This is a genomic window from Flavobacterium sp. 11, from assembly GCF_002754315.1.
GTDB lineage: Bacteria > Bacteroidota > Bacteroidia > Flavobacteriales > Flavobacteriaceae > Flavobacterium > Flavobacterium algoritolerans.
The window spans coordinates 1-115,343 of the sequence record NZ_PEFE01000001.1 but is presented as its reverse complement, the minus strand read 5'-3'; the positions used below and the strand labels follow the sequence as shown (position 1 = coordinate 115,343).

The 115,343-nt window shown below is 34.9% G+C and carries 98 protein-coding genes and 2 tRNA genes (1 of these 100 running past the window's edge); 40 read left to right on the top strand and 60 right to left on the bottom strand.

Features of this window, described 5'->3' with window-relative positions; all coding sequences use genetic code 11:
* From CLV00_RS00500 to CLV00_RS00490, 3 genes are all read left to right on the top strand, one after another.
* Positions 1-916 carry the 3' portion of a glycosyltransferase family 4 protein gene (locus tag CLV00_RS00500; RefSeq protein WP_099713348.1) on the top strand. The gene continues 164 nt to the left of window position 1, outside the view, so only the last 916 of its 1,080 coding nucleotides appear in the window; its start codon lies beyond the left edge, outside the window; its stop codon occupies positions 914-916.
* Positions 913-2,256: an O-antigen ligase gene (locus tag CLV00_RS00495; RefSeq protein ID WP_099713347.1), complete on the top strand. Its 1,344-nt coding sequence runs from the start codon at positions 913-915 to the stop codon at positions 2,254-2,256. The genes CLV00_RS00500 and CLV00_RS00495 overlap by 4 nt, the downstream gene beginning before the upstream one ends.
* A gap of 205 nt (positions 2,257-2,461) precedes the next feature.
* A complete protein-coding gene (locus CLV00_RS00490; RefSeq protein ID WP_099713346.1) occupies positions 2,462-3,856 on the top strand; it encodes an exopolysaccharide biosynthesis polyprenyl glycosylphosphotransferase in 1,395 nt (464 codons plus the stop codon).
* A 48-nt stretch (positions 3,857-3,904) separates the two neighbouring features.
* Here the strand turns inward: CLV00_RS00490 and CLV00_RS00485 are convergent, their stop codons facing one another.
* Entirely contained in the window at positions 3,905-5,044 is a 1,140-nt protein-coding gene (locus CLV00_RS00485; protein ID WP_099713345.1) for a DUF4105 domain-containing protein, read from the bottom strand.
* A 25-nt stretch (positions 5,045-5,069) separates the two neighbouring features.
* Entirely contained in the window at positions 5,070-6,056 is a 987-nt protein-coding gene (locus CLV00_RS00480) for a PorV/PorQ family protein (RefSeq protein WP_099716165.1), read from the bottom strand.
* A 277-nt stretch (positions 6,057-6,333) separates the two neighbouring features.
* On the opposite strand from CLV00_RS00480, the gene CLV00_RS00475 reads away from it, so the two are divergent.
* Positions 6,334-7,050, top strand: coding sequence for a phosphatidylcholine/phosphatidylserine synthase (locus CLV00_RS00475; protein ID WP_099713344.1), 717 nt, complete (start codon positions 6,334-6,336; stop codon positions 7,048-7,050).
* Positions 7,051-7,059: 9 nt separating this feature from the next.
* Positions 7,060-7,923 (top strand): glycoside hydrolase family 25 protein, encoded by an 864-nt coding sequence (locus tag CLV00_RS00470; protein ID WP_099713343.1) that lies wholly within the window; start codon positions 7,060-7,062, stop codon positions 7,921-7,923.
* 96 nt (positions 7,924-8,019) lie between these two features.
* Here the strand turns inward: CLV00_RS00470 and lptB are convergent, their stop codons facing one another.
* From lptB to CLV00_RS00450, 4 genes are all read right to left on the bottom strand, one after another.
* Positions 8,020-8,760, bottom strand: a complete 741-nt coding sequence (gene lptB, locus CLV00_RS00465) for an LPS export ABC transporter ATP-binding protein (RefSeq protein ID WP_099713342.1) — start codon at positions 8,758-8,760, stop codon at positions 8,020-8,022.
* An 85-nt stretch (positions 8,761-8,845) separates the two neighbouring features.
* A complete protein-coding gene (locus tag CLV00_RS00460; protein WP_099713341.1) occupies positions 8,846-9,199 on the bottom strand; it encodes a carboxymuconolactone decarboxylase family protein in 354 nt (117 codons plus the stop codon).
* Positions 9,192-10,007, bottom strand: coding sequence for a twin-arginine translocase subunit TatC (gene tatC, locus CLV00_RS00455; protein ID WP_099713340.1), 816 nt, complete (start codon positions 10,005-10,007; stop codon positions 9,192-9,194). Before tatC ends, CLV00_RS00460 begins: the two co-directional genes overlap by 8 nt.
* Complete coding sequence (locus CLV00_RS00450) at positions 10,007-10,972, bottom strand: SIS domain-containing protein (protein WP_199074736.1); 966 nt, start codon at positions 10,970-10,972, stop codon at positions 10,007-10,009. Before CLV00_RS00450 ends, tatC begins: the two co-directional genes overlap by 1 nt.
* Positions 10,973-11,057: 85 nt before the next feature.
* On the opposite strand from CLV00_RS00450, the gene recQ reads away from it, so the two are divergent.
* The gene (recQ, locus tag CLV00_RS00445; protein ID WP_099713339.1) at positions 11,058-13,253 is read left to right on the top strand and encodes a DNA helicase RecQ; all 2,196 of its coding nucleotides are present in this window, start codon (positions 11,058-11,060) and stop codon (positions 13,251-13,253) included.
* A 52-nt stretch (positions 13,254-13,305) separates the two neighbouring features.
* Here recQ and CLV00_RS00440 read toward each other — a convergent pair whose 3' ends face one another.
* On the bottom strand, positions 13,306-13,539 hold the full coding sequence (locus tag CLV00_RS00440) for a hypothetical protein (protein WP_099713338.1): 234 nt from the start codon (positions 13,537-13,539) through the stop codon (positions 13,306-13,308).
* Positions 13,540-13,826: 287 nt separating this feature from the next.
* On the opposite strand from CLV00_RS00440, the gene CLV00_RS00435 reads away from it, so the two are divergent.
* Positions 13,827-15,389, top strand: coding sequence for an NAD(P)/FAD-dependent oxidoreductase (locus CLV00_RS00435; protein ID WP_099713337.1), 1,563 nt, complete (start codon positions 13,827-13,829; stop codon positions 15,387-15,389).
* Positions 15,390-15,466: 77 nt separating this feature from the next.
* On the opposite strand, the gene CLV00_RS00430 is transcribed toward CLV00_RS00435, so the two are convergent.
* From CLV00_RS00430 to CLV00_RS00390, 9 genes are all read right to left on the bottom strand, one after another.
* Positions 15,467-15,850, bottom strand: coding sequence for a cupin domain-containing protein (locus CLV00_RS00430; RefSeq protein ID WP_099713336.1), 384 nt, complete (start codon positions 15,848-15,850; stop codon positions 15,467-15,469).
* Between the two features lie 517 nt (positions 15,851-16,367).
* Positions 16,368-16,853: a nuclear transport factor 2 family protein gene (locus CLV00_RS00425; RefSeq protein WP_099713335.1), complete on the bottom strand. Its 486-nt coding sequence runs from the start codon at positions 16,851-16,853 to the stop codon at positions 16,368-16,370.
* Between the two features lie 32 nt (positions 16,854-16,885).
* Complete coding sequence (locus CLV00_RS00420) at positions 16,886-17,971, bottom strand: glycoside hydrolase family 130 protein (RefSeq protein ID WP_099713334.1); 1,086 nt, start codon at positions 17,969-17,971, stop codon at positions 16,886-16,888.
* 82 nt (positions 17,972-18,053) lie between these two features.
* Positions 18,054-18,839, bottom strand: coding sequence for a CHAD domain-containing protein (locus CLV00_RS00415; protein WP_099713333.1), 786 nt, complete (start codon positions 18,837-18,839; stop codon positions 18,054-18,056).
* 90 nt (positions 18,840-18,929) lie between these two features.
* On the bottom strand, positions 18,930-19,142 hold the full coding sequence (locus tag CLV00_RS00410; protein WP_099713332.1) for an SHOCT domain-containing protein: 213 nt from the start codon (positions 19,140-19,142) through the stop codon (positions 18,930-18,932).
* Between the two features lie 171 nt (positions 19,143-19,313).
* Positions 19,314-20,627: an amidohydrolase gene (locus tag CLV00_RS00405; protein ID WP_099716163.1), complete on the bottom strand. Its 1,314-nt coding sequence runs from the start codon at positions 20,625-20,627 to the stop codon at positions 19,314-19,316.
* 209 nt (positions 20,628-20,836) lie between these two features.
* Positions 20,837-21,463, bottom strand: a complete 627-nt coding sequence (gene msrA, locus CLV00_RS00400; protein ID WP_099713331.1) for a peptide-methionine (S)-S-oxide reductase MsrA — start codon at positions 21,461-21,463, stop codon at positions 20,837-20,839.
* 19 nt (positions 21,464-21,482) lie between these two features.
* Entirely contained in the window at positions 21,483-22,043 is a 561-nt protein-coding gene (msrB, locus tag CLV00_RS00395) for a peptide-methionine (R)-S-oxide reductase MsrB (protein WP_099713330.1), read from the bottom strand.
* A 138-nt stretch (positions 22,044-22,181) separates the two neighbouring features.
* The gene (locus CLV00_RS00390; RefSeq protein WP_099713329.1) at positions 22,182-22,643 is read right to left on the bottom strand and encodes a GNAT family N-acetyltransferase; all 462 of its coding nucleotides are present in this window, start codon (positions 22,641-22,643) and stop codon (positions 22,182-22,184) included.
* A gap of 167 nt (positions 22,644-22,810) precedes the next feature.
* Between CLV00_RS00390 and idi the strand changes: the two genes are divergently transcribed.
* From idi to CLV00_RS00355, 7 genes are all read left to right on the top strand, one after another.
* A complete protein-coding gene (idi, locus tag CLV00_RS00385; RefSeq protein ID WP_099713328.1) occupies positions 22,811-23,338 on the top strand; it encodes an isopentenyl-diphosphate Delta-isomerase in 528 nt (175 codons plus the stop codon).
* 102 nt (positions 23,339-23,440) lie between these two features.
* Positions 23,441-23,851 (top strand): 6-carboxytetrahydropterin synthase, encoded by a 411-nt coding sequence (locus CLV00_RS00380; protein WP_099713327.1) that lies wholly within the window; start codon positions 23,441-23,443, stop codon positions 23,849-23,851.
* Positions 23,852-24,310 carry a peroxiredoxin gene (locus CLV00_RS00375; RefSeq protein ID WP_099713326.1) on the top strand — a complete coding sequence of 153 codons (459 nt, stop codon included), beginning with the start codon at positions 23,852-23,854 and terminating at the stop codon, positions 24,308-24,310.
* A 145-nt stretch (positions 24,311-24,455) separates the two neighbouring features.
* Positions 24,456-25,418: a type I phosphomannose isomerase catalytic subunit gene (locus tag CLV00_RS00370; protein WP_099713325.1), complete on the top strand. Its 963-nt coding sequence runs from the start codon at positions 24,456-24,458 to the stop codon at positions 25,416-25,418.
* Positions 25,419-25,486: 68 nt separating this feature from the next.
* Positions 25,487-25,753 (top strand): hypothetical protein, encoded by a 267-nt coding sequence (locus CLV00_RS00365; RefSeq protein ID WP_099713324.1) that lies wholly within the window; start codon positions 25,487-25,489, stop codon positions 25,751-25,753.
* 78 nt (positions 25,754-25,831) lie between these two features.
* A tRNA-Thr gene (locus CLV00_RS00360) sits at positions 25,832-25,905 on the top strand.
* A gap of 128 nt (positions 25,906-26,033) precedes the next feature.
* Positions 26,034-26,498 carry a hypothetical protein gene (locus CLV00_RS00355; RefSeq protein WP_099713323.1) on the top strand — a complete coding sequence of 155 codons (465 nt, stop codon included), beginning with the start codon at positions 26,034-26,036 and terminating at the stop codon, positions 26,496-26,498.
* Between the two features lie 144 nt (positions 26,499-26,642).
* Here the strand turns inward: CLV00_RS00355 and CLV00_RS00350 are convergent, their stop codons facing one another.
* The 10 genes from CLV00_RS00350 to htpG all read right to left on the bottom strand — a co-directional run bounded on the left by CLV00_RS00350 (position 26,643) and on the right by htpG (position 35,764).
* Positions 26,643-27,353 (bottom strand): DUF4369 domain-containing protein, encoded by a 711-nt coding sequence (locus tag CLV00_RS00350; protein ID WP_099713322.1) that lies wholly within the window; start codon positions 27,351-27,353, stop codon positions 26,643-26,645.
* Between the two features lie 223 nt (positions 27,354-27,576).
* Positions 27,577-29,445, bottom strand: coding sequence for a peptidase M61 (locus CLV00_RS00345; RefSeq protein WP_099713321.1), 1,869 nt, complete (start codon positions 29,443-29,445; stop codon positions 27,577-27,579).
* A 122-nt stretch (positions 29,446-29,567) separates the two neighbouring features.
* Positions 29,568-29,912 (bottom strand): hypothetical protein, encoded by a 345-nt coding sequence (locus CLV00_RS00340; protein ID WP_099713320.1) that lies wholly within the window; start codon positions 29,910-29,912, stop codon positions 29,568-29,570.
* 64 nt (positions 29,913-29,976) lie between these two features.
* A complete protein-coding gene (locus tag CLV00_RS00335) occupies positions 29,977-30,255 on the bottom strand; it encodes a DUF2805 domain-containing protein (RefSeq protein WP_035670363.1) in 279 nt (92 codons plus the stop codon).
* A 118-nt stretch (positions 30,256-30,373) separates the two neighbouring features.
* Entirely contained in the window at positions 30,374-31,201 is an 828-nt protein-coding gene (locus tag CLV00_RS00330; RefSeq protein WP_099713319.1) for a sterol desaturase family protein, read from the bottom strand.
* Between the two features lie 45 nt (positions 31,202-31,246).
* On the bottom strand, positions 31,247-31,855 hold the full coding sequence (locus CLV00_RS00325) for an alpha-ketoglutarate-dependent dioxygenase AlkB (protein WP_099713318.1): 609 nt from the start codon (positions 31,853-31,855) through the stop codon (positions 31,247-31,249).
* Between the two features lie 4 nt (positions 31,856-31,859).
* The gene (locus CLV00_RS00320) at positions 31,860-32,213 is read right to left on the bottom strand and encodes a DoxX family protein (protein ID WP_099713317.1); all 354 of its coding nucleotides are present in this window, start codon (positions 32,211-32,213) and stop codon (positions 31,860-31,862) included.
* A gap of 68 nt (positions 32,214-32,281) precedes the next feature.
* Entirely contained in the window at positions 32,282-33,178 is an 897-nt protein-coding gene (locus CLV00_RS00315) for a DMT family transporter (protein WP_099713316.1), read from the bottom strand.
* A gap of 158 nt (positions 33,179-33,336) precedes the next feature.
* The gene (locus CLV00_RS00310) at positions 33,337-33,738 is read right to left on the bottom strand and encodes a DUF2721 domain-containing protein (RefSeq protein WP_099713315.1); all 402 of its coding nucleotides are present in this window, start codon (positions 33,736-33,738) and stop codon (positions 33,337-33,339) included.
* 124 nt (positions 33,739-33,862) lie between these two features.
* Entirely contained in the window at positions 33,863-35,764 is a 1,902-nt protein-coding gene (gene htpG / locus CLV00_RS00305) for a molecular chaperone HtpG (protein ID WP_099713314.1), read from the bottom strand.
* A 181-nt stretch (positions 35,765-35,945) separates the two neighbouring features.
* Here htpG and CLV00_RS00300 point away from each other — a divergent pair, with 181 nt between their 5' ends.
* The 3 genes from CLV00_RS00300 (at position 35,946) to CLV00_RS00290 (ending at position 38,184) form a co-directional block, all read left to right on the top strand.
* Entirely contained in the window at positions 35,946-36,422 is a 477-nt protein-coding gene (locus tag CLV00_RS00300; RefSeq protein ID WP_099713313.1) for a lipocalin family protein, read from the top strand.
* A gap of 14 nt (positions 36,423-36,436) precedes the next feature.
* Positions 36,437-37,132: an OmpA family protein gene (locus CLV00_RS00295; protein ID WP_099713312.1), complete on the top strand. Its 696-nt coding sequence runs from the start codon at positions 36,437-36,439 to the stop codon at positions 37,130-37,132.
* A gap of 104 nt (positions 37,133-37,236) precedes the next feature.
* Positions 37,237-38,184 carry an ABC transporter ATP-binding protein gene (locus tag CLV00_RS00290; RefSeq protein ID WP_099716162.1) on the top strand — a complete coding sequence of 316 codons (948 nt, stop codon included), beginning with the start codon at positions 37,237-37,239 and terminating at the stop codon, positions 38,182-38,184.
* Positions 38,185-38,361: 177 nt separating this feature from the next.
* Here the strand turns inward: CLV00_RS00290 and CLV00_RS00285 are convergent, their stop codons facing one another.
* Complete coding sequence (locus CLV00_RS00285) at positions 38,362-40,773, bottom strand: S9 family peptidase (protein WP_099713311.1); 2,412 nt, start codon at positions 40,771-40,773, stop codon at positions 38,362-38,364.
* Positions 40,774-41,082: 309 nt separating this feature from the next.
* Here CLV00_RS00285 and CLV00_RS00280 point away from each other — a divergent pair, with 309 nt between their 5' ends.
* The 3 genes from CLV00_RS00280 (at position 41,083) to CLV00_RS00270 (ending at position 43,911) form a co-directional block, all read left to right on the top strand.
* On the top strand, positions 41,083-42,090 hold the full coding sequence (locus CLV00_RS00280; protein WP_099713310.1) for a 3-oxoacyl-ACP synthase III family protein: 1,008 nt from the start codon (positions 41,083-41,085) through the stop codon (positions 42,088-42,090).
* A 153-nt stretch (positions 42,091-42,243) separates the two neighbouring features.
* Positions 42,244-43,239 (top strand): isoaspartyl peptidase/L-asparaginase family protein, encoded by a 996-nt coding sequence (locus CLV00_RS00275; protein WP_099713309.1) that lies wholly within the window; start codon positions 42,244-42,246, stop codon positions 43,237-43,239.
* Positions 43,240-43,911, top strand: a complete 672-nt coding sequence (locus CLV00_RS00270; RefSeq protein ID WP_099713308.1) for a copper homeostasis protein CutC — start codon at positions 43,240-43,242, stop codon at positions 43,909-43,911. It begins immediately after the preceding gene.
* A 113-nt stretch (positions 43,912-44,024) separates the two neighbouring features.
* Here CLV00_RS00270 and CLV00_RS00265 read toward each other — a convergent pair whose 3' ends face one another.
* Positions 44,025-46,433, bottom strand: coding sequence for a TonB-dependent receptor domain-containing protein (locus tag CLV00_RS00265; RefSeq protein ID WP_099713307.1), 2,409 nt, complete (start codon positions 46,431-46,433; stop codon positions 44,025-44,027).
* A 293-nt stretch (positions 46,434-46,726) separates the two neighbouring features.
* Here CLV00_RS00265 and argS point away from each other — a divergent pair, with 293 nt between their 5' ends.
* From argS to CLV00_RS00225, 9 genes are all read left to right on the top strand, one after another.
* Complete coding sequence (gene argS / locus CLV00_RS00260; protein WP_099716161.1) at positions 46,727-48,517, top strand: arginine--tRNA ligase; 1,791 nt, start codon at positions 46,727-46,729, stop codon at positions 48,515-48,517.
* Positions 48,518-48,589: 72 nt separating this feature from the next.
* A complete protein-coding gene (locus CLV00_RS00255) occupies positions 48,590-49,060 on the top strand; it encodes a hypothetical protein (protein ID WP_099713306.1) in 471 nt (156 codons plus the stop codon).
* 128 nt (positions 49,061-49,188) lie between these two features.
* Positions 49,189-50,538: a signal recognition particle protein gene (gene ffh, locus CLV00_RS00250; protein WP_099713305.1), complete on the top strand. Its 1,350-nt coding sequence runs from the start codon at positions 49,189-49,191 to the stop codon at positions 50,536-50,538.
* A gap of 78 nt (positions 50,539-50,616) precedes the next feature.
* Entirely contained in the window at positions 50,617-51,498 is an 882-nt protein-coding gene (locus tag CLV00_RS00245) for a bifunctional 5,10-methylenetetrahydrofolate dehydrogenase/5,10-methenyltetrahydrofolate cyclohydrolase (protein ID WP_099713304.1), read from the top strand.
* A 224-nt stretch (positions 51,499-51,722) separates the two neighbouring features.
* On the top strand, positions 51,723-52,649 hold the full coding sequence (locus CLV00_RS00240) for a magnesium transporter CorA family protein (RefSeq protein ID WP_099713303.1): 927 nt from the start codon (positions 51,723-51,725) through the stop codon (positions 52,647-52,649).
* An 83-nt stretch (positions 52,650-52,732) separates the two neighbouring features.
* Entirely contained in the window at positions 52,733-52,864 is a 132-nt protein-coding gene (locus CLV00_RS16620) for a hypothetical protein (protein ID WP_255409043.1), read from the top strand.
* A 146-nt stretch (positions 52,865-53,010) separates the two neighbouring features.
* Positions 53,011-53,625 carry a hypothetical protein gene (locus CLV00_RS00235; protein ID WP_099713302.1) on the top strand — a complete coding sequence of 205 codons (615 nt, stop codon included), beginning with the start codon at positions 53,011-53,013 and terminating at the stop codon, positions 53,623-53,625.
* Positions 53,626-53,627: 2 nt separating this feature from the next.
* Positions 53,628-53,921 carry a transcriptional regulator gene (locus CLV00_RS00230; RefSeq protein ID WP_099713301.1) on the top strand — a complete coding sequence of 98 codons (294 nt, stop codon included), beginning with the start codon at positions 53,628-53,630 and terminating at the stop codon, positions 53,919-53,921.
* 54 nt (positions 53,922-53,975) lie between these two features.
* The gene (locus tag CLV00_RS00225) at positions 53,976-55,364 is read left to right on the top strand and encodes a DUF4153 domain-containing protein (RefSeq protein WP_099716160.1); all 1,389 of its coding nucleotides are present in this window, start codon (positions 53,976-53,978) and stop codon (positions 55,362-55,364) included.
* 41 nt (positions 55,365-55,405) lie between these two features.
* On the opposite strand, the gene rluF is transcribed toward CLV00_RS00225, so the two are convergent.
* The 4 genes from rluF to CLV00_RS00205 all read right to left on the bottom strand — a co-directional run bounded on the left by rluF (position 55,406) and on the right by CLV00_RS00205 (position 59,085).
* Positions 55,406-56,218: a 23S rRNA pseudouridine(2604) synthase RluF gene (gene rluF, locus CLV00_RS00220; RefSeq protein WP_099713300.1), complete on the bottom strand. Its 813-nt coding sequence runs from the start codon at positions 56,216-56,218 to the stop codon at positions 55,406-55,408.
* Positions 56,219-56,314: 96 nt separating this feature from the next.
* Positions 56,315-57,166: an alpha/beta fold hydrolase gene (locus tag CLV00_RS00215; RefSeq protein WP_099713299.1), complete on the bottom strand. Its 852-nt coding sequence runs from the start codon at positions 57,164-57,166 to the stop codon at positions 56,315-56,317.
* Positions 57,167-57,204: 38 nt separating this feature from the next.
* Positions 57,205-57,984, bottom strand: a complete 780-nt coding sequence (locus CLV00_RS00210) for a zinc ribbon domain-containing protein (protein ID WP_099713298.1) — start codon at positions 57,982-57,984, stop codon at positions 57,205-57,207.
* A 3-nt stretch (positions 57,985-57,987) separates the two neighbouring features.
* Positions 57,988-59,085, bottom strand: coding sequence for a Nif3-like dinuclear metal center hexameric protein (locus CLV00_RS00205; RefSeq protein ID WP_099713297.1), 1,098 nt, complete (start codon positions 59,083-59,085; stop codon positions 57,988-57,990).
* A gap of 165 nt (positions 59,086-59,250) precedes the next feature.
* On the opposite strand from CLV00_RS00205, the gene lpxK reads away from it, so the two are divergent.
* Together lpxK and CLV00_RS00195 are read left to right on the top strand one after the other, a co-directional pair.
* Positions 59,251-60,285, top strand: a complete 1,035-nt coding sequence (gene lpxK, locus CLV00_RS00200) for a tetraacyldisaccharide 4'-kinase (RefSeq protein ID WP_099713296.1) — start codon at positions 59,251-59,253, stop codon at positions 60,283-60,285.
* Complete coding sequence (locus CLV00_RS00195) at positions 60,248-61,060, top strand: purine-nucleoside phosphorylase (RefSeq protein WP_099713295.1); 813 nt, start codon at positions 60,248-60,250, stop codon at positions 61,058-61,060. Before lpxK ends, CLV00_RS00195 begins: the two co-directional genes overlap by 38 nt.
* Positions 61,061-61,064: 4 nt before the next feature.
* Here CLV00_RS00195 and CLV00_RS00190 read toward each other — a convergent pair whose 3' ends face one another.
* From CLV00_RS00190 to CLV00_RS00130, 13 genes are all read right to left on the bottom strand, one after another.
* Positions 61,065-63,236, bottom strand: a complete 2,172-nt coding sequence (locus CLV00_RS00190; RefSeq protein WP_099713294.1) for an ATP-binding protein — start codon at positions 63,234-63,236, stop codon at positions 61,065-61,067.
* A gap of 29 nt (positions 63,237-63,265) precedes the next feature.
* Positions 63,266-64,261, bottom strand: a complete 996-nt coding sequence (gene gap / locus CLV00_RS00185; protein WP_099713293.1) for a type I glyceraldehyde-3-phosphate dehydrogenase — start codon at positions 64,259-64,261, stop codon at positions 63,266-63,268.
* A gap of 67 nt (positions 64,262-64,328) precedes the next feature.
* Positions 64,329-65,198 carry a lipoyl synthase gene (gene lipA, locus CLV00_RS00180; RefSeq protein ID WP_099713292.1) on the bottom strand — a complete coding sequence of 290 codons (870 nt, stop codon included), beginning with the start codon at positions 65,196-65,198 and terminating at the stop codon, positions 64,329-64,331.
* 349 nt (positions 65,199-65,547) lie between these two features.
* Positions 65,548-66,369 carry an energy transducer TonB gene (locus tag CLV00_RS00175; RefSeq protein ID WP_099713291.1) on the bottom strand — a complete coding sequence of 274 codons (822 nt, stop codon included), beginning with the start codon at positions 66,367-66,369 and terminating at the stop codon, positions 65,548-65,550.
* Positions 66,370-66,742: 373 nt separating this feature from the next.
* The gene (locus CLV00_RS00170; RefSeq protein ID WP_099713290.1) at positions 66,743-67,294 is read right to left on the bottom strand and encodes an RNA polymerase sigma factor; all 552 of its coding nucleotides are present in this window, start codon (positions 67,292-67,294) and stop codon (positions 66,743-66,745) included.
* Positions 67,285-68,391 (bottom strand): glycosyltransferase, encoded by a 1,107-nt coding sequence (locus tag CLV00_RS00165; protein ID WP_099713289.1) that lies wholly within the window; start codon positions 68,389-68,391, stop codon positions 67,285-67,287. The genes CLV00_RS00170 and CLV00_RS00165 overlap by 10 nt, the downstream gene beginning before the upstream one ends.
* A gap of 86 nt (positions 68,392-68,477) precedes the next feature.
* Complete coding sequence (locus CLV00_RS00160) at positions 68,478-69,092, bottom strand: FMN-binding negative transcriptional regulator (RefSeq protein WP_099713288.1); 615 nt, start codon at positions 69,090-69,092, stop codon at positions 68,478-68,480.
* 125 nt (positions 69,093-69,217) lie between these two features.
* Positions 69,218-70,231 (bottom strand): UDP-N-acetylmuramate dehydrogenase, encoded by a 1,014-nt coding sequence (gene murB / locus CLV00_RS00155; protein ID WP_099713287.1) that lies wholly within the window; start codon positions 70,229-70,231, stop codon positions 69,218-69,220.
* A 48-nt stretch (positions 70,232-70,279) separates the two neighbouring features.
* Entirely contained in the window at positions 70,280-72,127 is a 1,848-nt protein-coding gene (asnB, locus tag CLV00_RS00150) for an asparagine synthase (glutamine-hydrolyzing) (protein ID WP_099713286.1), read from the bottom strand.
* Positions 72,128-72,129: 2 nt separating this feature from the next.
* Positions 72,130-73,197: a glycosyltransferase gene (locus tag CLV00_RS00145; RefSeq protein ID WP_099713285.1), complete on the bottom strand. Its 1,068-nt coding sequence runs from the start codon at positions 73,195-73,197 to the stop codon at positions 72,130-72,132.
* 15 nt (positions 73,198-73,212) lie between these two features.
* A complete protein-coding gene (locus CLV00_RS00140) occupies positions 73,213-73,884 on the bottom strand; it encodes a DUF2461 domain-containing protein (protein WP_099713284.1) in 672 nt (223 codons plus the stop codon).
* 7 nt (positions 73,885-73,891) lie between these two features.
* On the bottom strand, positions 73,892-74,590 hold the full coding sequence (locus CLV00_RS00135; protein WP_099713283.1) for a thioredoxin domain-containing protein: 699 nt from the start codon (positions 74,588-74,590) through the stop codon (positions 73,892-73,894).
* Between the two features lie 78 nt (positions 74,591-74,668).
* Positions 74,669-75,748, bottom strand: a complete 1,080-nt coding sequence (locus CLV00_RS00130; protein ID WP_099713282.1) for a DNA replication/repair protein RecF — start codon at positions 75,746-75,748, stop codon at positions 74,669-74,671.
* Between the two features lie 144 nt (positions 75,749-75,892).
* Between CLV00_RS00130 and CLV00_RS00125 the strand changes: the two genes are divergently transcribed.
* The 6 genes from CLV00_RS00125 (at position 75,893) to CLV00_RS00100 (ending at position 82,135) form a co-directional block, all read left to right on the top strand.
* A complete protein-coding gene (locus CLV00_RS00125; protein ID WP_099713281.1) occupies positions 75,893-76,666 on the top strand; it encodes a tetratricopeptide repeat protein in 774 nt (257 codons plus the stop codon).
* 106 nt (positions 76,667-76,772) lie between these two features.
* Entirely contained in the window at positions 76,773-77,348 is a 576-nt protein-coding gene (gene ribH / locus CLV00_RS00120; RefSeq protein WP_099713280.1) for a 6,7-dimethyl-8-ribityllumazine synthase, read from the top strand.
* Positions 77,349-77,513: 165 nt separating this feature from the next.
* A complete protein-coding gene (gene mutL, locus CLV00_RS00115; RefSeq protein WP_099713279.1) occupies positions 77,514-79,355 on the top strand; it encodes a DNA mismatch repair endonuclease MutL in 1,842 nt (613 codons plus the stop codon).
* The gene (locus CLV00_RS00110; RefSeq protein ID WP_099713278.1) at positions 79,352-80,113 is read left to right on the top strand and encodes a rhomboid family intramembrane serine protease; all 762 of its coding nucleotides are present in this window, start codon (positions 79,352-79,354) and stop codon (positions 80,111-80,113) included. Before mutL ends, CLV00_RS00110 begins: the two co-directional genes overlap by 4 nt.
* Positions 80,114-80,173: 60 nt before the next feature.
* Positions 80,174-81,043, top strand: coding sequence for a rhomboid family intramembrane serine protease (locus tag CLV00_RS00105; RefSeq protein ID WP_099713277.1), 870 nt, complete (start codon positions 80,174-80,176; stop codon positions 81,041-81,043).
* A gap of 45 nt (positions 81,044-81,088) precedes the next feature.
* A complete protein-coding gene (locus CLV00_RS00100; RefSeq protein WP_099713276.1) occupies positions 81,089-82,135 on the top strand; it encodes an endonuclease/exonuclease/phosphatase family protein in 1,047 nt (348 codons plus the stop codon).
* A gap of 16 nt (positions 82,136-82,151) precedes the next feature.
* On the opposite strand, the gene CLV00_RS00095 is transcribed toward CLV00_RS00100, so the two are convergent.
* The 6 genes from CLV00_RS00095 to CLV00_RS00070 all read right to left on the bottom strand — a co-directional run bounded on the left by CLV00_RS00095 (position 82,152) and on the right by CLV00_RS00070 (position 87,510).
* On the bottom strand, positions 82,152-82,778 hold the full coding sequence (locus tag CLV00_RS00095; protein ID WP_099716159.1) for a WbqC family protein: 627 nt from the start codon (positions 82,776-82,778) through the stop codon (positions 82,152-82,154).
* A gap of 89 nt (positions 82,779-82,867) precedes the next feature.
* Entirely contained in the window at positions 82,868-84,454 is a 1,587-nt protein-coding gene (gene lepB / locus CLV00_RS00090) for a signal peptidase I (protein ID WP_099713275.1), read from the bottom strand.
* A 63-nt stretch (positions 84,455-84,517) separates the two neighbouring features.
* Positions 84,518-85,219 carry a 4-hydroxy-tetrahydrodipicolinate reductase gene (dapB, locus tag CLV00_RS00085; RefSeq protein WP_099713274.1) on the bottom strand — a complete coding sequence of 234 codons (702 nt, stop codon included), beginning with the start codon at positions 85,217-85,219 and terminating at the stop codon, positions 84,518-84,520.
* 59 nt (positions 85,220-85,278) lie between these two features.
* Positions 85,279-85,839 carry a DUF5683 domain-containing protein gene (locus CLV00_RS00080; RefSeq protein WP_099713273.1) on the bottom strand — a complete coding sequence of 187 codons (561 nt, stop codon included), beginning with the start codon at positions 85,837-85,839 and terminating at the stop codon, positions 85,279-85,281.
* On the bottom strand, positions 85,839-86,738 hold the full coding sequence (locus CLV00_RS00075) for a ParB/RepB/Spo0J family partition protein (RefSeq protein WP_099713272.1): 900 nt from the start codon (positions 86,736-86,738) through the stop codon (positions 85,839-85,841). The genes CLV00_RS00080 and CLV00_RS00075 overlap by 1 nt, the downstream gene beginning before the upstream one ends.
* Before the next feature lie 4 nt (positions 86,739-86,742).
* Positions 86,743-87,510: a ParA family protein gene (locus tag CLV00_RS00070; protein WP_035667779.1), complete on the bottom strand. Its 768-nt coding sequence runs from the start codon at positions 87,508-87,510 to the stop codon at positions 86,743-86,745.
* A gap of 433 nt (positions 87,511-87,943) precedes the next feature.
* Between CLV00_RS00070 and CLV00_RS00065 the strand changes: the two genes are divergently transcribed.
* Together CLV00_RS00065 and trxB are read left to right on the top strand one after the other, a co-directional pair.
* Positions 87,944-88,018, top strand: a tRNA-Pro gene (locus CLV00_RS00065).
* Between the two features lie 131 nt (positions 88,019-88,149).
* Positions 88,150-89,097, top strand: a complete 948-nt coding sequence (trxB, locus tag CLV00_RS00060) for a thioredoxin-disulfide reductase (protein ID WP_099713271.1) — start codon at positions 88,150-88,152, stop codon at positions 89,095-89,097.
* 77 nt (positions 89,098-89,174) lie between these two features.
* Here trxB and CLV00_RS00055 read toward each other — a convergent pair whose 3' ends face one another.
* The 5 genes from CLV00_RS00055 to CLV00_RS00035 form a co-directional block, all read right to left on the bottom strand.
* Entirely contained in the window at positions 89,175-90,008 is an 834-nt protein-coding gene (locus CLV00_RS00055; RefSeq protein ID WP_099713270.1) for a GIN domain-containing protein, read from the bottom strand.
* 83 nt (positions 90,009-90,091) lie between these two features.
* Positions 90,092-90,835: a head GIN domain-containing protein gene (locus tag CLV00_RS00050; RefSeq protein ID WP_099713269.1), complete on the bottom strand. Its 744-nt coding sequence runs from the start codon at positions 90,833-90,835 to the stop codon at positions 90,092-90,094.
* Between the two features lie 4 nt (positions 90,836-90,839).
* Positions 90,840-92,600 (bottom strand): PspC domain-containing protein, encoded by a 1,761-nt coding sequence (locus CLV00_RS00045; protein WP_099713268.1) that lies wholly within the window; start codon positions 92,598-92,600, stop codon positions 90,840-90,842.
* A 2-nt stretch (positions 92,601-92,602) separates the two neighbouring features.
* Entirely contained in the window at positions 92,603-92,935 is a 333-nt protein-coding gene (locus CLV00_RS00040) for a PadR family transcriptional regulator (RefSeq protein ID WP_099713267.1), read from the bottom strand.
* A gap of 149 nt (positions 92,936-93,084) precedes the next feature.
* On the bottom strand, positions 93,085-93,540 hold the full coding sequence (locus CLV00_RS00035; RefSeq protein ID WP_099713266.1) for a DUF4870 domain-containing protein: 456 nt from the start codon (positions 93,538-93,540) through the stop codon (positions 93,085-93,087).
* Positions 93,541-93,693: 153 nt separating this feature from the next.
* On the opposite strand from CLV00_RS00035, the gene CLV00_RS00030 reads away from it, so the two are divergent.
* Entirely contained in the window at positions 93,694-94,146 is a 453-nt protein-coding gene (locus tag CLV00_RS00030) for a DUF4442 domain-containing protein (protein ID WP_099713265.1), read from the top strand.
* A gap of 88 nt (positions 94,147-94,234) precedes the next feature.
* Here the strand turns inward: CLV00_RS00030 and CLV00_RS00025 are convergent, their stop codons facing one another.
* The 4 genes from CLV00_RS00025 to CLV00_RS00005 all read right to left on the bottom strand — a co-directional run.
* The gene (locus CLV00_RS00025; protein ID WP_099713264.1) at positions 94,235-94,465 is read right to left on the bottom strand and encodes a hypothetical protein; all 231 of its coding nucleotides are present in this window, start codon (positions 94,463-94,465) and stop codon (positions 94,235-94,237) included.
* A 148-nt stretch (positions 94,466-94,613) separates the two neighbouring features.
* Positions 94,614-107,705, bottom strand: coding sequence for a LamG-like jellyroll fold domain-containing protein (locus CLV00_RS00020; protein ID WP_099713263.1), 13,092 nt, complete (start codon positions 107,703-107,705; stop codon positions 94,614-94,616).
* Between the two features lie 442 nt (positions 107,706-108,147).
* Positions 108,148-113,847, bottom strand: coding sequence for a LamG-like jellyroll fold domain-containing protein (locus tag CLV00_RS00015; RefSeq protein WP_143394865.1), 5,700 nt, complete (start codon positions 113,845-113,847; stop codon positions 108,148-108,150).
* Positions 113,848-114,249: 402 nt separating this feature from the next.
* Positions 114,250-115,343: T9SS type A sorting domain-containing protein (locus tag CLV00_RS00005; protein WP_143394864.1), on the bottom strand; the 1,094-nt coding region annotated here is incomplete at its 5' end.

The window sequence follows — 115,343 nt, the reverse complement described above, 5'->3', positions numbered from 1 at the left end:
GTTTTTAAACAAGAAGCGCTCGTTGGATTTTAAGGCTGTGTTTCGATTGCGAAGTTATGTAGTACAGCATAAAGTGACCGTTGTTCATGCGCACAGCACTTCTTTTTTTCTGGTTTTCCTTTTGAAATTACTATGCCCCTCCCTTCGCTTACTTTGGCATGATCATTATGGTGACAGTGAATTTTTGTCCAAAAGACCTATTCGTACTTTACAAATGACACTTCCTTTTTTTAGTGGTATAATTGTCGTCAATCAAAAACTAAAATTATGGGCAGAACAACAATTGGGATTTAAAAAAGTGCTTTATCTTCCTAATTTTCCCTCTGATGACACTATGGTTTTAGAGCAAACCGTTTTGCATGGAATCGATGGAAAACGTATTGTGTGTTTGGCTAATTTGAGAGCACAGAAAGATCATTTTTTATTATTAGAAATAGCTATAAAGCTACAAAAATCGCATTCTGATTGGACTTTTCATTTGGTTGGGAAAGATTTTCAGGATGGATATTCCCAACAAATTAAGGATTTGATTGTCACGTATCATTTAGAAAAAAATGTGTTTCTTTACGGCAGCAAAGAAGATGTAATAAATATATTACGCCAATCGACGATTGCCGTTTTAACTTCACAATCTGAAGGGTTGCCGGTGGCATTGTTAGAGTATGGCTGGAATAAAAAGCCTGTTGTAGTGACCCATGTAGGTGAAATAGCATCTTTGGTTCAAAACGGTAAAAATGGTTTTCTAGTGCCCTCTAAACAAAAACAAATGTTTTATGAAGCACTAGTTAAATTGATAGAAAATGATGCGCTACAGACGGAGTTTGGCATTGCTCTTTATAACAAAATACAGGATGCTCATTCGGAAGAAGTCGTTATCCAACAGTATTTAAATTGGTTGAAAAATAGTCACAAATGAAAAAAGAGGATCAATTTTATCTTTATTTAATTCTTCTCCATTTAGTAATTGGTGCATTGGGATTTGTTTTGCCATTCACTACTAAAATTTATGGGTATTCTATTTTTATTTTTGGGTTGTATTACATCATTAAAAGTCAAAACCGCAATAATGAAGCACTTGTAGTAGCTGCTTATGTGGTGGGGAGTGAAGTTTTTTTGCGAATGACCGGCGGAAATCCTTTGTATGAGATTTCGAAGTACGGTGTTATGGTCTTTATTTTGCTAGGAATGTATTACAGTGGCTTTTCTAAAGGAGCAGCCCCCTATTGGATTTTTTTACTCTTATTGGTGCCCAGTATCGTTATTTCGACTTTTGTGTTGGATTTTGATACCAATATCAGAACAACCATAGCTTTTAATATTTCAGGCCCTGTTTGTCTTGGACTGGCCTCTTTGTACACTTTTAGGCGTAAGATTTCATTAGCAGACATGAATCAAATCTTGCTCAGTATGGGGTTACCAATCCTAAGCTGTATGGTATATCTAACCCTGTATACCCCCAATGTACGTGATGTTGTTACCAGTACACAATCTAATTTTGAAACTTCAGGTGGTTATGGCCCTAATCAGGTGGCAACCGTTTTAGGATTGGGTATGTTTATTTTTTTCTCGAGAGTTATATTGGATTCTAAAACAAAATTTCAAATTGCCATTAATCTTATTATTGCTTTGAATATAACCTATCGCGGGATGCTTACTTTTTCCCGTGGTGGAATAATCACTGGGTTTTTGATGATCGTTTTATTACTACTATTCTTGTATTTTAAATCGAATTTTGGCGGGAGGGTAAAATTGAATTATATTATTGTATTGCTGGGATTGGTCATTTTTGCCACTTGGACGTATACTTCATTTCAGACGGGAGGTCTTATCAATAAAAGATATGCGAATCAGGATGCCTCAGGAAGAGTCAAAGAAAGTCAATTTACAGGGAGAGAAGACGTGGCTCAAGATGAGATAAATACCTTTCTGAAGAACCCCATTTTTGGTGCAGGTGTCGGTAAAGGGGCAGAAATCAGAAAAAATGAAACGGGAGTAACTGTTTTGTCCCATGATGAGATTACCAGAACACTAGCCGAACATGGGTCTTTAGGAATTTTGGCTTTATTGATTCTGTTTTTTACCCCTTTGGTTTTGTATTTAGAAAACAAGTTTAATATGTTTTTGTTGTGTTTTGTTGCTTTTTGGTTTTTAACGATTAATCATGCTGCCATGCGTACTGCGGCACCTGCCTTTGTGTATTCATTGTCTTTATTGAATGTGCAGTTGGGATTACCCACAAGAAAGAAAGAGGACTAATTATTATTATTATTATTAATTGAAGTATAGCCCTAATCCATTTTAGTACTTGAAAAACACTTCTGTCGCTTTATTTATGAGCCTTATTTGAAATAGTCTTGTATTAACTTACTCTTTATTAAAATTTTGTTAAAAAAATTAACATTTCTTAAATTTACTTCGAAGCAAAAGCATTAAATTGCAGTCCTAAACGTAAATACCACTCATGCTTTCAGTCGATAAAATACATTTTGAAATATCAGAGCGAAAGATGATTCTTCGTATTTTTGATGTGTTTTTTGTTTTTGGTTCTTTATTTTTTATTGGAAATATATTTGATTTTGATTATTTTATTGTGTCAACGAATAATTTGTATTGGATGCTAATTCTGGGTGTTTATATCAATCTTTTTGGAACTATTTTCGAAATGTATAATCTTCAGGTTGCCAGTAATCAATTTCAGGTACTAAAGAGTTCTATTCTAACCGTTTCAACGACCGTTTTAGTGTACTTGTTAACGCCGATTTATTCTCCGGAGCTTCCTTCGAAAAGAATTCAGATTGTATTGTTTTATGTGGTTGTGTTTTTGGCTTTGTTTTTATGGCGAATGTTTTATGTTTCGTTTTTAGCCTCTAATCGATTTTTACAAAATGCAGTTTTAATCTGTGATAAAGAGCAGGTAGAAGAGTTGATATCCGGATTAGAGCATATCGATCCCCATTATAAAATAATTGCATTTGTGAATGCCGATGCTGCCGAAGATGAACTAGTTGAATACCCCTACGTTAAAAATATAAAGCGAGATTCGTTATTTTCTTTTGTAAAACAAAACTCTATATCCGAGATTGTAATTGCTTCCCAAAAAACAGATGGAATTACGGCCGAGTTGTATCAGCAATTACTTCATTTGCTGGAGTCCGGAGCTATAATTCGAGAATATACGCAGGTATATGAAAGTAAAACACAGCGTATTCCAGTGCATTATATGTCCAGAGATTTTTATCGCTTTTTTCCTTTTAGCAGAAGCAATCACAATAAATTATATTTGATTGGAGCCCGAATTTTTGAAATTAGTGCTTCGGTACTTGGATTATCCATAGGTCTTGTGCTATTTCCATTTATATTGATAGGAAATGCAATAGGAAACAGAGGAAAGTTGTTTTATACCCAAGAACGTGTTGGTAAAGATGGCGTGGTATTTGAAATTTTAAAATTCAGGACCATGGTCAGTAATGCCGAATCTAACGGGGCTGTTTTTACCACTACAAATGATTCTCGAGTTACCGTTTTTGGTAAATTTCTACGAAAAACCAGGATTGATGAATTTCCGCAATTTATAAATATTCTAAAAGGGGACATGGCCGTTATTGGTCCTCGTCCGGAACGTCCTTTTTTTGTAAAGGAAATCGCTGAAGTTATGCCTTTCTATGAAACAAGACATATTATAAAGCCGGGTCTTACTGGATGGGCGCAAGTAAACTATGCTTATGGTGCAACAATTGATGACAGTTTGATAAAGCTTCAATACGACTTGTATTATATCAAACACAGAAGTATTTTTCTGGATTTAAACATTGCTTTTAAAACAATTACCACCGTTTTATTTTATAGGGGGCAATAGTATTATTATTATTATTATTATTATTATTATTATTATTATTTAAAAAAATTAAATGATAATTGGAATCCGTTTTTTATTCTGCATTGCCATTCTGACCAAAATAATTCCGTTGGTAATTATTAATGGTAATACCAGTAAAAAATGAGCTTTGTTGATTACTACAAAGAAATAGATTCCTAACGACAGGATATTAAATAATGCCAGATTGTAAATTCCTTTTTTGTTTTTTGTCCAATAAAAATAAAGCAACCCTACTAAAGTTGGATTGAAAAGTAAAATATTATAGTTGTATCCTAATTCCAGATGCGACGAATAAAATCCGACAAACGTAAAAAACATACCCATTACCGCTATCAGGATGAGGTAAAATAAATCGATACTTTTCTTATTTATCAGTACCATAAACCCAAGAAAAAGAATATAGGTATAGATGTTATTCCACCAAGAGTCAGGAACTTCATTCTCGAATTCTAGTAGTGTCTTGTTTTCTTGCGCCAGCGGATGATTCTGAAAAGTAACTTTCTTCAGGCTTTTTTGCAGTTCAAAAGGCAAAAATAGTTGCGTTCCCAAACCATCTACTTTTTTACCAAAGATGATGCTTGTCCCTAATTTTTCGTAAAAGTGATTATCAAAATACGGATAAAGGATCGTTCTGTAAGTGATGTCGGTATCTGCGTTTTTTACAATTGCGGTGGTGTCTAATGTTTTATTGATGATGTCAACAACCATCGATGTGCAGTTTTTATCAATAAACTTGTATGTGTAATGACTTTCGCCTGAGGCCAATGAAGTGTTCAGATTGTCAAATAGTTTTTGTTTCAAGGATGAAGGAATGTTTAATTCCTGCTCATAAACAGACCTTTTTTCATATTGATATTGATTGATGAAATCAGGATAAGAGTCCGCTACGGCGAAATATTGTAAGTCCCCTTTTATGAATTTCATGACGAAATTTGGTGTATTAAAATCAAATGCCCCATAATTGTATACCACATCAATTCCGTTGACCGTATCGTGTACTCGAATTGCAGTGTGTCCAAAAAGAGAATAGGATTCATTCCCCGTTCCGCAAGTAAGTACGCTGACTTGTGTGTTTTTTGATAATTGGATGCTTTGTCCGAAACTATAGTTTGCAGTTGAAAACAAGAGTATGAAAAGAACTATTTTTTTTAAAGAAGCTATATCCATTTGTTGTGGTATTGTTGTTTTTAAATTAATTTCTAAACATTCCCAAATCTACTTTAACTGAAAAAATATTGGAATACAAAGCTGTACTTTGATCGCCTAAATCAGTGAGTGCATAATCAATCTGGATGCCTTTGTATTTGAACCCCAAACCGATATTAGGCTGAAAACCCACTTTTTCGGAGTTGTCCAGTTGTTGTACATTCTGAAAATTACCCACACCTGCACGTACAAATACTAAATCAGTATAGCCAAATTCAAGACCTAAAGCCGGATCGATACTGACAAAATCGGTCGAGATAAGATCATTCGTTTTTGCAAATCGCATATTCATATTGGCAGCAGCCAAAATGCTATAATCGTATCGAATGATGAACTTTTTAGCGATTCCTAATTGTGCTTTTGGAGCTGTAATCTCAGTACTCTCCGGTAATTCCTGGTTTTCTCCGGGAATGGAATTGGCAATTTTCTGATATTCATCTTCATCAATATTCCATACGTTATACGTGGTGGTTATATCCCGAAGCATTAATCCAAATTGCCAGTTGTTCTTTTCGAATTGTAATCCGACATCAAAACCAAAGCCCCAAGAATTGGCAAATTTGCCGATGATTCGTCGGATAACTTTTGCGTTTACGCCATATTGAAATCCGGGAACAGGGAGTTTTCGAGCATAAGAAAAAGTGAAACCATAATCGGCCGTTGAGAAAAGACTGATTCTGTTGTAGTCAATATTTCCTTGGCTGTCAATGAGTTCAGTAGTGTTTAAAATATCATCAACACCAAAACGAATTAATGAAATTCCCCAAGCACTCCGGTCATCTATAGGGCTTGCGTAGGCCAAGTAATCGTATTGGGCTATATTGGCAAAATAATTAGCATGCATTAAGGATACCTGATGATCTTCCAGATGAATCAGTCCTGCAGGATTCCAATACCCCGAATTTACATCACTCGTAGTAGCCACAACAGTATTAGACATGCCTAATGCAGCCGCATCCACGCCGATATTCATAAACTCATTCGAGTATTTTCTGACGGCTTGACTGTAATTTAGCGTACTAACCAAAACCGCTGCTAATAGGAAGCTTTTTTTCAATGGGGTCATTTTTACAAACTAAAAGTCTGTTTAATTTTTATCAAAAATATAATTTTTTACCGAGCTTATTTCTTCCTTTCGGTAAATATATCCAAACAAGAAATCACTGTTGAAAAAACTCTATTAAAAAACGTACTTCTCCTTGACTTATTATGCTAAATTTGCCAACTGTGGTTCACTAAATTTTATAACTATGACTATTAAAAAGCATATCCCCAATATTATTACTTTACTAAATCTTTTTTGCGGTTGTATCGCTTTGGTTTTTGCTTTCAACCAAGATTTTGAAATGGCATTTTATTTTGTTTGCTTGGGTATATTCCTGGACTTTTTTGATGGTTTTTTTGCTCGATTATTCAAAGTATCGAGCCCGCTTGGATTGCAGTTGGATTCTTTGGCAGATATGGTTACCAGTGGAGTTGTGCCGGGTTTAGTGATGTCTCAAATGATGATCGACAATTCGTCAACTGCGGCGGTTGATCATTTGCAAATTTTCCCTTATTTAGGGTTTTTGATTGCCTTAGGATCTTGTTACCGATTGGCAAATTTTAATATTGATACCCGTCAAACTGATTCTTTTATTGGTTTGCCAACTCCTGCCAATGCGCTGTTTATTTTAAGTCTGCCTTTGGTTTTAAAATACACCGACTCTTTATTTGTTATCGAAATATTGACAAATCAATGGGTTTTACTAGCAATAACGGTATTGAGTGCTTATATCTTGAACGCTGAAATTCCTTTGTTCTCCTTAAAAATCAAGAAGTTCAATTTCAAGGATAATGCGCTTCAAATTGTGTTTTTGATTTGCTCCCTTTTATTGTTAATTTTTCTCCAATATTTAGGGATTCCTTTGGTCATTCTTTTCTATGTTTTGTTGTCAGTAATAAATAATAAAATGCTGAAAAAGTAGTTTTTTTGGATGAAAAGAAAAACGGTCAGAAGAAAAACTACGGTAGTTCGTAAACCCAAAAAGAAAGCAACTGTTTTCTCCGGGAAGGTTTTGCGTTATTCTATTGTTGCTTTTTTTGTTTTGCTGATTGTTGCTGTTGGCTATCATTATAGAGATGGTTTAGCCTACTATTTTAGTTTTAAATCAGATAAAATTCTAAGAGAAGAAACAGAAGCCAAGCGCATTTCTGATGTTCGCAATTATCAGGTTTTAGAAAAACATGAAGGAAAAAGTATTGGTTTGGATGTTTCAGAATATCAAGGAAAAATCCGATGGACTTATGTAGATACTTTAGAAAATAAATATCCGCTGCATTTTGTGTTTATCCGTGCTACGGTTGGAAAAGACAGGAAAGACCGCCAGTTTAATAAGAATTGGCTTGGCGCCAAAGAAAATAAAATGATTCGCGGAGCCTATCATTATTATCGTCCCAACGAAAATTCAATGGAGCAAGCCGAACTTTTTATAAAAACAGTAACCCTTCAAAAAGGAGATTTACCACCTGTTTTAGACATTGAAAAACTCCCCAAAAACCAGTCTATTGAAAATCTTAAGTTAGGTTTGAAAAGATGGTTAAATGCTGTAGAATCACATTACGGAGTAAAACCTATCATTTATACCGGCGAACGCTACTATGATGATTTTTTAAAAGAAGAATTCAGTGATTATCTTTTTTGGATTGCTAATTATAACTTTTACAGAGAAGAAATAGCCGAAGATTGGTTGTTTTGGCAATTCACCGAAAAGGCATCAGTTCCTGGCATTAAAGGTAATGTAGACATAAATATATACAATGGAGATTTACAGCAGTTGCGGTATATCACAGTGGAATAGTTTTTAGTAATCAGTTATCAGTGTTCAGTATTTAGTGATCGGTCATCTTAATTTATATAAAAAATCCATTCGTTTTGCGAATGGATTTCATTTTTTCTAAAACTCCAATTTTTTCTTTCTCAATTCGAAATTTTGTCCAAGATATACGCGACGTACCATTTCATCTTCTACTAATTCTTCTGGCATTCCCGCTTTTAGGATTCCACCTTCAAACATAAGATAGGTTTTGTCCGTAATAGCTAAGGTTTCCTGTACGTTGTGGTCTGTAATAAGAATACCAATATTTTTATTTTTTAACTGAGCTACAATTCTCTGAATGTCTTCAACGGCAACTGGATCGACACCCGCAAATGGCTCATCTAATAAAATGAATTTTGGATCTGTGGCAAGACAACGTGCAATTTCGGTACGACGGCGTTCCCCACCGGAAAGCAAATCGCCACGATTCGTACGAATGTGTTCTAAGCTAAATTCTTCGATTAAACTTTCCATCTTAGCCTCTTGTTCCGCCTTGGACAGTTTTGTCAATTGCAGTACGCTTAATATATTATCTTCAATGCTCAATTTTCTAAAAACAGAAGCTTCCTGAGCTAAATAACCAATTCCCTGTTGTGCTCTTTTGTACATTGGATAATCAGTAATATTCAAATCATCAAGGAATATATTGCCCGAATTTGGCTTAACCAATCCTACAATCATATAAAAAGACGTAGTTTTTCCGGCACCATTAGGTCCCAAAAGCCCTACGATTTCGCCTTGATTTACTTCTACCGAAATGCCTTTTACAACACTTCGTCCTTTATAGGTTTTGATTAGATTTTCGGCTCTTAATTTCATTTTTTTAGTTTAATCGTTGGATTGTTTAACTGTTTAATCGTTCAAATAAACGAATAAACAATTAAACGATTTTGCTTCTTAACAATTATTTCACAGCAGTTTCTTCCAGTGCTTCCCAGAATTCGTATGCTCTCCTTAAGTGAGGTACCACGATAGTGCCGCCAACAAGCGTTGCAATTCCCATCGCTTCCATCATTTCCTCTTTGGTTACACCTTCTTTATGGCTGGTTTCCAAATGGTATTTTACACAATCATCACAACGTAAAACTGCCGAAGCTACCAATCCCAGAAGCTCTTTAGTTTTTACGTCTAATGCTCCCGCCGCATACGCATTGGTGTCTAGATTGAAAATTCGTTTTACAATTTTATTATTGTCTGCCAATAATTTTTCGTTCATTTTAGAACGGTACTCGTTGAATTCTTCGATTATATCAGCCATTTAATTTTTTTTGATTTTTTACTACTATTTTTGAAATTAAGATACTCGCTTCATAGATTAACAACATCGGAATGGTCACAATTATTTGACTCACCACATCTGGAGGGGTTACAATTGCTGCGACAATAAGGATGATGATTACGGCATATTTCCAATATTTTCTCAAGAAAACTGGTGTAACCAAACCTAATTTGGTCAGGAAATAAATGATTATAGGCAATTCAAAAAACAATCCACAAGCAATAACACTTGTTTTTACCAAGCCAATATACGAATCAATGCTAAACTGGTTTTTTACTACTTCACTGATGGTGAAAGTGGCAAAAAAGTTTACTGACATAGGTACAATTACAAAGTAGCCAAACAATACACCCAGAAAGAAAAGTAATGAGGATGACACGATAAAAAGTCTCGCATGTTTTTTCTCAGTATCATATAATGCTGGACTGATGAATTTCCAAACTTCCCATAAGATGAATGGAAAACCAAGAATAAATCCGGCAGTTATACAGGTCCAAATCAAAACGTTGATTTGTCCTTCCATGTTTGTGTTTTGGATGATGAAAGGCATTTCGGTTACGCAAATACTTTCGGCAAAGCCCAGTTGATTTGAGAGGTCGCAAAAAAAGCGATAGGTTATAAAATTAGCATTTGTGGGGCCAAAAATGATGACATCAAAAATATAATCACTGATGAAAAAAGTGATGGTAGCCAAAATTAATATTGCAATTGTGCTTCGAACCAATAACCATCTTAATTCTTCAAGATGATCTAAAAACGACATTTCGTTTAAGTTTTTTTTCGCCATTATATTATTCCTTCTTTTAAAATATCGTGTAAATGTAATACTCCTTTGTATTCTCCATTGTCAACCACAACTAATTGTGTGATGGAGAAGTCTTCCAAGATGTTCAATGCATCTACAACCATAGCGGTAGATGGTATTAATTTTGGGTTTTTTGTCATAATGTCTCTGGCAGTCAAATCAACGAAAGAATCTCTGTCGTTTAACATTCTTCGAATATCACCATCGGTAATAATACCGATAACTTTATCTTCATCGACAACCGCAGTTACACCAAGACGTTTTTCAGAAATCTCGAAAATTACCTTTTTTATAGATGCATCAGGCGATACCATAGGTTTTAAGGTGTGTTCTAGCATGTCTTTTACACGTAATAGCAATTTCTTGCCCAATGCGCCTCCGGGATGATAAACAGCAAAATCTTCCGGTTTGAAATCACGCATTTCCATAAGACAAATGGCAAGCGCATCTCCCATAACTAATTGAGCGGTAGTACTGTTAGTTGGAGCAAGGTTATTAGGACAAGCTTCGGCATCTACAGTGGTGTTCAAAACAAAATCAGAACCTTTAGCAAGAAAAGAAGCAGTATTTCCAGTTATTGCAATCAATGTATTTCCAAAACGTTTTAAGAGTGGCACTAAAACCTTTATCTCAGGACTGTTGCCACTTTTAGAAATGCAAATGATACTATCGTCATTTTGTATCATTCCTAAATCACCGTGAATAGCCTCTGAGGCATGCAGAAATAGCGATGGCGTTCCGGTAGAATTAAAAGTGGCTACCATTTTTTGGGCAATAATAGCACTTTTTCCTATCCCTGTAACCACTAGTCTTCCTTTGGAATTATAGATATTTTGTGTCGCTTCAATGAAGTTTTCATCAAGAAAATCAGTTAGTTTAGCAATAGATTGGCTTTCCGATAAAATAGTTTTTTTGGCGCTAGCCAATATATTTTCTTTAGATATCAAAACAGAATAATTAAAATTTGTATGTGTAAAAGAAATTTGTACCTTTAGGTGTTGCAAATTTATACAAAATACCACATAATAAAGAATGAATTCAAACGAAATTGACATACACAAAGAATTAAAGAAATATTTTGGCTTCAGCCAATTTAAGGGGTTGCAGGAACAAGTCATAAAAAGTATCCTAAACCAACAGAATACATTTGTGATAATGCCCACAGGAGGAGGAAAATCACTTTGTTATCAATTACCTGCTTTGATTCAAGAGGGAACTGCTATCGTAGTCTCGCCCCTTATTGCTTTAATGAAAAATCAAGTGGATGCCATCAGAAGTTTGTCTTCTGAAAATGGCGTTGCCCATGTTTTAAATTCCTCTCTTACTAAAACCGAAATTACTCAGGTAAAAAAAGATATTACTTCAGGATTGACGAAGTTATTATATGTTGCCCCAGAATCTTTAACAAAGGAAGAATATGTGAGCTTTCTGAAAAATGTTACCATATCTTTTGTAGCTATCGATGAAGCGCATTGTATTTCGGAGTGGGGACATGATTTTAGACCGGAATATAGGAATTTAAAGCACATCATCAAGCAATTGGGCGATGTTCCTATTATTGGGCTTACAGCAACAGCTACGCCAAAAGTACAGGAAGATATTCTGAAAAACTTAGACATGTCTGATGCTACCACTTTTAAAGCATCATTTAACAGACCTAATCTGTATTACGAAGTACGTACTAAAACTAAAAATATAGAATCCGATATTATTCGTTTTATAAAACAACATAAAGGCAAATCAGGAATTATTTACTGTTTAAGCCGTAAAAAAGTAGAGGCTATTGCCGAAGTTTTGCAAGTAAACGGAATCAGTGCCGTGCCTTATCATGCGGGATTGGATGCTAAAACCCGTGCCAAACACCAAGATATGTTCCTTATGGAAGATGTAGATGTGGTGGTGGCAACCATCGCTTTTGGGATGGGAATTGACAAACCGGATGTGCGTTTTGTGATTCATCACGATATTCCAAAATCACTGGAAAGTTACTATCAGGAAACCGGTCGCGCAGGTCGTGACGGTGGAGAAGGCCATTGTCTGGCCTATTACTCCTATAAAGATGTAGAGAAGTTAGAAAAATTCATGTCTGGTAAACCAGTGGCAGAACAAGAAATTGGATTTGCTTTGTTGCAGGAAGTTGTGGCTTACGCCGAAACGTCTATGTCCAGAAGAAGATTTCTGCTTCATTATTTCGGTGAAGAATTTGATGATGTTAATGGGGAAGGCGCTGATATGGATGACAATGTTCGAAATCCAAAAACAAAAGTCGAAGCCATAGATCAAGTTGTGAAACTGTTGGAAGTGGTTCGAGATACGAAGCATTTATACAAATCAAAAGAAGTTGTTTTTACCTTGATTGGCCGTGTGAATGCCGTAATCAAAGCGCATAGAACAGATACACAGTCCTTTTTTGGATGTGGTTCAGATCATGATGAAAAATATTGGATGGCCTTGTTGCGACAAGTTCTTGTTGCAGGATTTTTATCGAAAGATATTGAAACCTATGGCATTGTAAAAATCACCAAAAAAGGATTAGATTTTATTAAAAACCGGGAATCCTTTATGATGTCTGAAGATCATGAATACAACGAATCTGAAGATGAAGCCATTGTAACTGCTTCTAAATCTACTGGTACTGCCGATGAATTATTGATGGGTATGTTGCGTGATTTGCGTAAAAAAGTGGCTAAGAAATTAGGCGTTCCTCCATTTGTGGTTTTTCAAGATCCATCATTGGAAGATATGGCTTTGAAATATCCTGTTTCTCAAGAGGAATTGATTAATATTCATGGTGTTGGAGAAGGAAAAGCTAAAAAATACGGAAAGGAATTCTTAGAATTAATCAGTCGATATGTACAAGATAACGACATCATCCGTCCGGAAGATTTAGTGGTGAAATCTACAGGAGTAAACTCCGTAAATAAACTTTATATTATCCAAAATATCGACAGGAAATTATCTCTTGATGATATTGCTTCCGCCAAAGGCATCAATATGGATGCATTGATTAAAGAAATGGAGCAAATTGTGTATTCAGGAACTAAACTGAATATAAAATATTGGATTGATGATATGCTTGACGATGATCAGCAGGAAGAAATTCATGAATATTTTATGGAATCTGAATCCGATAATATAGAAAACGCACTCAAAGAATTTGATGGCGATTACGATATTGATGAATTGCGCTTGATGCGAATTAAATTCATCAGCGAGGTTGCTAATTAAGAAAAGTGGTCAGTGGTCAGTGTTCTGCAATCTTAATACTGATTACTGCAAACTAAAAAAGCTCCCCACGATGCGGTTTCAAAGCATCTCGAACCTGAATCATGTTTTCATCCGTTACTACCATAAAAGCAATTGCTTGCATTTCACCTTGAATTTCAAAACCCGTTATATTCAATGGTAATTTTTCAATTGTGATGTATTCTTTTAAATGAATTTCGTGATGTTCCGCTGTTTTTGCAGCTGCCGGACCACGAAAATCCCATATTAGTTTTATTTGTCTAGACATTTTTTATGAGGTACAAAAGTTCAGTAATCAGTGTTCAGTAATCAGTGTTCCTCGAAAATCAAATATTAATTTTATTCTTAATTGTTTAATCGGTTGAGGAGTTATCGTTTTACTATTTTTGAATTGCAAAGTTACAAAGTCTAATTCGAAAATTAGGCAATTTGAAAATTTGAAAAATGCATTTTCCTTTCAATAACAAGAAGTCAATACAAAATACTACTTTTGTACCAGGATTATTTTAGACATTTTTAAAAGTCAAATAATCTAAAAATCGATAATCTAAAAAAATGCCTCAAGAACTCTTATTACAAGTATCTCCAGAAATTGCAGCAAATGATTTGTTGTTGAAAAATCATTTATCGAAACAAATTAAGATTTCCGTAAATGAAATTCAGCACGTTTCTATCCTAAAAAGATCTATTGATGCCCGTCAAAAAGCTATAAAAATCAATCTTAAGGTTTTAATCTATTTAAAAGGAGAGCCTTTTCAAGAGCAAAAAATACAACTTCCGGATTATGGTAATGTGGCTACAGCTCAAGAAGTAATCGTTGTTGGCGCAGGACCTGCGGGACTTTTTGCTGCCTTGCAATTGATAGAATTGGGTTTGAAGCCTATAGTTATTGAGCGTGGAAAAGACGTAAGAGGCAGAAGAAGAGATTTGAAAGCCATCAATGTGGATCATTTTGTAAATGAAGATTCTAATTATTGTTTTGGCGAAGGTGGTGCAGGAACCTATTCAGACGGGAAATTATACACGCGTTCTAAAAAAAGAGGTGATGTAACACGCGTTTTGGAATTGTTTGTCGCTTTTGGAGCTTCAGCCGATATTCTTATTGAGGCGCATCCACATATTGGCACCAATAAATTACCTCAAATCATTCAGGACATTCGAGAAAAAATCATCGAATGTGGCGGACAAGTTTTGTTTGAAACCCGACTTACTGATATTTTAATAAAAAACAATGAAGTGCAGGGTATCGTTACTCAAAAAGGGGACACGATTCTTGCTAATAAACTTATTTTGGCCACAGGACATTCGGCTCGTGATATTTTTGAATTATTGGATAGAAAAAAGATTTTTATCGAGGCCAAACCTTTTGCCTTGGGCGTAAGGGCAGAGCATCCTCAATCTTTGATTGACAGTATTCAATACAGTTGTGATTATCGTGGAGAATTTTTACCTCCGGCTCCATATTCTATTGTGAAACAAGTGGGAGGAAGGGGAATGTATTCTTTTTGTATGTGTCCCGGTGGCGTGATTGCACCTTGTGCTACAAGTCCTGGCGAAGTGGTTACTAATGGTTGGTCGCCATCCAAAAGGGATCAGGCTACCGCCAATTCCGGAATTGTAATCGAATTGCAACTGGAAGATTTTAAGCCTTTTGCTAAATTTGGTGCTTTGGCCGGAATGGAATTCCAAAAAAGCATTGAGCAACGTGCTTGGCACTTGGCAGGAGAAAGCCAAAAAGTTCCTGCACAGCGTATGATTGATTTTACACAAAACAGAGTTTCATCGGATATTCCTAAAACGTCTTATGTTCCCGGAACAACTTCAGTTGAAATGGGACAGGTTTTTCCTGGATTTTTAACGCAAATATTGCGAGAAGGATTCACTGAATTTGGAAAATCGATGCGTGGATATTTAACAAATGAAGCCGTACTTCATGCACCAGAATCAAGAACGTCTTCGCCAGTGCGTATTCCCAGAGATCCTTTGACTTATGAGCATGTTCAAATAAAAGGGTTGTATCCTTGTGGAGAAGGCGCAGGTTATGCCGGCGGAATTATATCTGCTGCTATTGATGGTGAGAAATGTGCATTGATGATAAAAGAGTCTTTAGGAAATTAATTTTTTAAGTGATATAATTTTATTTAAAAAAAAGCAGCCTTATTAGGGCTGCTTTTTAATGTTTTTATAGGATTAGATTATTTTTTCTTGGCAGGTTTTATTTCTGTCACCACAATCTTGAATGTTGTAGTTCCTGTGTTTTTTGCCATGTGGGTTACGGGAGGGAAATATAATACGTCTCCTGCTTTGATATCTGCATTAGTTGCAGGTTTACCTTTTTCTGTTATTTTAATTTTACCACCGGTCAAAGCATACACGGTGTGATGCGGATGGCTATGCCACGGCATTGTTGCGCCTGGGGCAAATTCTGCAGACATAACCCTCACTTTATCATTCTCAAGGAGGATTTTTTTATACACTTTTGGACCTGCTTTCATTGGGTCTTGTGCATACACATTTGAACTCATTATTAGGAATAATCCAATGAGCAAAGACATCGAAATCATTTTAATTGCTTTCATTTTATTTCATTTTTTATTGATTAGACTAAGTTGGACACTATTTTGTTGTCCATTAAAAAAAATATTTCAGCCTCATTCTAGATGCATATAGACTTCTGCTAACACACCATTTTTAATTAGAAATAAGGAATTTGGCGACACTTTAACTAATATTTTTTTAATTTATTTTCTATGCAGTTCGATTAAAAAAGTAATGTCAATTTTTCGGGATGGTGAAAACTCTTGCTTAGCAATTCATTTGAACTATCGAAGCGCGATAAATGGCTTTTGGGGAACCACTAATTTACAAAATAAACAGATAAAATATTGAATTGGGGGTCTTTATTTTAGTTTAAATAAATGAAAATTAAATGATTATGTATTAAAAAAAAACAAAAAAAATCCGTTTTTAAATTTTTAAAAACGGATTTTCTACAGGTATTAAAGCGAAGTGTTATTTTTTTATTTTGTTCCTGATGCAACAGGAATCGCGTCGGTTTTTATTACAAAGAAAGAAAACAAAATTCATGATTTGGACTTAATGGTCGTAACTTATTACTCTGGATATTTTCCATTGATTGTCTTTTTTCTTCCAAATCATAAGAAATTTAAACGTTCCAATTTCTTCTTTTCCGTTTTCCATATGTCTGAATTCGTGTACGCCAATTTCAATTGCTCCATAGTCTTTGATAGGATGGACTTCCAGCGTTCCTTTGACTAGTTTTCGGGTCAGTTTATTTTCATTTTTAAACATATTCGAAAAATTTTTAAAAACGGTTTCATGCGAAAGCAATCCGCCATTGTCTTGAAACCATTCTAAATCTTCAGTAAATAAAGATTTGAATTTTTCGAAATCTTTTTTGTTGAACGCTTCGAACATAATCTCGTCCATTTGTTCGATTTCCTTATATAGTTCTGCGGATGTTGGTGCTACTTTTTTTTCTTGAGCAGTTGCAGTATTGAAAAAAACTAAAGCAAGAATTAGATTTAGAAAGAAATGAAATTTGAATCTGTTTTGTTTCATATTGGTTTTGGAATATCAAATGCTTGTTTTTTTTATTTTTTAACCGCTACAGCAATTTTTGAATCGGCAGTTCCATAATACAGAAACCATTGTTTTTTAAAATAAACCAATCCTTCTACAAAGCAAACTTCATTTACCTCTCCGGTTTTTTCATAAGGTTTGTCCGGATGAATAAAATAATCTTCCATTCGGTCTATTAATTTATAGGGCTTTTCCTTATCAAATAGGGCTTGACTTGCTGCGTACGTAAATTTAGGTAAGCTCGAATCATTATAATTAGCTGCATTACTTCCGTTGTAAATCAGTAGAATACCTTCTTTTTGGAGTAAAGCAAAAGGACCGGGTTCTACTAAACGACTATCAAAATATCCCATTCGAGGATGTAAAACGGTAATCATTTTTTTGCTTTCTTCATTTTCGGCTACTTTCCAATGGATAAGATCTTCAGAAGTTGCCAGATACAAATCAGTGTCCCCAAAATACATCCAGTATTTGCCTTTGATTTTTGTAGCTATGATTTTATCGCCGGCTAATTTACAAACGATAGCTCCAGATTTTGACCACAAATCTTTGTGTTTTTCTTCCTTTAAAACTAAACCGTGTTTTGTCCACGTTTTTAAATCTTTTGAGCTGGCTAAACAAAGTCTTGCTGTTTTACCATCATAGGAGGTATAAGTCATTATATAAGTTCCTTTCTCGCTTTCTATGATTCTTGGATCCTCAACGCCACCTTTCCATTCATACTGTTTCATAGTATCATTGTCTGGATAGAATATAGGTGCAGGTTGTTTTTTAAAGTGTAATCCGTCTTCGCTGATAGCCAGCCCTAATCTTGACGTCATGTCTTTGTCTTGTGCTCTGTAGATAAGATATACTTTTCCGTCTTTGACAATCGCTGATGGATTAAGGACATTTCGTTCTTCCCAGTGTACTTCTTTGTTGCTTATTGGAGATTGAAAAACTTGATTTAATTGCGGTTCTAAAATGGGGTTAAGGCTGTCTACTTTTACAAAGTTGAGCATCGCCCAATCCTTGCTTTTTGTTTCGGATTTATATGTGGAATTACTGCCGCAACCTACTAGAATAAATAAGAATAATAACGTAATGGTTTGTTTCATAATGTTCAAAATAGTTTAGGAGGAACGCACGATTCCTATAGTTATTAAGTATGGTTTTTAGTTTTTTATTGATCTCAATTATTTATAAAAGAGTCTGATAGGGTAAAGTTGCATTTATTTTATCGAATAACAATTCTCTTTTTGAAGTTAATAGTACTTTAGTTACTTGAAGTTGTTTCGTTTCGCTTGAAATTGTCTCATTTGACTTAATGCCTTTTTTTAAATGATTGATGACCACTTCGTAATCATGCCATTCTCCAAGTAAATCCGATAAAATATTTTTGTTTTGCAACGATTGGTTTTGTGATTCGCAGCTTAGTATTTTTTCATTGTATTGGTATGTTTTTAATCGTTTGCGAAAAGTGTGCATTTGCGTTTTTTTAAACTTGGTTTTACACATTAATTTTTTAATTTCCCTTCTCTTTTTATCCATATAGCGGTTAACCTTTTTTTTACTTGCTTGAGTAAGTAAGGGAATTATTTTGCGGTACTTTTTTCTAAATTTAACTACGAAGCTCTTATTCGCAATTGCGAAGAAACGTTTCAGTTCTTTAGTTTCGAGTTTTTTTAAATGATTGTAGTATGCTTGCAGCAAATGAGAATTAGGCTGTTCGGCAAGTAGGGATTGTTCTATTTGAAGTTCTCTGATTTTTCCCGCCTGTTTAAAAATAAGTTTAAAAGAGGAGTAGTTTTTTTTGCGTTTAAATTTTTTAGAGCAATAGTTTAATAAATCAAATAAAGCATTCATTTTCTTGATTTCTACTCGAAGGCTATGAAAGGTCTCCGGAATATAGGATTTTGGAGATTTTTCTAAAATAAGGTTTATGGCACTTTTTCGTTTATTAAAATATGTTTTAAGTGCTTTCATTTTTTACAAAATATTATTTTAGAATAAAAAGGGATGATACTTGCATCAATCGATGTGTTTAAAAAGGCATAAAGAAGTTTGTTTTTTGTTTTAATTATCTTCAAGAAATTTCTTTTTTTCTTCAAACTCTTCTTTTGTAATTTCTCCTTTGGCAAATCTTTTTTTCAGAATATCCAATGAAGTTTCCTTTTTTGTTCGCTGACCAAGAAAGTTATAAGGAGATACAAATACCCAAATGAGGATGATGATCCAAAAAATCCACCAGAAAAAATGCATTCCACCGAAATGATGTCCGTTATACATGGTGTTGTTTTTAAGTTGTTGAAAATCAATATAAATATATGAATTTCAGCACGGTAATTCAAGTAATTCCATTAAAAAAACGCCTCATTATAGTGAGGCGTTTTTTGTATTTTTCTTATTTTGTTATTGATTATCAATTGGAATACCTCGTTAGTGCATTTGCTTATATAATTACTTATTTTTTTTAGTATTCATTTCCATATAATCTATAGTCAAGTCAGACATTGCTTTCATTCCTAACACAAAACCGCTTTCATCAATATAAAAATCAGGAGTATGATGTGGAGCAGTTTCTGATGTTGGCTTACCTTTAGGAGCACCTCCCAAAAAGAAATAAAGACCCGGTATTTTTTCCTGATAAAATGAAAAATCTTCGGCACCTGTAACCGCAGGAGTCAGTAGAACATTCTCTTTGCCAGCAACAGCTTCTAATGTTGGGACCATTTTTTCGGTCAATGATGGGTCGTTGTAGGTAATAGCAGTTTTGTTGGTTATACTCACATCGGCAGTGGCTCCGGCACTTTCGGCTATTGCCGTTGCAATTTGTTTTATTCTGGAATGAACCATTTGCTGTACTTTGCTGTCCAGAGAACGAATGGTGCCATTCATTGTAAGTTCCTCCGGAATGACATTGCTTCGTACCCCTGCATTTATTTGTCCAACGCTTACAACTGCAGCTGATTCTGTTATGTTTACATTTCGGCTAACAATGGTTTGTAATCCCATTATAATCTGAGAAGCGGTAACAATTGGGTCAATACCAAGCCACGGATAAGCACCATGCGTTTGTTTACCCATTATTTTTATTTTAAACCAATCGGATGCTGCCATTGTACCTTTTGGACGGTACTTTATTGTGCCAACTTCTGTCTGGGCATTAATATGTAATCCGAAAATAACATCTACTTTGGGATTAGTAAGAACGCCTTCTTTTATCATCAATTCTGCTCCTCCTTCTTCGCCTTCAGGAGGTCCTTCTTCGGCAGGTTGAAAAATGAATTTAACGGTTCCTTTTAAGTCGCTTTTTATAGATGCTAAAATTTCGGCTGTTCCCATTAAAATTGCAATATGTGTATCGTGCCCACAAGCGTGCATGATAGGAACTACTTTGCCATTGTATTCCCCTTCTGCTTTGGAAGCAAAAGGAATGTCTACTCGTTCTTTTACAGGTAGTGCATCAATATCAGCTCTTAGGGCAACAACCGGACCTGGTTTTCCTCCTTTTAGAATACCAACAACTCCAGTTTTTCCCACTCCGGTTTGTACCTCAATTCCAATAGAACGCAGGTGTACCGCTATTTTTTCGGCAGTTTTAAATTCTCTGTTTCCTAATTCTGGATTTTGGTGAAAGTCTCTTCGCCAAGTAATAACTTTGGATTCTAAAGAAGCTGCCTTTTGAGCAATCTTAGCTTTTAGTGCTGCATTTTGCGCAGAAGCAAAAATGGAAAAAGTGAGTAATCCTGTAAAAAGAATGATTTTTTTCATTAGTTGTGTTGTAAGGTTTGGTTTCATAACAGCAATCATTTCAAATGAAATTCAAGCTATTTTAGAGGTAAATACGGTCAGTCAAAACAAATATAGCAAAAATATTTTGCCTTGCAGTAATTTTAAAATAGTGTGCAAAGTATCTTGCTTTAAGTAAGATGTAAAAAAAAATCGCCTTGTTTGCAGTAACAAGGCGATAGTTTGATAATTTATTTTTTCTTCTTTAATCGGCTTTTAAAAAGCTTTTCAAATTTTTCCATTTTGGGTTGAATTACCATTTGACAATACGGTTGGCTTTTATTGTTGGCATAATAATTCTGATGGTAGTCTTCGGCTTTGTGAAATTTAGTCAACGGTTCCAATGTTGTAACTATCGGACTGTCATAAATTCCAGCTTTTTTCATTGCAGCGATGATTGTTTGCGCTGCTTTTTTCTGTGCTTCATTTTTATAAAAAATCGCCGAACGATACTGTGTTCCTACATCGGCACCTTGTCGGTTTAATGTGGTTGGGTCATGAACTGTAAAGAAAACTTTGAAAATCTCATCCAGATTTGTTGCTTTTTTATCGTAGGTAATCTGAACTACTTCGGCATAACCGGATCTTCCGGTAGAAACATCCTCATAAGTAGGATTTGCGATTTTCCCACCTGCGTATCCTGATACCGCCGATTTTACTCCAATTAGATTCTCATAAACGGCTTCAACACACCAGTAACAACCGCCGGCTAATGTAATGGTTTCAAAATTGGATTGTTTTTTAGTTTTATCAATTGTGCTGTTTTGTCCAAACATGCCAAATGAAGTCAATAGCACTATTAAAAATATATTTTTCATATGTAGATTAGATTTATTTTTATTTAGTATCAGGAATAAAGTCAAGTGCGATAGAATTCATACAGTATCTTTTTCCGGTTGGAGCAGGTCCATCGTCAAAAAGATGTCCTAAATGACCGTTGCATCTTCCGCAAAGGGCTTCAATTCTTTCCATTCCAAGAGAATTGTCGGTTTTGTAAATAACACTGCTCTTGTTGTCTTGTTCAAAAAAGCTTGGCCAGCCACAGTTGCTTGAAAATTTGGCGCCAGAACGAAATAATTTATTGCCACAGGCGGCACAATAATAAGTTCCTTTTTCATCTGTGTCCCAATACTTCCCTGTAAAAGGTCTCTCCGTGTCAGCATTACGGGTTACTTCATAGACGTCTTCCGGTAAAACCTTTTTCCATTCGGCATCACTAACATTAAGTTTTGTCGTGTCTGTATTGGAATAATACGGATTTCCGGGTTTGTTGATAAAATTGCCCATTGCTATAGATTTTTTTGTGCTGTCTTTTTTGTTTGTCGTTTGTCCACAGGCAGTGAACATAAATAAAGGGAGCAAAAATAATATGCTTAAAAAACGGCTTGTTGTTCTCATAATTTTCTTTTTATAGTACAAATGTAAAGCGCTTTTGAATCAAAAAATGTCGTCTACATTGCAAATTAATAGTTATTTAACTATCGTTATTTACGGGTAAAAGACAGTTCTGGATTTAGAATTAACAAAACCTTATTATTATGAAATCATTCGCATGTTGATAAGGTGTTTTTTGAAGCCTGCTTTCTCATACGCCTTAATTGCCGAAGCATTGTCATTGTATACATCCAGCCTGATTTCGAATACGTCCTGAAGATTACACCAGTTTTTGAGCGCTTCAATAATTTTAGCGTTTACTCCTTTTCCTCTGTGATTAGCATCAGTGTACATGAAACCTAAATAGGCGTAGTTCAGGTGATTCAAATAAGGCTTCGCAGTCTCTATTCGCGCATATCCGGAACCTATAAGCTTCGAATCAATTTCAGCAACTAATACTTCTATATGTGGTGCTGAAATCATTTTTTCAATATCATAATAATGTGTTTTTTCTGCTTTTAAAGTAGGGTCAAATGGACGTTCAGCAGTAATAATTCCCTGTTCGAATTCAAGGAGTTTTTCTAAATCGTTTGGATGAGCTTTTCGGATGGTTATAGTTTGCATTTTGTTATTTATAATTTGTCATAAAAATACAAAAGAATCTTTAAAAGGAGGGCGTCAATTTTATTTGGACAGCCTTAAAATAATTCCGCTTCAACAAATCGAAACAGAACGTTAAAGCCCCCGTCCCTAATTATCTTTTTTGTATTTTTGACCAGTAATAGATTTATATGTTAGAAGAAAATGTAATATTAGTTAACCAAAATGATGAGCAAATAGGATTGATGCCTAAGCTTGAAGCACATGAAAAAGCGGTTTTGCACCGTGCTTTTTCAGTTTTTGTTTTAAACAGTAAAAATGAAATCATGTTGCAGCAGCGGGCACATCAAAAATACCATTCTCCTTTGCTTTGGACCAATACCTGTTGTAGTCATCAGCGCGAGGGCGAAACAAATATTCAAGCAGGAAGTCGCAGGTTATTTGAAGAAATGGGTTTCAAAACAGAGCTCAAAGAACTTTTTCATTTTATATACAAGGCTCCTTTTGATAATGGTTTGACTGAGCACGAGCTGGATCATGTCATGATTGGTTATTATAATGATGCGCCGAAAATCAACTTGGAAGAAGTAGAAGACTGGAAGTGGATGAAAATTGACGCTGTTAAAGAAGATATGGAAGTGCATCCAGAGTTATATACCGTTTGGTTCAAGATTATTTTCGACGAGTTTTATCATTTTCTTGAAGAACACAAAATATAGAATTGTAAAAAACAGTTCAAAAATATAGTAACATTAAAAGACTTTAGATTTCGTCACTTTGAGAAATCTGATCCCGAAGCTTCGGGACTAAAATCTGAAATTATGAAAGTTACCATTTCACGAAAAGCCCATTTTAATGCGGCACACAGATTATACAGGAAAGATTGGACTTTCGAGCAAAACGATGCTATTTTCGGCAAGTGCAATAATCCTAATTTTCACGGCCATAACTATGAATTGATAGTGAGTGTAACCGGCGAAATTGATCCGGAAACGGGTTATGTAATGGATGTGAAATTCTTGAGTGATATTATTAAAGAGGATGTTGAGGATCAATTTGATCATAAAAACCTAAATATTGACGTGCCTGAATTTCAGGATTTGAATCCAACAGCCGAAAATATTGTTGTAGTAATTTGGAATAAAATCAGAAAAAGAATCAAGCCAGAATTTGAATTGGAAGTTGTTCTTTATGAAACACCACGAAATTTTGTAACCTATAAAGGTCAATAAATGGGACTAAAAGTAGGTGATATTATCCCTAATTTCAAAGCAAAAGATGCAAACGGCAATGATTTTGACAGTGAAAACATTGTTGGGAAAAAACCTCTCGTTATTTATTTTTATCCAAAAGATAATACTCCGGGATGCACTGCTGAGGCATGCAGTTTTAGAGATCAATATGAAGATTTCAAAGATTTAGGCGCTGAGGTAATAGGAATCAGTAGTGATAGCGTCAGTTCACATCAACAGTTCAGTGAACTGTATAAACTGCCTTTTATTCTTTTGTCAGACAATGATAAAAAAATCAAAACTCTTTTTGGAGTTCCTTCTGGATTGTTTGGATTACTTCCGGGACGAGTTACGTATGTAACGGATAAAAATGGAGTCATTCAAATGATATTTGATAGTGTGTTAGCTACCAAACACATTCCGAAAGCCCTTCAAGCCATCAAGAAATTAGTATCATAGATTTTGTATTATACATTTGTTTTATCTTAATTTGCATTCAGTTGCTATTTCACGGTCATAAATCTTCTCAAAGGATTAAACAGTAGCGTAGTTTGGCAAAAAAATATTGATTTTATACATCTGTAATTCAAAAACACACACTTAAATGAAATTTTATCCATTACAATTTGAACCCATTTTAAAAGAAAGAATTTGGGGAGGTGAAAAACTTAAAACATTACTTAACAAACCAATTACGTCAACAATTACAGGGGAAAGTTGGGAGTTGTCTACAGTTGAAGGTGATATAAGTGTTGTTGCTAACGGAGAATGGAAAGGGAAATCATTGACTGATATTATCAATGATTCTCCAGATGAAATATTAGGAACGGAAGTTCATGCCAGATTTGGAAAACAATTTCCGTTGCTTTTCAAGTATTTAGATGCTCGTGAAGACTTGTCCATACAAGTACATCCTAATGATGAGTTGGCTAAAAAACGCCATAATTCTTTTGGTAAAACCGAAATGTGGTACATCATGCAAGCAGATGATGATGCCAGAATTATTGTGGGTTTCAAGGAAAAATCGAATGCCAGTGAGTATTTAGAAAATCTAGAAAACAAAACCTTACTTTCTATTCTGGATGATGTAAAAGTAAAATCAGGTGATGTTTTCTTTTTAGAAACAGGAACGGTTCATGCTATTGGTGCGGGATTAGTGGTTGCTGAGATTCAACAAACTTCGGATATTACGTATCGTCTCTATGATTTTGACAGGGTAGATGCTAATGGTAACACAAGAGAATTGCATGTTGATTTAGCTTTGGACGCCATTAATTATAATAAAGTAGAAACTAAAAAAGAGTACACAAAGAACATAAACGATTCAAATGAAATTGTTGACTGTCCTTATTTTACGACGAATTTTATTCCGTTAGACGGAGAAATTTCGGTTTCTAAATCAGGAAAAACATTTACTGTATTTATGTGTACAGAGGGAACATTTGAACTGGAATACAATAATTCAAAATTGCAATATAAAAAAGGAGATACTGTTTTAATTCCTGCCGCTTTGAATGCATTCATTCTCAACGGAAAAGCTTCAATTTTAGAAATTTACATTTCATAGTCGGTAATAGAAAGATTATGTGTACTTTTGCAGACGCAAATTAAAATTCAAATTTTAAAAAAATAAAAATGGCAAACGTTAAGAATTTAAAAAAAGACATCAACTACGTTTTAGGAGATATTATTGAAGCAGTTTACTTGTTCGAAATTTCTACAACAGGAAAACCAACAACTGAAACTAATGATTTAATTGATGAAGCTATCGCTGCTTTTGACGCTTTAATCACTAAAGTGAATGCAAAAAAAGTAGAAAATAAAAAAGCACACTTCAAACAAATTAATGTTGAATTGGAACAAACTGCAAATCAATTGATTGCTAAAATCAACGAATTGTAGTCAAAAAAAAAGCGAAAAAAGTTTGAATTTGTTTTGGAAAATAGAAATTCAGACTTATATTTGCACCCGTAATGAGTCGCCAGCGTAGCTCAGTTGGCTAGAGCAGCTGATTTGTAATCAGCAGGTCGTGGGTTCGAGTCCCTCCGCCGGCTCTTTAATAAAACCACTTAACTTTTGTTAAGTGGTTTTTTGTTTTTGGTAAAAATGTGAATTGAATTCCGTTTTAATGGTACGTAATAATTTTTTTGTTAAATTTGGTATCTAACCTAAACATTAAATTATGGAAGAGCATTCAGTTATTGAAAATTTTGAAATGAAATTAAATGAGTCTGCAAAAGACTTTTTGAAAGAAGCGGCAAAATGGGCTTATTTTTTATCAATTCTTGGTTACATAGGAATTGGTTTTATAGTTTTTGCAGCTTTATTTGCTGGTACATTATTTTCTACTATGGGGAAAATGAATCCAGCTATGGGAATGATGGGTTCATCTTTTGGAATAGTGATGGCAGTCGTTTATTTGCTTATTGCGGCACTTTATTTCTTTCCGGTGTATTACTTGAATAAATTTGCGTCTAATGCCAAAGCAGCGTTCAATAACAACGATTCTGAAACTTTGACTACTTCTTTAAGATATCTGAAATCACATTACAAATTTATTGTGATTATGACTCTGGTTATTTTCTCTCTGTATCTTTTAATGTTTGTAGGAATGATTGTTGGTGGAATGGCTTTTAATAATGCTTAAATAGCTTTTATATCTGATAACGATGAGGTTTCGTTCAGTTAGGCTTCAGAGCTAGACACTTTATAAAAAAAAATCATCTTGCTGTACAACAAGATGATTTTTTTTTATTCTAATTATGGAAAAGCATGTAGCTTTTAGAACTGTTTATTTTTGGTTCTTGATGCTGGTAATGTATTCCGTTAATTTTTTGCCGTAAAGCGATTGTGCGACTTTAGGAGACATTGATTTTTGAATTGTATCTAAATATTTGATATTGATGTCATAGATTTCAGATAATGCTATATAAGGCGCAACCTCAAATTTTCTGTTGTTTAATGCAAAATTAGTAGCAAATAAGTACTTTCTTTTGATGTTAGAATCCTGTCTTGCACTTAAACTATCTATTTTTTGTGTGTTTTGACTTTTGATAGCATTAAATTTTTGCTCAATCAAAGAAAGATTTTCATCTGTGAAACGGGTGTTGATTTTTTTATATTCTTCAAATATTTCCTGATTTTTTGATCCTTTAATTTTGGCATCAGACAAATAACGGTCTAAACTAGTTTCAATAGTTATGTTTCCCGGCTCAGCAAAGAATGGTAAATTATTGTCTAAAGAATTGCTCACGCCTCTGTCTAAGAATAAATAAAGCATTTCAGGAGACTTTAGGTCCAAATTACTTTCAAATGAAGAACTTCCATCGATGTTGATAGTGTCAATAGCTACTAGTGTAGTGTCAACAACTCTTTGGATATACAAAGTTCCTTTTTTTAATCCTTTGATATTTCCGGTAATGTGTAAATTAGTTTTTGACTCATTCTTGTTACAAGATGCCAATAGGATAAGCGTAACGAATGCAATAATTGATTTTTTCATGTGAAGTTAAAATTTGTTTTTTTGGAACATGGTATCGTCATTTTTATGATTTCTCCCGTCTCGAAACTTCGGGATGAGGATTGAATCATGGCGATTTCATCGATGTTTATATTTTGGCGCAAAATAAAGAAAATTGTTGGAATGATTTTGTTAACGCATTCAAATTTCACAAAAAAAATCCCAATCTATTTCTAAATTGGGATTTTTGGAATTATTTTTGAAATTATGATTTCAACCAAGCTTCTTTCAAAGCAGTTTTGGTTGCATCCGTAGCCTTAAGACCTTCTTTGTCTTCATAAGGGAATTTCACCTTTCCTTTGATTATTTGTTCCTTACCGTCACGTTTTATTTTTACGGTAATAGCATCGTTTTCTTTCCAGTTGTCACTTTCGGTAATCATGTCATAAATGTTATCCAATGAATATGGTTTTTCATTGATAGACACCAAAATATCTCCTCCTTTAAGTCCTAAATTTGTATAAAAAACATTCAATTCCATGTTTGGAATCACAATGATTTCTTTAGTTTGCTGATTCACGGTGATGTATGGTGATTGCCCTTTAATGAACACATTTCCGGGTACTTTCTCTATGGATTTAGTAACGCCAACTTTAGCCAAATAAGTTTCGTAAGGAATTGGAGTTGGACCAGATACGTACGTGCTTAAAAAAGTTCCCACTTCAGGATAGGTAAATGAAGTTATTTTGGCAAAAAGTTCATTATCATTAAATGGTTTTGAAGCGCCATATTCATTGGATAATTTTTGCATCAAATCAAGAATTCCTCTTTCGCCATTACTTTTTTCTCTTATTATAATATCCAAACACATTCCAATAAGTGCTCCTTTTTCATATACGTTCAAGTATTGTGCTTTGTATGGTTCTGTCAATACATTAGCACTCATGGTAGTGAAAGGCATTGTGTCATTCATAGTATTTGCATGCTCAATTTTTTCTGACATACGCGTATAAAACTCTTCTTCTGAAATTAACCCTTGATTGATCTGAAAAAGATTGGCGAAATATTCCGTCACCCCTTCATACATCCATAAATGTTCTGACATTTTAGGCGTGTTATAATCAAAATAGTGAATCTCTTTAGAATGAATCGTAAGCGGTGTTACAATATGAAAGAATTCATGCGAAACCACATCTTTCATTGATTTCACTAATTCTTCTTTTGGCATCATTTCTGGTAAAACAACAGTTGTTGCGGTAGGATGTTCTAATGCTCCAAATCCTTTAGCATCAGTAGGTGTCATGCTTGATAAATACAATAAAACGCTGTATTTTTTTGTAGCATTGATTTTTCCTAAAAATGTTTTTTGAGCGGTCATCATCGTTTTCATCTCCGGAGTGATGCTTTCTGCAGTCACTTTTCCTGTAGGGGAATATACGCCAATCAGTATTTCCATTCCGTCAACCGTAAAAGTAGTATAGTCCGGTTTAGCATACATGATAGGATTTTCAACTAATTCAGCATAACGAGGAGTTGTAAATACATCATTAGTTGTGCTTGCATCTTGATCAGTCATTGAGGTTGCTCCCCAAAGCATTTCCGGATGCGAAATGCTTACAGTGTACGGAAGGTCTTTTTTATCTTGAAAATAACCTGCAAAACCGTGCATGTTCAGCATAAAGTTTTTCCCTGCATCAATGTTTGTTCCTGCTGGAGAAAAAATATCATTTTGACCAAAACCACCGCCTTTTTCGGTGTCAAATGTGTCGTTTACCAAATAAGTTATTTTTACTAACGTTTTTGCATTTTTAATATTCCAAGTGTTGTCATCTGTTTTAGTAACAGGCAATACACTTCCTTTACTGTCAAATGCTTTAAAATCCTCAATATATTTTCCATAATCATCTACAGAATAGGTTCCGGGAACAATTTTAGGAATGCTGTAGGTTACTTCATCTGTACTGATTTTTGGGGAAGTAATCGTGACAAGTACTTTGTCCTCTTTTACATCATTCAAATTAATTGCAACTTTTACTATATCAGTAACGGATTTTGAGTCATTTGTAGCAGTACTGGCAGTTTTACAGCTCAAAAGAACCGATGCAAATGCTAGTGTAAAAAATATTCTTTTCATTATTGTGTTATTTTATTTTAAGTGTTAGTCTTTCAAATTGTAGAATTGTTACAATTTATAAGGACTAGAAACTACTTTTAAATTTTTTATTTTTTAAAACTGATTTGAGAATAAAAGAAATTTTATTTTGCGTTTAATTCTTTCATTACCACTTCCGGATTTTCAACTTCGATAATTAGTTTATTGTAATAGGAATCTTTGAGTTCGACAATAATTGCATTTTTTTTATTGCAAACATCCCAAAAATTGCGTTTCCCTTTTTTTATATAAGTTCCAGCAGTGATAACCCATGGCAATTGGGTGCCTGGCATTTTCCAACCAATCCAAAAGGTAAATTCATCGTTGCTTTGATACGCTCGGATTATTTTATCTTTCGGTACTTTAATTTTATTTTCAAAAGCCCAAAATTTATGACTTCTGAGAATGTCAAAAATAAATTCGTTTTCGTTTGATGTTACTGAAACCATTGCTGAGTTTGTGAAAGTTAATTGACATAAAAACAAAAACTCCCGAATATCAGGAGTTTTGTTTTTAGTCTAATTTATTTTTTATATAATATTTTCCATCCAAATCTTCATCAAAATCATCAATCTTAACGGGTTTTGGTTTTGGTTTATTTGCAGTCGCTTTCTTTTTCCACATTTCAAATTTTTCTGCGGGCATTTTCTTTTTCATGATTTCAAGAACCTCTTTTTCGGCTAAACCAAATTCTTTTTTGATGATTTCAAAAGGATTTTTTTCTTCTAAAGCCAATGTAACAAGTTTTTCTGTTTGCTCCCAGTTCAATTCTTTACGGTTACTCTTTTTCATCACGTGAAAATTAATTCAAATAAGTTGTTAATGATTAATAAATTGCATTTTTAATTACATCCAATATTAAGAAAAAAAATAATTACTTTTTCTCAAAAGGCCATTTTTTTTATACTTTTTAACTATTTTCCTTCAAAGGTTGTTTTTGAAAGGGTATTTTTAATAAATTTTTTAATTCATTGTGCTCTTCAGGCTTCGGATGCGTGTCGATTCCATAAATGATTTCTTCTTTTGGAAGCGTCATGAAGGTTCCGAAAAGCCTGTCCCAAATTGAAAATATATTTCCATAATTACTATCCGTATACGGCAAAACATAGTGATGGTGTACTTTATGCATATCCGGAGAAACGATAAAATAACTCAATATAGTGTCTACTCTTTTTGGAAGCGAAATATTAGCATGATTGAATTGCGTTGCCACAACGGATAACGTTTGGTACAGGAAAACCATCCACATGGGACTTCCAATAATTAAAACACCCATTGCTGTAAATGTAAAACGGATTACACTTTCTCCCGGATGATGTCTGTTTGCAGTTGTGGTGTCAATCCAAGTATCGGTGTGATGTATCAAATGAAAACGCCATAAAAATTTAGTTTTATGTTCCACTAAATGTACCAGATAAGCACCAATTAAATCCAATAAAAGCAATCCAACTAATGCGTAAAGCCATAAAGGCATTTCTGGTAGCCATTGTAAAATTCCAAAATTATTGGCAATTGTCCAATCGGCTGATTTTAATAAAATAAACGCCAAACAAAAGTTGACTACTATCGTGGTAAACGTCATAAAGATATTAATACCCGCATGATGCCATTTTTTATACGTGAAGTTAAAAAGTGGAAAAGCATTTTCTATTAACCAAAAAAAAGTGATTCCACCCACAAGAATTAAGCTTCGGTGAGAGGATGGAATGGTAGAAAAATAGGCAATAATATCATTCATAATTGGAGTATTTATTTCAAATTTAATAATTTTTATTGAAAATAATTATTTGATTACCCGAAAGGTACCATTTATTCTGGGACCAATGGGTTTTGCCGTTTTTGGAATTTGATGTTTCCAATAGTGCTGTGTTGTTCCTTTCATTATTAATAAACTTCCGTGTTGCAGAACGATACTTTTTTTTAGGTCTTTGTCTAAATTATGTTTCAGTTGAAACGTTCGCTCCGCACCAAAACTCAACGAAGCAATTACAGGATTTATTCCTAATTCTTTTTCGTTATCGGCGTGCCAGCCGTTGCTGTCTTTTCCGTCGCGATACTGATTGAGTAAAACGGTTGTGAAATTTACATCAGCAATATTTTCGATTTCCGTTTTTAGCTTTTGCAAAAGCAAATTCCAAGGATGTGGTTGCATGGTTATATTCGAATACGAATAGGGTTTTCCTTCGTTTCCAAATAAAGCGGTCAGGCGAGGTTGCGGATGAGTTTTTCCGTACACCCGAATATCATCTTGTTGCCAAGGAATTTCTTTTACCAATTCGGCAAAAATAATATCGGCTTGCTCTTTGTCAAAAAACTGAGGATAATAGATTATTTCAGCGTCCGGCAAGTCAAGGAATATAGGTTCGGATGTGGATTCAAAAAGTGATTTCAATTGATTAGGTGTATTGATAGGCCCAGAAAATGAGAACTAATTGTAATGGCATTCGCAAAAGCAAAACCCATTTTGGCAAACCCATTCTTGCTTTTTCATCGAAATACATATAGAGATGCGTTGGGAAAATAGCCATCAATAAAGCAATAACTCCCCAAGCAGCATAGTTTGAAAGTAGCGGAATACAGAGCGCAATTCCCAGAAATATTTCTGCTAAACCGCTGATGTGGTTTAATAATTTTGGATTCGGAAAATAAGGAGGAATGATTTTTAGGTACAATCTCGGGTTTCTGAAATGGTTTAATCCTGCGATAAAGTAAACAAAAGCCATCACATATAAATGCCAAGGTAAATTCATAATAAAGTTATTTATCACGAATTTATAAAAATTTTAATGAAATGAGTACAAATGTCTTTAAATAGAAATTAAGTCCTTTTCTTGAAGTTGACATTCATAATCACAATTGCCAGAATGATTAAAATAATTCCAATCCATTGGATTAGATTCACGTTTTCATTCAAAAGAAAGTACGCCATCAGTACGGATACGGGAAGTTCCAGCGCAGATACAATACTTCCTAACCCGATTCCTGTAAGTGGAAACCCAGCATTGAACAATAAAGGTGGAATTATAGTTCCAAAAAGAGCCAGTATGATTCCCCATTTCATGAAAATCTCAAAATTGAAAGGAGTTGTTTGTGTCGCAATTGCAAATCCAAATACGATTATTGCGCCACCAAGTAACATAAACAGACTTCGTTGCGCCGAAGAAACATGTGTTGCCACACGATTAGCGGTAAACATAGTTGTGGTAAAGGAAGCAGCAGATAAAAGCCCTAAAACGATACCGCGCCAGTCTAATTCTACTTTGCTTTGAATAAGATTTGTGGCAAGTGCCGTACCAATTAGTACAATAACTACCGAAACTATTTTTTGATTAGAAGGTCTTTTCTTTTCTAAAATCATTTCGAATAAAACGCCCATCCAAACGGTTTGCATCAATAAAACGATAGCAATAGAAACAGGAATATATTTTACTGCCAAGTAATAAAAAATACTCGTCATTCCCAGAGAAGTTCCGGCAAGCATTAATTGAGTGATGTTTTTCTTAGATGCTTTTACAACGTCATTTCCTTTTTTAGCTTTTTGAAACAGATTAATCAGCAGCATTCCCGTGATTCCATATACAAATTGAGCAATGGTAACTTCAGGTGTGGTGAACCCTTCGCCATAGGCTATTTTTACAAAAGTAGCCAACATTCCATAACTTGTTGCGCCAAGACCTACCAGAAAAACTCCTTTTAATACACTATTCTTTATCATTTTTTCAATTTTAAAAAGCGGGCAAAGATAGGGTTTAGTTCCTAGTTATGAGGTATAAATTAGGACTTAATATTTGAGACAGTTAATCTCTTTTGATTTTGCTTCGCAATGAGGGAATTATAGATAAATCTAAAGAATGGTTCTGTTCAAAGTTAATTTTATTTCACTTCTTTGTCGACTAAATCGCTTAAATGCAATCGCAACGCATTTACTGAAATACTGATTTCCCAAAATGACAATCCCAATGAAATCAATAATCCTAATAAACTCAGCCCAAAAAGATAAATTCCTGCGGTTTGCTGTTCTAAGAATAATAAAAGCATGGCGAAAACGGATAAAAACAGACTCATTACGCCAGCCATTTGCATATTGCGAATCAGTGTCAAACGCAAGTTTAGGTTTTTGATTTCCAATAAAATCATATCGTTTTGCTTTTCCTTGTAGGTTTTTTTTAATCCTCTTACTATAGTGGCAATAGTCAAAAATCGATTCGTATATGCCAATAAAATCAACGAAGTTGCGCCAAAAAGTAATGCCGGAGTTTCTATTTGTAAAATCATAAAAGTAGGATTCAATTGAGTTTCAAAGGTCGTTATCTTTTTGCAACATTCATTATTTACAACAAAAAAACCTGCAAGTTTGTGCTTGCAGGTTTAGTTTAATAATCTAAAAGTCTAAAAAATCTTATTTAATCATCTCAAAACTTCTTTTCACGAAAGCCGTTAAGGCTTCTCCTTTTAATAGGTTTTGTGATAATTTAGCTAAGTCAAGCGCTTGTTTTACCAAACTTTCCTGAGCGTCTTTGTCTTTGTTGTTTAGGATGCTTGTTGCTAATTCAGAGTTAGTATTTACCACTAAATTGTACATTTCCGGCATATTTCCCATCCCGAACATTCCACCACCGCCAGATTGACTCATTTCTTTCATTCTACGCATAAATTCCGGTTGCGTGATGATAAATGGCGAAGCATTACTATCTAAAGCTTCCAGTTGTACTGAATAGGTTTGTTTAGGAACAATGGCTTCCAGAACGGTTTTTAAGTTCGTTTGTTCTTCTTCTGATAATTTAGAAATGGTAGTTTCCTCTTTCTTGATTAAATTATCAATATGATCTGAATCGACACGTACAAAAGTCATGTTGCTGTTATCGCCTTCAATTTTTTGAATTAAATGCGAGATAATTGGAGAATCAAGCAATAATACTTCATATCCTTTATCTTTTGCAATTTCGATATAAGAGTGTTGTGCTTCTTTATTTCCAGCATATAAAACCACTAATTTTCCGTCTTTATCGGTTTGGTTCGCAGCAAGATTTTCTTTTAATTCTTCCAGTGTGAAAAATTTACCGTCAACTGTTGGATACAAAACAAACGCGCCTGCTTTTTCGTAGAATTTATCTTCAGAAAGCATTCCGTACTCCAAAACGATTTTGATGTCGTTCCATTTTTGTTCAAAATCTTCACGGTTTTCAGTGAACAACGATTTTAATTTATCGGCTACTTTACGCGTGATATAATTGGAGATTTTCTTCACCGCAGCATCCGCTTGTAATCCAGAACGAGAAACGTTCAACGGAATGTCCGGAGAATCAACAACACCTTTTAGCATCATTAAAAATTCAGGAACAATTCCTTCCACATTATCCGTTACGTACACTTGATTTTGGTACAATTGGATTTTATCTTTCTGAATCTGTAAATCAGAACCTAATTTTGGGAAATACAAAATACCGGTTAAGTTGAACGGATAATCTACATTTAAATGAATGTGGAATAACGGTTCTTCAAACTGCATTGGATACAATTCATGGTAGAAATTCTTGTAATCCTCCGCTGATAATTCAGTTGGTTGTTTCGTCCAAGCTGGATTTGGGTTGTTGATGATGTTGTCTACTTCAACTTCCGTGAAAGTTTTGTCTTTATCTTCTTCAGCAACTTCTTCACCCTTTTTTTGCTCTATTTTTTCTGTTTTGGTTCCAAATTTAATTGGAATCGGCATGAACTTATTGTACTTGTTCAACAGTTCCTTGATTTTGTATTCTTCCAAGAATTCCAAAGAATCTTCGGCGATATGCAAAATGATTTCTGTTCCACGAGAAGTTTTGTCAGCTGGTTCTAGTGTGAATTCCGGGCTTCCGTCGCAAGTCCAGTGTGCAGCTGGTTCATCTTTGAAAGATTTAGTGATGATTTCCACTTTTTCGGCAACCATAAAAGCAGAATAAAAACCAAGACCAAAATGGCCAATAATTCCAGAATCTTTAGCTGAATCTTTGTATTTGTCCAAAAACTCCTCAGCTCCTGAAAATGCCACTTGGTTGATGTATTTCTCCACTTCATCCGCAGTCATTCCAAGACCTTGGTCAATGATGTGTAATTTTTTACCTTCCTTATCAATTTTTACTTCGATAATTGGGTTTCCGTATTCTACTTTGGCTTCGCCAATGCTTGTTAAATGTTTTAATTTAAGTGTTGCATCCGTTCCATTAGAAATTAATTCACGCAAGAAAATTTCGTGATCACTGTATAAGAATTTCTTGATTAAGGGAAAGATGTTCTCTACCGAAACATTAATTTTACCTGTTGTCATATTTTGAATTTTTAAGTTTATTTTAATGGATATAATTCTTTCAAATAGAATACCAATTACAATTGAAGTGACAAATTGTCGTAAGCGTTAATTATGATACAAAATACTTTAATTTTGAAACAATTTTCTTTTTCTTGCATCGTATCTTTGTGTAAGTATTAATTCATTAAATTTTAAAAAAATGAGAAAAATAATTTTAGTATGCACGTTAGCTGTTTTGATGTTCGCATGTAAGTCAACATCAGTGACAAGTACGAATACAGATAGAAAGGCTCAAGTTGCTATGAAAGGAAATTGGACAATCAGCTCTGTAACATATCCAGGTTCACAATATATTAAAGTGAATAGTTTTCAACTTGCAGATTCGGAATGTTTTGTAGGAAGTACATGGAAATTTGTTTCTAATAACAATAAAGGAAATATGGCTTTGACAAAAGCAAATTGTGTATCATTTAGCTCACCAATTACTTGGTTTGTTAATAAGGATGGTCAGTTTATCTTAAAAATTCTTGATGCAGGTGAAAAAGCAAGAAAAGTGAGAGATGGTTATGTTTTATATGTAGCTAATCAAACAGAATCTTCTTTTCAATTGATTGATAAAATCGATGTTGGAGGGAAAATGACGAATGTAGTGTACCAATTTCAAAAAGTTAATTAATAAAAAATTTAGATATGAAAAAGATTTCAATAGTTGCAATGGCAACAATAATGATTATAGGTTCAATGTTTACCAGCTGTGAAGCAGTAAAAAATACGAATAAAACACAAAGAGGAGCAGGAATAGGTGCTGTTGCAGGAGCTGTTCTTGGAGGTGTTCTTGGGAATAATCTTGGTAAAGGTGGTAACGGCGCACTAGGAGCTGTATTAGGTGGAGTTGTAGGTGGAGTTGCCGGTGGAGTTATTGGTAACAAAATGGACAAACAAGCAAGAGAAATCGATGCTGCACTTCCAGGAGCCGAAGTAGTTCGTGTAGGAGAAGGTATTAAATTAGTTTTGAATGAAAATGCTGTGCGTTTTGATACTAATAAATCATCTTTGACTGCTACTGCAAAAGCAAATTTAGATAAATTAGTTCCTGTTTTTGGAGAATATCCAGATACTAATATCACAATTTACGGATATACAGACAGTACTGGTCCAGCTGATTATAACTTAAAACTTTCAGGAGAAAGAGCAGCGTCAGTTAGAAATTATTTAGCTAGTAAAGGGGTGTCTTCTAGTAGATTTCAAGTTACTGGTTTAGGAATTGCTGATCCAATTGCTTCAAATGAAACTGTTGAGGGTAGAAGCCAAAACCGTCGTGTTGAATTTGCTATTACAGCAAATGAGAAAATGATTAAAGATGCCGAAGCTGAAGTAAAAAACTAAGCAGAAAATACTATATAAACAAAGGCTGTTTCGTCAAGAAGCAGCCTTTTTTTGTGCCTAAATTTGAATTAAACATTGTAAATTTGCACTCTTAAATACAGATGATGCTCGAGATAAAAGATATTTCCTTCACTTACATTGACAAACCCGTTATTGAAAATGTAAGTTTTACTATTGCCAAAGGTCAAAACACCGCTATTATTGGCGAAAGCGGTTGCGGTAAAAGTACGTTGTTAAAACTCATATACGGATTATATGATTTGGATAGCGGAGCAATTACCTATAATGAAAGCCCTATTTTAGGTCCTAAATACAATCTTGTCCCAGGGGAAGATTACATTAAATATTTAGCACAGGATTTCGATTTGATGCCCTACATAACTGTCGAAGAAAATGTGGGTAAGTTCCTGTCGAATATGTATCCTGAGGAGAAGAAAGCCCGCGTTCAAGAGTTATTGGATATGGTCGAAATGACCGCTTTCGCAAAAGTAAAAGCGAAATTCCTAAGTGGCGGACAGCAACAACGAGTGGCTTTGGCAAGGGTTTTGGCTTTGGAACCTGAAATTATTTTGCTGGACGAACCGTTCAGTCAAATTGATTCTTTCAGAAAGAATTCTTTGCGTCGCAATTTATTCCGTTACTTAAAAGACAAAGGCGTTACCTGTATTATTGCCACGCATGACAGTACCGATGCTTTGTCTTTCTCTGATGAAACAATTGTGGTTCAAAACGGAAAAGTAGTGGCAAAAGGCAACTCAAAAGCCTTATATGAAAATCCAGCTAATAAATACATTGCTTCTCTTTTTGGAGAAGTGAATGAGTTGAAATTATCTCAATTAATAGACCTTGAGAATGACGAAGACGCAGCACTTTTATTGTATCCGCATCAATTAAAAGTGGTGGACAACGCAATCATGAAAGCAGTTGTGAAACAATGCTATTTCAAAGGAAGCCATTATTTAGTCAAAGCAGCTTTTGAGAGAAGAGCTATTTTCTTTGAACACGATTTGGAATTAGAATTCAATCAGGAAGTGTACTTGATGTTATCTTAAGGAGCAAGAGGAAGTGTTCAGTAATCAGTGATTTTCAGTTCTGAAAACTATCTTAATTCGAAGCCGTTTTCAACTTTTATAACAGTATTGTCGTAAAAAACAAAACCCCGAAATCAATATGATTTCGGGGTTTTGTGCTAAGTTCTGCTTTCGGATCACTTATCACTACTTTCGGAGCTAATTTTTCAAATACTTTTCTAAGAACTGATCTTGTTCCCAAAGCAAATGCAAAATATTTTCTTTGGCTACATAACTGTGTGCTTCTTTTGGAAGAATAACCATTCTTGCCGGAGCACCTAAACCTTTCAGAGCTTGAAAATAACGTTCGGTTTGCAAAGTAAATGTTCCTGGATTATTATCGGCTTCACCGTGTACCAAAAGCATTGGTGTTTTCATTTTATCAGCATTCATGAATGGCGACATTGTGTTGTATACTTCAGGAGTTTCCCAGTAGTTGCGTTGTTCCGTTTGGAAACCAAAAGGAGTCAACGTTCTGTTATACGCACCACTTCGGGCAATTCCGCAAGCAAAAAGATTAGAATGTGTCAATAAATTAGCCGTCATAAAAGCACCATACGAGTGACCGCCAACGGCTACTTTTTTTCTGTTGATGTATCCTAAAGCATCTACAGCATTAATTGCGGCTTCTGCATTGTCAACTAATTGCGTCATGAAATTATCATTAGGTTCTGTTGTTCCTTCACCAATAATAGGAAAAGCAGCGTCATCAAGAACTACATATCCTTTGGTTACCCAGTATACGAAAGATCCATAACTAGGAAATGTGAATTCATTCGGGTTTTGTGTACTTTGTCCCGCTGAATTTTTGTCTTTGTATTCTGCTGGATACGCCCAAATCAACAATGGCATTTTTTCTTTTTTAGCCTTGTCGTAACCAACCGGTAAATACAACGTTCCAGATAATTCAACACCATCTTTACGTTTGTATTTAATCACTTCTTTACTCACGTTTTTGATACTTTCAAATGGATTTTTGAATGCGGTAATTGGCGTAAGTTTGTTTTTTTGTTTTATATTTCTAAGGTAATAATTAGGGTACTCGTTTTTAGACTGGATTTGTACTAAAACAGTTCCTTTTTTGAAGTCTTCAATCTCTAATAAATCTTCTTTTTTATCGGTGTAAGTCGATGTGTACAGACGATTTGACTGTAAAGTTTTCAAATTAAATTCACTGATAAAAGGAAATTGTCCGTTTTTAGTAAATCCATCCCCAATAAGATACGCATTGTCATTTTCTATAGCCAAAACATATCTGTTGTATTGGTTTTTTCTGGTTTCAAAATTCCCTAGATCGGAATACACATCCTGAGAGTTTCTGTCGGAAATTACTTTTGGCGCTTGACTTGGATTCGATGGATTGATTAAATACGTTTTAGTATTACGTGTATCATACCATTCATCTGAAACAATCGCAACGTTGTCGTTCCCCCAAATCATTCGGCTGTAGCGTTGCGGAGTTTTCACCAATGAAGTTGCTGCTGCATCAAATGGAGCGTTCCAAAGAAAAACTTCATCTCTGAATTCCACTTTATTTGCTGGGTCTCCAGCGTCTAAAGCTTCAGCAAAAACTAATGTTGCCGGCTTGTCTGCTCTCCAGCTCATGTTTCTTTTTCCTTTGCGAACCGCCATGAAACCTTTAGGAATAATTTCAGTCAGTGGCACTTCATTCACAACTTTTACTTCGTTTCCAGTTTTGTCATAGACTACTGATTTTGAAGGAAAACGGTTCAATGGAACGATGTATGAAAATGGCTTTTGAATGGTAGTCAGCATGATATAATTTCCATCAGGAGAGAAGCTTTCTCCAGCATACATATCTGCATTTTTGAATAAAGTTGCCGTTCCGTTCAGGTTTATTTTATACAATTCAGACGTGATGATATTCTCAAAATTGATTTCGTCATTCTTGTTTTTCAACATATCAGGATACGTTCTGTTTTGAGATTTAGCACCATCAGCATTCGAAATTATCGGACCGGTTGGCAAATCTTTTTTGGCATCCAAAAGTGCTGCTCTGTTTTTTGGTAACATTTTTACCAAAATAGTTTCGTTGTCATTCATCCAACTGAATGGATTGCCAAGATTAGCGTTTACATTAGCGGCTGTTAATTTGGTAGCTTTCGCTGAAACTACGTCGATAAACCAAAGCTCAACTCCAGTAGCTGTAGTGTGTGAGAACAAGATTTTTTTATCATTTGGCGACCAAGAGATATTACTGATACGAGGATTTGTTGGCAATCCTACAACCTGTACTTCTTCTTTTTCTTTTATTTTACGTAATTTAAGGTTGTTGATATACGTAACGGTACTCGAAATATTAGTGACTGGATTAATTCTCAATCCTCCTAAACGCAATTCATCTTGGTTTAAATCGTCAAGTGATTTATACGTGTTTCTATACGTAAGCAGCATGTATTCCTTTTTGGTGTCCATTGATACCGAAGGCGCTCTTTCGTAATCAGCTAAATCAGCGATTGATTTGGAAGGTTTTTGATAGTTTAAATTTTCTTGGGCAAAGGCATTGAAACCGATACATAGAAACACAAATAGTGTGACTTTTAATTTCATGGATAGAAATATTTTGGGTTAGTTTGAATATGTTTAATTGTTGGTCTAAATTAATTGAATGTTGTTACAATTGAAAACAAAAAATACTTTTTAACGTTTCTGGCCGGCCAAAATTTTTACGAAAACTCTTTTCTGCTTCCTTATAATGTTGAAAAAGGTACTTTATGATTAGTTTTATTTCTAATGAATAGCTTGAAACAGCTGTTAACATTGTAAAACTTGTAAATTGACAAAAAAGTAGTAATTTGTGGGCTCATATTTTTTAGTATGTTTAAATTTGCAACTTTATTTTAATAAAACAATAATAGTATGTATCATTCAAAAATAGCAGGATTAGGTTATTATGTTCCCGAAAACGTGGTGACTAATGATGATTTATCGAAAATCATTGACACCAATGACGAATGGATTCAGGAGCGAACAGGAATTCAAGAACGTAGACACATTACAAAAGGAGAAGATACAACAACTTCTATGGGCGTGAAAGCGGCTAAAATTGCGATTGAGCGTTCAGGTGTTGCTGCTGCGGATATTGATTTTGTAGTTTTTGCAACATTAAGTCCTGATTTTTATTTCCCTGGGCCAGGAGTTTTAGTACAACGTGATTTAGGTTTAAGAACAGTTGGCGCATTAGACGTAAGAAATCAATGTTCTGGATTTATTTATGCTTTATCTGTTGCTGACCAATATATCAAGACCGGAATGTATAAAAACATATTGGTTATTGGGTCTGAGGTTCATTCTACAGGATTGGATATGACAACTCGTGGACGTGGTGTTTCGGTAATTTTTGGAGACGGGGCAGGAGCAGCTGTTTTGAGCAGAGAAGAAGATTTGACAAAGGGAATTTTATCTACGCATTTACATTCTGAAGGGCAACATGCCGAAGAATTAATTGTAAAAGCTCCAGGAATGGGAGGGCGTTGGGTGACTGATATTTTGGCAGACAATAATCCGGATGACGAAAGTTATTTTCCATATATGAATGGACAATTTGTATTTAAAAATGCAGTAGTTCGTTTCAGTGAAGTTATTAACGAGGGATTGCAAGCGAATAATTTACAGGTTTCGGATATTGATATGTTAATTCCGCATCAGGCAAATTTGAGAATTTCACAGTTTATCCAAAAGAAATTTAACTTGACAGACGACCAAGTGTATAATAATATTCAAAAATACGGAAATACCACTGCAGCTTCTATTCCAATTGCTTTAACTGAAGCTTGGGAAAAAGGAAAAATAAAATCAGGTGATACTGTTGTTTTGGCAGCATTTGGAAGTGGTTTTACTTGGGGAAGCGCTATTATTAAATGGTAAATAACGGTGACAAAATAGTATTTCAATAGTACTGTTCTGATAAAAATATTCAAAGTCTGCACAATCCATTGTGCAGACTTTTTTATTTGAATACGATGTTTTAGATTTGAGGAACCAAATTAAAGTAGAAAGAACTAATATAAAATCTAAAATATGACAAACCGTAGAAATTTTATAAGAACAGCGGCGATTGCTTCTGCAGCTGTGGCATTAAATTCATTTAAAGGGAAACCAGAAGAAGAAAATGATTTTTCATCAAAAAAGGGGAGTAAACCCATTGTACTTTCTACATGGAATTTTGGAATACAAGCCAATGCAGCCGCTTGGGAAGTTTTAAAAAATAATGGAAGAGCTTTAGATGCTGTAGAAGCAGGAGTTAAAGTTCCCGAAGGTGATCCAAAAGAACGAAGTGTAGGATATGGCGGAAGGCCGGATAGAGATGGTCGTGTTACACTTGATGCTTGTATTATGGATGAAAATGCAAATATTGGATCAGTAGGGTGTTTAGAATTTATAAAACATCCTATCGCTGTGGCTCGAGCGGTGATGGAAAAAACGCCGCACGTAATGTTAGTGGGTGATGGAGCGCTACAGTTTGCACTTTCTCAAGGTTTTGTAAAAGAAAATTTATTAGTTGAAGATTCTGAAAAAGAATGGAAAGAATGGTTGAAAACCAGTCAATATAAACCGATTGCTAATATTGAAAATCACGATACCATCGGGATGATTGCTTTGGATGCTGACGGGAATCTTTCCGGTGCGTGTACTACAAGTGGAATGGCTTTTAAGATGCATGGACGTTTAGGAGATTCACCAATCATAGGAGCTGGTTTGTATGTTGATAATGAAATTGGCGCTGCCACTGCCACTGGTCATGGTGAAGAGGTAATTCGTATTTCAGGTTGTCACTTGGTTGTCGAATTGATGCGTCAGGGGAAATCGCCACAAAAAGCCTGTGAAGAAGCGGTTGCCAGAATTGTAAAATTAACAAAGAATAGAAATAAAGAACTAAAAGACATTCAAGTTGGTTTCATCGCCTTGAATAAAAAAGGGGAATATGGTTCCTATTGCATTCAAGGAGGTTTTAACTACGCCGTTAATGATGCAACGGGAAACCGATTAATTGATGCCGATTATTTTTTGAAATAAATGAAAAAAAGGAGACTGGAGATAGCGTGTTTTAATCTTGAATCGGCTAGGATAGCTCAAGAAAATGGTGCCGATAGAGTAGAATTGTGTGCCAATATGAAAGAAGGCGGAACAACGCCAGATTTTGAAATAACTAAAGCTGTCCGTAATATTCTGTCTATCGATTTGAATGTGATGATTCGGCCTCGTGGTGGAAATTTTGTTTATTCTGATTTTGAATTTGAACAAATGAAAACAGAAATTGAGCAGTTCAAAAAACTAAAAGTTGATGGTTTTGTTTTTGGAATTTTAAAAGAAGACGGTAGTCTTAATAAAGAACAAAATGCGGAATTAGTAGCGTTGGCAAATCCACTTCCGTGTACGTTTCATCGTGCTTTTGATGGAATTAAAAATAAATTTCAAGCTCTAGAATCTCTAATTGAATGTGGTTTTAAAACCATTTTGACTTCCGGAGTAGAAACAAATGTGACTGAAGGAATTGATGTATTGGCAACATTAAAAGAAAAGGCAAATGATAGGATTACCATCATGCCGGGTGGTGGTTTGCGTTCAACGAATATTGGAGTATTAAAAGAAAAAACGAGAGCTGTTTTCTATCATTCCTCTGCTATAACGGACTCAAGTGAAATAGCAAATGGTAATGAAGTAAAAGCGTTGAAAGCTAATTTGTAATAATTGTAAAAGAGTAATTCTTTAAATCGAAAAACCCGGAGTTGGCATACTCCGGGTTTTTCTTGCTACAACAAAATATTAAAACTAATTTTTATAAGCATTATGTTTCTCGTTTAAAACAATCCTCCACCGTCTTGTTTGGTGTTGTTGTCTCTTTGTTTGCGTTGTAAACTTTTGTTTTTTCCTGCACCAAAGATGTAGTTGAAACCAACATAAACCGATTGGCTTTCCCAAGTAAATTGACCTACTTGCGGATAAGGGTTTTGTCCATCAAAACCAGCTTTCATAGTGTCGAAAACATCATTGAAACGAAAACTTAACGTGGCTTTGTCTTTTAGGAATGAATAACGTCCGCCAGCATCAATTTTATACATTTCTTTACCGTTAAATTGTACACCGTCAACCCCAGATCTGTAGAATCCGAATAAAAGAAAACGAAGGCTTTTAGTTGCTTTGAAATTACTGTTGAAACGGGCATTGAAAGCTGATGCAGTAACTTCTTTGGAAACCAAATCAAATGAATTGCTGGTTGAATTAAATACTGAAACTAATCCTTTTTGGTTGATACTAGAAAAATCTATTGCCGGTTGGATGTCCCACCAACTATTGATTTTGTAGTTTAAAGAAACTTCAAAACCATAGGCTGTGTTGTTGTCGAAGTTATCAAAACTCATAATTTGTTGGTCTTGATTTTGTGGATCTGGATAGAGAATTCTGTTGATTTCGTTATTGATGCTTCGTACAAAAAGACCTGTGGTGAATGATCCTTTAGTAATTGTTTTAGTATAATTTAATTCAATAGAATTGGTAAATTGTGGATCTAATTCAGGATTTCCTATTGAGGTTACTCTTGGTGTGCTGAATTCTCTGATGGGTTTGGTTTGGTCTAAGCTAGGTCTGTCTACACGGCGGCTGAAACTGATTTGAAACTGATTTTTGTCGGTTGGAGAATAAGTCATCGAAGCCGAAGGATATACAGTGAAGTAATCATCCTTGTAAGCAGTAGCGCCGTTTAACATTGCACTTACCTTGTAACTTTCAAAACGAGCACCCAATTGGTATCCTATTTTTTTGAATTTCTGTCCAAAGGTAGCATAAGCCGAATAAATATCTAAATCATAGGTGTAATCAGAATTGGATAAAGAACTGTTGTTGGTGATGTAATTGTTTTCGGTTCTTACAATTCTGCTTTCGGCACCCAATTCTAGCTTAGTCTTGTCATTTAGCGGATTTACATAATCTAAATTGATTGTAGAATTTCTTCTTTTTTCGTCAAGATTATCGGTATAAGAGCTAGTAGGAATACTTGGATTATTAAAAGTAGTTCTGAAGTCAGCATTTTGATTTTCAGAATAGATACTGTGGTTTATTTCTAAATCCAGCGTTTCTCCCTCTTTTTTGGTTAAATGTTTGTAAACTAAATTATAAGTACCGTCCGTATTATCTGAAAAGTATTTAGAATTCAGTAGCAAATTTTGTGAGGCATCAGGATTTACAATGTTCACATCCACAATACCATCTCCAACAAATATGTTTTGATTAGTATAGGCAGAAATAGTGTTTTTGTCATTGATGTAATAATCCATTCCAATTTTGAATAAATGAGATTTGTTATCATTCACAATATCAAACATTTGATTAGATTTGTCGTCAAGTCTTGAGATTTGTCCTTCATTGAATCGTTTACCAAAATTATTCCCATAAGTGGAGAAAAAGTTCACTTTACCGGTTCTATAATTCATGTTAATCGAGTTGCTAATCTTTGGTGTTTGTGCAAATGTTAGACCCGTATTAACGCTGGCATTAAATCCGTCATTTGCATTTTTATGTAAAACGATATTGATAATTCCAGACATTCCTTCAGGATTGTATTTGGCACTTGGATTAGTGATTAATTCAATTTTTTTAATAGAAGTGGATGGAATTTGTTTCAATAATTGTGAAGCTTCAATATTGCTAGGACGTCCATCTACTAAAACACGTACGTTTTCGTTGCCGCGTAAGGATAATTTTCCGTCCTGATCTACATTTACAGAAGGGATGTTATTCATGATTTCAGATGCAGTTGCACCAGCGGTAGTCAAGTCTTTTCCAACATTGATTACTTTTCTGTCAATTTTTTGTTCAATAGTAGAACGTTCAGCTACAATTTCTACACCTTTTAGTTGAACGGCATCTTCTTCTAGTGCAATTGTATTAAAATTGATGCTATTGTCTTCCGATAATTTTGCCGGTTTTGAGATTGTTTTGTAACCTATAAATTGGATTTCAACGGTGTAATCTTTTAAAGCTAAATTTTTTATTTGAAAAGTTCCTTTGTCAGATGTGATGCCACCAGTAATGACTTTATCATTTTCCTTAACCACAATATTTACATACGCTAATGGTTCGTTAGTCTTTTTGTCAGTGATTTTTCCAGAGATAATTCCAGAGTTTTCCAGAATTGATGGTTTGACCGAAGTTTGGGCCTGCATCGAAAACAACGTTCCGAAAAAGCAGATTAAAAGTAATTTAAGTTTCATGATTGAGTTTGATTTAATTGATTGATGATGCAAATATATTCTTTTATATAATACTATGTTAAACATAATACCTTTTTTAATAATATTTAACATTTTTTAACAAATACGAAATATTAAAATTTACTTAATAGACTTCTGAACATGGATTTTGTTACATCGATTTTTGAAAAAAATATGGATTTCTACCTTGAACAAGGTTAAACACTTCATTTTTAGGTGTAAATTATCTTGTTTTCCAATTTTCAAATTACTGCAATATGACTATCTTTGCAGCCTTAAAACCAATACACGAAATGACATTACCACAAATTCTTACGCCCTCTATTGAAAAAGCTGTAAAAGTCTTGTTCGACGTTACGATTGATAAAGTTGAATTTCAAACTACACGCAAGGAATTTGAAGGGGATATTACAATGGTTATTTTTCCATTGTTGAAAGTTGTTAAAAGCAATCCAGTAGAATTGGGAAATAAAATAGGAAACTATTTAGTTGAAAATGTAGCTGAGGTAAGTCGTTTTAATGTGGTTTCCGGATTTTTGAATATTGTTATTTCAGATGACTACTATTTGGATTTCTTCGGAGAAATAAAAGATGATTTTAAATTTGGTTTCGTTACTCCATCCCGAAGCTTCGGGACAGAAGACAAAGCGGTAATGGTGGAATATTCTTCGCCAAACACTAATAAACCCTTGCATTTAGGTCACGTACGTAATAATCTTTTGGGATATTCAGTAGCGGAAATTATCAAAGCTTCGGGTAAAAAAGTGTATAAAACTCAAATCATTAATGATAGAGGAATCCATATTTGTAAATCGATGTTGGCTTGGCAAAAATTCGGAAACGGACAAACGCCGGAAAGTACAGGTTTAAAAGGAGATAAATTAGTTGGAAATTATTACGTAGCTTTTGATAAAGCATACAAAGAAGAAATAGCGCAATTAATGAGCGCAGGCAAAACGGAAGAAGAAGCCAAGAAACAAGCGCCAATCATTCTGGAAGCACAGGAAATGTTGTTGAAATGGGAAGCTGGGGATGAAGCCGTTATTTCACTGTGGAAAACCATGAATCAATGGGTTTATGATGGTTTTGCTAAAACCTATAAAAATCTTGGTGTTGATTTCGATTGTTTTTATTACGAAAGTAACACCTATTTATTAGGGAAAGATGTCGTTCAGATTGGTTTGGACAGAGGCGTTTTCGAAAAAGATCCTGACGGTTCGGTTTGGATAGATTTGACGGAAGAAGGTTTAGATCGTAAAATTGTATTGCGTTCAGATGGTACTGCGGTTTACATGACGCAGGATATTGGAACGGCGATTCAGCGTGTGAAAGATTATCCAGATGTTGGCGGAATGGTGTATACGGTAGGAAATGAGCAGGATTATCACTTTAAAGTGTTGTTTCTTATCTTGAAAAAATTAGGTTTTGACTGGTCTAAAAATTTATTCCATTTGTCTTACGGAATGGTAGATTTGCCTTCGGGGAAAATGAAAAGTCGTGAAGGAACTGTTGTTGATGCCGATGATTTGATGCAGGAAATGGCAGATACAGCACAAAAAATTGCAGAAGATTTAGGGAAATTAGACTCCTATTCTCCAGAAGAAAAAGCAAAATTATACAACACGATTGGTTTAGGCGCTTTGAAGTATTATATTTTAAAAGTGGATCCTAAAAAACGAATCCTTTTTAATCCGGAAGAATCGGTAGATTTTGCTGGAAATACTGGGCCGTTTATTCAATATACGTACGCCAGAATTCAATCGATTATTCGTAAAGCAAATTTTGACTTTTCGAATAAATCAAAAATGACTGTGCTTCATGAAAAAGAAAAAGAACTAGTAAAACAGTTAGAATTGTTCCCTGAAGTTATTCAAAATGCAGCGCAGCATCACAGTCCTGCTTTGCTTGCAAATTTCACTTATGATTTAGTTCGTGAATACAATTCGTTCTATCAAGCTGTTCCTATTCTTGGAGAAGAGGATTTAGAGAAGAAAATTTTCAGAGTTCAATTGTCTAAAAAAGTAGCAGATACTATTGCAGCCTCATTTAGATTGTTAGGAATTAACGTTCCGGAGAGAATGTAATATTTTTTTAAGGCATTCATTGTGAAAATAATATTTTTTTGGTACATTTAGTATCAAATAAATATTTTGATCATGAAAAAGATATTTTTTTACCCGCTTTTGTTTGGTCTGTTTTTGCTGAATGTAGCCGGAACATGCTGTGCTGATGATCCCGAAGTAGTATCTGTTGAAAAGAATAATCTGGCACAGGTAAACAGTATACTAAGTCAAGGAAATTGGAAAGTGAGCTATTTTCTTGATAAAAATAGCAATATGACCAGTGAATATTTAGGATATAATTTTACTTTTGGAACGAATGAAATTTTGACTTCCAGCAATGGTGAAAATATTTTTACTGGAAATTGGTCCGTTGTAAAATCGAATAGTATTGATGATAATCCAGATAATGATTTGGATTTTGCCATTTCGTTTTCAAGTCCGGATAAATTAATTGAGTTAACGCAGCATTGGGATGTTACTGAAATTACGGAAACTAAGGTTCGGTTAAAAAGTAAATCTGGCAATGTTGATGGAATCAATTATTTGACTTTCGAAAAAAAATAAATTTATATCGTTTAACGATTTACTAAAACTTTAGAAACAGTCTCAAAAAAGGCTGTTTTTTTTATAATATTATGAATACAACTTCAAAATCAAATGCTTAAATTTGCATCTCAAAATAAATCAATACTATGTTCGATAATTTAAGCGATAAACTAGATAAAGCCTTTCATATACTTAAAGGTCATGGAAAAATCACCGAAGTAAATGTAGCCGAAACGCTAAAAGAAGTTCGTCGTGCCTTGCTTGACGCCGATGTCAATTTTAAAATTGCCAAAGATTTTACCACTAAAGTAAAAGAAAAAGCAATAGGTCAGGATGTATTGACTACCCTTCAACCAGGACAATTATTGGTGAAGTTAGTGAAAGATGAATTGACAGAATTAATGGGTGGTGATGTTGCCGGAATCAATCTTTCAGGGAATCCATCGATTATTTTGATGTCAGGTTTGCAAGGTTCTGGGAAAACTACTTTCTCAGGAAAATTGGCAAATTATCTTTTAACAAAAAAGAATAAAAAACCATTATTGGTTGCGTGTGATATTTACCGTCCTGCGGCGATTCAACAATTATATGTAGTTGGAGATTCAATAGGAGTAGAGGTTTATTCAGAACCAGAAAATAAAAATCCAGTAGAAATTGCTCAAAATGCAATCAAGCATGCTAAAGCAAATGGATTCAATGTAGTGATTGTTGATACTGCGGGTCGTTTAGCAGTTGATGAGGAAATGATGAACGAAATTGAACGCGTTCATAAAGCGATTCAACCTAATGAAACTTTGTTTGTTGTTGATGCAATGACAGGTCAAGATGCAGTAAATACGGCAAAAGCCTTCAATGAAAGATTAAATTTTGATGGTGTTATTTTAACCAAATTAGATGGTGATACGCGCGGTGGAGCAGCAATTTCGATTAAATCGGTTGTTAATAAACCAATCAAGTTTGTAGGTACTGGGGAAAAGATGGATGCAATTGATGTGTTCTATCCAATTCGTATGGCCGAAAGAATATTGGGGATGGGAGACGTTGTGTCTTTGGTAGAAAGAGCCCAAGAGCAATTTGACGAAGAAGAAGCAAGAAAAATCCAAAAGAAAATTGCTAAAAACGAATTCGGTTTTGATGATTTCCTTTCTCAAATTCAACAAGTAAAGAAAATGGGTAATATGAAAGACTTGGTTGGAATGATACCAGGTGCTTCAAAAGCCATGAAAGATGTTGAGATTGAAGACGATGCTTTCAAACATATTGAAGCTATCATTCATTCGATGACTCCAATAGAAAGAAGCAAGCCGGCTTTGATTGATGTAAAAAGAAAAGCTCGAATTGCCAAAGGTTCAGGAACCAAAATTGAGCAGGTAAATCAATTGATGAAGCAGTTCGAACAAATGAGCAAGATGATGAAAATGATGCAAGGCCCAGGAGGAAAAAACCTCATGAAGATGATGGGCGGCATGAAAGGCGGAATGCCGGGAATGAGATAAAAATGAGTCAAAAGTCGAAAGTCTTAAGGTTGTAATGACTTTAAGACTTTCGGCTTTAAAACTATAAACTAAATTAAAATGCAACTACTAGACGGAAAAAAAACAGCGGAAGATATTAAGACTGAAATCGCTGCAGAAGTACAAAAAATGAAAGACAATGGGGATAAAGTACCTCATTTAGCAGCCGTTATTGTTGGTACTAATGGAGCCAGCTTAACTTATGTTGGCAGTAAAGTGCGGTCTTGTCAGCAAATTGGTTTTGAATCTACTTTAGTTGCATTGCCAGAAACGATTACTGAAACAGAGTTGCTTTCAAAAATAAAAGAACTAAATGAAGATAGTGATTTAGATGGTTATATCGTTCAATTGCCGTTGCCCAAACACATTGACGAGCAGAAAATCCTGATGGCTATTGATCCTGATAAAGATGTTGATGGTTTTCATCCTGCCAATTTCGGAAAAATGGCTTTGGAAATGGAAACCTTTTTGCCCGCAACTCCTTATGGAATAATGGAATTGTTAGAGCGTTACAAAGTAGAAACTGCTGGCAAACATACCGTAGTTATTGGACGAAGTCATATTGTGGGTCGTCCCATGAGTATCTTGATGAGTCGCAAAGGATATCCTGGTGATTCAACGGTAACACTTACGCATAGTAGAACCAAAAATATTGAAGAATACACCAAAAATGCTGATATTATTATCACCGCTCTTGGTGTTCCGAATTATTTGAAAGCCGATATGGTAAAAGAGGGAGTGGTAGTAATTGACGTTGGTATTACCAGAGTAGAAGATGCCTCACACCCAAAAGGATATGTAATCACGGGTGATGTTGATTTTGAAAATGTAAGTAAAAAATCATCTTTTATCACTCCAGTTCCAGGTGGAGTAGGGCCTATGACCATTGCAATGTTGTTGAAAAACACGCTTTTGGCAAGGGAAATGAAAAGAAATAAATAAAAAAATAGTTTTTAATTGATAGCCTTAAACATACGTTTAAGGCTTTTTTTATTTTAAAATGTATAAAATTCTGATAATTGATGTTAAAACGGAATTTAAAGAATACTTTTGCACCACTTAAAAAAAAGACCTTTAAAATGGACGATTATTATTCGGAAATGTTGAACTAATATAGCTCTTGAACTATTTTCAAGATGCTGTAAATAAACCTATAGAATTTTGAAATGAGAACTTTTTACAAAAACAATAACGGATTAATTGCCACTACAGAATGGACTCCAAACTGCTGGATAAATATTGAATGTCCTACCGAAGCAGAAAAAAAATATTTACTCGAAGACTTACAAATTCCCGAAGCATTTTATAATGATATTGAAGATATTGACGAAAGACCAAGGATAGAAATTGAAAATGGTTGGACTTTGATAATCATGCGAATTCCTGTGAAAAGTAATGATGTAAAATTACCTTTTCATACAATTCCTGTCGGAGTTGTTTTTAAAGGAGAAGTTTGTATGACTATCAGTTTTCATAAAACGGAAATGCTTACGGATTTCGTTACATATACAAAACGCAAGAATATCAACATTAAAGATAACTTCGATTTAGTGTTGAAGTTATTGCTTTCTTCCAGTGTTTGGTTTCTGAAATATTTAAAGCAAGTCAACCAAAAAATAAAATTAGCCGAGGACAATCTAGAAAAGTCAATTAAGAATGAAGAATTGCAGGCTTTACTACAAATAGAAAAATGTTTGGTATTCTTCATGACTTCCTTGAAAGGAAATGATATTTTGTTGCATCGAATCAAGAATATAAAATCTCAAAAAGAACATTTTGATCTGGATTTATTGGAAGATGTTGAAATTGAATTGCGTCAGGCACAAGAAACTACTAATATTTACAGCGACATCTTGACGGGAACTATGGATGCGTATGCTTCTGTGATTTCTAATAATATGAATACGATTATGAAGCAGATGACTTCAATCTCGATAATTCTGATGATTCCAACATTGATTGCCAGTTTGTATGGAATGAATGTCCCTAATGATTTAGAAGATAACCGCTATGGAATATGGATTGTCATTTCTGTATCCGTTTTGTTATCTGCTTTTGGTGTGTTTTTGTTCAAAAGAAAAAGATGGTTTTGATTTTTAATTAATAATAATCTTACTTTTTTCGGTTTTTGTTTTAATTAATTTTATATTTAAACAAATAATTAAATAGTATAAAAATGAAAATTTCAAACAGAGACGTACTAATGTTTTTCTTAGGATTTGCTACGCTTTTTATCATACTGACAATTTACGACTGGGATTCTACTATTGGTGAGATTCAAAGAGGTTGGGAAGCAGGCTCAAAATAGATTCTGAGCAAACGAATCTTTTACACCAATCTTTTCTTTTAAATAGAAAGGGAATTATTTTTAATAAATATTTATTAAAAATAATTCCCTTTCTATTTTGAAATCTAAAAATAATAAATAACTTTGTAATTCAAAGTACTTTATTTATGAGTCAAAAGCTTCAAGAAGATTTATCACATATTCGTTCCATGATGGAGCGCTCTTCAAGATTTATTTCGTTAAGTGGCCTTTCAGGAGTATTTGCCGGGTTATTTGCATTGGCTGGGTCAATTTATGCCTATCAGCTGTTTAAGTATAATGGCATTGAATATTTTGATGGTAAGCAAAAAAGCTACAGTTATGATTTAATAATCGAACTGGCATTCATTGCTTTGGCAATTTTGGTCTTAGCATTAGGATCGGGTATATTTTTTACTTTGAGAAAAAGTAAAAAGTTTGATTTACCGGTTTGGACTAACACTACTAAAAAAATGTTACTGAATCTAGCGATTCCTTTATTGGTTGGAGGCGTGTTTTGCATGGCACTTTTGTACCACCAGTTATTTGCTCTTATTGCTCCTGTCACTTTATTGTTTTATGGTTTAGCACTTATTAATGCTGGTAAATATACTTTTTCGGATATTAGATATTTAGGTGCATGTGAGATTATTTTAGGTTGTATTTCCCTTTTTTATCTTGGGTTCGGACTTGTTTTTTGGGCAATTGGATTTGGAATTTTGCATATCCTTTACGGAATAATTGTGTTCAAAAAATACAAATAGAAATGAGTATCATTGATAAATTAAATAAAGATTTCGAAAGTCGAGTCAGATTAGGCATTATGTCTGTTCTGATGGTTAACGATTGGATTGATTTTACTGAAATGAAATCTTTATTGAATATTACCGATGGTAATTTAGCAAGTCATTCTTCTGCATTGGAAAAATCAGGATATATAGAAGTAAAAAAGGAGTTTGTAGGTAAAAAACCAAAAACCTCGTATCGTGTTACCAATATGGGTAGAGCAGCTTTTGTTTCCCACTTAAATAGTCTAGAAAAATTAATCAAATCGAAATAACCCTTTTTTTTAACTTTATACTTTGAAATGCAAAGTACTTTTAAATTTTTTATTATGAAAAAACTACACTTTATTTTAGCCAGCAGTTTGGTTTTCACACTGCTTTTTTACAACGAAGATTTGGGTCTTAATTGGGCCATTTTCGGGATGATGCAAACCGCCTTAATATGTTATTTCTTCCAAGAGAAATTTACCAGTAGGTTGCATTTAATTTTAGTAGTTACATCGGTTCTGTCTTGTTTTGCGTTTGCCTGGTATGCTGATTTCCCATCGTTTTTAGCTATGGCTTTGTCGATTATCTTTTTACAATTCAAAACCCAGGAACCCAAACTTAAATTGTTACAGGCTTTTCCTTTGGTGTTTATCAACGGAATCGCTTCGTTAGGTCGCATATTGATGTTCAGTCAATATCTTCCTAAGCGAAAAGTCAATAACGGTTTTGCTAAAAAACTGATTGCTTATTTTGTTATTCCAATCCTATTTCTTGGGTTGTTTTTAATCGTATATTCTTTTGGAAGCGATCATTTTTCGTCTTTGTTTACCGGTTATTATTTAGATCTTGATGCGTGGCAAGCATTTGTACTTACCGCTTTAGGATTTTTTATTTCGTTCACTTTCTGGAATTATTGGATTCCTGAGGTTTGTTATGAAAAGAATGATTTACTGGACAATGATTTTAAGGAAGAAGCCAAAACACAAAATCAAAATTCATTTTCATTTCTGGATATTGATTTTGAAAGAAGAAGTGGAGAGATCACGTTGTTTCTTTTAAATGCGTTGCTTTTGATTTTCATTGCAACTTATAATTACGAACAGTTTTTTGAAGTGGTCAAAAAATCTAACTTAAGTTCTGATACACATGAAAGAGTTACTGCCGTTATTCTTTCAATTATAATGGCAGTTGGTGTTATTTTATTCTATTTTAAAGGAGGATTTAATTTTGATGAAAAAGCTAAAAATCTTAAAAAATTAGCTAAGATTTGGATTCTTTTAAACGGAATTTTAATAATATGTGCCATCATCAAAAACTCAGAATACGTTTCGTTTTTCGGATTGACTTATAAAAGATTGGGTGTTTATGCTTTCTTGATTCTAGCCATAATTGGATTGGTTATTTCTTTTATAAAAATCACCAAGCAAAAAACAAATGCTTTTCTTTTCAATCAAATGATTTGGTATTTCTACGGAACAATCTTACTATGCAGTTTTGTCAACTGGGGAAATCTGATTACCAATTATAATATTTCGGTAAACAAAGGTGTTGAACAACGTTTTCTGAGAAGTTTAAACTTTAATGATAAAGCCTATTATGATTATTTTAAACTTCATCCGGAAGAGGTGGAAGACAAATACTATTATAAAGAGGGTTATGTAAAGCGTGTTCAAAATGAAACGATTTTGTCGAGATCGCTCTATTTTGAGTTTTTAGAAACTAATAAATAAATAAAAATCCCATCAGCTGCGGCGGTGGGATTTTTATATTTTTAATAATCGCCTCTTTTTTTAAATCTGGGATCATCTCTCTTTATGAATTCAGTCCTTCTTTTTGGCGCTTCTGTTTTAGGTAAACTGGCTTCTTCTGTTTTGCTTGAAGGTTCAATCAATTCGTTTAATTCTTTGATTTCAGCATCGGTCAAATCACGGTAACGTCCCACAGGAACATCAAGTGAAATATTGATAATTCGGATGCGTTTTAGAGCCGTAACATCATATCCTAAATATTCGGTCATTCTACGAATTTGACGGTTTAAACCTTGTGTTAAGATAATTTTGAAAGTGAATTTACTAATTTGTTCCACTTTACATTTTCGGGTAACGGTGTCCAAAATAGGAACTCCATTTCCCATTCTTTCGATAAAACGATCGGTGATAGGTTTGTTTACAGTCACGGTATATTCTTTTTCGTGATTGTTTCTCGCGCGTAATATTTTATTGACGATATCACCGTCATTAGTCATGAAAATTAAGCCTTCACTGGCTTTGTCCAATCGTCCGATAGGAAAAATACGTTTGGGATAATTGATGTAATCCACAATATTATTACGAACATCAAGGTTTGTGGTACACTCGATTCCTACAGGTTTATAGAAAGCAAGATAAACGGGTTTTTCATTTTTCTCACGGATTAGTTTACCGTCAATACGCACTTCGTCATTTGGGGAAACTTTTGTGCCTAATTCGGGAACGACTCCATTGATGGTCACACGACCTTCTTCAATGATTTTATCAGCTTCGCGACGGGAACAATACCCAGTTTCTCCTATGAATTTATTGAGGCGTTTTAAATTTTCTTCCATACTGCAAAAGTAGTACTAAATTGTTTAATCGTTTATGCGGTTATTTGTTTATTTGAAAAAACAGGAAATCTGTAAAAAATTTCGCAGATGTTTTATTTAGTTATCCGATTCAAATAAAAAATCAGATACTTTTTGATACAATTCGGCGTCATGCATACTGTGTCCTAAGCCTTTGGTTTCAATAAAAACTGCATTTTCCCATGCTCCGGCAATTTTTTTTCCTTCTTCGAATAAAACTACCGTGTCGTCAATATCATGGGCAATTAGTCCTTTTATACTTATTTTAGAAGCAAATAATTTACCTGAAAATTGTTCCAGACTGAGTTTGAAATTATTTAGATAATGATCTTCTAAAGATTTTGAAATTTTAGCATTTAAACTCAATAACGTAATGTAATTGTTTAATATGATATTGAAATCACTGGGAGATCCTAGAATCACCATTTTTTTTAGGGAGTCATTTTGATAAACAGATTGGTAATACAAACAGGTTTTTCCGCCAATAGAATGACCGATAAGATATTGAGGTTTGAATTTTTCGACAGCAATATGAATAAATTCTGCATATTTAGGAATGCTAAATTCTTTTCCGCTGGATAATCCATGAGCAGGACCGTCAATTGCAATAATGGTACTTCCTGATTTTTTTAGATACGGAAGTAAGTTTCCCCATCGAGAAGCATTGCTTTCCCAGCCGTGAACTAAAAGTATTACGGTGTCATTCCCTTTCCAGGTATAAGTGTGAAAGGAATGTTCTTCATTTTGAAATGTTTTAGATTGTGCTTCTTGTAGAATTTCCGGAAGACTGGTTTTTGATAATTTGCCTTCTCGAGGTTCACTAAAAAAGGCATACGCAAGTTGCGAAGCTTTTTTTGGAAATACAAAACTCAAAAGGTTAATGTATATCCCAATAGATTTAGTGAATATAAAAAATAATATTTTTTTCATAAAAAAAAGTCCCGATGTGTATCGGGACTTAAATGTAATTAGAATTTAGAAAACAACTGTTCCATTTTCTCTTTTTCTTCGTCAGCTAATACGCTGTCTACTAATATTCTTCCTGAATGTTCATCAGTAATGATTTTCTTTCTTGAAGCAATTTCTACTTGTGTCTGTGGAGGAATAGTAAAGAATGATCCTGCAGATGCACCTCTTTCAATAGAAACTACTGCTAAACCATTACGAACGCTAGTTCTGATTCTAGTGTAAGCAGCTAATAATCTTTCTTCGATTAATCCTTGGTATTCAGCTGATTTTTCAGATAAGAATGCTTCTTCTTTAGCAGTTTCAGCCATGATAGCGTCTAATTCTGATTTTTTATGCTTCAAGTGATTAGATTTTGCTTCTAATCTTTCTTTTGAATTTGAAATTACTTCTTTCTTGTGTTCGATAGAAGCTTTCATTTCTTTAATTTGTTTTTCAGACAATTGAATTTCTAATTCTTGAAATTCAACCTCTTTAGTCAACGAATTAAACTCTCTGTTGTTACGAACCGTTTCTTGTTGTTTCGTATATTTTTTGATAGCCTCTTTGTGCTCATCAATTGCATTCTTTTTTACCTTGATAAGATCTTCGATAACTTCAAGTTCACTTTTCAATTTTTCTGAACGTGTGCTTAAACCAGCCACTTCATCTTCTAAATCTTCCACTTCTAAAGGAAGTTCTCCTCTTACGTTTCTGATTTCGTCAATTCTAGAGTCAATAAGTTGTAAATCGTAAATTGCTCTTAACTTGTCCTCAACACTTAATTCTTTCGTATTCGCCATATTCTATAAGTACTTAACTGGATTTGAATTTTCTTCTGATAAAATAACTGCAAAATTAAGGATTTTTTTCCGAAGATACTCAACAATATAATTTTTTGTATAGCGTTCGCTTTCAAAATGTCCAATATCGGCCAATAAAAGTTTATTTTCGGCTTCATAAAACTGATGATATTTCAAATCAGCAGTCAAATACGCATCTGCTCCAGCCTGAATCGCATTTTTTATTGCAAAACTTCCTGCTCCGCCAAGAACGGCTACTTTTTTTATTTCTTTTCCTGTGAAGTTAGAATGTCGAATCCCGCCGCATTCCATTTTTTCTTTTGTAAAAAGGAGAAACTCTTTTTCACTCATGGGATTTTTTAATTCGCCAATCATTCCCAAACCAATATTTTGATGCTTGTTTAGCAACTCATAAATCTCATACGCCACTTCTTCATAGGCATGGCTTTTGAATAATGCTTTGAGAATTTTGTTTTCCAAATGTTTTTCGAAAGTGACTTCGATTTTAATTTCGTCGCCTTGTACAAACTCAAATCGTTCTCCAACTTGTGGATTGCTATGTTCGTTTCCCATGTAGGTTCCAATTCCTTTCGAATTAAAACTGCAATTTTCATAATTTCCAATCGTTCCCGCTCCAGCATCAAATAATGCATTTCGCACCTCTTCTGCATTTTCAGGAATTGTATATGTCACTAATTTCCGAATGAAATTTTCCTTCGGAATCAGGATTTTAGTATTTATCAATCCTAATGCGTCACTGAATATTTTATTCACGCCTTCTTGATGATTGTCTAGAGCGGTGTGAACGGCATAAATGGCAATGTCATTTTTTATGGCTTTAATTATGGCTCGCTCCACATAATTTTTTCCCGTTATTTTTTTTAAACCCGAAAATAATATGGGATGAAAACAAACCACCACATTGCAATTTTTTGCAATAGCTTCTTCAATTATATTTTCTAAAGCATCATGGCAAACCAAAATTCCAGTTGCTTCAGATTCTTGGTCTCCTACCAATAATCCTACATTGTCAAAATCTTCAGCATAGGCGAGTGGTGCCATTTCTTCGAGTACGGAAATTATTTCTTTGATTTTACTCATCGTTTAGTTTTTTAGTATTTGTGACCCGAGCCTAAAAGGCGAACGGATGCTATAATCTTCGATTTCATAACATCAGATTCTTGATTGTTTAATTCTGGAATTTCGAATAAACAAATTAACGAATAAACAAATCAACTTTAAAATAAAATATTCTACTTTCGTATAATGAATTTACTGCGAAAATTACTGTTTCCGTTTGCCATTTTGTATGGTTTGATAACGAGTATTCGGAATTTTCTTTTCGATAAAGGGATTTTAAAATCCTATTCTTTTGATTTACCCATTATTGCTGTTGGAAATCTTAGTGTTGGCGGAACCGGAAAAACACCACAAATTGAATATTTGATTCGCTTGCTTACGGATAAATATAAAATTGCTACGTTAAGTCGCGGGTATAAAAGGCAATCTAAAGGTTTTATTTTGGCGGAAGCCAGTTCAAATGCAGCCATTCTTGGCGATGAACCTTTTCAGTTCTATAAAAAATTTGCAACTATCCAAGTTGCAGTTGATGCCGATAGGAAAAATGGAATTGAACAATTGCTTTCGCAACAAGAAAAACCAGAAGTGATTCTGCTTGATGACGCTTTTCAACATCGAAAAGTAAAAGCGGGTTTTTATATTTTACTCACTTCTTACGGTGATTTGTATTCGGATGATTTTATGTTGCCAACCGGAAATTTGCGCGAAAGCCGAAGCGGAGCAAAAAGAGCGAACGTTATTATTGTAACCAAATGTCCTTTTAATCTTTCGCTCGAACAACAGTATGATATTAAGAACAGATTAAAAGTTTCTGAAGATCAGGAATTGTACTTTACTTTTATTGCATACGAAGATTTTATTTACGCAGAGAATAGGAAGATAAATGTAAATGAAATTCAATCGGCGGCTAAATTACTGGTGGCAGGAATTGCAAAACCGGAACCGTTTTTTGCCTATTTGCAAGATACCAATGATGTCTGTTTGTCTTTTCCGGACCATCATAATTTTACCGATAAAGACATTTTGGAAATTAAAAATTTAGCTCAAAACAATATTATTATCACTACCGAAAAAGATTATGTACGATTAAAAGGAAGTTTGCCAAGCGAACAACTTTTTTATTTACCAATACAAAGTTCTTTCGTTTCGGGAAGTGAAAATTTTGATAAAACAATTATAGATTATGTGGGAACAAGTACAAGAAACGGTAAGTCAGATTAAAGGAAAAATCAATTTTACACCAGAATATGGTGTGATTTTAGGTTCAGGTTTGGGGAGTTTTACAGATGAAATGAAAGTAGAGTATACGTTGCCTTATCATGAAATTCTAAACTTTCCTGTTTCGACAGTGCAAGGTCATAAAGGGGCATTGGTTTTTGGAACAATAGGAGATAAAAAAGTTGTTGCTATGCAAGGACGATTTCATTTCTATGAAGGATATTCTATGACTGAAGTTACTTTTCCGGTGCGAGTGATGAAATTTTTAGGAGTTGAGAAATTAATAGTTTCAAATGCTTCGGGTGGTGTAAATCCAAGTTACAAAGTGGGTTCTATTGTCATGATTACAGATCATATCAATATGACACCTGAACATCCTTTGCGTGGAAAAAATGACGAACGTTTTGGACCTCGTTTTGTAAATATGTGTGAACCGTATTCGAGAAAAATGATTACCAAAGCTACTGAACTGGCTAAAGTATTGAACATCGAAGTTCATGAAGGAATTTATCTGGGTTTACAAGGACCAACTTTTGAAACCTTGGCTGAATATAAAATGGTAAAAATTCTTGGTGCAGATTGTGTAGGAATGTCAACTGTTCCCGAAGTGATTGTGGCGCGACATATGGATTTGGAAACATTTGGTATTTCAGTAATTACTGATATGGGAAATGAAGAAAGTATTGGGACTATTTCACATGACGAAGTATTGGAAGCAGCGAAAAATGCAGAGCCAAAAGTAAGAAGTCTTATTAAAGAATTGATTTTAAACTATTAGAAATCTAAATATATTCAGCGATTACACTGTAAAATTCCTCAGGCACAAATGGTTTAGTGATTACTTCATTCATTCCGAACGATAAAAGCATTTCGCGGTTTTCATGTAATGAGATTGCAGTAAGCGCAATGATAGGAGTAACCTTGTCAAATGTTCGTATTGTTTCCGTTGCAATTGTTCCGTTTATGCCAGGTAAGTGAACATCCATAAGAACTAAATCGAATGTATTAGTTTTTAATAAATCGATTGCTTCCTCACCGTTGTCAATTATTTCGCAGATAATTCCTTTATTATCCAACATTTTCTGGGTAATCATTTGGTTGATTTTATTATCTTCAACCAATAGGATTTTCTTATTTACTAATTTAGCGGCATCGTATTTTATCATTGGTTTTTTCTCAATTTGAGATTCCTGTTGCGGACTTATTTGGAATTCTAAGTTAAATGAAAATGTAGAACCTTCGCCTACCACACTTTTAAGTTTGATATGTCCACCAAGGATTTTGATTAATTTTTTTACGATAGTCAATCCTAAACCGGTGCCACCATATTTGCGATTCACTTCTATGGAGCCTTGCGAAAAACTATCAAAAACACTACTTAATTTGTCTTCTGGTATTCCTATTCCTGTGTCGGTTATTTCAAAATACAAAGTAGCTTTTTTATCCTCTAATGTTTCAAGATGGGTGATAACGGTAACGTTTCCATTTTTTGTGAACTTTAGGGCATTGTTGATCAAGTTCATTATTATCTGTGATAATTTTGTTGGATCACCAATTAAATAATCCGGAATAGCAGCATCAACTTCAAGTTTAAAATCGTTGTTGTTCACCACGGCCAATTCTTTTAAAGAATGTTTGATGTCTTCCAATAATTTTTTCAGATTAAAACTGGTGTATTCAATTTCTGATTTGTGAGAATCAATTTTATTAATTTCTAAAATTTCATTGATGAATTTTGTCAAATAATCTCCTGAAAATTTTAAGGAAGATAAGTAGTCCAATTGATTTTTCTTTGGGTTTTCTTCCAATAATAAGTGAGTGATACCGTTGATGGCATTCAATGGAGTTCGAAGTTCATGGCTTACAGTTGATAGAAATTCAGATCTCGCTTTGGATGCTTTTTCTGCTTTGTCTTTAGCAATTTCTAATTCTTTATTTTTTTCTTGCAACAATAAATTTGACTGATTTCTAATGATGTTATTTTTGTACAAGGATAGACTTAATAAAGATAAAATTGAAATTAAGGCAATGGCGAAAATACTGATTAGTTTAGAAAATTTATTGGCCTTTTCCTGCTCCTTATTTTCATAATTGGCTTGTGCAATTTCTTTTAATTTTTCTGTTTCTTTGAACTTTTGGTAATCATCTATGCCAAGTCTTTCGTTGTTCAGAATTGTTATATTTTCTTTTAAATTGAGATGTTGTTTTAAATAGAAATAGGCGTTATTTTTATCTAACGTTTTTTCATAAACATCACTCAAGGCAAGCAAAATATTTGATTTCTGTTCTAGATTTTCAGATTTACTGTTTAATTCTAATGCTTTATTCAGATAGTTTAAAGCTAAGTTGTTCCTATTTCTGCTGGCTTCAATTTTTCCTATTTGATAAGTAGCTTCTGCTTTAGTATTTGTCAAAGCTGCATTGTCAGGCTTTGCAATTATAAATTTAAAAGAAGATAATGCTAAATCTATTTTATTCTTTGATTTGTAAATGAGTCCTTTTTGAAGGTTAAATAATTCAGCAGTATCAGGAACTCGTAATTTATCATTGATAGATTTTGCTCTCTCAAAATATATTGAAGCTCTGTCATAATTTTGCTTTTGCATGTAGCACAAACCAATATGATAGTAGGTTGCAGAACGCTCTAAACTGGGCTCAAAATTCGAAAATAATGCAGCACTTTTCAGTAACGTTTCTATTGCATCATCGTATTTTTTTAAATCAAAATAAATTTTTCCAAGATTAAAAGTTTGCTGCGCTTGGTCTTTAATATTCTTGTTTTTTTCAGCGTAATCTATTGCTTTTTGAGTATGCAATAACGCCTCTTTATAATTATTTGTCTGAATATTGGAATTGCTTAAACTGCTGTAATATGCTGTGCTGTCTCTTTCCTCATTGGGCTGAGAATACAATGAAGAGTAAAAAAAAACAATAAAAGCAAAAAAATACTTCATTTACAACTGAATTTTTTCTTGGGGTTATTTTATTTTTTTGTTAAAAGAATTAAATCAATAATCCTGGACGAATAACCTATTTCATTATCATACCACCCAACAACTTTTACCATTTTATCAATAACAGAAGTTAGTTGTGCATCAAATATACATGAATTTTTATTGCCAATCACATCAACAGAAACAATCGGGTCTTCAGTGTAATCCAATATCCCTTTTAAATTTGTTTGTGCCGCAATTTTGAACGCGTTGTTAATCTCATTTATAGTCACCGCTCGTTTTACATTGAAAGTAATATCAGTCAAAGAACCATCAGGAACGGGTACTCGTATACCGCAACCGCCAATTTTACCTTCAAACTCAGGGAAAATTTTTGTCAATGCTTTTGCCGCTCCAGTTGTTGTGGGTACGATGGACTGACTTGCACCGCGAGCGCGACGTAAATCTTTATGAGGTTGATCGTGCAAACTCTGGTCTGTCGTGTAGGAATGTATGGTAGTGATGTACGCTTGTTCTATACCGCAAAGCTCATTGATCACTTTAATCATCGGTGCTGCATTATTCGTGGTGCAACTGGCATTCGAAATGATAGTTTCAGTGCCGTCAAGAATAAAATCATTTACACCCAGCACTACCGTTTTTATAGTGTCTACTTCCGAAGGTGCAGAAAGAATCACTTTTTTGGCACCAGCAATAATATGGGAATTCAGTTCTTCAAAAGTTTTGTATTTACCGGTAGATTCAACTACGTAATCAATATCTAAACTTTTCCAATCCAGGTTTGAAATGCTTTTTTCGTGAAAAAACAAAAAATGATTTCCATCGACTAGAATTCCTTTTTCATCATCGCTGACCGCAAATTGTAAAACACCGTGAATACTGTCATATTTTACTAAATGCGCCATTGTCTTTTTATCGGCAATATCATTTATGGCAACAACTTCTATAGAAGGATGGTTTAAAAGTAATCGGAATAAATTCCTGCCGATTCTTCCAAAACCATTTATGGCAATTCTTGTTTTCAAATGGATTCGTTTATTCGTTTATTCGTTTATTTGGTTAACCGATTAAACAAATAAACGAATAAACTATTTATAAAATATGTTTTTGTGCTTTGTAAGATGAACGAACTAACGGCCCGCTTTCTACATGACGGAAACCTAATTCCAAACCAAATTGCTCGTACTTTACAAATTGTTCTGGTGTTATAAATTCCTTTACCGGTAAGTGTTTTTTACTCGGTTGTAAGTATTGGCCTATCGTTACAATATCAACATTGGCTTCACGCAAATCTCGCATCGTTTGATAAACTTCCTCTTCTTGTTCGCCAAGACCCAACATAATTCCAGACTTTGTTCTGTTGATTCCTTTTTCTTTCAAGTAGCGCAACACTTCCAGACTTCGGTCGTATTTGGCCTGAATGCGCACTTCACGCGTTAATCTGCGAACCGTTTCCACATTATGAGAAACCACTTCAGGATTCGCTTCTACGATTCTATCAATATTTCTTTCGATACCTTGAAAATCAGGAATCAGAGTTTCCAGTGTTGTGTTTGGGTTCATTCTTCGGATAGCTTTCACGGTTTCAATCCAAATAATGGAGCCTCCATCTTTCAAGTCATCTCTGTCAACGCTTGTAATTACGGCATGTTTAATATTCATGATTTTTATAGAACGCGCCACTTTTTCAGGTTCATCCCAGTCCACCGTTTCTGGTCTTCCGGTTTTTACACCACAAAAACCACAAGAACGCGTACATACATTTCCTAAAATCATAAATGTAGCCGTTCCTTCGCCCCAGCATTCACCCATATTTGGGCAGCTTCCCGAAGTACAAATCGTGTTTAAACTATATTTATCAACTAAGCCGCGAAGCTCTGTATATTTTTGGCCTATTGGGAGTTTTACCTTCAACCATTTCGGTTTTCCCACAGGTAAAGTATTTTCTAAAACAGTTTCCATATATCAATTTTCAGAGCACAAAGATAAGGAATGTAGTTTATTTGTGGATTCCTTTATTTGTTTATTTGAAGAAAGAGAAATGGGTGTTTTAGGAGTATACTATTTGCTTGTTTTTAGGAAATAGTCTTCCTGCTTTTCGTTATATTCACACTAATCGCTGCGTTTCTCGCAATGAGCATGTGATACCACTGCAAATGTAATTCACTGAACTCCTAAATTAAATAAAGGTTTTGTGAAGTAATCAGGGCTACATTAGAATTTTTTGTTGTTTTAGGATAAAATGTAAAAAAAAATAAAAAGGTATTAAAAAGAAAAGCTTCAAAATTAATTGAAGCTTTTCTTTTTATATTTAATTCATCTGTACCGTAATGGGAAGGTTATAGGCAGTTCGTACTGCTTTTCCATCAATCATTCCAGGTGACCATTTTGTTTTCAAGGATTTCAACACACGAACGGCTTCTTTTCCCAAGCCATAACCAGGATCTCTTTTTACCTGAATGTCAGTCATGCTTCCGTCTCTTTCAATTACAAAAGAAACATATACCCGAATCGAACCGCTACCGTCTATTTCTTGTTTTTCAAAATTATTACCCACATAAGTATAGAACTTATTAATTCCGCCTGGGAATTCAGGAAGTTTATCCAGAGCAACGCTGTTTACAATAGTATTTCCCAAATCAACGGGCGTTACGGTATCAGTTCCAGTTCCCGAGGAAGAAGTTGGGTTTATACCCACTGTTCCAGTTCCTTCAGAGCTTGTATTTGTTACGCTAGTATTGTCGGTGTTTTTTGCAATGTCCTGATTTGCTTGTGAAGCCTGAACAATTTCAGGATTAACAAGTTTTTCGCTTGTAACGGGCACTTCAACAGCTTTGGTTTTTATCTCAGGAAGAGTCTTTTTTTCTTCTAGCTGATTGGGAATTATGTCAGTAAGTTGGACGACAGTATTTGTAAGTTCAGGAATACCTATCGTGATTCCTTTATTGGGATTCAGATAGGAAATGATTACGGGAATACTTAAAGCCCCCGATAAAAATAATACACCCATAAAAAGTGCCGTTAATGATGTTTTAGTACTTTCCTGACGTAATTGATACGCTCCATATTCTTTGTTTCGGTCTTGGAAAACAAGGTTAATCCAACCGGTCTCGTAAATGCTTAGTTTTGACATAATTTATGGATTTAGTGGTTAAGTAGTAATTAAATCATATGCAGAGGTGTTTTTATTTTACAACGTGTAAAATAAGAATTTTATTATATAAATTTAATAATTATTTTTGATTTATTTAGTTTTATGTTTATTTATTTAACGGTAATGTTGATTTATTTATCTGGTTAATCCTTAAAATTGGGTTAATTCATAAAAAAAAGCGCATCCAAATCAATGAATGCGCTTTGTTCTTGTATTAAATAATTCTGTTAGTAGGATTTAAAAAGCATATTTAAATCCAATTTGTATTTGAAATGGATTTCCTGATGCTGGTGTGCCTAAAGCATATAATGATGGACTACTAAGGAATTTGTTATGTTGTTTAAAATAAAAACTACCTTTTATTCTGAATGATTTCTGCCAGAAGTTTTTTGGCGCGAAGCAATTTAATCTTCACATTACTCAAAGGTTCATCAATTTTATTGGCAATTTCCTGGTAACTCATTTCCTGAAAATAGCGCAACTGAATCACTTCTTGATAATGTGGTTTCAATTCTTTGATGAATTGCAGTAATCTGGATAGGTTCTGTTCGGTAATCAATTCATCTTCTGCTGATGGAGTAGTGTCAGCAATATTGTAGGCTTGCTGGTCTTGTTCATCAGTAATTTCGACAAAAAGACTCGATTTCTTTTTTCGTAATAAATCGATATGAACATTTTTTGCAATAGCGATAAGCCAAGTATTAAACTGGAATTCCGAGTTGTATGTGGCTATTTTATCGAACGCTTTAGAGAATGTTTCAATGGTAATATCCTCGGCATTAGTTTCATTTTCGGTGCGTTTGAGCATAAAACCATACACTTCATTCCAATAATAATCCAATAGAAAAGTGAAGGCAACTTGGTCACCTTGTTTTGCTTTTTCTATTTGTTTGTTTATTTCCAATGTACCGGTTTTGAGAATATATTAGTTATAAAGATATTGATTTGTGTTAAGATAAGTACTATTTCAACAATAGGGAACCAGAATTTAATATCATTTTCTTTAAGTTTACCTGCCGAAAATCCTACCACAATCCATGCCAAAAGATAACGTAACGCGATTAAGCTTAAAACTAATATCCATTGAAACTGGAAGGCTAACAATATAATAGGCAGTAAAATAAATAGTAATTGTGAACAATAGAATGCTCCTAACTGTAATTTGTCAAGCGGTTTGTAATAATTTGCCGTAGCAATATGCCTTCTTTTTTGGGTTAACCAGTCTTTGTAGGTGGTTTTTGGTTTAGAAAGTGTAAAACTTTCCGGTGTGTAGGCAATAGTTGTGTTTTTAGCTTTTGCGGCTTGGTTTATAAATAAATCATCATCACCAGAACGAATTTGCATGTGTTCGATGAATCCATTTACATTGAAAAATTCTTCTTTTTTATAGGCTAAATTTCTACCCACGCCCATATAAGGATGTCCATTTTTTGCCCATGAAAAATATTGAATAGCCGTCAATAAAGTTTCAAAACGAATTATTTTATTCAGCAATGAATTAGGAATTTTTTCATACTTACCATAACCCAAAACAATTGTCTTTTGCATGGTAAATTGAGAGCTCATTGCTGTTATCCATTCTCTTGAAGTTGGATAACAATCAGCATCTGTGAATAATAAATACTCTTTTTTGGCGGCTTTTATTCCTAAAGTCAGTGCGTATTTTTTGTTTCCCCAAAAGGCTTCGTTGTTCTCCACTTTTACCAAGCGAACATTAGGATATTGCTTTTCAAAATCTTCAAATATATCCAAAGTAGCGTCACTTGAAGCATCGTCAATCAGAACAATTTCGAAATCAGGATAGTTTTGTTCCGCAAGCAGAGGAATAAAATTAGCTACATTTTCTTCTTCATTTTTGGCGCAGACAATCACCGAAATCGGGATTCTTTTTGGGGTTGTTTTCTGCGCTTTGGCGAAAGCAAACTTTCCAAAAACACCTAGATAGTACGAAATTTGAACAACAACTATAAAAATAAAAAAGTAAAGAATTAGTATAAGCATCTGAGTTTAATGAGTTTTTAAATCGAGTGCAAAGGTATGAATAGAATTGTGAATTGTTAAATACAATCTGTGAATTTCGAAAGAATTTATATTGGACATTTCTTCATCTCATTCGCAATAGCGACGGACTGATTTGTGTTCGCTTTTTCTAACTCAGAAATGATGTTTTGATAATTTTTTCCGTCCCTGTTTTGAGATAATTTTTTCGTAGCTTGGATTTCAGTAATTTCAATTTGAAATGCTATAATACCGCGAGTTTGCATCATGTTTTTTTTAGATAAATCTTCTACGCGAACCGGGTTTTCAGAACTTTGTTCGTACTTATCGACTAGCTTTTTTAAGGATTCGATGACGGCTTCTCCTTCGATAATTTTGATTTTTCCATACACATGAACGGCAATGTAGTTCCATGTTGGTACATTTTCATGATCGTACCAAGAGGAAGAAATATAACTGTGAGGTCCTGAAAATACTACTAAAACTTGGTCATTGTCTATGAAACCATTCCATTGTGGGTTTTCTTTGGAAATGTGCCCGTATAAAACATCCTTACCTTCTTTATTAGTGTCCAGTTCCAAAGGTATATGTGTGGCACATAATTTCCCATTCGTTTGATTGATTAAAATACCAAAGCTATTCTCTTGAAGAAATTTTTTGATCTCTTCTTGATTTTCATTTTTGTAGATTTCTGGAGTGTACATCTTTAATTTAAAAATTAGGATTTAGGAGTTTTGAAATACTATTTTGTTGTTGACAATCTGAAATTAATATGTAATTCCGATTTTTTTTAAACTGAAAACTGCGACTGAACACTGTCAGCTAAAATCTAAATCACATTTACTTCGGCTTCAATATGAATGCCAAACGTTTTAAAAATAGTCTCCTGAATATCCTTAGAAACATTCAAAATTTCCTGTCCTGTTGCATTACCATAATTCACTAAAACCAAAGCTTGGTTTTTATGGATTCCGGCATCACCAAAACGTTTTCCTTTGAAGCCGGCTTGCTCAATTAACCAACCTGCGGGAACTTTTACTTCAGTTTCGGAAATATCAAAATACTTCATATCGGGAAATTGCTGATGGATTTTTTCGAAATCTGATTTCAATAAAATTGGATTTTTAAAGAAGCTACCGCTATTTCCCAATTCTTTTGGGTCGGGTAATTTGCTTTGTCGAATGGCAATTACAGCATTACTTACGTCCTTCAAAGTAGGATTTGTGATGTTGTTTTTTTCTAATTCAGACGAAATATCTCCGTAAGAAGTATTGATTTTATGATTCGTTTTTGTCAGTTTAAAAACAACCGATGTAATGATATATTGATTTTTAACTTCGTTTTTAAAAACGCTTTCTCGGTATCCAAAATGACATTCATCCTTTGTGAACGTTTTCATTTCCTGATTTTCTATCGTCATTGCTTCACAGGAAACAAAAGTGTCTTTAATTTCCGTACCATAAGCTCCAATGTTTTGGACTGGCGTAGTTCCAACGTTTCCAGGAATCAGTGACATGTTTTCCAAACCACCAAAATTTTGGTCGATGGTCCAAAGCACAAATTCATGCCAGCTTTCACCAGCCTGACTTTCGACCCATACAAAATCATCATTTTCTTCAATGATTTTTTTGCCTTTCAAATCGATATGAATGACAAGGGCATCAATGTCTTTAGTCAAAAGCATATTGCTTCCGCCACCTAAAATAAATTTTTTCTGTGATTTATTTTCTTGTAAAATAGTTTTTAAATCCTGCACAGAATGAACGGCAACAAACTGTTTTGCTTTGGCTTCAATGCCAAAAGTATTGTATTTTTTTAAAGAGAAATTAGGTACTATTTCCATAAAAGAAAGTGCTTTTTGAATTGTTTTATTCCGCACCAAAAGTAACGATTAAAATTTAGTTGCATACGTTTTCATCCAGATATGCATCATAAACAATGGCATAATGTACGGAGTCATCGTAGCTTCCCCTTTTTGTAAATTCTGAACAAGTTTTTGAATATTTATGTGTTCAAAATAAGGTATTTGAAATAAATCACTTTTTGAGAAAGATTCTAATTCCTCTTTAAAAGCGGGACTTTTTGTGATGTAATCTCCCCAAGGTGCGCTTAAACCTACTTTTCTGAATTTTAGAATTTCATCTGGCAAACGTTCTTCCATTGCTTTTTTTAGAATGAATTTCCATTTTTTTCCTGTAAAAAGCCATTTGTCTTCTAATGATCCTAATCCAACAATTAATCTCGGGTCCAAAAAGGGTTCCCTGCATTCTATGGATGCGCCCATTGTGCAACGGTCATTTCTGTCTAGAAGCGAGCATAAATAGGTGTGTTGGTCAAAATAAAGTGCTTGTCGGCGTAAATTATCAGGATACAAAGACTTTGCTTCTTTATAGATTTTTTTTCTGTATTCGTTGTTTGGAGGTGTGTTAATTCCAAAAGTCTCCGCAATATCATTTGGAAAAATATTGGAGCCATTATAGATGACTAAATCAGATTTTTTATTGATTTGGGCGTAACGTGTTAATTTTTCGTAACGTGGTTGTTTTGTAAAAACATCCAGATTCCCAATGGAAGCGATGGAATTCAATAAAGATGGATATTGTAAGGCTTTGTAGCGCACATAACCACCCATCAACTCATCAGCGCCTTCACCGGAAAGTAACACTTTTACAGAAGGTTTAGCCATTTGTGAAACCGCTAAAAGGTGCGGTTCGCTTAAATGCATAATCGGTTCGTCCTGAAAATAAGTAGAACTGATTAACTGATCGTAGAGATTTTTATCCTCTAATTGCATGGTTTGAAATCCATAATCGAACTTCTCTGCCATCATTTTAGCTAGATGTGCTTCGTTATGTTCTTTCTCTTTAAAACCAATATTAAAAGTTTGTATGTCTTTGTATTTTTGATGGTGCAGTGAAGCTAAAATAGATGATGAATCCAGGCCGCCACTAAGCATTACGCCCACAGGAACGTCGCTGACCATTCGCATTTTTACAGAATCATCAAACGTTTCTCGAAACCATTCTACGGGATTTTTTATTTCGGGTTGGTTTTGAATCTCGTTTTTTAAATTCCACCAGTTATTGTTAGTGGTTTTTCCGCCTTCATGAATGATCATGATGTGTCCGGGCAAAACTTTTTTTACGTTTTGATATAAGGTGTTTTCACCAGCAACAAATCTGTTAAAAATATATTCTTCCAGCCCGTCTTGTGCCATCTTGAGAGGAACTCCAGCTGTGAAAAGCGCTTTTTGTTCGGATGCAAAATAAAAAGTTTCGTTATAAAAAGAATAATATAAAGGTTTAACACCCATTCTATCACGAACAACAGTTAGTTTTTTCTCTAATTTATCCCAAATAGCAAACGCAAACATACCGTTGAGGCGGTTGAGCATTTTTAAACCATATAATTGAAATAATTTCATTAAAACTTCAGTATCCGAAGTGGTTCTGATGTCAAATCCATTGCTTTTTAATTCTGGATAAAATTCTCTGAAATTGTAGATTTCGCCATTATAAACTAGTACATATCTTCCGTCTTCTGATAGGAAAGGTTGGTGTCCGGCAAGTGAAACATCTAGAATTGAAAGTCTTCGGTGTCCTAAACCAATATTGTTTTCTATGAACAATCCTTTATCATCAGGACCGCGATGTTCTAGCGAATCGCGCATCTTTGTAAGAACGCGTTCGTCAATTTTTTTTTGTGATTGTAAGTGCAACATTCCATTAATTCCACACATAGTTAATTGGGGCTATTTGTGTTGATTAATTCGTGGTATTTATTGGCAATAATTTTCATATTTATGTTGTAATCTGCATTTTTTTCTAAAAATATTCTATTTTTTAAAACGGCTTCGTTTCGATGTTTATTGTTTTTAAATGCCCAGATTAATTCATCTGCCAGCATTTTGTAATCATCAACGGTAACTAATTGTCCGTTTTCGCGGTGTTTAATCCAACTCTGATTTCCTGCAATATCTGTTACTATTGGATAACAATTCGTAGCCATAGCTTCAAATAATGACGCCGAAACACCTTCAGTTATTGGCATACTTATGTAAATATTAGATTGCTGCAATAATTTTGGTAATTCAGTATTTGGGATTCTTCCGGTAAAGTTGACTTTGTCTTCAATACCTAAATCTTTTGCTAAATCTTTTAATTTCGAAAGTTGGGATCCGTCCCCTATAATGGTAAGTACGAAATCTATTCCCTTTTGGTTTAAAATGGCAAACGATTTTAAAATAATATCATGACGGTATTCCGGTAATAAAGAACGAGTGACTATGGCACAAATTTTTTCTGGATTGGCCTTGTTTTGATTCCCAAATTTAGTCAGATCAATTCCTTTTGGTAAAACCAAAACTTTATTCATATCTACATTGGCTTCCAGCATAGAAATAGTCATCACGGGTCCCCAAGCATGAATTAAATCTGCTTTTTTGAAAGCGTAATTCTGAATGAGTCTTTTTAAGGGTAATGAAATCGATTTTTCAGGCCATAAATCGGTTTTGCCTTGTTGTGCAATTGCAACAGGTTTTACACCGGATAATGCAGCAAGAAAACCATAACTGGTGGTTCTTTCCGCAATTACCATATCCGGTTGTTGGGTTTTTATTATTTTCTTGATTTTAAAAATAGCCAATTCGAATTCGAAAATCCTTAAAATTCGGTTATGAATACAATTGCTGGGTGTTTTTAATTCCCAAGTAATGATTTCAAAATCACCAAATTCCTTAAGACCGTTCATCCAAGTGATGGCATCGGCTCTGTAGGATTCTCCCAGAAAAAGTATTTTCTTTTTTTTCATCAGTGAAAATTATAATTACTCAGAAGTTAAAGCTCGATTTATAAAATCGTTCAATGGTTTAAGCGCAATCAATTTTTTACTCATTGTAGCAACAAAATCTTTTTTTGTTACTTCGGAGATATCAATTCTTTGAGAACATTCGAAACTTTTCAATTTTAAAAATTCAATAGCAGGATGTTCTTTTTCGTATCCTCGTGGCGGATTCTTTAGCGTATCCTTTTCATTTCTATTAAAATCGTTAAATTCCCTTTTGAAATCTTTTTCGTTAAGAATAGCTTCTAAATCATCATGGAAATAGGCAATTTCTTTACGCATTTTTTTCAAATCTGGCGCTTCGGGGCAATACAATCCACCGGCAATAAAACTGGCTCCTTTTTCTAAATGAAGGTAATAACCAGAGCGATTCATGCCTTTTGCTCCCGAAGAAAGCCAAACGCCTAAATGCGATTTATAAGGAGTTTTATCCTTAGAAAATCGAATGTCACGATTGATTCTAAAGGTGCAATTTTTTACTTCCAACATTTCCAGCGATGGATCGAGCGGTTTCATGGCATCCAGAAAATCTCCAACTAATTGTTGGTAATCTTTCTTGACCGCTTCGTAGCGTTTTTTATTTTCCAAAAACCAATCTCTATTATTGTTGGCTTTTAAATCATCCAGAAATCGTAGTGTATCTTTTGAAAGCATCTTGTAGCTATTGTAGTTGTTTTTTTAAATCGTCCTCACTTATAAAACCAGAATGTTTCCATTTTACTGCTGCCTTGTCATACAATAATAAAGTAGGAAGTTCGCTGATTTTCATTTCAGAAATTAAGGTTTTATTTTTATCGGCATCCAATCGAATGATAGTCACTTTGTCTGCTAAATCTTTTTGCATTTGCAAAACATAAGGAGTCATTTTTTTGCAGGGAGCACACCATTCAGCATAAAAATTAATCAATACTTTTTTATCTGAATTTAATAATTTGTTGTATTCCGGAACGGATAGACCTATAATTGTAGCACTTGGTTTTGAAAGACCGGCAGCATCCCATTTTAACATTCCTCCGTCTAGTTGATAAATAGTTTTAAAACCTAATTCATTTAGTTTTTCAGCCGCTTTCTGACTTCTCCCGCCACTTTTGCAATACACAAAAACGGGTTGTGATTTGTCCAGTTTTTCTACATCGGAAACAAAAGTATTTCCAAGCCAATTTATATTTTTAGCATTGTCAATATGGTCAGAAGTGAATTCTTCAGGAGTTCGTACATCCAAAATTTGTGGATTTTGAGTTGTAGCTATCTTTTCGGCAAAAGCTTTTGAATCAATAGTTTTGATTTCTTTAGAATTTTGCCCGTTGCAGGATAAAACAACAAAGCATATTATTGTCAAGAATATTGAATGAAATTTCATTGTAATCGAGTTTAAAATTGAATACGCTAAAATAGGTAATTTTTCAATTTTCGAACCGTATAAATTACTAAATAAAAGTTATAAGTTGAAAATTTTATACGTCTGATGTGTCGATTTTACAATGGCTTCAGTACGTTCCGGATGTGTATCTGAAATAAAAAGTTGACCAAAAGTATCACTGTTGACCATTTCTATGATTTTGGAAACGCGACTTTCGTCCAATTTATCAAAGATATCATCAAAAAGTAAAATGGGTTTCACACCGCTTTGCTTTTTTAGGAACTCAAATTGAGCTAGTTTTAAAGCGATTAGAAATGATTTTTGCTGTCCTTGAGAGCCAAATTTCTTAATTGGATGTTGGTCTATTTCAAATGCTAAATCGTCTTTGTGAATTCCTACACTTGTATAATGTAAAGCTCTGTCTTTGTTGATGTTTTCCTGTAACAAAGTCAATAAGTCTTTTTCGAATAAATGACTTTCATATACCAGTTGAACTGTTTCTTGTGAACCGGTTATGGCTTGATGATGTGTGTTGAAAATAGGAATGAACTCACTTATAAATTCTTTTCTTTTTTTAAAAATATAATCTCCAAAACCATTAAGTTGCTCATTATATATAGAGAGTGTATCGTTGTCAAAAACATGGTTCAATGCAAAATATTTCAACAATGCATTGCGCTGACTTATTACTTTTTGATATTGAATGAGTTGTTGTAAATAATGGGAATCTAGTTGCGAAATCACGCTGTCCATGAATTTTCTTCTGGTTTCGCTGCCTTCCACAATTAAATCCCTGTCGGCAGGCGAAATGATGACCAAAGGAATAAAACCAATGTGATCCGAGAATTTGTCGTAGGCTTTTCCGTTGCGTTTCAATATCTTTTTTTGCCCTTTTTTTAGGCTGCAAAGAATTTGTTCATTTCTTTCGTTTTTTTCAAATTCAGCATCAATCACAAAGAATTCTTCTCCGTGTTTAATATTCTGAACCGCTAATGGATTGAAATAGCTTTTTCCGTACGATAAATGGTAGATTGCATCAAGCACATTTGTCTTTCCAATACCATTCTTGCCTACAAAACAATTTATTTTGCTGTCAAAATCGAAATTTGCTTCCGAAAAATTCTTATAATTGAATAATGAAATCTTTTTTAAATACATCTGTAAGGCTTGCTGGTATTGAGAACTTTGATGTTTTTAAACGGGTTTTTCAAAGTGGGTGCAAATTATTGAAAAATATCGATAAAAATGGCTTTTAGATTTGAATAAAAATTTTATTTTTGCGACTCACTAAATTAAAAATAAATGGCTACTTACAGTAAAAGAGGATATAAAGCACCAAAAGAAAAAGAAGTAAATGACGCGGTTGAAGCAGTACAAATTGATGAAAAAGACAGCACAACAGCTGGTGTTTTTTCAACATTAGACGAAACAGCTTCAAAAACTGAGGATTGGGTAGCTAAAAACCAAAAAGTTATTATTGGTTTAGTTGCCGCTGCCGCTATTTTTACAATTGGTTATTTAGGATACCAAAGATTCGTTGCTGCACCACAACAAGAGGAAGCAGCGAATGAAATGTTTGTAGCACAACAAAATTTCCAAAAAGCAACTGATGGAGTAGCAAGTGACTCATTATATAAATTGTCTTTGAATGGTTCAGAAGGTAAATTTGGATTCTTGAAAATCGCTGATGAATATTCTGGAACTGATGCAGGAAATTTAGCTAATTATTATGCTGGAATTGCGTATTTGAACATAGGAAAATATACTGAGGCGATTGATTATTTAAGTAAATTTAAATCAGATGATATTGTTTTAGGAGCTTTGGCAAAAGGAGCAATTGGAGATGCTTATTCTCAAAAGAACCAACCGAAAGAAGCTTTAGAAAATTACATAAAAGCTGCTGAATCAAATAAAAATGATTTCACTACACCACGTTTCTTATTGAAAGCCGGAAAAACAGCTTTGGCATTAGGAAATAAAGCAGATGCTTTGAAATATTTTACAGACATTAAAGACAATTTTGAAGGAACTCCAGAGGCTGCTTCAGTTGACGTTTTGATAGGATTAGCACAATAGTAAAAAATGATATAAGATTGGTGATTTAAGATTGTAGAATTTTGATTTCAAAATGCTATCTTTAATATCTGAAATCAAAATTTTAAAATCAAAATTCTAAAATCAAATGGCTACCGTAAATAAAAACTTATCCGAGTACGATAAAAATTCAATCCCAAACGCGAAAGATTTTCGCTTTGGGATTGTTGTTTCAGAATGGAATGATGCTATAACTGAAGGACTTTATAGAGGTGCTATTGAAGCCCTTTTAGAAAACCAAGTTCCAGCTCAGCATATTATTCGCTGGAATGTTCCTGGAAGCTTTGAACTTATATATGGTTCAAAGAAAATGTTGCAAACACAAAATGTTGATGCTGTAATTGCTATTGGATGTGTAATTCAAGGGCAAACCAAGCATTTTGATTTTGTGTGTGAAGGAGTAACTCAAGGAATTAAAGACCTGAATGTTCAAACGGATATTCCGGTTATTTTTTGTGTTTTGACTGATAATACCATGCAACAATCTATTGATAGAAGTGGAGGAATTCACGGTAACAAAGGTACTGAAGCTGCTATTGCGGCTATCAAAATGGCCTATATTCGTCAACAGGCTTCGTTGTCACATCAAATCGATAACCAACATTTATTGTCTGCCGGAGCTATTCAATTAGAAGAAGGGACACCTTTAGAGTTGAAGGAATAAATAATAAAAAAAACTAATTATTAAACCTATACTGTCTCATAAATAGTATAGGTTTTTTGTTTTTTTTATGATTAAATAAGCTACCATTCCCAATAGAAATTCATTAAATTTGTACATCTTGGTTTTAAAAAATTTAAACCTTAAACTTTAAACAACATTTTTTTAATGTCGAGTATAATTCAATTACTTCCTGATCATGTTGCCAATCAAATTGCTGCTGGAGAAGTCGTTCAAAGACCAGCTTCAGTTGTCAAAGAGTTGCTTGAAAACGCAGTTGATGCCAGAGCAACAGATATAAAATTAATTCTTAAAGATGCAGGGAAGGCATTAGTACAAGTGATTGATAATGGTTTAGGAATGAGCGTTACCGATGCACGTTTGTGTTTTGAACGTCACGCCACTTCCAAAATTCGTCAGGCAGAAGATTTATTTTCTTTGCATACCAAAGGATTTCGTGGGGAAGCACTAGCATCTATTGCGGCGATTGCCCATATGGAAATGAAAACCAGGCAAGATCAAGAAGAACTTGGAACGCACATTGTCATTGAAGGCAGTAAGTTTGTGTCACAAGATGTTGCTGTTTTACCAAAAGGAACTTCATTTGCTGTCAAAAATTTATTTTTTAATATACCGGCGCGACGTAATTTCCTGAAATCGGATACGGTGGAATACCGTCATATTATTGATGAATTTCAACGTGTTGCTTTGGCTCATCCAAAAATACATTTTACCTTTTATCACAATGGCAGCGAAATGTTTAATTTGCCGCCATCTACTTTGCGACAACGAATTGTCAATATTTTCTCAGGTAAAACCAATGAAAAATTAGTTCCTGTTCAGGAAGAAACAGAAATAGTGACGATTCAAGGATTTGTGAGCAAACCTGAGTTTGCCAAAAAAAATCGTGGAGAACAGTTTTTCTTTGTCAATGATCGTTTTATAAAAAGTGGTTATTTGCATCATGCGGTTATGGCCGCCTATGACGGGATCTTGAAAGATGGTGCGCAACCGAGTTATTTTTTATATTTATCGGTGCCGCCAAATACTATTGACATCAATATTCATCCCACTAAAACGGAGATTAAGTTTGATGATGAACATGCTTTATATGCTATTTTAAGAGCTTCCATAAAACATAGTTTGGGACAATTTAATGTAGCCCCAGTTTTAGATTTTGATCGGGATTCTAATTTAGATACGCCGTATCATTATAAAGATTTAGAAGGCGCTACGCCCACCATTCAAGTCGATGGCAACTTTAATCCTTTCTCTGAAGAAAAACCCAGCAAGCAATTTTCCAGTTATAGAAAACCGGAAGCAACAGCTAATTGGGAAAGTTTATACGTAGGTTTAAAACAAGATACGGATGAAATAGGGCAGATGACTTTCGAAAATGAAGAAGTGACTTCCTCTTTATTTAATGATGAAGAAGTAGAGCATTCTGTTCATAAAACCTATCAAATTCATAAAAAATACATTGTTTCGTCAATCAAATCAGGAATGGTGATTGTCGATCAGCAACGCGCACATCAACGTGTTTTGTATGAGCAGTTTTTAGTAAATATGACAGTGAACCAGGCATCAAGCCAGCAGTTATTATTTCCTTTGAACTTGTTTTTTTCGTCAAGCGAAATGAATCTTATCGCTGAGCTACAACTTTCGTTGATGAATACCGGATTTGTTTTTGAAGAAAATAACACCGATCATATTGTTATTTCGGGAATACCGGTAAATGTAACGGAGAGCGAAGTTTCATTGGTTTTAGAACAATTATTGAGTGATTTGCAGGACGGAATTCCTGAAAGCAGTTTCAGTCAGAATGATACGATTGCCAAATCAATGGCCAAAAGTTTAGCGGTGAAAACAGGAACGCACCTTACAGAAAAAGAGCAGGAAAATTTGGTCAACGGACTTTTTGCCTGTAAAGACCCCAATGTTTCCCCATTTCATAAACCCACTTTCATCACGATGCGTGTGGAAGATTTAGATAAAAAATTTGCATTATGAGAAACGTAACTGAGACAGTAAAACAATTAATTATTATAAATATATTGTTTTTTGTAGGTACACTTGCTTTAGGGGATTTTAATCCCACAAATCCAGCGTATAGAATATTAGCCTTATATTTTCCGGAAAATCCTGATTTTCAATTGTGGCAACCGTTGACGCACATGTTTATGCACGGTGGCTTTATGCATATTTTTTTCAATATGTTTGCTTTGTATTCTTTTGGATCTGCTTTAGAGCAAATGTGGGGAAGCAAGAAATTCTTATTTTTCTATATTTCCTGTGGCTTAGGCGCTGCATTATTGCATACTGGAGTTAATTATTACTACTTTCAAGATAGTTTAAATACTTTGATCGCTAATGGATTTCCTAAACAAGAGATTTTACAACTTTTAAATGAAGGCAAAATAGATACTAGATGGCAACAATTTATATCTGTTTCTGATTTTCAAAATTTTACAGGTGCTTATATTGGTACTGCAGTAGGAGCTTCCGGAGCTATTTACGGAACGATAGTGGCGTTTGCTTTTATGTTTCCTAATGCTGAATTGGCTTTGATGTTTATTCCTGTGCCCATAAAAGCAAAATATTTTGTACCAGGTTTAGTATTGGTTGACTTGTATTTAGGTATTTCTGGAAAATCAATTTTTGGTGGTGGTGGAATTGCCCATTTTGCACACGTTGGTGGTGCTTTGTTCGGTTTTATTATTATGTGGTATTGGAAGAAAAATCAGTTCAATAAAAACCGTTGGAATTAAAAACGCAACACTTTTAAAGTAGTACGACCTAAATATCAGATCTTAAATCCCAATTAAATTATGAATATTATTGACGACCTGAAATTACAATACAAGATAGGAGGAATAGTCACCAGACTAATTTTTTGGAATGCCGCTTTGTTTGTTCTTCCGTGGTTGCTTTTTGCACTTTTATCTTTGTTGGGTGTCAATATTGATTATATTCATTATGTGAGTTTATCTTCTAATCCGGCACATTTGCTTTGGAAACCTTGGTCGTTGCTTTCGTATGCTTTTTTTCACAGCGGAATCATGCATATTATTTTTAATATGATTGTTTTGAACTTTGCTGGCAGACTATTTATGACGTATTTTACGTCTAAGCAATTGCTGGGTTTGTATGTATTGAGTGCCATTTTTGCTGGATTTAGTTATATTTTGGTATTCTATGTCTTAAATATTAATGCTCCAATTGTAGGTGCCTCTGCTGCTATTATGGCTATTTTGGTTGCTACAACTACGTATCATCCTTTGATGGATCTTCGTTTGTTGATTATTGGGAATGTCAAGTTGTGGCATATAACCGCCGTAATTGTTATTGTTGATTTAATGCAATTGCGTTCAGAAAATATGGGTGGGCATATTTCTCATCTTTCTGGAGCTTTTTTTGGTTTTATTTTTATTAAATTGCTTCAAAATGGAACCGATTTAAGTACTGTTGTTACTCGTATTATAGATTTTTTTGCAAATTTGTTCAAAAAAAATACGGCAACACCATTCAAGAAAGTGCATAAAAATTACAGTAAGCCTTTGGAAAAAAGCGTTTCAAAAATAGTTACTAAAGATAAATCGCAACAACAGATAGATGAAATTTTAGATAAAATCAGTCAGTCAGGTTATGATAGCTTGACAAAAGAAGAAAAAGAATTCTTATTCAAAGTTGGGAAATAAGTATCAATGAGATTTTAGCTATTGTCTTAATAAAAAATATAGAAAATGAAAAATCTTTCATGGTTTAATAAAGGAATGTTTTTTTTGAATATAGTCCTTACTATTGTGACTTTTATAGCCTATGTTTTGCCCTTTTTGGCACCAAAATCTTTCCCTCTTCTGTCCGTTTTGACACTTTTCATGCCGCTTTTTTTTATCCTGAATGGCTTGTTTTTTGTGTATTGGGCCATACAATTCAAAAAGCAATTGATAGTTTCGGGTTTGGTTTTATTGATAGGGATTACTTTTATAAATAAATTTTATAAATTCTCTTCTCCTGAATTTCCAATAGAAGAAAAAGATTTTACCGTAATGAGTTATAATGTTCGTCTGTTTAATGTTTTTAAATGGATTGACAGAGACGATGTTCCTTCGGATATTCTTACCTTCATTAATGATAAAAACCCAGATATATTGTGTCTTCAGGAATACTCATCTTCTGCTAACATAGATTTGAAAGTGTATCCGCACCGATATATTTTCACTGATGGAAACCAAATTAAAACCGGACAGGCGATTTTTTCTAAATTCCCGATTATTGACCAAGGAAATATTGTTTTTCCAAATTCCAGTAATAACGTAGTTTTTGCGGATGTAAAAAAAGGAAAAGACATTATCAGGGTTTACAATATGCACATACAGTCCATCAAAATTTCTCCCGATGTCAATGAAATTGATGAAAATATAGATGCGATTAATCAGCAGAAATCACAAATGTTATTTATTAGAATCAGTAAAGCATTCAAGCAACAACAACAGCAAGCGGAAATTTTTAAGGAGCATAAAATGAAATGTACGTATCCAATTATCATTTGCGGAGATATGAATAATAGCGCTTTTTCTTATGTGTACCGAAGCATTAAAGGAAAATTGAAAGATAGCTTTGAAGAAGCTGGAAAAGGTTTTGGAGAGACCTATAAATTCAGGTATTATCCCGCCAGAATTGATTATATTTTTGCTGACGAAAAAATGAAAGTAAAGAAATTTGAGAATTTCCCAAAATTTATTAACTCAGATCACTTTCCTATTATGGCAAGATTGTCTTTGGAATAAAATCTAATTTGGAATTTTATTTTAGAATCAATTCTTGTTTTTTTAAATAATCCATGGCATATTTCCCCTCATTAAACAGCAAATCCAGTACACTAAGATTGTTGATAAAACCATGTTTATCATCAAAAACTTGTGTGTAACTTTCGAATACAGAAAGGTCTTTTTTTCCGTTTACCAAACTCCTGAAATCTGTAATTGTAGTTGTATCCACTTCGTGAAAGTATTCTGTTGTGGTCGTGTAATCCAGTTTCAGACGGAAACATTTTGATAGAATGTCAAAAATCTCAAAATTTAGATCCAATAAAAAGGTGTATTTTTTCTCGAAAATGGGTCTGATATCATCTTCGAAAAACTCAAAAAAAGGAGAACTTCGGTATCCAGCTTCTAATGATTTGAAATGTTGTTTTTGCCAATCAAAATCGGTTTCAATTTTGATATCTTTTGTTTTTTGATGACTTTCTTTAGAATGTTTTACAGGAATATTCAATAGCTGAATTCCGTTTGGACTATAAATATAAGCGCGGTTGCGATTGGTTTGTTTCTGAAAATTATCTTCTACTTCAAAGGTAATATTTTCCGATTGTATCATCGCTGCAAAATGGCTAATCGATGGGAAATAGGTAGGATGGATGAGAATGTTCATATTGTCTAAAGTTTTTAAAGTCATAAAGTCGAAAGTCATAAAGCTGGATTAAATAGCAACTTTATGACTTTAGACCTTGAAACTTTTGACTAATTTTTTGCCTCTTTTCTTTTCTTCCAAAAATAATCTCCAATAAAAAATGCGGCTAAAGCGAATAGGAAATATTTAAAATAAGATTGAGGTTGTCCTTCTCCGCTAACAGTTGTAAAAACCCTGTCCCAACGTATTTTATTCAACCCTTTACCGTTAGTATCCCAACTTAACCAGATAAAAATAGGTTTCCCTACAATGTGATTTTCAGGAACAAATCCCCAGTAGCGGCTGTCTTCAGAGTTGTGACGGTTATCACCCATCATCCAGTAATAATTTTGTTGAAAAGTGTAATCTTTAACTACTTTTCCGTTTATTCTTATTTCGTTTCCTGTTACTTTAAGGTCGTTTTTATCTCCATTTTCATTTGTTTCATAATCAGTAATTATGGTTTTATAAAATGGCAATGATTCGGTTGTTAAAGCGACAGTTTTTCCTTTTTCTGGAACATAGATTGGACCGTAATTATCACTGTTCCATTTATTGATGTGCGGAAAAACACCTTTTCCATTATTTGCTTGATCTACATCTCTAGATATTTGTCTGATTACAGCAGTTACACCAGGTACGTTTTTCAATCTTTCTGCTCCCGCAGCTGTCAAAGCACTAAAGATTAATGTGTCTCTTCGTGTTTCATCAGTAACCATTACAGGGTCAGTTACGTCCATCTCTTTAAGTAAATGCTCAAAATCGATTGGCGTTTTTCCGTCTAATGCTACTTTATAGGAGAATTGTGGTTTTGCTCTTTCTGGCAATTCCAATAGTTTGCCATCAATGTAAATCATGCCGTCTTTTATAGACAAGTTATCTCCAGGGATTCCAACACATCTTTTTACGTAATTCGATTTCTTGTCTATCGGTTTTAAAGCACGTCTATTTGAAGTGTCAAAAAACCTGTAAACGGTATCAACCGGCCAGTTAAATACAACGATGTCCGTTCTGTTTATGTTTTGAATTCCCGGCAATCTTAAATAAGGTAATTGTGGCCAAGTTAAGTATGATTTTTTTTGAAGTAAAGGTATCGAATCGTGAACCATTGGCAACGCTACAGTTGTCATTGGGATTCTTGCTCCATAATTCATTTTACTCACAAATAAAAAGTCACCTACCAATAAGGATTTTTCCAATGAAGAGGTAGGAATCGTGTACGGTTGAATTAAATAGGTGTGAACCAAAGTAGCTACTATAACTGCAAAAAGCAATGAGCTAACGGTATCAGCAGCTTTGTTTTCGGGACTTAAACTTCTGTCAGCTATGTAATTTAATTTTTGGGTATAATTGACATAATAGATGTAAAAACCAAGAGTTACAATTCCTAAAAAAGTATCTAATCCAGATCGTTTTCCAAAACTTCTCAATGTTTCTACCCAGATTACTGGAAACATAATCAAATTGATAATTGGAATGAAAAGTAAAATGGTCCACCAAGTAGGTCGTCCTATTATTTTCATCAAAACAATAGCATTGTATACTGGAATAGCGGCTTCCCAACGTTTCCTTCCTGCACTTTCATATAGTTTCCAGGTTCCTAAAAAGTGAACTATTTGTACAAGCAGAAAAAATATAAACCATTGATATACTGACATAATTTTTTGTTTAAGGTTTAGAGCTTATGATTGCCAAATGAGTAATCATAAACTGGATAGCATTTATTTTAAATTTAAAACATCCTTCATTGTGAAAATTCCTTGTTTCCCTACAATCCATTCTGCAGCAATTACAGCACCTAGAGCAAAACCTTCACGATTGTGTGCCGTGTGTTTTATTTCGATAGCATCAACAATAGAATTGTAAGTCACCGTGTGTGTTCCCGGAACAGTTCCTATTCTTTTTGCTTCGATATGAATTTGATTGGTTTCTGGTTTTTCCAATGTCCAATTGGTATATGAACTGTTTTCAATTACTCCTTTGGCTAATGAAATTGCTGTGCCACTTGGCGCATCTAGTTTCTGGGTATGATGAATTTCTTCCATGTCAACTGAGTAACTGTCAAATTTTGACATGATTTTTGCCAAATATTCATTGAGTTCAAAGAAAATATTTACACCTAAACTAAAGTTAGAACTGGAGATAAAACCACCGTTTTTTGCTGTGCAAAGTGCTGCCATTTCATCATAATGTTCTAACCAGCCAGTTGTTCCTGAAATTACAGGGACATTAGCATGGAAGCAACTGGAGATATTACTGACTGCTGCTGTTGGAACACTGAAATCAATAGCCACATCAGCATTTGAAAGACCATCAAAAGTATTGTTTTCATCTTTTTTCAAAACGATTTCATGTCCTCTTTCCAGTGCAATTCTTTCAATTACCTGACCCATTTTCCCGTATCCTAAAAGCGCAATTTTCATTTGTTTTTTATATTTATAAATTAAAATTTAAAGATGAATCGAGTAATCTATGTTTCGATCTAAAAATTATAATTAAATGTTAGTCCTACATTAGTCTTTAATGTTACATCATTTGGATAAAGAACTGGTCTTACTGATAAGTTTTCATCCACATTGAATTGTATTAAAGCGGCATCGACATTAGCATCTATGATGTTTAATGCATAGAATGCCAAAGTTACCAAAGCTGATAAATCTCGATTTCGTTGATAAAATTTTTGTCCGGCAATCAATCGATTGTTATCTAAGAAAGCCAAATCATCTGTAGTGTATCCTTCTAATCTGCTTTTGTAAGCATCTCTGTATTGATGGTATTTCCTGTTGTTGTCAATGTAAAAATAAACACTGGTTCCTAAAGCTCCGTAAACGAGCGGTATTTTCCAGTATTTTTTATTGTAAGCCTGACCTAAACCCGGTAAAATTGCTGAAAAGAAAGCTGCTTTTGCAGGAGTCAACGGATCAATGTCATTTGATTTCAAAGTATCTTTTGCGACAAGCACTGCTTCTGTTTTCGTTTGGGCAAAAACAGTAGTGTTTCCTGCAATAAAAAGGAATAGACCTATGAAAATGATTTTATGCACTACTCGTTTATTAGTTTAATGATTCTGTTGAAATCTTCTTCAGAATGAAATGGAATAGTGATTTTTCCTTTGCCGTTTCCGGCTACTTTCACATCGACTTTGGTTCCAAAATAATTTGTAAAAGCGCTTTTGTGAGTATCTGCAATTTCAAATGAGGCTGTTTTTGGTTTACCGGCAGGTTTTGGTTTTAAACTTTCCTGATAGTTTTTTACCAAAGTTTCTGTATCACGAACCGATAAATTTTGGCTCACGATTTTTTGATAAATATCGGCTTGAATGTCTTGGTCTTCAATATTGATTATTGCACGACCATGACCCATACTGATAAAACCATCACGAATTCCGGTTTGGATAATCGGATCCAGTTTTAAAAGTCTCAAATAATTAGCGATAGTAGAACGTTTTTTTCCTACACGCTCACTCATTTGTTCCTGAGTCAATTGAATTTCATCAATCAAACGTTGGTACGAAAGTGCAATCTCAATTGGATCTAAATCATGACGCTGGATGTTTTCCACCAATGCCATAACCAATGATTCGTTGTCATTTGCAATACGAATGTAAGCAGGAACTGTTTTCAATCCCACAAGAGTCGACGCACGAAGACGACGCTCACCCGAAATCAATTGGTATTTATTGAAGTCTAATTTACGTACGGTAATAGGTTGAATAACACCTAATTCTTTAATAGAAGTCGCTAATTCTCTCAATGATTCCTCATTGAAATTACTTCTTGGCTGAAACGGATTTATTTCAATTGCTTCAATTTCAAGCTCAATAATATTTCCTACAACTTTATCGGCATTTTTATCGTCAACGGATTTTATATCGTTTTCCGGATCTTTCAATAACGCAGATAATCCTCTTCCTAAGGCTTGTTTTTTTATTGCTTTTGCCATAAAACTATTTACTGTTTTTCTTTATAACTTCTTGAGCAAGATGTAAGTAATTGGTAGCTCCTTTGCTTGTTGCATCGTAGTTTATTATACTTTCTCCAAAGCTTGGTGCTTCGCTCAGTTTTACATTTCTTTGAATAATGGTATCAAAAACCATGTCGTTGAAATGTTTTTGAACCTCTTCAACCACTTGGTTTGATAAACGCAATCTCGAGTCAAACATGGTCAATAATAACCCTTCGATGTCTAAATCCGGATTGTGAATTTTTTGGATGCTTTTTATCGTATTCAATAATTTTCCTAAACCTTCCAGTGCAAAATACTCACATTGAATAGGAATAATCACAGAGTCAGCAGCAGTCAAAGCATTCAACGTAAGCAAACCAAGAGATGGCGCACAATCGATGATGATATAATCGTACTCGTCCTTGATGCTTTCCAATGCTTTTTTAAGCATATATTCCCTGTTTTCTTTATCGACTAATTCGATTTCAATAGCAACAAGGTCAATATGAGATGGAATTACGTCCACATTTGGAGCAGAACATTTTATAATGGCCTCTTTTGGCGTATGACTATGTTCCAGAATTTGATACGTACCTATCTCAACAGATTCAACATCAATTCCCAATCCTGAAGAGGCATTTGCCTGTGGATCAGCATCAATAAGTAATACTTTTTTTTCTAAAACACCCAGTGAAGCAGCAAGATTAACTGACGTTGTCGTCTTTCCAACTCCACCTTTTTGATTAGCAATCGCGATGATTTTGCCCATTTATTTTTCTAAATTTTGAACCGTAAAAATACAATTATTTATGGTTTCTAAAAATCTATTTTGTTAACATTTGTTAAAGCTTGATTAGTCGCTATTTGACAATTCCCATTTTCAAAACAGATTTCATTTTACAGGAGCTATTCCAGCTGTTCGCTTCAATCCCGATAGTTCGGGACTTGAGCTACTCCCGGTTTTTTCTAAAGCCATAAAAGGAGCTTTCTTTGGTCGCTCTTTTCTGCCAAGAAAAAATCGGGAGAAGCTCGTCGAAGCTTTTCACTGCCATCTGGGCTAGGGCAGTTGTAGCTGAATAATGCTGTGGAAAAACAAATTTATTTTAGATTTTCAGACTAATTTTCGAACCAAATAAATTTAGTCCTTATTTCTGAAATAGTTTTGCATAAGCCAAAAATAGTACTATATTTGCACCCGCTTTCGGGGTGTAGCGTAGCTCGGTTATCGCGCCTGCTTTGGGAGCAGGAGGCCGCAGGTTCGAATCCTGCCACCCCGACTAAAAATCCTTTCTGTCTCTACAGAAGGGATTTTTTTATTGTATAATAACAAAAACTGATTATTCAGGTTCGATAATACAGTAATTATGACTTATTTTTGTGCTGTTAAAAAATTATAATATACCTTACTATGTCTGATACAATCGAAAAAATTAAATGTCTTATTATAGGTTCTGGTCCAGCAGGTTATACTGCAGCAATATATGCCGCCAGAGCAAATATGAACCCTGTTTTATACCAAGGAATGCAACCTGGTGGTCAACTGACAACTACTAATGAAGTAGAAAATTGGCCTGGTAATCCTGAAGGAATTACAGGTCCCGAAATGATGGTAGGATTGCAAGCACAAGCACAACGTTTTGGTACTGATGTACGTGATGGTTGGGCAACTAAAGTTGATTTCTCAGGAGATGTTCATAAAGTTTGGATCAATGACACCATAGAATTGCATTGCGAAACAGTAATTATTTCTACTGGAGCATCAGCTAAATATTTAGGGATGCCATCAGAACAACACTATTTGAAAATGGGTGGTGGAGTTTCGGCTTGTGCAGTTTGTGACGGTTTTTTCTATAGAAATCAAGAAGTAGTAATTGTAGGAGCAGGAGATTCAGCTTGTGAAGAAGCACACTATTTATCAAAACTTTGTAAAAAAGTAACCATGTTAGTGCGTAGCGAAAAATTCAGAGCTTCTAAAATCATGGAAGAACGCGTTCGCAAAACAGAGAACATTACCATATTAATGAATCACGATACTGTTGAAGTATTAGGAGATGAGCAAGTGGTTACTGGGGTTAAGGCTTTGAATAAAACAACAAATGAAGTTTTTGATATTCCTGCAACTGGTTTCTTCGTGGCTATTGGTCACAAACCAAATACTGATATTTTCAAAGATTATATAACATTAGACGAAACGGGATATATTATCAATACTCCTGGAACCTCAAAAACTAATGTTGAAGGCGTTTTTGTAGCGGGTGATGCTGCGGATCATGTGTATCGTCAAGCGATAACTGCAGCTGGAACTGGTTGTATGGCCGCTCTTGATGCCGAAAGATATTTGGCTTCTAAAGAATAATACCAGTAATAAAATTTCAATATAAAAAAAGTCCCATTTGCCTTAGCAAGTGGGACTTTTTGTTGGTTAGAGGATTTCTATTTCAACTTTTTTATCAATTTAGCTTCATCAGCAAATTTTCTGATTTCAATTTTTGGAGCACCCACAAGTTGGATTTCTGATTTATTAGCAGCGTCTATAATAACGGTTGTTACCGCATTAACACTACAATTGGAATAACTTTCTGTGGTTACGTCAACATTTTTTATAGTTAATTTATTTCCTGTCAAGCTCGAGTTATTATCCAACCGAATGATGGCATTCGCTGCGTCCCCTTCGATAGTAGCATCTGATTTTTGATACATATCCACTTTCAAATCTGTAGTGGTGACTAAGGCTTTTAGAGAGGCGTTTTTACTTAATTCAATGGTAGTATTTTCTGATTTTAAATTGAGTTCTGTTTTTGATTTATCATCAGATTGTAATACGAAGTTTTTGGCATTCACATTCAAAAATAGTTTGGATGCATCGTGTGCTTTAAGTGTGAGGTCATTCACTAAAATTTCCTGAATTGCATTTACAGTCGTTTCATTTTTTGACGTAACCATATTCAAATCATTGGTATAGGTTACTCTAACAATCAGTTTCTTATAATTGCTGGCTTGTTTTGTGGTATAAATGCGCAATAGATTATCACTTAAATCCAAAGAAATAATATCGTGTAAATTTTCGTCGGCTTCAATTTTTAGTTCTGTTCGCTCGCCTCTTTCCAAGTATACTTCGAGATTGTCTTCAACAGTAAGCGACTCAAAATCCCCAACTTTCCTTTGTTCCACAGTTACTGTTTTTGAGCCTTTTATTTTTTCCTTTTTCTGTGCAAATAACAATGTAGTTGATAAAAGGAGCAGGAGTATAGCAGTATATTTTTTCATAGTCATTTGGATTAGAGTCTACACAAATATAAAAAAATCATCCACTTGTGATGGATGATTTTTTGATTTTTAGTAAAATGATTTTATTGTTCTTGATGAACACTTCCTCCGGAATTGGTTTCTTTTCGAATTGATTTCGGAACTTTATTATAGCTTATACTTCCTCCGCTAGAGGCTTCGGCGTCTAAACTGACAATTGGATGAATGTTGATGGTAGCTCCACTGGAAGCTTCAGCATTAACTTCATTTGCTAATAAGTTTTTGGCGTCAATTCCGCTTCCACTTGATGCATTAGCTTTCATTTTTAATCCCATTCCATTAATGGTGATGCTGCTTCCACTGCTTGAATCACAAGTAATATCATCTGCTTCTATATTCAGGTCAATAGTTCCTGCACTAGATGTGTTTAGTGTAATATTTTCTCCTTTGATAGTATTTGTACTTGTGATGGATGCGCTGCTATTGGCTTCTAATTGTTCGATAACAGGCATTTTTACGGTTACTTTTTTAGATTTCGTATTGATAAAAGAATTTTTATCGCAATAAATAACGAGTGTGCCATTTTCAACTTTGGTAAAGATGTGCTTCTGCAAATTATCATCAGCCTCAACTACTATTTCGGTTACGTCTGATTGTTCAATGACAAGATCGATGGCATTACTAACTTCTATGCTTTTGAAATCACCTTCCACATTTCTTCTTTCGGTGGTGACATTTCCGCTTCCTTCAATTGAATTTAAATTAATGGAATGGTTACACGATGCGAATAGTAATGCAGTTAAGGCAACCAGAATAAATTTTGTAATTAATGTGATGATTTTTAACATAGCTTTAATTTTTAATGATTACACCGTTTTTGCTTACTGATAAGCCTTTTTTGGTTCCAGCTTCATTTACTGTAACCGTTTCTCCGTTTACTTTTACAGTAGTAGTTGTAATACTGTCATTTTCTGTTACTTTTCCAGTAATATTTACTTCTACATTATCACCATTTTCATTTACATCAACATCATTATATTCATTTTCATCAGCAGGACAATTTAAACATTTTATTTGAGAATTTTCTACTTTGTAAATGTAATTGTCTGAACTGTAGTGCAAGTTGAAGAATGAATCGTCAGATCTGTCAAAATTTTGTACTGAAGTATCTGGTTTCAATAGAATTCCTTCTGGTACGTATAAAAATATTTCCACTTCCTGGTCACGGAATTTATTAGCTACTTCTGTCAATAAATAATTGTCTAGAATCAACTGATTTCCTTCAATTTTGATAGCGTATTTTATTTTTTCAGCTCTTTGTTTTGCATCTTGAAATGATTTTCCTCTAGCTATTTTTTCAATTTGAATGAAAGGTAATTTCTCATCTGTACGTAAAATTTCTAAACTTACATTATTGGAATAAATTAATTGAGTGTTAGCTGAATCCTGAACAAACTTGAAGCTTTCTCTGTCGTCAATGTCTTTAGTGTAATACTCATTGTATCTGAATTTTACAAACAAAGTGTCATTTGGCAATACATTAATCGTTTCTTTCTGAACTGTTTTTCCTTCGTAAGCCACTTCTGACGCTTGTTTTATTCCTATTGAAATTAATATCGCTATGGCAATAATCCAAAGTGCCAATAATGTGTATTTAGCAATATTTCCAATTGATTTCATGCTTGGTGACAATAATTTGAAACCTAAAAGTGTCAAGAAAAAGAACGGAATTCCAACTGCAAAGAACATTAACAATCCAAAAGACCATATTGGGTAATCCGTGAAATTTCCTGCTTCAATGAAACTCTGCCATGGCACATCAATAAAATCTGAAGAACCTAAAGTGAAAACAGCAATTAGTAAAGAAACTAATGTTGCAATTCCTGTGATGATTAAAATTACACCCAAAAACTTTGCAAAAATCTTGAAAACAGTCATGATAAAATCACCAAAAGAGCTTCCTATTTTCCCGGCACCCGTTTTTATTTGATTGCCATATTTGTCGTAATCTACATTTTTTATTTTACCAGAAACGCTTTCAAACTCTTCACGTACTTTTTTTTCGATATTCGAAATATTTACCGGTTCTCCAGTCATTTCAAGTTTTTCTGATGTGGTTACGGCTTCAGGAGTTACAATCCAAAGAATGATATAAGCCAAAATTCCAGTTCCAAATCCAGCAAAGACTAATAGGATTAGAACGATTCTAATCCATACGGCATCAATTCCAAAATAATGACCTAATCCAGCTGCAACACCGCCAATCATACCTTTTTCTTTATCACGGTATAATTTTTTTGTTCTTCTGTTTGAACTGTCACTAAAGGTTTGAGAACCTTTCAACTCATCTTCAATGATGTAATCTTCTGGTTGTCCCATTACGGCAATAACCTCATCTACATCTTTTAAACCCACGACATGTTTGTCGCTTATTTGTTTCTCATTCAATAATTCTGAAACACGCATTTCGATATCTTTTATGATTTCATCATGTCCAGATGAATTAGATAAAGATCGTTTTATGGCATCAAAATATCGTGTTAATTTTTGGTATGCATCTTCATCTATATGAAAGAACATTCCGCCTAGATTTATATTTACAGTTTTGTTCATGACTATTGTTTTTGGTTGGTTATAAGGTTTACGGCATCGGATAATTCAGTCCATGTGCCACTAAGTTCTTTTAAAAATGTTTGTCCTATTTCTGTTAGACCATAATATTTTCTTGGTGGTCCTGATGTGGATTCTTCCCAACGATAGTTGAGCAATCCATCATTTTTCAATCGGGTTAGCAGCGGGTAAATAGTTCCCTCTACAACTAATAATTTTGCGTTTTTTAATGTGTCCAATATTTCCGATGTGTATGCATCTTTTTCTTTTAATACGGATAAGATGCAAAACTCGAGAACACCTTTACGCATCTGGGCTTTTGTGTTTTCAATGTTCATAATTTCTTTTTTTTGATTTTGTGTTGATTAAACGGTTCATTTTTTGATTGATGATTGATTTGTTTTTGCGAGGAATGAAGCAATTGTTTCTTGCTGTTTAGTTCGCTTTATTTATTACGTTTGTTCGCTTTTAATCCATTTTATTTCTCCTACTTAATAAACGGAATCGTTATTGGATATTTGTATTTTTCACCATTTGATGTTTTGATGGAAGCATAAATGATTAAAAAGAATTCAGCCACTTTTAAAAGTCCAAAAATTAAAACAGCAACTAAACCTACTGTTAACATTCCGATGTTTCCTTCAAAGTTAAAATTTCTAAAAACAAAATCGTGATCATTTACTACAGCTTCGAAAGGAACATTTTTAAACAGTGTAATTAAAAATGTTGGAACTGCAATTAGTATCAACACTAAAGAATACAATAATAAACTTAACTGAAAATTAAGTACTTGTTTTCCGTGGTGATCCACAAATTCTGAACTTTCTTTTTTTGAAGTCCAAAGTATTATTGGAAAAATATAATTTCCAAAAGGAATAAAATATTGAGTTAATGCACTCAAATGAGTAAATGTTGCGGTGTTTTTTTCGGTAGTTGTTTCCATGATTAAAAGTATATAGTAATTTCTTATGCAAATATATGTCTAAAAGACAGTATCTTGTTTCGCATAGTACCAAATATTAACATAAAATTAACAAATTAATTTAATATGTACGCATAGTATTTTTTTGTATTTTAGCAAAAAACCTAGCTATATATGAAACTTACAGCGTCAAAACTTAATAAATTTCTCTTATTTAAATTACCGTCGGCATTTATCTGTGGTGTACGTGTAAAAGAGATTGATGAAAACAAATGTGTGGTATCAGTAAAACACCGCTGGATTAATCAAAATCCGTTTAATTCCATGTATTTTGCAGTGCAAGCAATGGCTGCTGAGCTTTCTACAGGAGCTTTGGTGATGTTTCAAATCCAAAAAAGCGGTAGGAAAATATCGATGCTTGTTGCTAACAATAAAGGTAATTTTACCAAAAAAGCAACTGGTAGAATCACTTTTACCTGTATAGATGGTCATTTAATTGAAGAAGCAATTGAAAAAACAATTGCAACCGGAGAAGGACAAACCTTCTGGATGAAGTCTATTGGAACAGATGAAAAAGGAGTTCAAGTGTCTGAAATGGATTTTGAATGGAGTGTAAGAGCCAAATAAAAGCACGTAGTTGTTTCTAAAAATAGAAAAAACGCCTCTAAATTTAGAGGCGTTTTTTTATAGGAAATTAAAATTTATATTGTTTAGGCTAACATTTTTTACCACTTGCTTTTGCTGATGCATCACACTTTTTTCCTTCAGCCTTACATTTTGCTTGGCATTTTTCTATTTCATCAGCACTCATCGCTTTTGATTTAGAATCTTTTTTAGCACAACAGGATTCTTTTTTTGCTTTTTCTTTTGTAGCGGTTTTACTTTCTTGCGCACTAAGATTCACAGTTAGAAATGCGATTGCTATACATGCTATTATCTTTTTCATTTGTATAAATTTAAATGGTTTTCATTTTTTATTTGGATATAAATCCAAAATTATAATTCAAATATAAATAATAATTTAAACCAATTTATTAAAATTCAGATTAATATTCACTTAATTGAATAGGATTCTAATACTGGGAACATACATTTTATTTGATTATGATTTTTTTACTGTAATCTCCTTTTGAAGTTTTCAGTTTTACGATGTATATACCTGAACTTAAATTTTTGATTGGAATTTGAATTCTGGTTTGATTTTCATTTTTCACATCCCAATTTGCCACAGCTTGTCCTAATATATTGAAGAGACGCACCTCGTTCACGGTTGAATCAAGAGCTTTATTTTGAATAATTAAGACTTTATAATTATTGGAATATAAAACTATAAGTCCGTCATTTAAATTATTCTCATCAACATCAAGTGTTTTGTTTGTAAATCGAAGCGAGAAACGGTTTCTATACTCGCCAACGGCTAATGAAATGGTAAAATCACTAGTACGAATGTCATGATAAATGCCCGTTATGTTATCATGGATGTAAATTTGAGTTGTACCAGATATGTTTTCGAGTGCATCAATTTTTATTTTGATTTTGCCTTCGGTTCCTACAGTAAGTCCTAAAGGGATTACTTGATTTTCATTAAAATCAGTAACGGCTTGAATCACATATTCAATATTATTAATTTCCCAAAACATATCATTTACACTCAAATCAAACATTGGAGCATCATAACCGATGTCGAACATTGCGGTTGTGTTACTATCGGCTCCAAGTAATAATTGTCGGTGCGCACCAATTGAAGAGTCAAAACCGAGTCTGATTTTTGATCTCGTTTCAGTTTCAACATCTGAACCTTTTGCACTTGATTTTGTTGTTCCAATCGTTTTCATAAAGAGCGAGTTTCCTGCACTTTCTTTGACAAATACTCGTTGACTATTTTTAAAAATTAAATTGCCACCATCAACTGTTGTTGGAATCATCGTTCCTGATAGGTCAGAGTCTAAATAGGCATCAACAAAAAATCCTTGTGCTACGGGGATGTATCGTTCCGGTACTTTTGTACCAGCTCCAGTTCCAGTCAAAGAACTGTCAGCAATACCGGCAACTCCTCCCATTAAGGTATAGGTAGCATAACCACCTTCATATTCAGCTAAATAGTGATTGTTTGAAAGGCCAAAATGATCCCAAAAATAAAGTGCGCCATTAAAAACATTTTTGCCTAGTGCATTTCTAGCAGCTAAGTTGTCTCTTATGAATTCATCGGCATCAAGCGCTGATGGGTAAGGATTTCCGACTAAGTACGTTTGGTCATAAGGTAAAGATAATGTAATAGTCCCTGAATTAGGTTTTCCTATAAAGACATAGTTTTGTAGTGCTGTGATTGGAGCAATACCACCGGTTCCTTTCATAGTATACGCTTCTCCAGTTTTTATCAGACCGGTACTGCCAACATATTTCCATTGATGATAATCATTTAGATCCGTATTCGAATTTAGTGTTTGTGAATTGTAAGACCATAACCAGCGGTTACTAATTTTTATAGGACTTGAAACTACATCTGCAAAAAATGGACCGTCATCAAAATTGATACTATTCGGAATTAAAGAATCCGTTCCATCTTTTAGGATATTTGCAATTGCATATGGTGAATTATTTAAACCTCCTTGAATACTTACCGGTGATGACCAATAGTTGTAATTGAAACTGTTTTTTTGACCTTGTTGATCTCGTTCAATATATCCTGAACTAGCTTCATCTAAAATACTGTCATCATATTGAGATGCTGAATATCTCTTTTGTACCAGTTGTGATTGACCTACAAGATCAATATTACCGTTCAATAATAAATAAAGGGTAATCCATAAACCTTGACCGTCATTATTTTCAATTGGATTAGTTACAACAGGATCAGCCATTGTTAATTTTCCGGCAGTTGAAAGTAAACCTAATACTGTAATGTCTTTATTTCCAGAATTAATGTTATGTGATATTTGTACAATATTCCAATCAATTGGAGTACTATTATCAACTCCTAAGCTATTTGGCGCATCCCAAACATTAAAGTGTGTCCAAGTAGTATCCGTACTCCAATCTTGACCATTAACTCTTGAAGTATATGGTATTGGAGCGGTTTGATCTTGTATGCTGGTAATATTTCTTAACTTACCTATGGCAGTTCCTTTTGTTGGATTGAGATAACCACAACTAATGGAGCTCATTTGGTAATAGCCTAATAAATCGGCTGTCCATGATAATCCGTTTACATCTACAGGAACGATTACTCCTGCAACGGTAGCTCCGTTGCTTTTAATTTCCTGATTCATAATTTGATGCAATTGTTCTGGAGTTAATGCTTTATTCCAAATTCGGAGTTCATCCATCCATCCATTAAAATAGCTTATAGGTTGGCTTCCAGATTTATTCATCGCTCCTAAAATACAATCAAAGTCATTAGTTGCCGGTAATGATCCGGATGTATTTTTCACTTCAACACCATCAATATATAATCGATACGTTGTACCACTCAAAGTAACTGCAATATGATACCATCTGCTTGTACTAATGCCATAATTAGAGGCAACTGTTCCTGTTCCATTCCAATTAAATGAAATTTTGTCCCCTATCAATTTCAAATCATAACCTGTAGCCAGATTATTAGAATCGCGTTTAGAAAAGATGGTTTGTGTTCCAGTTACTGAATTGGGTTTTACCCAAACTTCGATACTAAATGGAGCAGTAAAATCATAATTATCTTTGAAGGTTATATTGTCATTTGTACCATCGAAATTAATTGTAGAGCAATCAGTTAAAACAACAGTAACATCATCTGAACACCCGGCAGCAGTCCAAGTTAATACATAAGTTCCAGCATCACCGGTAAACGTAGCATTAGGATCAGTATCATTTGGAAAAAAGGTTGCTATATTACAAGGGCTTATTGCAGTACTGGATTTAATGGTCCATTTTCCAGTGGCACCAGTACCTATAGCAGTATCGGTTACATAATTATTGTCCCAAGCTCCTTTTGCTATATTTTGTGCAGCGGTAAGTCTATTGTCATAAGCATTAAGAGTGACCGTATTATTTCCACAATCTGTAGCTGGAATTGCAAGATCTTTCCCAGCATAAGCAAAGTTTACATTAACTGTTACAAATTCAGTTCCGTCTATTCCTGAACTTCTACATCCATTAATTAAAGTTGTAACACCATAAACTTGAACTCCTGGTGAAACAGGTGTTATATTCACCGTATTTATTGTTGAAATTATATTTCCGTCTTCATCAGTCCATTCAATGGTTTGATTTGGTGGTGCATCCGGAAATTTAAAATTATCTAAAGCCCAAGCACTATTTGTATTGGCACCTATAAAAGTGAATTTTACTCTCAATTGTGTTTGACCTATATAATTTTGTAAATCGAAAGAAGTATTGTCATTCGCAAAGGTATTAAAGAGGGCCGATTGAGCCGGTCCGGTAATATCTTGTAATGTAACAGTGTAACTTGCACCACCGTTCAGTGATAGTTCAATGAGTATGCGGTCTCCAGCCAATAATTTATAGGCCTGGTCAAATCCAAATGAAAAGGTTGTTAAACCTAATGAATTAAATATAGGTGTTTGTAAGGTTGTGGTTAATGGACCATTCGCAATTGCAAATTTTGGATCACCAGAATCATAAATTATTCCGCCTGGAAAAGGATGTGGGTTTGTACCAGCCCAATGGTTAGAACTTGTATTATTGGCAGATGCAGTATAACCTCCAGGAGAACCATCTACTAACCATCCTCTAGGATCTTGCGTATTCAATTGCCCTGTTTGAAAATCTCCGCCTTGCAAAAATTGGCCTGTACCATAACTACTTTGGGATGTAAATAAAGAGGAACTTCCTAAGCATAAAGTTGAAGGTGATGCCGATACAGGATCTGGTTTGATATTTGGCGGAATGACATTTACATATGCTATAGCTGAATATGCCAAGCCACAAGCTCCACTATCAAGTACTGCTCTGTACAATGTTGTTTGGCTGATATTCGTAAAATTATTTGTAGCACTTATGTTTGCAATAGGCACCCATGTTACGCCTCCATTAGTAGTGTATTCCCATCGTACTATATTCCCAACAAAACCACTTAAAGTAAGTGTACCACTACCTAAGTGGCAGGCAGTAATTAAATTGCTTATTATTGTGGGAGTAGCACTAAAATAACCAGTTATTGAACCACCAATCGTTACCGGATGAATTGTTATTACTTGAGAATGTGTTACCGCTACACAACCACCAGATGCTGCAATGGTATTGGTAACTGTATATGTTCCTGCTGTACTTGCCGCCAAATTGATTGCTCCTGTTGAGGAATTAATAGACAATCCTGCAGGTGTCGCGCTAAATACTCCTGCAACTCCACCTCCCGTATAAGTTAGCAATGGATTCGTAGCACTCTTGCAAAAAGTTGCAGAACCATAATTGAACGTAGCAACAGGAAGCGGATTAATAGTAACCGATGTTGTAACTGCTATGATAGCGCAACCTCCAGAAGCTGGAATTCGATAGGTTACAGTATAAGTACCTGGAGTACTAGTACTAGGTGTTATTGCTCCTGTAGTCGCATTAATTGTTAGTCCACTTGGAGCAGAATAGGTTCCTCCGGTATAGGCATTTGTTCCCGTTAAATTTACTGCTTGTGCGCTATTTATCGAATTGCAAAAAGGAGTTCCTGTATAGCTGATAGATGCCGTTGGAATTGGAGTTATTGTAACACTTGTAGTTGTTGAAACTGGAGCACAACCTCCAATAGTAGGGCCGGTGTAAGTTACAGTATAAGTTCCAGCCGTACTTGTACTAGGAGTTATTGCTCCAGTAGTTGTATTAATGGATAATCCACTTGGAGCAGAATAAGTTCCCCCAGTATAGGCATTTGTTCCAGTTAAATTTACTGCTTGAGCACTACTTAATGAATTACAAAAAGGTGTTCCTGTATAACTGATAGTTGCCGTTGGAATTGGAGTTATCGTCACACTTGTAGTTGCTGAAGCTGGCGTACAACCTCCAGTGGCAGGACCAGTGTACGTTATTGTATATGTCCCTGCTGTGCTTGTACTAGGAATAATTGCTCCAGTAGTTGCGTTAATTGATAATCCACTTGGAGCAGAATAGGTTCCTCCGGTATAGGCATTTGTGCCACTTAAATTTACCGCTTGAGCACTACTTGATGAATTACAAAAAGGAGTTCCGGTATAACTGATAGTTGCCGTTGGAATTGGAGTTATGGTAACTGTTGTAGTCGCCGTTACAGGCGCACAAATTCCAGTAACAGGGGTTGTATATGTTATAGTATAAGTACCTGCGCTACTTGTACTAGGAGTTATTGCTCCAGTTGAGGTATCTAAACTTAATGTTGGTCCCCCAGAAACAGCTGAGTAGGAGTAAGTACCTCCAGTGAAGGCATTTGTTCCTGTTCTTGTTACAGGTTGAGCAACGGTATTATTTTTACAAAATGGATTTCCTGTATAACTAATTGATACTGTCGGAATTTGTGTTACCATTAATGTTGCTATTGCTGATTGTACAGAGGAGCATGTATAACCAGCTGGCCCTGAAATTACTACATCGTAGTTTGCAGCATCTCCTGATGCAATAGAATTGATTGTTAAAGTTGAAGCTGTTTGTCCAATAATATTTGAACCATTTTTTCTCCATTGATACGATAAAGGATCTCCGTTTGCATCAGCAACTACGGTAAATGTAACATTAGAACCATTGCATAGTGATTGTGAAACAGGTTGAGAAGATACTATAATCGCTTGATCTACATTCAATGTTCTTTGTGCTGAAGTAACTGCAGCACAAGGAGATGCTCCGTTAATAACTACATAATAACTACCATCATCGCTTAAACTTGCTTGGTTGAAATTAAGATTAGCAGATTGCGCACCCGAGATATTAGCTGAATTAACTATTGCTGTACCAGTAGGAGCAGCGCCTTTATACCATTGATACGTTAAGCCATCACCAATGGCAACTACACTTAGACTTGCAGGAAAACTGGCACATATACTTGTATTCGAAGGTTGATTTGTAATTGCAACTGCTTTTTTAATAGTTAAAATGATATTTGCGGTTATTGCTGTACATGGACCAGCCGGGTCATTAGTAGAATACGTTAAAGTAACTGTGCCTGAATTAATATCAGTTGCACTTGGGCTATAAATTGCAGTTGGTGTATTGTTATTAAATGTACCACTTCCGCTTGTACTCCAAGTAGCCGAAGAAGCACCACCTCCAAATGAACCCGCCATTGTAGCTGTAGTATTTGAGCAGATAGTTTGATTTATTCCAGCACTTACGGTTGAAGCTTCATTCACAGTAATGGTTCTAGTAGCACTTACGATTGTACAGGCAGTTAATGCATTTGTGGTAAGTGTCAACGTAACAGTTCCACTGAAATTAGCAGCAGGAGTATAAGTAATGGCCGCAGGATTTACCGTTTGAGCTGTACTGCTTAAAGTCCCTCCTCCGGAAGTGATTGACCATGCTCCGGTTGTAGCTCCACCACCGATACTTGCACCAGAAAGTGTAATCGCAGACGGTATTGTTGATTGACAAACAGTTACAGTTCCTCCAGCATTTACAGTTGGAGCAGCATTTATAGTAATGGTTTTTATAGCACTTATGACTGAACAGCCACTTAGAGCATTTGTAGTAAGAGTTAGAGTGACAGTTCCACTGAAATTTGCCGCGGGAGTATAAGTAACAGTCGAAGGAGTAGTAGTTTGGGCTGTATCGCTCAATGACCCACCTCCCGAAGTAATAGACCATGCTCCAGTTGTAGCTCCGCCACCAATACTTGCACCCGATAATGTAATCGCAGACGGTGTTGGAGATTGACAAACAATATCAGGACTTCCAGCATTTACCGTTGGAGCGGTATTTATAGTGATGGTTCTGGTTGCACTTATTACAGAACACCCAGTTGGAGCATTTGTAGTAAGAGTCAACGTGACTGTACCGCTGAAATTTGCAGCAGGAGTGTAAGTAACAGTCGCAGGAGTCGCAGTTTGGGCTGTACTACTTAATAATCCACCTCCCGAAGTGATAGACCATGCTCCGGTTGTAGCTCCACCACCAACGGTTGCACCAATTAGTGTAATTGCTGATGGTGTTCCCGATTGGCAAACAGTATTAGGGCCTCCAGCGTTCACAGTTGGCGTAGCATTGACAGTTATAGTTCTAGTTGTACTTATAGCAGAACATGCAGTAAGTGCATTTGTGGTAAGAGTCAAGGTAACGGTTCCGCTAAAATTTGCTGCAGGAGTATAGGTAACAGTTGCAGGAGTCGCAGTTTGAAGGGTACTGCTTAAAGTTCCTCCACCAGAAGTAATAGACCATGCTCCAGTTGTGGCACCTCCGCCAACAGTTGCACCAGTTAATGTAATTGCAGATGGTGTTGGAGATTGACAAACAATATCAGGACTTCCAGCATTTACCGTTGGAGCAGCATTTATAGTGATGGTTCTAGTTGTACTTACTGGAGAACATGCAGTTGGTGCATTTGTGGTAAGGGTCAATGTTACCACCCCACTGAAATTCGAGGCAGGTGTATAGGTAACTGTTGCAGGAGTTGCAGTTTGGAGGGTACTGCTTAATGATCCACCTCCTGAAGTAATAGACCATGCCCCAGTTGTAGCTCCGCCACCAATAGTTGCTCCAGTTAATGTAATGGCTGATGGTGTAGCTGATTGACAAACAATATCAGCTCCTCCAGCATTTACCGTTGGAGTTGCATTCACGGTAATAGTTCTTGTTGCGCTTACTGGAGAACATGCTGTTGGTGCATTTGTAGTAAGAGTCAAGATAACTGTTCCGCTGAAATTTGCAGCAGGAGTATAGGTAACGGTTGCGGGAGTTGCGGTTTGTGCTGTACTACTTAATAATCCGCCACCTGAGGTTATAGACCATGCTCCAGTTGTGGCCCCTCCGCCAAGAGTTGCTCCGGATAATGTAATAGGTGAAGGAGAAGGTGATTGACAAACCACATTAGTCCCACCAGCATTTACGGTTGGAGCTGTATTTACAGTGACAGTTGCAGTTCCTGAAACAGTTTGGATACATGTTGGAGTTGAAGAATAGGAAACACTTGTTAATGTATATATTGTGTTTGAAGTCAATGCCGCTGTTGTCAATGTAGCTGTTCCACTTGCTCCAATATTTATTGTTGATGAACCGGCAACACCCGAAACGGTATAAGTTAGAGTTGTATTAGGAGTTGCATTGAATGTTATATTAGATGTAGATCCATTACAAATTGGATTTGCTCCAGTTACACTAATGTTGGCTGTAGGATTAGGAAGAACTGTGATAATCATTTCATCTGATACTACCGGGCAATCAACAGTTGTTTGATTACTAACAATTCTTATTGTAATGTTTCCAGAGGTGAAACCTGGAGGTAGCGTGTAAGTACTTGACAATGAGTTAGGCGAATTAATAGTACCGGTAGTAACTACCCAATCCCATTCATTTTGGTTATTAATTACACCACTAATTAAACCTTCTAAAGTTATTGGAGGTGTTCCTGAACAAACTATTCGGTCAATTCCTGCAGATACTCCTCCATTAGTATTGACATCTACTTGCAAGATACTTGGAGAGCTATTTCCGCAAACATTGGTAGCAATTACTGAGACAAAACCACTTGATGCATTATTAGGTACTTGTACTATTATTGAAGTCGTTCCTTGACCACTTGTTATGCTCCAGTTTGTTGGTACAGTCCAAACATAACTGTTGGCATTAGAAACGGCAGCTATTGAGTATGTTAGTGTTTTAGTTGGACAGATTACGGTTACTCCATTAATAAGTCCAGGTGTAGCTGGGATTGCAGTATTTACAGAAACTGCAAAAGTTTGAGCACCACTTGTTCCGCATGAATTATTAGCAGTCACAGTAATATTTCCAGCAACCGCAGATCCTGATGTTGAAACAGTAATTGTATTTGTATTTGTACCTGATGTAATATTCCAACCTGACGGTAAAGTCCATGTATACGATGAAGCATTTGCAACAGCGGATATACTATAAACAAGCCCTGTTCTGCTTATACATTGTTCTATAGAGCCACTTATTGCTCCCGGCATTGCTGGTGCTGCTGGACTTACGGTTACAGCCAGAGTTCTTGCTAAACTCGTTCCGCAGCTATTTGTTGCAGTAACACTAATAGTTCCATTTTGGCCTGTACTACCTGATGTTACAGTTATTGAATTTGTTCCAGCACCTGCAGTTATTGACCATCCAGTTGGAACTGTCCAAGTATAAGTCGTCGCATTAGGAACGGCTGTTATACTATACGTTAATCCCATAATTGCCGGACATACAGTCGGTGTTCCAGCAATTAATCCTGGTGTTACTGGTGTTGCCGGACTTACGGTTACTCCAAGAGTATTAGCTAAACTTGTTCCGCAGCTATTTGTTGCTGTGACACTAATAGTTCCATTTTGACCCGCAGTACCAGATGTTACAGTAATAGTATTTGTTGCTGCACCTCCAGTTATTGTCCATCCAGTTGGTACTGTCCAAGTATACGATGAAGCATTTGCAACAGTAGCAATACTATATGTTTGTCCTGTTAATGCAGGACATTGTGTAACAGTTCCTGATATTGCTCCTGGTGTTGCCGGTGTTGCTGGACTTACGGTTACAGCCAAAGTTCTTGCTGAACTTGTTCCACAGCTATTTGTTGCAGTAACGCTGATAGTTCCATTCTGGCCCGTATTACCTGATGTTACAGTTATTGAATTTGTTCCTGTGCCTGCAGTAATTGACCATCCAGTTGGAACTGTCCAAGTATAACTTGTAGCATTAGTAACTGCTGTTATACTATATGTTAATCCAATAATTGCCGGACATACAGTCGGTGTTCCAGCAATTAATCCCGGTGTTACTGGTGTTGCCGGACTTACGGTTACTCCAAGAGAACTAGCTGAACTCGTTCCACAACTATTTGTTGCAGTAACACTAATAGTTCCATTTTGGCCTGTACTACCAGATGTTACAGTAATAGAATTTGTTCCTGTACCTGCAGTTATAGACCATCCAGTTGGTACTGTCCAGTTATACGTTGTAGCATTTGCTACTGCAATAATACTATAAGTTTGCCCTGTTAATGCCGGACATTGTGTTCCAGTTCCGGTTATTACTCCTGGTGCTGCAGGTGCTGCCGGACTTACAGTTACAGCCAAAGTTCTTGCTGAACTTGTTCCACAGCTATTTGTTGCAGTGACGCTAATGTTTCCGTTTTGACCTGTATTACCGGATGTTACTGTTATTGAATTTGTCCCTGCACCTGCTGTAATTGACCATCCTGTTGGAACTGTCCAAGTATAAGTTGTAGTATTAGGAACTGCTGTTATACTATATATTTGTCCTGTTAATGCGGGACATTGTGTAACAGTTCCCGTTATTGCTCCTGGCGTTGCGGGTGTTGCTGGACTTACAGTAACTGCTAAAGAGGCAGAAGCACTTGTACCGCAACTATTTCCAGCGGTAACACTTATGTTTCCATTCTGTCCTGCGCTTCCAGATGTCACAGTAACAGAATTTGTTCCTGCGCCTGCAGTTATTGACCATCCAGTCGGAATTGACCAAGTATAACTTGTTGCGTTGGTTACTGCAACAACGCTATACGTTAATCCTGAAATGCCAGGACACACCGTTGATGTTCCTGAGATTACTCCAGGAGTTGCTGGTGTAGCGGGATTAACTGTAATTGGAATACTGTTGCTTATATCAGTTATTGGCGATACGCAAATAGCATTTGATGTTAGTCTAACAGTTACTATATCACCATCAGCAAGTAATGAAGTAGAAAAACTAGGACTATTTGTGCCAGTATTAATACCATTAATCATCCATTGATAAGAAGGAGTTGTACCTCCATTTGTTGCCAAAGCAGAAAAAGTTACCGAGTTGCCTGGGCAAATTGTTGTAGCGGAAGCTGATATGCTAACAGATGGTACAACAACATCATTTACAGTCATTGTAATTAAATTACTGGTAACTGGAGAAGTGCAAGCAGTACTTGAAGTTAGCACGACGGTTACTTTATCGGTATTCATAAGGGATGTAGAAGTAAATGTTGGAATATTGGTTCCAACGTTTATACCATTTACTTTCCATTGATAAGAAGGAGTAGCTCCACCATTAACTGGAGTAGCTGTAAAAGTAACTGAGGTACCTGCGCAAATGTTATTTCCCGGATTTACTGCAATTGATACAGTTGGTAAAGGATTCACAATTACTGTATATGTTGCCGTTTGAGTTTGTGGTGCGCAGGCATTGTTGCTGGTTACCGTCATTGTCAAAGTAACAGAAGTTCCTGCATCGGCAGCAGTTGGGGTATAAGTAGGAGTTAGTGTTGTAGCGCCTGCGGTAATAGTTCCTGCTCCGTTTTCAGTCCATGCAATTGTTCCGTTTGTTGCGGAAGCACCACTTACCGTTGCAGTTGCATTCGAACAAATAGTTTGTGTTCCACCGGCAATTGCAGTTGGTAACGGATTCACAATTACTGTGTATGTTGCCGTTTGAGTTTGTGGTGCGCAGGCATTGTTGCTGGTTACCGTCATTGTCAAAGTAACAGAAGTTCCCGCATCGGCAGCAGTTGGTGTATAAGTAGGAGTTAGTGTTGTAGCGCCTGCGGTAATTGTTCCTGCTCCGTTTTCAGTCCATGCTATTGTTCCGTTTGTAGCAGAAGCACCACTTACGGTTGCCGTTGCATTCGAACAAATGGTTTGTGTTCCACCAGCAGTTGCAGTTGGTAACGGATTCACAATTACTGTGTATGTTGCCGTTTGAGTTTGTGGTGCGCAGGCATTGTTGCTGGTTACCGTCATTGTCAAAGTAACAGAGGTTCCCGCATCGGCAGCAGTTGGGGTATAAGTTGGCGTTAGTGTTGTAGCTCCTGCGGTTATAGTTCCTGCTCCGTTTTCAGTCCATAGGATTGTTCCGTTTGTAGCAGAAGCACCGCTTACGGTTGCCGTTGCATTCGAACAAATAGTTTGTGTTCCACCAGCAGTTGCAGTTGGTAACGGATTCACAATTACGGTGTATGTTGCCGTTTGAGTTTGTGGTGCGCAGGCATTATTACTAGTTACCGTCATTGTCAAAGTAACAGAAGTTCCTGCATCGGTAGCAGTTGGTGTATAAGTGGGCGTTAGTGTTGTAGCTCCTGCGGTAATTGTTCCTGCCCCGTTTTCAGTCCATAGGATTGTTCCGTTTGTAGCAGAAGCACCACTTACGGTTGCCGTTGCATTCGAACAAATGGTTTGTGTTCCACCAGCAGTTGCAGTTGGTAACGGATTTACAATTACTGTGTATATTGCCGTTTGAGTTTGTGGCGCGCAGGTATTGTTGCTGGTTACCGTCATTGTCAAAGTAACAGAGGTTCCCGCATCGGCAACAGTTGGGGTATAAGTTGGCGTTAGTGTTGTAGCTCCTGCTGTTATATTTCCTGCTCCGTTTTCAGTCCATAGGATTGTTCCGTTTGTAGCAGAAGCACCGCTTACCGTTGCAGTTGCATTCGAACAAATGGTTTGTGATCCTCCTGCAATTGCAGTTGGTAACGGATTCACAATTACTGTATATGTTGCTGTTTGAGTTTGCGGTGCGCAAGCATTGTTGCTGGTTACCGTCATTGTCAAAGTAACAGAAGTTCCAGCGTCGGCAGCAGTTGGTGTATAAGTAGGAGTTAGTGTTGTAGCTCCTGCGGTTATATTTCCTGCCCCGTTTTCAGTCCATAGGATTGTTCCGTTTGTAGCAGAAGCACCACTTACCGTTGCCGTTGCATTCGAACAAATAGTTTGTGTTCCTCCGGCAATTGCAGTTGGTGGTGAATCTACTGTAAAAACACCAGTACTTGTAGCAGTTCCTAAAAGGGTAACTACTGAAATAAATCCAGTTGAGGCACTTGCGCTCAGTATTGCAGTTATTTGGGAGTCATTATCGATAGTAAAAGAAGTCGCAGTCACACCATTAAAGGTGACCGAAGTCGCTCCGGTAAAATTATTTCCAGTTATGATAACTGAATCGCCAGAATTATTGCAGGCGTTAATTGGATTAAAACTCGATATGGATTGGGCAGAACTATCAATACAGAACAGAAAAGCAATCAGAAAAAACAAAAGAGAAGTTTTCGAATTTATTAATACAAGAAATGAATTTATATTTAATTGAGAGTAGTTTTTTTTCATAATAGGCACACTTTTTAATCAAACAATTAATGATTTTGTAAACCGGATATAGAAAATTATCTATGACGTTTACAGAAGTTAAATAAAGTTTATTGTAGTGGTATTATTTGCAATGAAAAAATGAATCAAGCTGTTGTTATTCTCTATGTTTTATTTTAGAATTGATATTCAAAAATGACAACAGCTATGATTTTATTCGGATTATATATATTGTTTTTTTTGGTTTACGACACTTAATAATCTTAAAATTAAGTATTTATAATGGTCTTTTGTCGAAAAGAATCCTTTTTTCGATAAAAGGATTTTATCTCCCGATAAACTACTTGTTTTAAAAAAATAATTTCCGAGGTTTACTTTTTTTCTTATTTCAGGATTGATTTAGATATAAAAAAAACTGCCTTTGCAGACAGTTTTCTCATTTTGAAGTGTATTAAACTAGAAATTATTTGATAATTATTTTTTTGCTAAGCGTTCCTTTGGAAGTTTTTAGTTTTACAATATACACTCCTGAGCTTATTTTTTTGATTGGAAGCTGTATGTCATACTGCCCTTGATTTTCAATTTTCCAAGTGGTGATTGATTGTCCAATAATATTGAATAAAGTCACTTCTTCAACAGTTGTGTCTATTGCTTTATTACTGATTATTATGGTATTTTTACTTTGTGAATGGGCTATTTTTATTTCATCATCAATACTAGTTCCATCATTAAGACCTAATGTTTTGTCTTTGAATCGTAATGAAAAACGAGAATGGTGCTCGCCATTTGCAAGATTGATTTCAAAAGCTTCATTTCGGATATTATGGTATATTTTAGTCTCATCATCGTATAGAAAAATAGGCTGGTTTGCATCAAAGTTTTCTAAAGCATCAATCATGAATTTTACTTTCCCCGCAGCATCCGTTTTTACACCGATAGGGTAGGAAGCATCTAGGTCAAAAAATCCTTCACCTTGAATTACCAGTTGATTTTCCCCATTCAAAAAATACATGTCATTTGGAAAGTCATCGATATTTAAACCGTCATAACCGTGATCCATTTCACTGGTCGCTTTTTCATTCATAAATCCTAACAATACCTGTCTGTGATGGTCATTATGGGAATTGAATCCCAATCGAATTTTTTTATAAGTATCATTTATTACTACATCATTATCATTGTTATTCCAGGCTTTCTCTTTACTGGATGTAGTTTTGTACATCACATTTGAGTTCAAAGCATCATTTTCTTTATGAAAACCCCTTTGACTATTGTTGAAAATAACCGTTCCTCCAGAACCAATTTTTCCATTTACAAAAAAGCCTTGCCCAACAGGAATATAGCGGTTAGGAATACCTCTTGACGGAGTTCCTGACTGGCTGATAAAATCAACACCAGCCGCTGATGGGGCTAATCCTCCAGTTAAATTTCTAACGGCATAACCTCCTTGGTAATCACGTAAAGTGTGGGTGTTGTTGCTGTCATAATGTTCCCAGAAATATAATGTTCCATCTGTGGAGGGATTTGAATTTATATTGGCTGTTATGAAAGCTTCGGCATCCAGTGCAGATGGATAAGGATTACCGGTTAATAACAGTTGATCATCACCTACAGTATTTGTTGTTATTGATCCATTATTTGGTTTTCCAATGAAAGTATAGTTTTGAGTTCCTAATGCACCACCACTTCCTTTTAAAGTGAATCCTTGCCCTACTCGTATCGGATCATTTTCAGTTATTTGTACCCAATTAGCATAAGCATTGGTATAATCATCAAATTTATAAAGCCAATATCTGGCTAAGCTTACAGGGAATGTTGGAGCTCCGTCATAACCGCCAATCCAGTTTATTGCTATTGGTGCCAGAGGATTTGTTCCATCTTTCAAGCTGCCTGAAACGGTATAGTTAGTGTTATTTGTTGTCGTATTTATTGGACTTACCGGAGAGCTCCAATAATTATAATTGTATACATTAGATTGCCCTTTTTGATCTCTTTCGATATGCCCAGAGCTTGTAACGTCTAAATCACTTTCTAAAGTTTGCACCAATTGTGACATCCCAACTAGATCAATTTTCCCATCTAATTTTAAGTACCAATCATTTTGTATTTTGGTATCATTGTTCATTATGATATTTTTCCCTGCATCTACCAGCATTCCTAAATCAATATTGTTAGCCGTTTCTGTTATGTCGTGTTTTACATGAACAATCGACCAGTCTTGTTCCATAATATCTTCACCTCTTATTTCTTTTGTAGGGCTGTTTACCGCTGTTGCAAAACTTCCATTTCGTTCCGTTAAAAATGGCATTGGGGCTTGTTGAACATGAATGTTTTTATGGTTGTATATTTTTGTTCCAATGATATCAATTGCAGGAGTTGTTAGGTCATCAATGATATCATCCTTGTAATTATCCATTCTGTAATAGCGAAGCAAATTAGTAAAAGGCAAAGAAATAGGAGAGGAGGCTACGTTTTTTGGAACAATCATACCTCTAATTTGTGAACTAACATCTTGAATTTCTTGGTAGACCATTCTTTGTAATTGAGATTCGGTCAAAGCCAAATTAAATACTCTTACTTCATCTATTTTTCCTTTAAAATATTTTGTATTACTGCTAGGATCTTTTCCTAAAGTAAAGAGTGATGCATCAGCTGGAATACTTCCTGTTTTAGCTTGACTTGTCACCAAAGCGCCATTTAAATAGAGTTTAATATTTGATTCATCATAGATTACGCCAACATTGTACCACTGTGATACATTTAAAGTGGTGTTAAAAAGAACTGATGTTCCATTAACAACAGCTTCTAATTTCTTGCTGGCAGTAATTCGTAGTTGGAAATTATTTTGTCCCACTATTACTCCTTCCGATGAAAATGCAGGGTTTAAATTAATCCATGCCATGAGTGATGCATTGGCTAAACCACCAAGAATTGCTGTACTTTGTCCATAATCATTTCGTCCGTCAAAATCAAGAAATAATTTTGTGCGTATGTCTCTTGGTGAACCCCATTGAGACGTATTTGTATCAAAGGTATCCAGAATACCATCTTTATCAATGTCAGTCGTACCATCTACAATACCATCGATAGTAGTATCTAAAGTTTTATAATCATAAATCAATAGTGTATTAGCAATGTCAAATGTAATTCCGTTGGATAGCACATCAAGATAATCGGGAATTCCATCTCCATCCGTATCTTTTAGATAGGTAGTAGCTGGATTTGCATTCGCGATACCTTGACCTAAATTTCCATATTGGTTCGTAACGCCCGTACCATAGTCATAAGTGTCTAATATTCCGTCGCCAAAACCTTCCGTGATTCCATCTCCATTGATGTCTTTACTTCTAAATGTTTCTGATTCTGGTCCATCACCGACACCATCTCCATTGATATCACCATCTCCATTTTGATATCCAGCAATGGCATTAGTATTTCCGGCTCCAGACTCGTCAACGTCAAAAAGACTGTCGTTGTCACTATCTAAATCAATATAATTAGCAATGCCATCTCCGTCAGAATCTAATGCAGGTAATGCCGCTACTGATTCACTACTGTCATGAAGTCCATTTCCGTTGGTATCGACCCAAGTAACATCAATTTTTCCTTTAGCATTACTCAAGCTTCCTAAACCTGCTTCAATAACATCTTCAATACCATCATTATCTGCATCCAAATCAAACATATCTGCAACACCATCATAGTCTAAATCGCATAAAGTTTGTGAAATTAGGATATCATCCAGAGCAAGGTCATTACCGCCACCACCAGGAGCATTATTTTTAAAACGAATGGTAAAGGCATTCACATTTCCTAAGTTGACACTAGTGGTAAATTGTTTCCAAACTCCTTGAGTGCAAGTGTTATCTGTAGTACTTCCGGAACATCTGCCAATATCCCCTGTATTAAAAGTAGTAAGAAGATTGTTTGATAAATCATAAAATTCTACCGTTACATTGGGCAAAATTGAATTTGGAAAGGTAGATTGTGCCATGATATTTAGTACCCAAAAGCTGTAAGTTATAGGTAGATTTGACAAGACACCGGTAATAGTTGTTTCATAAAATGTACCTGGAGTAAAACTGGCATTAAAAACGGCCATTCTGCCATTAGTATCCCCAGTTGTATGATCTTCTCCATTATACCATGCTAAATCCCCATGAATGTTTTCAGGGTCACTAGCTGTAGCTCCAGTTATTTTTGAAACTACAGTATATTCCCCATCATCTAGTATTTTTGTTGATTGTGAAGGGCATTCGGGCGTATTAGTGCCAACAATTCCGTCTTCATAACAATAGGTTGTTATTGCATTATAGGCGGCAGTAAAGCTAGAGGTTCTTCCTCCTGTTCCAAAGGTTTCATTTAAGAACTTATAATCTACTTTATGACCATTTGAGTTATTACAATTTACCTCCTCAGTGGCATCTAAGATACCGTCATTATCATCATCAATATCAAAGTTGTCATAAACCCCGTCGCCATCACTATCAAAAAAGGTTTGGATTCCTGTTCCTTGAATGGAAAAATCATAAGGATTTTCATTACTGTCATTGTTTGCGATTGAAATTGCAGCGTTTTTTACACCTAGTGTGCTAGGGTTAAAACTAACAGAAAATGTTGAGCTGCTACTGGGAGCAATTGAAGGACTCGGACTTGTAGTAACTGTAAAATCACTTGCATTGACTCCAGAAATTGTAATGGCGCCTATAGTTAAGTTTACATTTCCCGTATTTTGAATCGTGTATGTTTTTGTAATGATTCCAGTACTGGTTTCCATTGAGCCAAAATTTGTCCAATCTGTGTTACTTGGTGTTGTGTCCCCATCAATAATTGAAGTTGCATTTCCTAGAATATTTATTTCTTGTGGTGTAATTACAGTTGCTACAACAGCGGTTCTTGATGAAGAGGTACAAGATCCATTATTTGTTTCTACGTAATAAGTTGTTGTAGCAGTGATAGTTGGAGTAGTAAAACTTGTTCCTGTTCCTAAAGCAGTTCCGTCGAGACTAGTGGCAAACCAAGAAATTGTTCCTGCAGAAGCCATTGCTCCCAAAGTTACTGTTCCTGTGCCTATTGTAAATCCAGACATAGTGCCTGTAATTGCGGGAATAGCTGTTACGGTTATATTTGCCGTATTATTTAAGTTAATAGTTGAATTGCAATAGTTTGGAGAAGATCCTCCACTAGCAAGATTTGTGATTGTTATTGTAGTTGAGCCCGAATTAGGTAATGCACTTGTGATGAAACTTCCTGAACCTGCTGTTGCAACCGTCATGGTTGCTGTATTTCCTGTTGCTATATTTCCTCCTGATAAGTTATAAGTAACGGTGTAGGTTCCAATAGGTAATCCCGGTGCTGATGAAGTGACAGCTACATTTGCACTACTGTTTGCGCATATTGGAGCCGTAACAGATGTGGTACTTAAGTTGTATGCAGTAGGGCAGGTCCAGGTTACAATAACCTGACCTCGAAAACCATTTCCACCAATTTTATCTTGATTTCCAGTACTTCTACCACCACTTCCACCGCCACTCAGGGCAATTGCAGAACTTCCATCTAAGCCAGTGCTTGTTGTTCCTGTAGCTCCATTGCCTCCCTCGATTGTGCCTCCGACTCCTGCCGTGCTACCACTTGCATTTCCGCCATTTCCAGTGCTGCCAGCACCACCGCCGCCGCCGCCGCTAGCGCCTGTTATAGCATTTGCACCAGCTCCACCATTTCTTGTGATTCCAATAGTTGCTGCGCCACCGGCACCTAAAGAGTTATTACCAAGATTACCGCCAGAACCTCCGATGGCGGTTACAGTAGCTCCAAAACTTGAAGTTCCACCGGTTGTTCCATTTGCTCTATTTACTCCAATACCTCCAGCCCCAACAGTTATTGTTATAGCATTACCCGAAGTTACAGCTACGTTAGTTGCTCTAGTATATGAACCTCCGGCTCCACCTCCGCCTGCTTGTATTTTCCCGCCGTTTCCAATAACTCCACCGCCACCACCGCCACCGCCCCAAGCTTCCACTTGTACATTAGTTACTCCAGGAGGAACTGTAAAAGTTCCAGAAGTAGTGAAAGTTTGAGTTGTTTGTGATATTCCAAAGATTGTTATAAAAAGTAGGCTAATTGTAAAAACTAATTTTTTTTTCGCTAAAGTAATTTTCTCCATAATCTAATTACTGTATTTAATTAAGGTTCAGTTTCTTATATTTTTTCAGGACCGTAGTTGAGTATTTTTTTATTAATACAATAAATTTAAATTTATTATTGCAATTAATCTGCTTAAGTACAAATAAAATCGACAAAATACATATTTATTTAATTATAGTAAGTAGATTATTGTTAAATAATTAATTTTTTTATAAAATTTTGTTAGCTATTGTAGTACAGTAGTAATAACTAATTTCTAAATTTTCGAATAATTCTTATTTACTAAAAGGAGTTGCCATAAATCGCAACTACTCTTAATTAGAAATTTAAGATTTCAATGAATAATTTTTTAATTGTTGTAATTGCAAAAAAAAAGACTTCCCGGTTACGAGAAGTCTTTTTTAAGTTGCTTTATTTTAAATTATTTGATGATAATTTTTTTATTGATATTTCCTTTTGAAGTTTTCAATTTTACAATATAAACTCCTGATGTTTTATTTTGAATCGGGATTTTAATGCTGGTTTGTTCCTTGTCTGCGACATCCCATTTAGACATTAATTTTCCTTGAATATTGAAAAGCGATACAGCAACAACTGTGTTGTCATTTGCTCCATTTGTAATATTCAAAACATTATTAGAACGTGTAAAGACTACTTGAATACTATTCTCATAAATTACATCTTTTACACCAAGTGTTTTATCCGTAAAGCGAAGTGAGAAACGATCCTTAAAGTATCCTTCAGGAAGTTCTACTTCATAAAGCTTGTTTTTTATGCTATTATAGCTATCTGTTTCTTTATCGTAAATAAAAATATTTTGGCTTTCATCAAAGTTTTCTAAGGCATCAATTCCAAATGATACTTTTCCAGTAGCTTCTGTTCGAACTGCAATAGGGAAGGAGGCATCTTCATCAAAATAACCTTCTCCTTGTATAGCTAATTCATTTTCGCCATTCAATAAATACATATCACTTGGAGAATCATCAATATTGAAAGCATCGTAACCATCATTCATCTCACTATTTGCTTTTTCGTCCATAAAGGCTAACAGTACTTGTCTGTGGAATGTTTTGTCGATGACATTAAATCCTAGACGTATTTTTTTGTACGTATCATTCTCAATTACAGCATTGCTGTTGTCCGTCCAATGGCTAAAATCTTTTGGGCTTACCGGAATTCGATACGTTTCTTGAGAAAGTGCATTGGATTCTGTAATAAACTCTCTTTGACTATTTTTAAAAGTTACGGTTCCTCCTGTAATAGCTTTTCCAATCACAAAAAATCCTTGCCCTACCGGAATAAATTGTTTAGGAGTTAACTTACCTGCTGTTCCAGCTCCACTTATAAAATCTACACCTACTGAACTTGGAGCCAGTCCTCCAGTTTTATTATAGATTGCATAACCTCCTCTATATGCTCCTAAATTGTGCGAAGTATTGGAAGGGAAGTGTTCCCAGAAATACAAGGCACCATCTATTGCTGGAGTAGTTGTTGCAGTTTGTATGGAACTAATGT

Bases quoted from the DNA above. Each gene is read 5' to 3' on its own strand.
- CLV00_RS00460 (WP_099713341.1), bottom strand. From the start codon at position 9,199: ATGGCTGATATAATCGAAGAATTCAACGAGTACCGTTCTAAAATGAAC.
- CLV00_RS00350 (WP_099713322.1), bottom strand. From the start codon at position 27,353: ATGAAAAAATCAATTATTGCATTCGTTACGCTTATCCTATTGGCATCT.
- CLV00_RS00240 (WP_099713303.1), top strand. From the start codon at position 51,723: ATGAGAACTTTTTACAAAAACAATAACGGATTAATTGCCACTACAGAA.
- CLV00_RS00425 (WP_099713335.1), bottom strand. From the start codon at position 16,853: ATGAAACAAAACAGATTCAAATTTCATTTCTTTCTAAATCTAATTCTT.
- CLV00_RS00300 (WP_099713313.1), top strand. From the start codon at position 35,946: ATGAGAAAAATAATTTTAGTATGCACGTTAGCTGTTTTGATGTTCGCA.
- CLV00_RS00285 (WP_099713311.1), bottom strand. From the start codon at position 40,773: ATGAAATTAAAAGTCACACTATTTGTGTTTCTATGTATCGGTTTCAAT.
- CLV00_RS00105 (WP_099713277.1), top strand. From the start codon at position 80,174: ATGAATATTATTGACGACCTGAAATTACAATACAAGATAGGAGGAATA.
- idi (WP_099713328.1), top strand. From the start codon at position 22,811: ATGTTAGAAGAAAATGTAATATTAGTTAACCAAAATGATGAGCAAATA.
- CLV00_RS00225 (WP_099716160.1), top strand. From the start codon at position 53,976: ATGAAAAAACTACACTTTATTTTAGCCAGCAGTTTGGTTTTCACACTG.
- CLV00_RS00195 (WP_099713295.1), top strand. From the start codon at position 60,248: ATGTGGGAACAAGTACAAGAAACGGTAAGTCAGATTAAAGGAAAAATC.
- CLV00_RS00315 (WP_099713316.1), bottom strand. From the start codon at position 33,178: ATGATAAAGAATAGTGTATTAAAAGGAGTTTTTCTGGTAGGTCTTGGC.
- CLV00_RS00130 (WP_099713282.1), bottom strand. From the start codon at position 75,748: ATGTATTTAAAAAAGATTTCATTATTCAATTATAAGAATTTTTCGGAA.
- CLV00_RS00345 (WP_099713321.1), bottom strand. From the start codon at position 29,445: ATGAAAAGAATATTTTTTACACTAGCATTTGCATCGGTTCTTTTGAGC.
- CLV00_RS00480 (WP_099716165.1), bottom strand. From the start codon at position 6,056: ATGAATATCGGCGTGGATGCGGCTGCATTAGGCATGTCTAATACTGTT.
- CLV00_RS00050 (WP_099713269.1), bottom strand. From the start codon at position 90,835: ATGTTAAAAATCATCACATTAATTACAAAATTTATTCTGGTTGCCTTA.
- CLV00_RS00190 (WP_099713294.1), bottom strand. From the start codon at position 63,236: ATGAAGTATTTTTTTGCTTTTATTGTTTTTTTTTACTCTTCATTGTAT.
- ffh (WP_099713305.1), top strand. From the start codon at position 49,189: ATGTTCGATAATTTAAGCGATAAACTAGATAAAGCCTTTCATATACTT.
- CLV00_RS00475 (WP_099713344.1), top strand. From the start codon at position 6,334: ATGACTATTAAAAAGCATATCCCCAATATTATTACTTTACTAAATCTT.
- CLV00_RS00320 (WP_099713317.1), bottom strand. From the start codon at position 32,213: ATGAATTTACCTTGGCATTTATATGTGATGGCTTTTGTTTACTTTATC.
- CLV00_RS00330 (WP_099713319.1), bottom strand. From the start codon at position 31,201: ATGAATGATATTATTGCCTATTTTTCTACCATTCCATCCTCTCACCGA.
- CLV00_RS00355 (WP_099713323.1), top strand. From the start codon at position 26,034: ATGGAAGAGCATTCAGTTATTGAAAATTTTGAAATGAAATTAAATGAG.
- murB (WP_099713287.1), bottom strand. From the start codon at position 70,231: ATGGAAATAGTACCTAATTTCTCTTTAAAAAAATACAATACTTTTGGC.
- CLV00_RS00490 (WP_099713346.1), top strand. From the start codon at position 2,462: ATGCTTTCAGTCGATAAAATACATTTTGAAATATCAGAGCGAAAGATG.
- CLV00_RS00245 (WP_099713304.1), top strand. From the start codon at position 50,617: ATGCAACTACTAGACGGAAAAAAAACAGCGGAAGATATTAAGACTGAA.
- htpG (WP_099713314.1), bottom strand. From the start codon at position 35,764: ATGACAACAGGTAAAATTAATGTTTCGGTAGAGAACATCTTTCCCTTA.
- recQ (WP_099713339.1), top strand. From the start codon at position 11,058: ATGAATTCAAACGAAATTGACATACACAAAGAATTAAAGAAATATTTT.
- CLV00_RS00375 (WP_099713326.1), top strand. From the start codon at position 23,852: ATGGGACTAAAAGTAGGTGATATTATCCCTAATTTCAAAGCAAAAGAT.
- mutL (WP_099713279.1), top strand. From the start codon at position 77,514: ATGTCGAGTATAATTCAATTACTTCCTGATCATGTTGCCAATCAAATT.
- CLV00_RS00280 (WP_099713310.1), top strand. From the start codon at position 41,083: ATGTATCATTCAAAAATAGCAGGATTAGGTTATTATGTTCCCGAAAAC.
- ribH (WP_099713280.1), top strand. From the start codon at position 76,773: ATGGCTACCGTAAATAAAAACTTATCCGAGTACGATAAAAATTCAATC.
- lipA (WP_099713292.1), bottom strand. From the start codon at position 65,198: ATGGAAACTGTTTTAGAAAATACTTTACCTGTGGGAAAACCGAAATGG.
- lptB (WP_099713342.1), bottom strand. From the start codon at position 8,760: ATGAAATTAAGAGCCGAAAATCTAATCAAAACCTATAAAGGACGAAGT.
- CLV00_RS16620 (WP_255409043.1), top strand. From the start codon at position 52,733: ATGAAAATTTCAAACAGAGACGTACTAATGTTTTTCTTAGGATTTGCT.
- asnB (WP_099713286.1), bottom strand. From the start codon at position 72,127: ATGTGTGGAATTAATGGAATGTTGCACTTACAATCACAAAAAAAAATT.
- CLV00_RS00015 (WP_143394865.1), bottom strand. From the start codon at position 113,847: ATGGAGAAAATTACTTTAGCGAAAAAAAAATTAGTTTTTACAATTAGC.
- CLV00_RS00340 (WP_099713320.1), bottom strand. From the start codon at position 29,912: ATGGTTTCAGTAACATCAAACGAAAACGAATTTATTTTTGACATTCTC.
- CLV00_RS00415 (WP_099713333.1), bottom strand. From the start codon at position 18,839: ATGAAAGCACTTAAAACATATTTTAATAAACGAAAAAGTGCCATAAAC.
- CLV00_RS00435 (WP_099713337.1), top strand. From the start codon at position 13,827: ATGCCTCAAGAACTCTTATTACAAGTATCTCCAGAAATTGCAGCAAAT.
- CLV00_RS00205 (WP_099713297.1), bottom strand. From the start codon at position 59,085: ATGAGTAAAATCAAAGAAATAATTTCCGTACTCGAAGAAATGGCACCA.
- CLV00_RS00100 (WP_099713276.1), top strand. From the start codon at position 81,089: ATGAAAAATCTTTCATGGTTTAATAAAGGAATGTTTTTTTTGAATATA.
- trxB (WP_099713271.1), top strand. From the start codon at position 88,150: ATGTCTGATACAATCGAAAAAATTAAATGTCTTATTATAGGTTCTGGT.
- CLV00_RS00470 (WP_099713343.1), top strand. From the start codon at position 7,060: ATGAAAAGAAAAACGGTCAGAAGAAAAACTACGGTAGTTCGTAAACCC.
- lpxK (WP_099713296.1), top strand. From the start codon at position 59,251: ATGAATTTACTGCGAAAATTACTGTTTCCGTTTGCCATTTTGTATGGT.
- CLV00_RS00430 (WP_099713336.1), bottom strand. From the start codon at position 15,850: ATGAAAGCAATTAAAATGATTTCGATGTCTTTGCTCATTGGATTATTC.
- CLV00_RS00160 (WP_099713288.1), bottom strand. From the start codon at position 69,092: ATGTACACTCCAGAAATCTACAAAAATGAAAATCAAGAAGAGATCAAA.
- CLV00_RS00265 (WP_099713307.1), bottom strand. From the start codon at position 46,433: ATGAAACTTAAATTACTTTTAATCTGCTTTTTCGGAACGTTGTTTTCG.
- CLV00_RS00390 (WP_099713329.1), bottom strand. From the start codon at position 22,643: ATGCAAACTATAACCATCCGAAAAGCTCATCCAAACGATTTAGAAAAA.
- CLV00_RS00165 (WP_099713289.1), bottom strand. From the start codon at position 68,391: ATGCTTATACTAATTCTTTACTTTTTTATTTTTATAGTTGTTGTTCAA.
- CLV00_RS00110 (WP_099713278.1), top strand. From the start codon at position 79,352: ATGAGAAACGTAACTGAGACAGTAAAACAATTAATTATTATAAATATA.
- CLV00_RS00495 (WP_099713347.1), top strand. From the start codon at position 913: ATGAAAAAAGAGGATCAATTTTATCTTTATTTAATTCTTCTCCATTTA.
- CLV00_RS00095 (WP_099716159.1), bottom strand. From the start codon at position 82,778: ATGAACATTCTCATCCATCCTACCTATTTCCCATCGATTAGCCATTTT.
- CLV00_RS00440 (WP_099713338.1), bottom strand. From the start codon at position 13,539: ATGTCTAGACAAATAAAACTAATATGGGATTTTCGTGGTCCGGCAGCT.
- CLV00_RS00230 (WP_099713301.1), top strand. From the start codon at position 53,628: ATGAGTATCATTGATAAATTAAATAAAGATTTCGAAAGTCGAGTCAGA.
- CLV00_RS00290 (WP_099716162.1), top strand. From the start codon at position 37,237: ATGCTCGAGATAAAAGATATTTCCTTCACTTACATTGACAAACCCGTT.
- CLV00_RS00410 (WP_099713332.1), bottom strand. From the start codon at position 19,142: ATGTATAACGGACATCATTTCGGTGGAATGCATTTTTTCTGGTGGATT.
- msrB (WP_099713330.1), bottom strand. From the start codon at position 22,043: ATGAGAACAACAAGCCGTTTTTTAAGCATATTATTTTTGCTCCCTTTA.
- CLV00_RS00040 (WP_099713267.1), bottom strand. From the start codon at position 92,935: ATGAACATTGAAAACACAAAAGCCCAGATGCGTAAAGGTGTTCTCGAG.
- CLV00_RS00365 (WP_099713324.1), top strand. From the start codon at position 25,487: ATGGCAAACGTTAAGAATTTAAAAAAAGACATCAACTACGTTTTAGGA.
- CLV00_RS00210 (WP_099713298.1), bottom strand. From the start codon at position 57,984: ATGGCGAATACGAAAGAATTAAGTGTTGAGGACAAGTTAAGAGCAATT.
- CLV00_RS00175 (WP_099713291.1), bottom strand. From the start codon at position 66,369: ATGTCAAAACTAAGCATTTACGAGACCGGTTGGATTAACCTTGTTTTC.
- CLV00_RS00405 (WP_099716163.1), bottom strand. From the start codon at position 20,627: ATGAAAAAAATCATTCTTTTTACAGGATTACTCACTTTTTCCATTTTT.
- msrA (WP_099713331.1), bottom strand. From the start codon at position 21,463: ATGAAAAATATATTTTTAATAGTGCTATTGACTTCATTTGGCATGTTT.
- CLV00_RS00145 (WP_099713285.1), bottom strand. From the start codon at position 73,197: ATGAAAAAAAAGAAAATACTTTTTCTGGGAGAATCCTACAGAGCCGAT.
- CLV00_RS00380 (WP_099713327.1), top strand. From the start codon at position 23,441: ATGAAAGTTACCATTTCACGAAAAGCCCATTTTAATGCGGCACACAGA.
- CLV00_RS00485 (WP_099713345.1), bottom strand. From the start codon at position 5,044: ATGGATATAGCTTCTTTAAAAAAAATAGTTCTTTTCATACTCTTGTTT.
- CLV00_RS00215 (WP_099713299.1), bottom strand. From the start codon at position 57,166: ATGAAAAAAATATTATTTTTTATATTCACTAAATCTATTGGGATATAC.
- CLV00_RS00045 (WP_099713268.1), bottom strand. From the start codon at position 92,600: ATGAACAAAACTGTAAATATAAATCTAGGCGGAATGTTCTTTCATATA.
- CLV00_RS00255 (WP_099713306.1), top strand. From the start codon at position 48,590: ATGAAAAAGATATTTTTTTACCCGCTTTTGTTTGGTCTGTTTTTGCTG.
- CLV00_RS00035 (WP_099713266.1), bottom strand. From the start codon at position 93,540: ATGGAAACAACTACCGAAAAAAACACCGCAACATTTACTCATTTGAGT.
- CLV00_RS00295 (WP_099713312.1), top strand. From the start codon at position 36,437: ATGAAAAAGATTTCAATAGTTGCAATGGCAACAATAATGATTATAGGT.
- CLV00_RS00140 (WP_099713284.1), bottom strand. From the start codon at position 73,884: ATGCTTTCAAAAGATACACTACGATTTCTGGATGATTTAAAAGCCAAC.
- CLV00_RS00055 (WP_099713270.1), bottom strand. From the start codon at position 90,008: ATGAAAAAATATACTGCTATACTCCTGCTCCTTTTATCAACTACATTG.
- CLV00_RS00370 (WP_099713325.1), top strand. From the start codon at position 24,456: ATGAAATTTTATCCATTACAATTTGAACCCATTTTAAAAGAAAGAATT.
- CLV00_RS00070 (WP_035667779.1), bottom strand. From the start codon at position 87,510: ATGGGCAAAATCATCGCGATTGCTAATCAAAAAGGTGGAGTTGGAAAG.
- dapB (WP_099713274.1), bottom strand. From the start codon at position 85,219: ATGAAAATTGCGCTTTTAGGATACGGGAAAATGGGTCAGGTAATTGAA.
- CLV00_RS00075 (WP_099713272.1), bottom strand. From the start codon at position 86,738: ATGGCAAAAGCAATAAAAAAACAAGCCTTAGGAAGAGGATTATCTGCG.
- CLV00_RS00275 (WP_099713309.1), top strand. From the start codon at position 42,244: ATGACAAACCGTAGAAATTTTATAAGAACAGCGGCGATTGCTTCTGCA.
- CLV00_RS00420 (WP_099713334.1), bottom strand. From the start codon at position 17,971: ATGAAACAAACCATTACGTTATTATTCTTATTTATTCTAGTAGGTTGC.
- CLV00_RS00135 (WP_099713283.1), bottom strand. From the start codon at position 74,590: ATGAAATTTCATTCAATATTCTTGACAATAATATGCTTTGTTGTTTTA.
- argS (WP_099716161.1), top strand. From the start codon at position 46,727: ATGACATTACCACAAATTCTTACGCCCTCTATTGAAAAAGCTGTAAAA.
- tatC (WP_099713340.1), bottom strand. From the start codon at position 10,007: ATGGCGAAAAAAAACTTAAACGAAATGTCGTTTTTAGATCATCTTGAA.
- CLV00_RS00125 (WP_099713281.1), top strand. From the start codon at position 75,893: ATGGCTACTTACAGTAAAAGAGGATATAAAGCACCAAAAGAAAAAGAA.
- rluF (WP_099713300.1), bottom strand. From the start codon at position 56,218: ATGGAAGAAAATTTAAAACGCCTCAATAAATTCATAGGAGAAACTGGG.
- CLV00_RS00020 (WP_099713263.1), bottom strand. From the start codon at position 107,705: ATGAAAAAAAACTACTCTCAATTAAATATAAATTCATTTCTTGTATTA.
- CLV00_RS00030 (WP_099713265.1), top strand. From the start codon at position 93,694: ATGAAACTTACAGCGTCAAAACTTAATAAATTTCTCTTATTTAAATTA.
- CLV00_RS00310 (WP_099713315.1), bottom strand. From the start codon at position 33,738: ATGATTTTACAAATAGAAACTCCGGCATTACTTTTTGGCGCAACTTCG.
- lepB (WP_099713275.1), bottom strand. From the start codon at position 84,454: ATGTCAGTATATCAATGGTTTATATTTTTTCTGCTTGTACAAATAGTT.
- CLV00_RS00235 (WP_099713302.1), top strand. From the start codon at position 53,011: ATGAGTCAAAAGCTTCAAGAAGATTTATCACATATTCGTTCCATGATG.
- CLV00_RS00270 (WP_099713308.1), top strand. From the start codon at position 43,240: ATGAAAAAAAGGAGACTGGAGATAGCGTGTTTTAATCTTGAATCGGCT.
- CLV00_RS00025 (WP_099713264.1), bottom strand. From the start codon at position 94,465: ATGAAAAAGATAATAGCATGTATAGCAATCGCATTTCTAACTGTGAAT.
- CLV00_RS00335 (WP_035670363.1), bottom strand. From the start codon at position 30,255: ATGAAAAAGAGTAACCGTAAAGAATTGAACTGGGAGCAAACAGAAAAA.